Genomic DNA, 115343 nt, shown 5'->3' on the forward strand with positions numbered 1-115343 from the left:
TCGGCTCTCAGCATGCCGCCGATGTGCGTCTGCAAATTCCGGCCATGCTGCCCACTGTGGCTGGATCAGCGAGTTATCGGGACGACAGCGGCCAAGTCTGGCGAGCGTTGGAATTGATCGAGCCCGCCGAGAGCCGCGAGTACATCAGCAATCCGGCGGAAGCCAGCCAAGTCGGCTTTGCCCTGGCACACTTTCACAAGCTATGCGCCACCCTGCCCGCCGCTGAGCTGCACGACACCCTGCCGGGCTTCCATATCACGCCAAGCTACTTTGAAACTTATCGGCAACGGCTGGCGCAGCCGTTGCAAGTCACCTGCGATACGGCATTTAACGAATGCCGGGATTTTATCGACCGGATGCAGCAACGAATCCCCGTCCTGGAGCAAGCCAAACAGTGCGGAGAACTGTGCGAACGGGTGATACACGGCGACCCGAAACTGAACAATTTTCTATTCGAACCCGGCAGCGACCGCATCGTCAGCCTGATCGATCTGGACACCGTCAAACCCGGCCTGGTGCATTACGACATTGGCGACTGCCTGCGCTCCTGCTGCCACAACCCCAGCAACAACGAATTCGACCTGGCCCGCTGCCAGACCATACTGGAAAGCTACCTGCAAGAAGCCGGCGAGTTTTTCACCGCCAACGACTACGACTATCTCTACCCGGCCATCTGGCTGATTCCGTTCGAACTGGGCCTACGCTTTTTCAGCGATTACCTGGACGGCAATCAGTACTTCAAGGTAAACGCACCCCGGCAAAACCTGGAAAGGGCGCAGGCGTTATTTGCCTTGTGCGATAGCATCGAGCGGCAAAAAGGGGATTTGCAGCAATTGTTAGCCAAGCGTATAGGCTAATTGCATAACTGCCTTGAGTTTTAAAATTTCTAAGGACGAATTTCCGTCGAAGGCTTGTTGCTAAACAATCAAAGTCACCAGGCCATTTCAATTTGCAACCCGATATAACGGTGCCAGAATTGAGTGGCTAAAGTCAGCGACTTCGAGTCGTCCGTCATGTGGTTGTGACTATTTTATCTCCAGTGTAAGTCATGATTTGGCCGGCGAAGATGCCGTGTCAACATGCTGGTTTAAATTAGGAACTGCATGGTTTGACACTGGAAGTCGATTACCGTGAGCTATCCATTATCTGAGAACAGAGTTATAAAGTTATCTGGCGTTTGCTGCGTATCTGATTGAGTGAAAAAATCAGGCGAGAGCCTCCGCTAAGGTCGAAATTACAAGAGCGCCAGCATTTTTCGGTAAAGCTGAAATGGGTCCCATCCGATTTCAGCGCGAAAAATTTGCTGGCAGTTCATGCCTTCGGCGGCCCCGATTCGTCCGCGTCACCTCGTTTCGACCCAACAAGGGGTTCGATACATTGGCTCTCGCATGACTTGACGCCGTGTCGCGATGCCTTGCAGGTTTTCTCCGCTTCGCTGCGAAAACCTGCCCGGCGCTACGGCTATCGGGGACTAAAAATCTTCACTTCGCTTACGCTCCGTTTCCAAGATTTTCAGCGATCGATCATGAAATCTCCGTGCAACGGACGAAAAAAAAGGACCTTGTGACAGCAACAGCCCCCAACGAGACGTTAACCCGAACCGAGTTGATTGATTCCCAGCTCGCCCGTGCCGGTTGGTCCAAGCAGCGCAAAATGCTGCTTGAAGAAGTGTTATTGCAAGTCGCCACGCCGGACCAACCTTACGGCAAAGATCAATTCGCCGATTACGTCTTGCTCGGCTCCGACGGTAAACCGTTGGCAGTCGTTGAAGCCAAGCGCACTTCGCGTGACGAGTTGGCAGGCAAACGCCAAGCGGCGGACTATGCCGAAGCCATCAAAACCAAAACCGGCGTTGATCCGTTTGTGTTCTTGACCAACGGCAAGGAAATCCAGTTTTGGGATCGAGACCGCTACCCGCCACGTAAGATCGCCGGCTTTTATACCCGCGACGATCTCGAACGTTTAAGGCACCAAAAGCAATATGCCCTGCCGGTGAGTGAAGTGACTATCAATGCCGAGATCGCCGGCCGCGATTATCAAAACGAAGCGATCCGCCGAGTGACCGAAGGCATCGATGCCGCCAAACGTAAATTTTTGTTGGTGATGGCAACCGGGACCGGCAAAACCCGCACCACTATTGCCTTGGTCGATACCCTGTTACGTGCTAAGCGCGTGCAGAAAGTGCTGTTTCTGGCGGATCGGCGTGAACTGGTCCGTCAGGCCATGTCCGAATTCAAAACCCATCTACCCAACGAGAGTTTGAGCCGAATAGAGGGCGGCACGACCTCGGGCGCTCGCATTCAATTCGCCACTTATCCCAGCATGATGCAGGTTTACCAGCGCCTGTCGGTGGGTTGTTACGATCTTATCGTCGCCGACGAAAGCCATCGATCCATCTATCAACGCTATAAGGCCATTTTCGATCATTTTGATGCTATCCAGCTGGGGTTGACCGCCACGCCGACCGATTACATCGACCACAACACCTTCGAACTGTTCGACTGCGGTGACGGCCTGCCGTCCTATTACTACAGCTACGAACAAGCGGTTGCCGATAAAAATCTGGTCAATTACCGGGTATTGGATGCGCAAACCAATTTTCAGCTCCAGGGTATTCAGGGCGATGCGCTGCCCGAGCCGCTGCAACAAATGGCTCGCGACCAAGGCGTCGAACTCGACGAACTCAACTTCGACGGCAGCGACATTGAAAAAGGCGTCATCAACCAAGGCACCAACGATGCCATCGTCCGCGAATTCATGGATAAATGCCGAAAAGATGCGCGCGGTTTGCCGCATAAAACCATAGTCTTCGCCGTCAGCCATGCCCACGCCAAACGCCTGTACGAAAGTTTCAACCGCCTCTATCCGGAGCTACAACGCCAGGGCATGGCGGAAATCATCGACAGCCACATGGAACGCGCCGATGCCACGCTGGACGATTTCAAATACAAAACCTTGCCGCGTGTTGCCATCTCGGTGGACATGCTCGATACCGGCGTCGACGTGCCGGCCATCCAAAATCTGGTGTTCGCCAAGCCGGTATTCAGCCGGGTCAAATTTTAGCAGATGATCGGACGCGGTACCCGGCTCCATATCGACAAAGCCACCGGCCAGGCTAAAAAAGACTTTCTGATCATCGACCATTGGAAAAACTTCGCCTATTTCAAACTCAAGCCGGACGGTGAACTGGACCATCCCAGCGAACCGTTGCCGGTACGTTTATTCCGCCTGCGTTTGGAAAAATGGAGTACCTTGCACGCCCAACAGTTCGATACCCAGTCTGCCATTGAGGAACTGCAAGCCATGTTGGCCGCCTTGCCTCGGCAAAGCATCAACGTGCGGCCGCACTGGGACGAACTGGACCAACTACTCGCGCAGTGGCCGCAACCCGATCATGCTGTCATTGAGCATCTCAGCAAAACCATCGCGCCACTGATGCGCTTGGCACCGCTCTGCGGGCTCGACGAATTGCAATTTCGCGTTTGGTGTGAGCGGCTAACCGTAGCCTGGTTAAAATCAGATGAGGCCGAACAGCTCAGTGTAAAACAGCGTGTTCAAGAGGCCATCGCCAGCTTGGCGGACAATATTCCGGAAGTCCGCAAAGTGCAGGAACAACGCGCCTGGGTTGCGACCGCCGGTTTTTGGGATCATTTGGATTTGGCTCGGCTGAACAATTTGCAAGAGACCTTCGCGCCATTGATGCGTTACCGCACGGCCGCGCCCAAAAACACCGTGGAAATCAACCTGCCGGATGCCATCAGCCAACGCAGTTGGATCATTTACGGCCCCAGCGGCGAAGGCGCCTTCGCAGAAAGCTACCGCGAGCAGGTCGAAGCCTGGGTTAAACGTCTGGCTGACGAACTCCCGGCATTGGACAAACTAAAAAGCGGCGAAAACCTCAGCGACGACGAACTCGACAGCATCGCCGCCACCCTGAATCAAGCCGATTTGTTCGTCACCGAAGACACCCTGCGCAAAGCCTTTTGAGTTGCGCATCTACCGCCGTCAGGTAAAAGCTCAATTGCCCCGTGTGTTCCGGCTTGAAATTACCGGTCTTGAGCTCCACCACCACGTAGCAGCGCAGCTTCAGGTGGTAAAACAACAAGTCGATGAAAAAATCGTCGCCGCCCACTTCCAGATGATACTGCCGACCGACAAAGGCAAAGCCGGCACCCAGTTCGATCAGAAATCGGGTGATGTGTTGGACCAGCGCGTTTTCAATTTCCCGTTCGTCCGCTTCCTGACCAATGCCGAGGAAATCGAATAAATAGGGGTCTTTCAAGGACTCGCGGGCCAAATCCGAATGGGGCTTTGGCAAATTGGCTTCGAAATTGGTGACCGCTTTGCCTTCTCGATCCAGTAAGCGAGTTTCGATGTGGATGTTCAACACATTGCGCGACCAAGCGTATTCGATAGCCCGCTCGGCGTAGCGCTTACGGCTTTCGGCGTCTTTTAGCTTGCTGAGTAACACCAAATTATGGCCCCAGGGCAATCGTCCAACAAGCTGTTGGACAATTTCAGCATCGGGCCAAGCTTCCGCGAAAGCGCGCATGTACATCAAATTGGCTCGCGAAAATCCGAGCACGACCAGCCAACCATCGGCTTATTGTTATGCAAAACCCAAAACCGGATCGTCGCCGAATATGCTTTGCGTGACACCAACAAGCCGATCGGCGTGGCAGAGTATCAGCTTGTTGAATCTCTGCCAGTTGAGCTAACCAAAAATTTGCCGAGCATTGAACAGATTGAGCAGGAGTTGGGTGATTTGCCGTGACGACGTTCAATGTCCATGACGCAACAACTCTGACACATTTTTTACAGCTTTTTGAGAAAGCCGTTCATCAATGCTTGAGCACCAGTGACGGGGCAACCAGGTTAATAGTGTAAGTATGAGGGACAGAGCACCCACATTGGCACTATAACCGTGGCACGAAACGCAACACATCCCCAGCCTTCGCCGACTGCAACGGCAAGGCCACCCCATCCCGCCAAAAATTCTGCTGGTCGCGGTAATGTGCCGATAACGGGTGTCCGGACTGGCCGCCCGGCATGTGGAACAGGGCATTTTCCGGGTGAGAGGGCGACAAGACCAGCCGTTCGCTGGCGCCATGGGCGTTGTCCATGACCTTGACGCAAACGCTGGCGCAGCCGTCGCTGTCGAAGGCCGGCATGTCCAGCACGCCGCTCAACGCAGACGCCACTTTGCTGAACGGGTGGCGTAAATTAACCGGGTGGGTCATGCCCCAGGTCAGTTGATCGGGCTCGACAGCGGGGTATTTCTCGCGCAACGCTTGCACGGTTTGCCGCAATGTCGCCACGATCATGGCCTGCCAATCGTCTTGATAACGCGGGTGCAGCACGCCTTTGGGCCGTTGCGTCAGCAATTGCCGCAGCGGCGTTTCCATTTCCCGCCAGGCGTAACGAAATTGCGGATCCAGTGTTTGGCCAGCGGCGACCACTTTCTCAAACACTGCGCCGGCCAGGCGGGTTCTAAATTCACTCAAGATTGGCGCGCCGATGCTGCCGGTTTTCATGTAGCCGTCCCAGGCGGCGATGGCGTTGCGGGATTTTTGCAAGCTGCCGTCCGCCGCGCTCGGATTGCTCAGAGCATCCAGCGCCAATTGCTGGTAAAATCCCAGAATTTCACTGCGGGTATCCAATTGAATTGCCAGCAAATCCGGCTCCGTCAGGCCGTTGCGAGTTTTCAGCAATTCCTCGATGCGGTGCGCCCGATAGCTCAAGGACCAGTTATGGCCGATCACATAGGGATAATCCCGGCCCAGGGTGCGATTGTTGGCGGTGACGATAAAACCGTCGGCCGGGTCGAACAGGCGCGGCAAATCATCGGGAGGGATAGAGCCGTCCCAAGCAAAGTTGCCGTCGGCCCACGACTGGCTGATCAGGCCGTCGAATCCGCGGCGTTTGGGAAAGCGGCCCATGTAAGTCCAGGCGATATGGCCGTCACGATCAGCAATCACTACGTTCTGCGGCGGACCGCCGAAGCGATTCATCACCGCCACGGCTTGCTGGGTATTGCCGGCTTGGTCCATATCCATCAGGCCCAGGTCCACAAAGTGCGGCTCAAGCGCAGTCCATTTGATCGCCACGGGTTGACCCAGTAAATCTTGATCCGATACCGGCCCCCATTCGCTGTCGCGCAAGGTCAGCGTCACGTCGGGCTCGCCTTTGACGCGAATGGTTTCCTGGTGTTCGGTAAACGCTTGCCAGCCCTGCGGTGTGCGATATTGGCCGGGATGGGCGGGATCAGTTTCCAGGCGGATCAAATCCAGAAAGTCGCCGGTGACATTGGTAAAGCCCCAGGCCACATCATCGTTGCCACCAAGGATTACGGCAGGAGCACCAGGTAAGGTCACGCCGTAAATATGGCGATTGCCATAACTCAGATCGGCGCGGTACCAGATGTTGGGCACATTTAGCGCCAAGTGCATATCGCTGGCGATCATCGCCCGGCCATCGCGGGTTTTGCTGCCGGCAACCACCCAGTTGTTGGACCCGGACACCACATTTTCGGCATCCACTGCTTGGTTAAGCGCCAGCGTTGAATCGGTGCCGGGTAGGCTGGCCAGTGCCTCAAGCGGAATTGACGGATTAAAGCGGCGCGGTAGGTTGCCGCCGACCAATTCCTTGGCGTAGGGATCGGTATCCGGCGTCAAGAAAGTCACCAACTCCTGAGGCAGCGCGCGAGCCATGACGCTGACCATGCGCTCGTCCTGTTCCTGGCCGTTCAGGGTTTGAAACATCGCCAACTCGACGAGGATGCTGTCTTCAGGGCGCCAAGGCTCGGGACGGTGGCGCAGCGCCAGAAATTCCGGCGGTAGAACACGGGCAGTGCCGATGAATTGATTCACGCCGTCGACATAAGCTTGCAGCGTCAAACGCTGAGCCGGGGGCAAATCGGCAACGATGCGTTGCGCGGCGCGATCCATTTGATAAATCCGCTGTTTACGGTCCGCGTCCAGCGCCTTGGCACCAAACAATTCGGCCAGGCGTCCGGCGCTTTTGCGGCGCATCAATTCCATCTGAAACAATCGGTCGCGGGCGTGCAAGTAGCCTAGCACGCGATAAGCGTCTTCCCGCTGGGTTGCTTCGATTTCCGGCACGCCGAACGCATCGCTTTTGACGCGGGCTTGACTGGACAGGCCGGGCAAAACTACTTCGCCATTTTCGGCGGGTAGCGATGCCAGCAACAGCCCTGTTACCAAAGCAATTCCACCGACAATAACACCGGCAATCGACAGGGAGGCAACGCGCATTTTGGACATGGTTGATATAGCCTCGGGGAGATTGGAAAAATTGGCGCGGAGAAAGTCGCCAACTGCCCCGGCTATTATAGGGCTAAGATTTCAAAAGGTGATTGAGCGGATTTTTAGCAAAGCGGAGTTTAGTAATTAGACTCCGCTAGCAAAAATATTCGAAATTCATGCGTCAAAAAATCGGTTTCGGCACGGCGTTTTCCGAAACCGATTAACAACTTTCGATTGGTAGTGGCTTAAAGAAATTGACTTTGCATCAGTGAGCCGACGAAGACACGTCGCAAGAGACGCTAAAGCCCTGGATTTCCACATTAATACCGCGGTCCGGCGCGGCCAGCAGAAAATCCGCGATGGTTTCAATGATGTCTTGATCGATGAACAACGCTTTGGAGCCGTCAATCAGCAATTCGCAGTCATCGGTTACGGCAGATAGATGCTTACGTAGCAAGGCTTTATTCAAGAAGGAGACATCTTTATGTAAGCGCAACAAATAATGATCGCCGTGCTGAGTCAAGGTAATCGCCGCGTGGAAGTTGGCTTTCAAGACGAAGTAGAATCCAGCCGCCATACCAATCGCGATACCCAACAACAGGTCAGTGAATAAAATCGCCACCACGGTAATCGCAAAAGGCGCGAACTGATTCCAGCCCTTGCGATAAAACTCCACGAACAGTGCCGGCTTGGCCAGTTTGTAGCCGGTTTGCAGCAGAATTGCCGCCAAACAGGCTAACGGAATCATATTCAAATATTTCGCAAAAAACAGCACACTGACCAATAACAAAACGCCGTGTAAGAATGACGCGATTCTGGTCTGGCCCCCGGCATTGATATTGGCCGAACTACGTACGATCACGGCGGTAATCGGCAGGCCGCCCATCAAGCCGCTGACCATGTTGCCCAGGCCCTGCGCTTTCAGCTCCCGATTGGTCGGCGCAACCCGTTTGTGCGGGTCCAATTTATCGACCGCCTCTATGCTCAGCAAGGTTTCCAGGCTGGCGATAATCGCAATGGTCACCGCCACGCTGTAAATTTTCGGGTTACTGAAATAACTGAAATCCGGTAGACGCAATTGGTTGATAAAGTTGGCGGCACTGCCCAACTCGGGAAGCGACACCAAGTGCTTTTCGCCAATCATCATTTCCGGGGCAAAACGCACTGCCAGAGCGTTGAAACCGACACCCCAAATAACCGCCAGCAACGGACCGGGAATTAACTTTAAAAGCTTGAACTGCTTGATAAACCCGGAATCCCAGATCACCAAAATCAATAGTGCCACGGCACTGACGATGGTAACGCCGGGGGTAATCGCTTCCAACGCTTCGGACAATTCGAAGAAGCTGGATTCAGCGCTCTCCTGCATATAACTTTCATCGCCTTCGAAGCTGGTATCGTAACCGGTGGCATGCGGCGTTTGCTTGATAATCAAAATCAAGCCAATCGCCGCCAGCATGCCTTTAATCACCGAAGCCGGAAAAAATGCGCCAATTACCCCGGCTTTTAAATAGCCCAGAATTATTTGCAAGCCGCCGGCCAGCACCACGCTCAGTAAAAAACCACCAAAGCCGCCCAAGGTTTCGATGGCTTCGAAGACAATAACCGTCAATCCGGCTGCCGGTCCGGAAACGCTTAATTGCGAGCCGCTGGCCCAGGAAACCAGAATGCCGCCCACCAAGCCGGCGATAATGCCGGAGAACAACGGCGCACCGGAGGCTAGCGCAACCCCCAGGCATAACGGTAAAGCCACCAGAAAGACCACGATACCGGCCGGTAAGTCCTGGTGCAGATGTTTCATATAAGAATTCAATTGCGATGTCATTGGTTTACCCAGTCGTTGCGAAAATCCGGATGCTAGTCGGCATAGCGGTAAATCGGATTGATTTGCGTGTTATGGTCGAGCTTGATCAGTTCATTGATCAAGCCGTCGTTCAGGCCGTATACCCAGCCGTGTAAAGTGGGTTTGTGCCCATGTTTCCAGGCCGACTGAATAATCGAGGTATGCGCCAGGCGATAAACTTGCTCGATGATATTCAGCTCGATCAGGCGATCAGTTTTTTTCTCCGGCGCAATAGACTCAAGCTCTTCCTGATGCAAACGGTAGACATCTTTAATATGCAGCAACCATTTATTGGTGATAACCAGATCCGATTTTTGCGGCTGCAAGGCCGCTCTCACGCCGCCACAGCCGTAATGGCCGCAAACGATAACGTGCTTAACTTTTAAGACGGAAATGGCGTATTGCAAGACGCTCAGGCAATTGAAATCGGTGACGATGACCTGATTGGCAATATTGCGATGCACAAAAATCTCGCCGGGCTTGGCGTTGACGACGGTCTCCGCAGGCACCCGGCTATCCGAGCAGCCTATCCATAAAAAGTCGGGCCTTTGCTCTTTGGCCAACTGGACAAAAAAATCAGGATCTTTCCTACTGACTTCTTCCGACCAGGCTTTGTTTTCCAGCAGTAATTTCGTGGGTGTAATCATAATGGGTGTCCTTATTTTCTATCACTATGCGTTCTGGAGCGGATCCGGAACGGGTTGTTCAAAAGAATGTGTCTTTACTGGTAATACTATATCGAATCGAAACTACATGGCAATTGCTTTACGCTCTAAATCTGGGCTAAAGCAAAAGTTATATTGAACCATCGCTCAGCGCGCCTGAAATTGTGGTTCTCTGCGTGAGTATGGATGTTGGTGCCGCCTGCGGAGCCGCCACACTTAAGCGCTGCCACCAGGACTGCACACTGGTTTCTTGCCAAGACAACAGCCATTGCGGATACAGACCTATCACCAATACCAGCAGCGCCGGCACGACCAGCAATGCCAGCTCGCGTGGGCGCAGATCCTGTACTTTGGCTATGCTGTCGTGCACAACCGGGCCGAAGAATGCCCGTCTGACAAAACCCAACAGATACGCCGCGCCCAATACCGCACCGAACAAAGCCACCATCGCCAGTGCCGGATAAGCCTGCAATGCGCCGAGTATCATCAGCAATTCCGCGGGGAAGCCATTGGTGCCGGGCACGCCGATACTGGATAGCGCAAACACGAAAAATAGCGTCGTTAAGCGCGGCAGCGGTTTAGCCAAGCCGCCGAGATGAACCAGATCGTTACTACCCAAGCGTTGCTGAATCATGCCGGCGATCAACATCAGGCTGCCGGCGACTATACCGAAATTCAGCAACTGCATGACCGCACCTTGTAAACCTTGCAAATTAAAAGCGGCGATGCCGACGATGACCAGGCCGACGTGGCTAATACTGGAATAAGCCAGCAAACGGCGCAGATTGGTTTGCTGCAACGCGATCAAGGCGCCGTAAATCAGCGTCACCGCACCGAGTATCGCCAACAGCCAGCGATGTTCCAAGGCGACTTGCGGCGCCAGCGGTATCGCAAAACGAATGATGCCGTAAACGCCCAGTTTCAAACCGACCAGCAGGGCGCTGAGAAAAGTCGGCGCCTCAATGGCCGTAGTCGGCAGCCAGGTATGAAACGGCAGCAGCGGCGCTTTCACCGCAAACCCCAAAAATAGCAATAAAAAAATCAGACCCTGCGCCGACTCGGGTATCGGCGTGTTGAGTAAAACCGGCAAACTGAAAGCCAAATCCTGCGGAATGGTCCCGCCGTTAGCCTGCGCGTGATTAATCGCCAGCAAAATAATCCCGAACAACAAGGGCACGCCGCCGAATAACATATACAAGGTATATTTCATCGCCGCGTACCGTCGCTCTGCGCCTACGCCCCATAACCCGATCAAGAAAAAAATCGGCGGCAAGGTCAGCTCCCAAAACAGGAAGAACAAGGCCAGGTCCAATGCGGTAAACACACCGATAGTCACGCTTTCCAATGCCAACATCAACGCCAACTGAAAGCGGTTTAATTGCCGCACGCTGTTCCAGCCGGCCAACAAAGCCATCAGGGTCAGCAAGGCCGTCATCGGCAAAAACAGGATCGAGATGCCGTCCACACCGAGTTGATAGTGAATATTCAGGTCCGGTATCCAGGCATAGTCTTCCAGCAACTGAAAATCGCCGCGTGCGCTATCAAAAACCCCAGCCGCCGCGACGGTAAACAGTAATTCCACAACGGCTACTAACAAAGCGCCGCGCTTGGCTAACTGGGTATCCTGAATGAAAGCCAGCGATAAGGCCCCCAACAATGGCCAGACCAGACAGAGGGACAGCAAAGGAAAACTATCAGTCATGGTGCGGGCCGTTCATGTGATGACTATGATGTTCAGGATAATGTTCGCCAATCTCCTTGGCTTCCTGATCGATATATTTCAGCCAGGGCGTGGTGTAAAAACCGGTGCCGATCAGCAGGCCGCAGATGGTCACAGCGATAATCCGCTCCTTAACCACCGGATGGTGGACGCTGCCGTAAGGCTGAACAATGCGTTTGGCATGAGCAATAAACAGACGCTGAAACGCCCACAACAGAAAGGCTGCCCCCAGCACGTTACCCAGCAAAATTGCGATGGCGATGTACCAGCCGTGTTCCTCTATGGTGCCTTCGATTAATAAGTGCGCGGCATCGAAACCCGGTGTGCCGGGCATGACCATGGTGCTGAGCGCGGAAATCAAAAACAGCAAGGCTATCGTCGAATTAGTCTCGAACAACCCGCCCAGGCGCGGCAGGAACGAGGTACGGGTACGTTCGTAAATCAAGCCGATGCTGAACAGCATGCCGGCTGTCGCCAACCCATAAGCTATCGACAGCAGAATGCTGCCTTCCAAGGCAAAGTCGTTGAAGGAAAACACGCCTATCGCCAACATGCCGGTATGACTGATCACCGCAAACGCCAACAGCCGGCGCATATTGATTTGCATCAGTGCCAGCAGGGCGCCGTAAAAAATCCCGATCAAGCCTAAATCGACGACAAAATGCACCCATTGCTCGGCCGCACCCGGCACTAGCGGCAGGATGAAGCGGATCAAGGCGTAGATGCCTAACTTTAAACCGGTGAGAAAAATCGCCGCGCTGGCGGCGGTGCCATGTTCCGCCAGCAACGGTAACCAGGCATGGAACGGAAACAGCGGCATGCGGATGGCAAAGCCGAAAAACAACAGGATAAAGATCAGGGTTTCGTTAGGAATCGCCAGATTGTGATGTTTTAAGGTCAACCAATCAAAGCTCAAATCCAAACCATTTTGCGCCAAACCATAGCTAAGCAACACAAAGCCGGCTAGAGTCATGACCAAACCGGACAGCCAGTATTGCAAGACCGATTTCACCACCTGATTGCGCTGCTTGCCGGTGCCGGCAAATACCGTTAATAACACCACCGGCACTAGTTCCAGCAAGCACCAGAACCAGAATTGCAGCGTATTCAGCGCCGCGAATGCGCCGATTAATATACCTTGGTAGGCCAGCAGGCAGGCGATGAACAAGCGGTCGTTGCGATGCCGCGTGATCAAGGTATAGACCAGCGCCAGCAAGCCTAAAATTGCCGTTAGCGGAATAAACAGAATATTGGTGCCGTCCACGCCAACCCGATAGTTCATACCCAACAATTGAAAATGTTCGGCAAGATGGAGCCCAGGGGTTTCCGAGTCGAATATCAGCAACAGATAAATGCTCAGCAATACGTTCAGCAATGCCCCGGCAAAGGCCAGTCGCACGCTGTAAACCGGTTTGGCGAACACCACTGCTAACATGGCCAGCAAGGGCACCAGCGTCATCAAAGTCAATAGCGGTACCGCCGCCACTGCCTGCCAGAAAACAATAGGGGTATTCATCGGTATCCCAGCGCTACCATCAAGGTGATCAACACAAACAACGCCAGATAGCGCGGCTGTAACAATAATTGCTCAAAACGGTTGGCAGCCTGGCCCAGGCGCCGGCCAAATCGAATCGAATCGCGGCCGATGCCGCGCAGAATGAAGTGATATTCAAACCAGTTCAGCAAGGCTGCGGTCCATTGCGCCAATTTGCCGGCCAGACCGCTGCCTTGGGCGAAGCTGTCTTCCTGGCTATCCAGGTTGGCGCCCATTTTTTGCTCTTCCCACTGCGCCAAGGACGACACGGCTTTGATAGCCGGTGCCGGCGCGCCCAAGGCCTTATCCACAATGTGTTCGTCGATGTAACGCGCATCCTTGGCTAAGCGTAAAACCGGCTTGACCAGCAACCAATCCAGGGCTGGCTCCAACCAGCCGCGCTGCAAAGAGGCGATAAAGGCCCAGCGGCAATTTGCCAGCGCCGGCGCCACCGATTTGATGGGTTGTCCGTGGGTGTTGTGCAAGATGGACGGCGCGGTTAGCAGCAAATAACAACGCACTACGGCATGCGCGGCCAGATGCCAGGCCGCCAAAGTCCAAAATCCCAAGCCGCATTCAACAAACATCAAACCCAGTTGCGCGGAGGTGGCGAAGATTTGCGAGCTTTTGATGTCGGTCTGGCTCAAGCCTACCCAGTAACTGTAAATTGCCGTCAGTGCGCCAACCACCGTCAGCACCAGCATGGCCAGCGGTGCCTGCATGAACAGGGGCTGCAATTGAATCACTAAAAACACGCCGGCATGAATCATCGCCCCGCCGTAGAAAATAGCGCTGGACGGCGTCGGCCCTTCCATTGCCCGCGCCAACCAGGGCGTGAACGGAATCTGCGCGGATTTGGCGCATGCCGCCATGGCAAAACTCAGGGCCAGCAAGGTAGCGTCGCCCGCCTCCAGATCCGCCGCGCTGCTGTTGATGGTTTGCCAATCGGCGTTTTCCAACCAGGCCAGGGCCAAACCGATTGCCAAAATAAAACCGCCGTCGCCGATGCGGTTGGTCACAAATACGCGGGTGGCGTTATTCGCGGCGATGGGTCTGTCGTAGGCGTAAGCAATCAGCCAATACGAGCAAACCCCGGCCATCTCCCAGGCGATAAAGGTAAACACCGCGTTGCCGGACAAAACCAACAGCAGCATGGCCGCCGCGAATAAATTCAGGATGAAAAAAAAGCGGTGGAAGCCGGCCTCGCGGTGCAGGTAATTCACTGAAAAGCGCATCACGACCAGCAGTAACAGCGAGAACAAACCGGCCAAGGCCAGATTAAAACCGCCGGTGCTGAGTGTGTAGTCTATGCTCAGCGAGCCGCTACGCAGCCAGGTGCCGTACGACACCGAGTCGGGCAACTGACCGGACAAATTGCCGGCCAATAAAGCCAGGGCCGTCAGTACCGATAAGCCAATAGCCGTCACGCCCAGCCGGGCCGTGGTTTTCTCGCCGGCCTCGCCATCGATAATCCGGAAAAAGTGCAGGCCGCCAATCAACAGCGCCGCCAGCAACGGAAACAAAGGAATCAGGGTTGCGTAGGCGGCCATACTCATACAACCGCCATTAAATCGGGCTGTTTGATCAACATCGGCGCCACCGGCTGGGTTTCGTCGCGATAACAATCCGGCGAGTTGTCCCGTAGCGGCAGTTCGATGTTGTCGGGCTGCCAGCGCACGAAGCCGACACCGCGCTGAAACACAAATATCTCACCGCTATCCGGGTCTTTGGCGCAGAGATGCACCCAACCGCCGCCGATCAGTTCTCGCAGGCTTTCCTGCCGGCCGTAAATTTGCTCCAACACCACGGTTTTGGCTTCAACGACGATTCGTAAACGCATGGCCTCGTGAATCTCGATCATCTGCCTTGGTAAGCCGGTGCGCAAGTCGCTACCGGCACCTTCCATCACCGCACAGAAGCCAGTCAGATTGTGCGGCACTTTCGAGCCGCAACCCAGCCGTTCGTTATTCACGGTGGAAAAATAATATTCCAGGTTGATGCCGGCCCCGACCGGACCGACCGCCAGCAAAATGCCTTCCAACACTGTCCCCTCCGGGTCCTGGCTCGGATCGTAGGAAATCAAAAACAGGCGACGGTCAAAAAATGCACCTTGCGTTAAAGAGCGTCTACCGACCAGTGCCGCGGCATTGGTGGCATGGCCCAACTCCGGCCGAGCCTGGGAATAATCGGCAGCGCGATTTAGAAAATGCCGTAACGCTTGCTTGGGCTCCGGCCGGCGCGGCGCGGACGCCAAACGCCGGCAGCGCTCGTGAGCCGACATGCGCTGCGCGTGTTGCATCTGCTGCATAAATTTGTTGAAGCCCGGTTGGCGCTCCCGCGGCACGGCGCTGCTGTCATACCAGATGATGTCTTCGTCGCAGGTATTATGTTCGGCGCCGATGAACCAGGTGTCGGCTGGAATGACGATACCGCGCTCGGCCAGTAATTGCCTGACTTCTGGCCGATTCGCCATTGCCGCGAACAACCGGGCATTCGGCCCACCGTGCCGGCCGCTGCAGGCGCCGCAATCGTATGCGGACAAATGCGGATTGTTTTGGCTCATCGAACCATGGCCCATCAATACCACCAATTCGGCAAAGCCGTAAGTCAGACCGGTATTACGCAAAAACCCGGCGATCCGCTCGGCTTGCTCCTGGTCGGTAAAGCCTAATCTGGGCTGTTGGGGGGAGGCAGGCGTCTCGGGGTTGCCAGCGGTAAAATGCAATTGCGATGGCACGTCGGGCGCGATGCCTTTCGCCACCGCAGCCAGCAACTGCTGCTGCGTTTTGGGAATGAAACTTTTCGCCAGCAACCCGAGCAAAGTAAAAGGTGCCATGGCATTGATCACCGGATATGCCAGCAGCGTATCACGGCGCAAACCGTGCTGAAGCAAATCGGCAAGCCGTTGCTTTAGATTGCGGCCTTGCCGGCGCCGGGCCAAGGCTTTTTCCTGGCCGGGTTGACTGCATTCCTGAACGTTATGTGCCGGTACGACCACCACCGGACAAAGGGCCGTCAATTTGCTATCGTCCAAGCCTTGGTAATTCATCGGCACCCCGAAAAATCCGGCGGCTCCCAGCGTTTCGATAGCCGGATTGAGTTCTTCCAAGTGACGGCGGATGCCTTCCTCGCGATCATCCATGCAAAACACGATTTGTGCTGCGGGGCGGTTGTCTCGTTGCGCCCAGCGCCCGCGATTATGATTGGCGTGCAGGGCTTGCAGCAGCGCTTGTTGATAGTGGCGTTCGTAGGCGTTAAGCCAGACAGTATTGCGATCGGCTTCGCTGAAAGCGTCGATGCTGGCCAAGCAATCCAACAGCGGGGCCGGCTCTGAACGCTGCACGTCACTGGCGGTTAATCCAAGCAATTGGCAAAGGCGAAACAAGCGCCAACCCTGGTTATAAATACCTAGGGCTGAGGGAGCCAATGGACTAAGTTGCCAGGTCCAGATCCGTTCGGCCACGGTCTGCCAGACGTGTTTGTCCCGCGCCGAATCTTTCAGTAAAGCCTGTGACGCAAGCGCCAGATACTCCGGCAATTGGCCTTGAAACAAAGTGTGCCTGACCGAAAACTCAGCCAGGTTTTTCGAAAAATAACCGCGGAGTTTGTCCAGTTGCGCCTCGCAACCCCATTGCTGCCTGCATAGCTGTTCTGCGTACAGCCGATCCAGAATCAAGCGTATCGCCAGATAATCGGCCAATAGGGGTTGGGTGGCGTCATCCGCTTGATAATCGGGATGAGTTTGCCGCCAGTTGATCAAACCCGACCAACCCGGTAGTTCGAGGGCTAGCCTTTGCAGATAGCCAACCCAGCGGGATTCTGGGATTTTCAGTGCTACCAGCTCTTGCGCAATCGCATCTATGGGTTCGGCAGGTAATGCTCCCGTAACCGTTTGCCAATTATGTAGTTCCTGAAAAACCGGCTGGGCATCGTAGATCAAACTCTCGCGCCAGGCTTCGTACAAACCCAGTTCTTGGCGCTTGGGCAATCGCCAGGCCGCCAGGCCTTCATCCAATAACGATGCGCATAAACGAATCAATTGCGGACGCACCGTGTCCAGAATATCCTCGCCGGTCAACGCCAACAGCAAGCCGCGCAAGGTCAAACGGTCGCCGACCCGTGCAAAAAGGCTTTCCAGGCTCTCCATGCAAGATTGGCGCATCTGCTGTTCCGCACCGGCATTCGCCGCATCCGGCAGCCATTGCCGGATTTGCTCGGCGGACAAATCCAGCAAATCTTCCGGATGCAAATTCGGCATTTGCAAACCAAGCTTGGCGAGCAAACCATCCCATAAGTCGGCAGCCTTTTCGCCGTTGCTTAACATATTCTCCAACACCCGGAGTTCGCGCACTTGCCAATCGAATTGCGCAGGCTTCAGGGCCGCCAAATCGTGCAGCAAGGCCAGTCGGTAAAGCATGTGTTGCGTGATGGTTTTGCCATTGACCTTGCAAATCTCAGTGTCCAGCGCTTCTCCAAAATGCTGGGCCAACGCGGTATCAATGTCATCATCGGCTATCCGCCCCTGCGCATAAAACTCGCGAAACTGCTCATCCGACAGATAACAACGGATACCCGTTAATTCGGTAAATTCCGCCAGGGCTTGCTCGAACGGCAAATGCTGAAAGCCATGCAAGGTATTGTGATGCACGAAATCGTGGATCGGCGCCTGCCCCGGTAATACGTGATCCAGGTGCTGGATTGCGTCGAGGATAATTTGTTGGGCAGAGGCGTTGCCATTTGCGTAATCGTGCATGGTCAAATCGCCGCCATATTCATTGACGCGCAGAGCAAAAAGCTTACTGCTTTAGTGTCTGCAAAAATCTTGAAATTGGGCGGGGGGGTTACCCCGTATACCGCGCCGAGCACCGGAGCTTTTGGCGGGATTAGCCCGAAGGGGCGATGCAGGGATGCATCGCGTTGCCGAAGGGGCAGGAAGCCCCTTTCGGCAACCGCTGCCAAAAGCGAGGAGCGCAGGAAACGAGCGGTATCCGGGCCGCCTTTTCTTTGGCTACTTTCTTTTGGCGGAGCAAAAGAAAGTAGCTCGGCTGTCGGTCCGAGCACCGACATCAAATAAGCCGTCGCATTAGCGACACAAAGTTTCAGTAACCCAGACATAAGCATAAAACCCTAAGGCAACCTCTCCCCCATCACCAACAACATCTTCCCCACCGTCGCGGTAGACAAATCAATCAAAGGCGCTGGCAACAAGCCAAACAACACAATCCCTCCAACCAGCACCCCCGATGCCATCAGCTCCACCGACTTCAAATCCGCGATGTCCCGCATCTGCGATTTCACCGGACCGGTAAACAGCAAGCCGATGGTGCGCATCGCATAGGCGGCGCTGATCAGAATACTGAGGCTAAAAAACACCATCAAACCGCCCCATTCCTGAAAGCCGCCGATTAGGGTATGCAGTTCCGCGATAAAACCCACGGAGCCGGGCAAGCCCATGGCCGCCAGCAAGGTCAAGGTAGTTAAGGTAGCGAAGCGCGGCATGACCTGCACCAGCGAACTGTAATCTTGAATGTTACGGGTATGCGTGCGTTCGTAAAGCAGACCAACCAATAAAAACAACGCGCCGGCGATCAGGCCGTGCGCGGTCATTTGTAATATCGCACCGGTGAAGCCTGTTTGATTCAGCGCGGCAATGCCCAGCAGGACCACACCCATATGACTCAAAGAGGAGTAGGCCACCATGGCTTTCAGATCGCGTTGCCGCCAGGCCAGCAAACCGCCGTAAAGCATGCCGAACAGCGCCAGAAATACCAGCAGCGGCTGAATCAATTTGGCGGCAACCGGCAGCATCACCACGCAGCGCAGCAAGCCGTAGGCGCCCATTTTCAAAAGAATGCCCGAGAGTAAAATGCTGATTGGACTAGGCGCTTCGACGTGCGCCAACGGTAGCCAGCCATGCAAGGGAAAGATCGGCATTTTCACGCCAAAGCCGATTAGGAAACCCAAAAGAACCAAAACCTGTTCGATCTCTGGCATGTTTTGCGCGGCTTGGCCCATCGACGCCATCAAAGAACCTTGGTTTTCCAGATCGTATTGACTGATCGCCAATAAACTCAGCAACATGAACACCGAGCCGCCCATGGTGTACAGCACGAAATTTAAACTGGCGGCATGCCGGCGTTTGCCGCCCCAGCGGTCGATCAGGAAAAACAGTGGGATCAAGGTCACTTCCCAGAAGATGTAAAACAGCGCCCAGTCTTGCGCCATAAACACGCCGAGCATGCCGAATTCCAACAACAGCACGGAAATATGATAGCCCTTGATGCTGTCGGTTAAAGAAAAGGAAGCCAGCAGGGCAATGCAAGTCAACAGCGCAGCCAGCACCAGCATCGGCATGGACAGGCCGTCCACACCCAAAGCATAAGCACTGCCCAGTTTAGGGTTAAGCGGATAGAACTCGCTAAATTGCAGCGCGGTGTCGTCGGCGTCGAACTGGAGCAATAGCAAACCAGCCAGCAACAAAGCCGCCAAGCTGAATAGATTAGCTACAATTCTGATCAATCGGCTATTTCGGCCAGAGACCAGTACCAGCAATATTGCCCCCAGCGCCGGGGTCCATAACAGCGCGCTTAGCATCACCATTGTTATCGTCTAAGTCCAATACAGCAAACATTCTAACGACATTTGGTTGAAAAAAGCCAATCCGACCAAGAATTGGTTTAAATAAACCAGATGGCCGTTTAGGGCTTGCACTATCGGACGGTAGAGCCGATTTCGCAAAGCCCGGCGCTTCGTGTAACCTAAGCGCAGCAAAAAATATCGGGATTTGGGGATCCTGCGCATGCCAAACATGGTCACGCTAGCGATTAGCGCCAATAGCTCGGCGACGTTTGTAAACGCTGTGCGCATGAATGCCACCCGTTCTTCACCCCGTTTTCCCGCGAATTGATAGCCTGTAACAACTATGCAAATCCACATGATAGCCGTCGGCAACAAAATGCCGGACTGGGTACAGCAAGGTTATAATGAATATGCCAAGCGGCTGCCGCGCGAATGCGAGTTGCTGCTAAAAGAAATTGCCCCGGACAAACGCCGTAGCGGCGACATTGCCCGCATTACCAAGGACGAAGGAGAACGCATGATAGCGGCATTGCCAAGCCGGGCGCACGTGGTGACGCTGGACATACCCGGCAAACCCTGGACCACGCCGAATCTGGCGCAAGCCTTGCAACGCTGGCTGGGCAACGGCCAGCCGGTCGCATTAATGATAGGCGGACCGGAAGGTTTATCCCAGCAAGTGCGGGACCTGGCGCAGGAGTCCTGGAGCCTCTCACCGCTGACTTTCCCGCATCCCTTGGTTCGAGTGATTGTCGCTGAACAAATCTACCGGGCCTGGAGTCTGTTGAATAACCACCCTTACCATCGTTAAGCGCATGCACCCACAACTGATCCTGGCCTCCGCCTCGCCGCGCCGCAGCGAATTGCTCAAGCAAATCGGCATCCGTCACAGTATCATGGCGGTAGACATCGACGAAACGCCGCGGCCGGGCGAAACACCGACTGCTTACGTCGAACGGGTAGCCGCAGAAAAATCGGCGCTCTGTCTGGCAACGGTCGGCACTGATTTACCGGTACTGGCCGCGGATACCAGCGTGATTTGCGACGGCCGCATCCTGGGCAAACCGGACGATTTGCAGCACGCCATTGAAATGCTCAGTCATTTATCCGGCCGCAGCCATCAAGTCTATAGCGCGGTATCCTTACGCGGTGAGCAACACTGGCAAGCGCTTAGCGTTAGCGAAGTGCGCTTTAGGCCCTTGAGCCACCAGGAAATCGTCGCTTACTGGCAAACCGGGGAACCTCACGACAAGGCTGGAGCCTATGCCATTCAAGGCTTGGCCAGCGTATTTATTGAATCGATCACCGGCAGTTTTTCCGGCGTGATGGGCTTACCGCTCTTCGAAACCGCGCAATTATTAAGCCTAGCAGGCATAGACATTATTCAATGAGCGAAGAAATATTAATCAACGTCACGCCGCCGGAAACCCGAGTCGCGGTGATCGAAAACGGCGTCCTGCAAGAACTGATTATCGAACGGGTACGGCAAAAAGGTTTGGTCGGCAATATCTATAAAGGTGAGGTATGCCGGGTATTGCCGGGCATGCAGGCGGCTTTTGTCGACATTGGCCTGGAAAAAGCCGCGTTTCTACATCTTTCCGATTTCAGCAGCAAGGAACTAGCCGAAAGGGCCTCGGAAAATATCGAACACTATTTAAAGGAAGGCCAAAAATTGGTGGTGCAAGTCACCAAAGATCCGCTCGGCAACAAGGGCGCGCGGTTGACCACCGATATTTCCATCCCGTCCCGCTACCAAGTTTACATGCCCTATGCCGGTAACTCCGGCGTGTCGCAACGCATCGAATGCGAATCCGAGCGCACCCGCTTGCGGGCTTGCATCGAAGCCTATCAGCTAAAGCACCAGGTACCGGGCGGCTTTATTGCCCGTACCGCGGCCGAATGCGTGGAAGACGTGATTTTGTATTCCGACATGACTTTTTTGCACAAACTCTGGGAATCCATCCTGGAAAAAAGCAGCAAGGCCAAAGTCAAAACCCTGATCCATGAAGACCTGCCGCTCAGCATTCGCACCTTGCGCGATTTGTACAAAGACGGCATCGAAAAAATTCGGGTCGATTCCAAGGAAACCTTTCTACGCTTGGTCGAATTCGCCGAAACCTTCGTCCCGGAAATTGTGTCGGTCATCGAGCATTATTCCGGCGAGCGGCCGGTGTTCGATATTTACAACGTCGAGGACGAAATCAGCAAGGCCTTGGACCGCAAGGTCAAACTCAAATCGGGTGGTCACCTGGTGTTCGACCAGACCGAGTCGATGACTACTGTCGACGTCAATACCGGCGGCTATGTCGGCGGCCGCAATCTGGAAGAAACCATCTTCAAGACCAATCTGGAAGCGGCCCAGACCATTTCCCGACAGCTACGGCTGCGCAATTTGGGCGGTATCATCATCATCGATTTCATCGATATGCAGAGTGAGGACCACAAGAAGCAGGTGTTGCAGGCCTTGCAGCGCAACCTGGACAAGGATCACGCCAAAACCAAAATCACCGAAGTGTCCGCGTTGGGCCTGGTGGAAATGACCCGCAAACGCACACGGGAAAGTCTGGAACACATTCTCTGCGAACCCTGCTCGACCTGCGGCGGTCGCGGCGTCTTGAAAACCGCCGAATCGATCTGCCTGGAAATTTTTCGGGAAATCATTCGCGTGGTCAGGCAATACAATGTCCAGCAAATCCTGGTACTCGCTTCAGAACAGGTCGTGGAAATGCTGCTCGACGAAGAAGCCGATATGCTGGCAGAGCTGGAAATGTTCTTGAAAGTCGGTATTAAAATCCGCGCCGAAGCCGAATATAACCAGGAACACTACGACGTGGTGTTGTTATAGGCGGCTATTTTGGTTATTCACCACGTTACCCGGGCTACCCGACACCTGTTGTTCTGGTCGCTGATCACGATTGCCCTCGTCTTGAGCGCGGTACGGGTTTTTTTGATCGATATTGCCGATTACCGCATCACGCTGGAACAAAAAGTCCGCGAGACCACCGGCATTCCGCTGCATATCGGCAAACTGGGCGCAAATATGCGCGGCTTCAGCCCGGAATTATTGTTGCGGGAAATCGCTATCGAAGGCGCCGAAGCCGGGGCGAAACCGGCTATCCGCCTGCAAGAAGTGCGCATTGGCATCGATTTACTGGAATGGCTATTGACCCAGGACCCTATGGCCGCCAGTTGGGTGACGCTGGTGGGCGCCAAACTGGATATTCTGCGTAATGAGGACGGCAGCCTCAGCATCAAAGGCCTGCAAAGCAGCGACGGGCAACCGCTGTGGCTGTTACAGGGCGGCAAATACGAGATTCTGCAAAGCCAGGTGACGTGGCAGGATTTAAAGCGGCATCGGCCGCCGGTGACGGTCGAACACTTCGATTTGCTGATAAAAAACCACTATCTGGATCAAAGCCACGAGCTCCATCTAGTCAGCAGTTTGCCGGAGCAATACGGCGACAGCTTGCGCATTTCCGCCCGACTTGACGGGAATATCTTTCAGGCCAATGGCATCAACGGCCAAATTTATGTGGAAGGCAGCAATCTGCAAGGGCCGGCTTGGCTGATCGAGGATTTACCGCTGGGTTTGCATTTGGAATCCGGCTCCGGCGATATGCGGATCTGGAGCCAATGGCGCGATTCGATGCCCTACCAAGTCAGCGGTTATCTGCAAGGCCAACAGATTAAACTCGGCAGACAGCAAGGCAAACCGCTGCAACTCGACACCTTCGAAGGCAATCTGGCCTGGACCGAGCAAAACGGCCGGCAACGCTGGAGCGCCTACGATGTCAACATTTTCGCCAATCATCAGCGCTGGCGGGATGCCGAGCTCTATCTACAGCAAGATGCGCAAGGCAACCTCAGCGGCGTGATCAAACAGTTGAATCTGCAAGCCTTGATGCATCTGATACCGCCATTTCTACCGGCAGAGCAAACCGATTTGGCTAAATGGCTGTCACTCAATCCACGCGGCACTTTGCGCGATCTGTCGTTTTACGCTGAGAGTAATCAGCAACGCTATGCGCTCAACGGCCATTTCAGCCAACTGGGCAACGATGCGCAAGGCGACGTGCCGCAATTACAAGAGCTAAGCGGCTCGATCATTGCCGGCGACCAGGGCGGGCAACTGATATTCGACAGTACAAACGCCAAATTCAATGCGCCGCAAATGTTTAGGAGTAGCCTGGACGTCCCGCGTTTACAAGGCCAAATCAGCTGGCGGCAAACCGACACCGACTGGCAAATCGCCAGCGAAAATCTGCAACTGGACAGCGCGGCCTTTCACACGCAAACCAACCTGAAACTCAGTATCCCGAAGAATGACGACAGCGCTGTCATTGATATGCGCACTCGTTTTGACAATTTCAAAGACATCAGTAATGTACCGCAATACCTGCCGGCCAAAATCATGGGCAAGGATGCAGTCGCCTGGCTGGACGATGCTTTTATCGGCGGGCATATCGACAAGGGCGAAATGCGCTTGAATGGACGGTTAGCGGATTTCCCGTTCACTAGCGGCGCGGGCCGGTTTGAAGTAGTGTTTGAGATAGACGACGGCGAAATCCAGTTCAACGCCCTGTGGCCGCATTTGCGCGCGGTGCATGCCGATGTGCAATTCCTCGGCGCGGATCTGAACGTGGCGATTAACGGCGGCCATAGCGAAAACGTCGACATCAATCAAGCCGTGGTGTCGATTCCTGATCTGGCCAATAGTGATTATGTTTACGTATTGGGCCAGGTGCAAAGCAAGCTGCCGCACAGTTTACAGTATCTACAAAAAACCCCGTTACGCGCCAAAATTGATCCGCTGGCCAAAGTGTTGGCCCCGGATGGCAATACCCAAGTCGATCTCGATCTGAAAATCGCTTACTACGAAACGCTGCCGACCACCGTCAAAGTCGATGCGCATCTGGATAAGGCCCGCTTGCTGGTCAAACCCGTCGATCTGGCCGTCAACGACATCAGCGGTGTGCTGCGTTTTACCGAAGACCGGGTCAGTAGCAACCGTCTGGAAGGCAGTACCCTGGGTTATCCGATACATGCCATCCTGCAAAGCGATGCCAGTGCCACGCAAATCCTGATAGACGGCACCACCGACATCAAGCGCTTGGAAAAACAATTCAGTTTCCTGAAAAATCAGGTTGCCGACGGCAGCTTGAATTATCAAACCGTATTGACGCTGCCTTACGATGCGGCAAAGCCGTCCACCCTGAGCATTAACAGCAACTTACAGGGCGTAACGATCAACACCCAGGATGCTCTAGCCAAATCGGCCGATCAAGAGCAAGCATTGAATCTAAGCTTTATTTTTAACAACAGCCCATACTTGCCACTAAAAATTACTTACGGCAAGGAGTTGAACGCTGCGCTGTTGATCGACGGCAAACAAAATCAACTCCATTCCGGGCATATAGTGTTCGGCCGGAACTCGGCGGACTTTTACGAACCGGCAGGGTTGAAGCTGGAAATCAATCAGCCGCAATTCAAATTGTCCGACGCGCTTGTCGCATTCTCCGACAACGAAACCCAGCAACGTTTGCCGGCGTTAAAAGAAGTTATTCTGGATACCGAGCAACTGATCTGGCAAGGCCAGAACATCGGCGCACTAAAATGCCGGTTGCAGCATATCAATCAAGCTTGGCAAGCCACGTTGGACAGCGCGATGGCACGCGGCAAATTGACGATCCCCGACCAGCGCGGCGGTACCAACATCATCAAGCTGCAAATGGATTATCTGAATTTGTCGGCGATGGATAGCCTGAATTTCGACGCGGCGGAAGAAGTCGTTACCGACTTGCCCTTGATCGACATCGACAGCAAGCAACTACTATGGCGCGGCGTGGATTTGGGTAGCTTGAAGCTGAATACCGAGCGGCTGATCAACGGCATTCATTTCAAACACGTGCAACTGGCCAGCGTGGCCGGCACGATAGATTTCAGTGCGGACTGGATCAAACTGGTCGGCGGCAGTTCGACGCAGTTGACCGGCAAACTGAACATGAACGGTTTCGGCTTGTTTCTGTCGCAGCTAGGTTTTACCGACGACTTAAGAGGCACCCATGCCGAAATCAATTTCAACGGCGGCTGGCGCGGCGCCCCGCAGCAATTTTCAGCTGACAACCTGACCGGGCAAATGCAGCTGAAGTTCAGTGACGGCCGCATTTCCAGCATAGAGCCCGGCTTTGGCCGCTTGCTGGGCTTGATCGCGATGGAACAATGGGCCAAGCGCTTGAGCCTGGATTTTACCGACGTCTACCGCCAGGGCTTGGCCTTTGATCAGATTACCGGCGACTTCAAAATCAGCAACGGCTTGGCCTATACCGACAATTTATTAATCGACGCGGTATCGGCGAAACTCAGCATAGCCGGGACCGCCGACCTGGTAAAAAAGACCATGGACCACCGCGTTGCCGTCGTGCCCAAGAGTTCCGGGGCGGTGCCGATTGCTGGTACAATCGTGGGCGGTATCGCTGCCGTCATTACCCAAGTGGTGACTGACGATTACAAAGAAGGTTATTTTTTCGGCTCGCAATACAAACTCGCCGGGCCCTGGGGCAATGTCGAGGTCACGCCGTTACACGATCAAGACGGCTTGGTGCAAAAGGCTTGGCGCGGCTTAACCGGCGGCTGGCTGGAGTCGCTGAGCAAATGAACGGCTCTGCTGAATATACTTCCCCAACAGTTAAAACTATCGAAAACAATTAAAATCAGGGACACCTCATGACCATATGTGCCGCCATCCAGATGGCCTCCGGACCGCAAGTCAGCGCCAATTTGCTTGAAGCCGAGAAACAGATCGCCGAAGCCGTGAAAGCCGGTGCGAAACTGGTAGCCTTGCCGGAAAACTTTGCCATCATGGGTATGAACGAATACGACAAGGTTAAAGTCAGCGAGCAGGATGGAAATGGCCCGATTCAGGACTTTCTGGCCGCCACCGCCAAAAAATACGGCATATGGGTGATAGGCGGCACGATGCCGATGCAGGCCACCGCCGCCAACAAAGTCCGCGCGGCTTGTTTGATCTACAACGAGCAGGGCGAGCGAGTCGCCCGCTACGACAAGGTACATTTGTTCGACGTCAGCGTGCCGGATACCGCCGAGGAATACCGCGAATCCGACTCCGTCGAAGCCGGCGACGCCTCCTGCGTGATCGATACGCCGTTCGGCCGGCTGGGTGTGGCGGTGTGCTACGACTTACGCTTTCCGGAATTTTTCCGGCCGATGACCCGGCAAGGCCTGGATATATTGGTGATCCCTTCCGCGTTTACCGCCAAAACCGGCGCCGCGCACTGGGAAGTATTGTTGCGGGCCCGCGCCATCGAAAACCTCTGCTACGTCATCGCGCCAAACCAAGGCGGCTTTCATATGAATGGCCGGCAAACCTACGGCCACAGCATGGTGATCGATCCTTGGGGCGTGGTACTGGATTGTTACAAAACCGGCCCAGGCTTTGTCAGCGCCGAAGTCGATAAAAGTCGCCTGGAAAAAACCCGCCTGTCTTTCCCGGTGCTGGAACATAGACGCTTTTTTTGCGAGTGAGCCTTATGTGGTTGAGAACGCTGACTTACGGCCTGCCTTGCCTGTTGCTGACAGCTTGCGCGGATGCGCCGGACAAATACCGCGACACCCATCACCTGGAACTGCCGCCGGTTTTACCGATAGAACATACCAATCCGCAGCCGGCAGTGGCTGCCGACGATTTAAAGCCTAAGTCGGCTTTGGCCGATTTGATGGCGTTTACCGACGAAGGGGGCAAGCCTGTGCTTACCTTGAAAACCCGCCCCGACCGGGCTTGGGAAATGGTCGCCACGGCGCTGAAAATCAGCAATATCGAAGTGCTGGATAAAAGCCAGGAAGATCAACGCTTTCAGGTGCGTTATGACCCCGACACCAGCGGCAAGGATGTCGGCTTGTTGCGCGCTTTATTGAATAATGATTACGACGAAGCCGAATACACCATCAAGTTGAAAGAAGAGCGGCGAGGCTTAACCGTCAACGCCAGCCTGACAAAACCGGAAGACTTGGAGTTTGGCGAAGATGGCTCGGCGGAACTGATTCGTTTGCTACACAAAGCCATAGACGAAAAAATCATCAACCGCCCGCCTGACAAGAAGGCCGACGAGTAAGCGGCAAGGCTTGATTTAAGCGTCGTCCCGTCGCCAGTGCCCGGATTTGCCGCCGCTTTTTTCCAGCAAGCGCACCCCTTGAATCGTCATGCCGCGATCCACGGCTTTGCACATATCGTAAATAGTCAGCAAAGCAATTTGCGTCGCGGTGAGGGCTTCCATTTCCACGCCGGTTTGGCCGGTAGTCTTGACGGTGGTTTGACAATACACGCGATTCAAGTCGGTTTGGGCTTGCAGGCTAAGCTCGACATGACTGATCGGCAAAGGGTGGCAGAGCGGAATCAAATCGGCGGTTTTTTTACTGGCCATGATGCCGGCAATGCGGGCGATGCCCAGCACGTCGCCCTTCTTGTGGGTGCCGGCCACAATCAGTGCCAAGGTTTCCGGCTGCATCTCTATGTAACCCTCGCAAACCGCCTGACGCTGGGTGATGGCCTTATCCCCGACATCCACCATATGGGCTTCTCCGGCGGCATTAAAATGAGTGAGCGGCGAATGGGACATGGCATACTAGGCAAGTGGAATCAGCCAAGCATTGTATTACCGGGTGAATGAAGATGTCGATTAAAGTGCTTTACTTTGCAAGCTTGAAGGATCGCGTCGGCCGCAGCTACGACGAGCTGACAATCGATGCGCCGTTGACAGTGCTCGAGGTCTGGCATCGCGCTAATCCGCACATGGACATGCCGGGCACGATATTGGCGTCGATCAATATGGAGTATGTCGGTCTGGATGCCGAAGTTAGCGACGGCGACGACGTGGCGTTTTTTCCACCGGTGACCGGAGGTTGAAATGAGTACCATCAAACTCAGCGGCGAGATTTTCGACCCCTGGCAAGAACTGGCCGATTTTCAAACCCAGGCTGTCGACATGGCCGGCAAATACGGCGCCACCGGTGTCTTTGTCGGCACCATGCGTGACTTTAATCAAGGCGACGAGGTACGCGGTATGTACCTGGAGCATTATCCAGGGATGACCGAAAAACAATTACAGCGTATTGTCGAACAAGCCCAAAGTCAGTGGCAATTGTTGGAGGTGTTGCTGATCCATCGCATCGGCCAGGTATCGCCCAACGATACGCTGGTGCTGGTGGCAGTGTGGTCCGCGCATCGCGGTGACGCTTTTGACGCCAGCCGCTTCATTATGGAAAACTTGAAAAGCCAGGCACCGTTCTGGAAACGGGAAACCTTGGAATCCGGGCAAATACGCTGGGTCGAAAAAAACAGTGACGGCTATCTAAAGCAACCTTAGGGCTGTTAAGACTGACGCAAATTACCCGTGGACTTTGTCTCGGCAGCATAATTTACCGTTGGCATTTCGGCCAACGACTGGGCTTGCAGCTTCTGTTGCAGTTCGGCAATTTGCTGGTTGGACTGAGCAAGCTGCTGTTTCAGTTCATTGATGGTTTCATGCAGATATTCGAAGTGAACTTGAAAATAGCGCGCCGACGGGAAGCAGGCATCCAAGGCTTCCGGCGACATTTTGTCCAATTTGGTTCGAGATCGTCTTGTTTTCATATTACACCTAATCATCATTATCGGCTAAAGCATACCCATTCGGCATGATTGCTATGATGCTGTTAATAGTAAGACGTTCCAGAACGCAAATCCCCCACTTAAAATACCAAATATTTTAGCAATCGCCCCAAGCGTCAAGCATACTTACCCGGTAACCAGCCACGCTCGACGCATTCCCGAAAATTCCATTGCGGCATATTCTCGGTTTTATAACTCCAGAAAAACCAGCCCAGATACTTTTCGAACACGGCCAGTTGGGCGGCCGCGTAGCCGCGACAAGCGATATCGAACTGCATGTCGTCCATTTCCGTATGGACATGATCGAAAAGCCCCTCGGCCCAAAGCGCCGCCAGTTTTGCATCCAACCCCAAACTCCATTCGCCGACGTAGGTCGGCAAACTCAGGCCGCTGATAATCTCGTCAGCTTCTGCTTTCCAATCGCAAACCACTTTTTGCAAATGCTGATAAATATCCCTGTCGATATCGTCCTGCACAAAACATTGATAACGGTGTATGTCAAAGATCACATTGCCATGCTCGGGCGACTGTAAAAAACCGGCGTATTCGCGAAACGACCGGAAACCATCATGAAATATCACCGCCACCTGTTCAGCCGGACAATGGCGGCGAATGCGCCAATAAGCGGCTTCGGTGTAACGTTTCAACAGTTCAGTATCCACATCCCAGCGCGGCTCGTTTAAGATCTCAATTCCGTGCAATGCCGCGCGTTTGCCGTAACGCTGGGCCAATCGCTCCAGGGTCTCCAGGGAATAGTCGATATAGCTGTTTTGAGTATGCCACTCGCAAACGTCCTGGATGCCGCCATTATCGAAACCGTTCTGACAGCCGGGCGCGGCATGGAGATCGACAACAACCTTTAAGCCAAATTCTTCAGCCCAATCGAAAGCCCGGTCAAGCACCTCCATGCCGCCGCCGACAAAAGGAAATCGCACGGCGCCGAAACTATGATGATAGGGATAATCGGCTGCGAACAGCCAATAGCCAACCGGGATGCGTATCGCATTGATCCCGACTTGCGCCAACCAGGCAAAGTCGGCGCGGGTGATGAAGGTTTGCCAATGTTGCTGCAAACGGGTTTCGGCTTCGCGGCCCAATTCGACGCACCAACTGGTCTCGTCCCTGGCATTCAACCCGGCAAACAAACTGGGCGTCATCCATTTTTCCAAAACCAACCATCCGCCCAGATTGACCCCGCGCAGTTTATTGGCAGACATCCGGATAGCCCCGGTACAAAGCGCCTTAGAGCACGCTTCCCGTTAGCAGAGCGTAATCCGCCGCTTGTACAAGGCCTGTATATTGGGCACCTTGGTGATGGTCAGGACAGCGGAATCCGTGAGCCTTTTATGGATTAGATTGACCATGTCCACTTCGCTTTCAGGGTCGAGCGAATCAAAGGCTTCCTGCATCAATATCCATTTGGGTTTGTGCAACAACAACCGCACCAAGCCTAAGCGTTGTTGTTGTTCGCGCTCAAGATTCTTTTCCCAATCGGCAACCTGGTCGAGCTGTTCCTCCAACTCTTTCACACCGGCCAGTTGAAGGGCATTTTCAAGTATCTGCTGATCGAAAGTGGAGGGGTTGGATGGGTAGCAAATTGACGCGCGCAAGGTACCGGTAGGCAGATAAGGACGCGGCGGCATAAAAAACATGGTTTCATCATCCGGCAATTCAATTATGCCTTCGCCCCATGGCCACAGACCTGCTATAGCTTTGAACAGCTTGTTACCGGAAAACGCATTGCCGGCAATCAACACCCGCTCTCCGGCCTTGATTTCTTCATTGAGAGTGGACACGCAGACGATTCTGTCCAAACGCGAAATGCATAAATCGCGAAACGCCAATACGGATTTGTCGCTTTTCACCAACCGAATCCGATAGGGGTCAGGCTTGGCTATTTCGCGTTCCAATTGCTCCAGGGCCTTGCTCAATCCCAAAACTCGCTCGACAGAGGCCCGCCATTCCGCAACCTTACCCATGTTATCCACCGGCCATGACAAAGCCGCGACCATTTGCTGGAAAGCCTGCGCGGATTGCATCAGTGCTCCCAGGCTGATCGTACCCAGAATAAAGCGCGGCGCCGACACCAAGATAGGAAATGCCATGGACAATATCGAATAACCGGAACTAAACATGGTGATCCGCTGCCAGGCATGGGTTTGTTGATTCCAGGCATCGACAATGTTTCCGAATAAATGATGAAAATGCGGATTCTCATGGCGCTCACCGTGGATCAAGGCAATGGCTTGCGCATTCTCCCGGGCTTTGACCAACGCGAAGCGGAAATTGGCTTCCACGGTCTGTCTATTGTCGGTAGCCATAGTGAGCGGCTTACCTATCCACCAACCCAGCGTGGATGCGCTAGCGGCGTAAATCAGCGCCAACCAGACCAAATGGCCTTGAACCGGGATTTCGACCAAACCTAGATTTACCGTAACGGTCCCCGACAAGGTCCACAGGATCTCGGTAAAACTGGTCAACAACAGCACGCAGTAAAAGAAAGTGTGTAACAGATCGATTGCGTATTCAGTGGAAATGCGTACATCTTCGGCGATGCGTCCGTCAGGATTATCGTGCTGACCCGGTAAGTGGGTAACCAGATAATGCCGGCCGTCGCGCATCCATTGCCCGATCAATTTATCGGTTAACCAGCCCCGCCAGCTCAGTTGCAAGCGACGTTTGACGACCAAATGGGTCGCCGTGATTGCCATATTCGCGATAAAAATCAAGACGATCAGCCCAACTTGGGTAAACAGCCTCGACATAGAGCGCTGCTCCAAGGCATCGAATAAATCCGCGCTCCATTCGGTAATAATGACCGACACCGCAATTTGCGCCACTGTTAACGCGACCAAAAACGCCGATAAGGTCCGAATGGTTGTCTTATTTTCCGAGCACCAGAAGGGGCCGGCTAATCGGACGAATTGCATAAAAAATTTGCTGGTTGTTCGCAAGGCCATACTCCTCGTTTAAGGTCGTCGCGCAATATAACAAAATTAATCGCATCGACAACCATCAAATGTGCTGGCGCGCTGCTGGCTGCGCATCAGAATGAGTCTAGGCTTCTGTGTTTTATGACAAAAAAGAGAAAAACAGCGGTGGGGATGTTTGACGAGTTTGTGACGAGCGCTGTAGCGCTCGTCGGTACAGAGGTTTTGCGCTCAGCGCTTCATCGAATCGAAAAATGCGGCGTTGGTTTTAAAGTCCTTGAGTTTGCCCAGCAAAAACTCGGATGCCGCCAATTCGTCCATTGGCTGCAGGATTTTGCGCAAAATCCAGGTTTTTTGCAGTTCGTCAGGATCCACCAGATATTCCTCGCGGCGCGTGCCGGAACGGTTGATGTTGATCGCCGGATAGATGCGTTTCTCGGCGATTTTCCGCTCCAGATGCAATTCCATGTTACCGGTACCCTTAAACTCTTCAAAGATCACCTCGTCCATCCGCGAACCGGTCTCCACCAGCGCGGTAGCGATAATCGTCAAACTGCCGCCTTCTTCGATATTCCGCGCCGCACCGAAAAAACGTTTGGGTTTTTCCAGCGCATTGGCGTCGACACCACCGGACAACAGTTTGCCGGAAGACGGTACTACCATGTTGTAAGCACGGGCCAGACGGGTAATCGAGTCTAACAGGATAACCACATCGTGCTTGTGTTCAACCATGCGCCGGGCTTTTTCGATGACCATATCAGCCACTTGCACGTGGCGGGTAGCGGGTTCGTCGAAGGTACTGGAGACCACTTCGCCACGTACGCAACGCTCCATCTCAGTCACCTCTTCCGGGCGCTCGTCGATCAGTAGTACGATCAGATAACACTCGGGATTGTTCTCGGCAATCGCATGGGCGATGCTTTGCATAATCATGGTTTTACCGGCTTTGGGCGGCGAGACGATCAGGCCGCGCTGACCTTTACCGATAGGCGCGATCAAGTCGATGATACGGGCGGTTAAATCTTCACTGGTGCCGTTGCCTTGTTCCAAACGGAAACGTTTATTGGCAAACAGCGGTGTCAGGTTGGAAAAGGAGATTTTGTTTTTGGATTGTTCTGGCGATTCGAAGTTGATGCTTTCGACCTTCAACATCGCGAAGTAGCGTTCGCCTTCCTTCGGCGGGCGGATTTTGCCGCTAACGGTGTCACCGGTGCGTAAACCGAAACGTCTGATCTGGCTGGGCGATACATAAATGTCGTCGGGGCCCGCCAAATAGGAGCAACCCGGTGTTCTTAAAAAACCGAATCCATCCGCCAATATCTCCAAAACCCCATCGCCAAAAATATCTTCCCCACTCTTCGCCTGTTTCTTCAAAATCGCAAAAATCAATTCCTGCTTTCGGGCTCTGTCGATGTTTTCGAGACCCAAGGATTCAGCGATTGCAATAATTTCAGTGGCTTGTTTAAGTTTTAACTCGGTAAGATTCATGTTGATTAAGGGAAATGAAAGAAATGCAAAACAGCAGAGTGCTGTTTACAGCGGCAGGTAGTTGTTGGATTTGTTAAGGACGATCAGAATGCGAAGAAGCAAGCGGGAAAAATTCTAGCGCAATAACCGGACTTATCAAAAACATTTTTAATAAATCCGGTGATTCGGCTTGAATTTATATGTTGCTATCGATAAACGCAGCCAATTGGGATTTGGTTAAGGCGCCGACTTTAGTCGCTTCCACTTCACCGCCTTTAAAAAGCATCAAGGTCGGGATGCCGCGCACACCGTAGTGCTGCGGGGTTTTGGGGTTTTCGTCGATATTCAGCTTGGCAACGGTGAGTTTGCCTTGATATTCGGATGCAATTTCATCCAAAACCGGGGCAATCATTTTGCATGGACCACACCATTCTGCCCAATAATCGACCAACACCGGCGCACCGGCTTTCAACACAGTTTCATTAAAATCAGCGTCTGATACATGAAGGACTAGGTCGCTCACGCCATTCTCCATTAGTTTACAAAGTCAAGACTATAGTTTCGCGGCGCTTTAATTGTCAATCGATTTCAACCGCGCGGCTTTTTAGTTTATTCTATCGGGCTATGAAGAAAACACATTTAACGGAAACGCGTTTTAGCAATTTGGAGCTGTCCGACTCCATCATCAAAGGTCTGAAAGAAGCAGGATTCATCAACTGCACGCCGATTCAGGATAAATCTTTGCCCTTGTCGTTAAGAGGCAAAGACATTGCCGGCCAAGCCCAAACCGGCACCGGCAAAACAGCCACGTTTCTGCTGGCAATCTTTCAGCATCTAATCAACGACGAAAGCGAAAAAATCAAGAACCCGCGCGCGCTGATTCTCGCACCAACCCGCGAACTGGCTATCCAGATTCACAAAGATGCGGTTGCTCTGAGCAAGTATCTGAACCTGAAGTTTGCGCTGATCTACGGCGGTACCGACTACCAAAAGCAGTTGGATAAAATCAAAGGCAATGTCGACATCATTATCGGCACGCCGGGCCGCATCATCGATTTTTACCGGCAAGGCGCGTTCACGCTGGATAACATCCAGGTCACCGTGATGGACGAAGCCGACCGCATGTTCGATCTGGGCTTTATCAAGGACATCCGCTTCCTGCTGCGCCGCATGCCGCCGGCAGAAAAGCGTTTGAATATGCTGTTTTCCGCTACGTTGTCTTATAAAGTCACCGAACTGGCTTATGAGCACATGAACAACCCGGTGCTGATTCGCATCGAATCCGAGGAAGTAACTTCCAAAGCCATCAATCAAGTGGCTTACTGTCCGGCCAACGAGCAAAAAATCCCGCTGTTGCTGGGCTTGCTGAAACATCACCAACCGCAGCGCAGCATCGTCTTCGTCAACACCAAACGCTGCGCCGAGCAGCTGGACGATTATCTGGCTGCCAACGGCCACAAAGTGGCCATGCTCAGCGGCGACGTGCCGCAGGAAAAGCGCCAGCGCTTGCTCAATGATTTTCAGGAAAATCGGGTCACACTCTTGATTGCGACCGACGTAGCGGCTCGTGGCCTGCACATTCCGGACGTATCGCATGTCTTCAATTATGACTTGCCGCAGGACGTTGAGGATTACGTGCATCGTATCGGCCGCACCGCCCGTTTCGGTGCCAGCGGGGAAGCGATCAGCTTTATTTGTGAGGAATACGCTTACTCAATGCCGGACATCGAGGATTACATTGGCGAGAAAGTGCCTGTGCAAAGCATCACGCCGGAATTGATGGTGGAAGACGTCATCAAACCCCAGCGCCGCGAACCGCGGGAACGCGTCATGCAAAGAGACAAACGCCCGCCGCGTGCGGATCACAAGCCCAGAGAACCCAGGCCACCGCGCCCGGCATCCGCTACAAACCAGGCATCAACGCCCGAAAGTCCTCCACCGCCGCAAACTCAGCAACCTGCTTAACCGGCCGTTGACTATCCGGCTTGCTGATCGACACCAGATGAGCAATGCCGAAAGTCTTGGCAGACGCCAACACCGCAACGCTATCGTCTACCAACAGCGTCTTAGCCTTTTCAAACACGTGCTTATCTTGCAGGATCTGCCAAAAACCTTGCTGTTCCTTGGCAAAACCAAAATCGTGCGACGAAACGATTTCGTCGAAAAACCCATGCAGACAGGTTTTTTCCATCTTCAAGTTCAAGCTGTCGCGATGGGCATTCGTCACCAGCAATAAACGCTTGCCGCTGGCTCGCACCGCATCCAAAAACTCGGTGACATGCGGATGCACCGCAATCAAGCCGGCCAACTCCTGTTTCAGCTCGGCGATATTCAAGGCCAATTCTTGGGTCCAATAATCCAGGCAATACCATTCCAGTTTACCTTCCATCGCCTTGAAACGCGGTGCCAACTGCTGTTTGGCGTCCTCAAGCGTTAGGCTGTGCAGTTCGGCAAAGCGCAAGGGCACAAACTCCTGCCAAAAATGATTATCGAAATTCAAATCCAGCAAAGTGCCGTCCATATCCAACAGCACGGTATCGATTTGTTTCCAGTCGAGCATGTCAGTTTATCCTTATCATTCAATAGCGCTTGTCGTTCCCAAACACAGCCTTAATGAGTTTTTATTCTAACCGGAAAATCTCCAAGTTCAGCTAGGCTTGATGTCTATAAGAAAAAGGATTAAAAGCTTGCATATCTGTGTTGTCCGGCATCAGCCGTCGAAAGGAGTTAAATTCATGAGTACCATGAGAGTGCGGACCCGTTTAGGCCTGGGATTCAGCGGTGTCCTACTGTTATTGGCCATTATTGCCGGCATCAGCATCAACGGCATGAACGACCTGCTGTCCAACATCGACAATATGGTCAACGATAAATTTCCGAAAACGGTCTGGGCCAATAATGTCATCAGCAACATTAACGTTATTGCCCGCTCGATGCGTAATACCCTGATTATCAAAGATCGAGCCGCCATTGATAAGGAACTGGCCCGTATTCAAGACGCGCGCCGCACCATCAAGGAAAACCTGGATAAACTCGACGAGAGTATTAGCAGCGTGGAAGGTAAAGCCGTACTCAAAAAAGTGCTGGATGCCCGTACACCCTACGTGACCGCCCAGGATCAGTTCATCAAATTGGCCGGAGAGGGTAAGCAAGCGGAAGCAACGGATTTCCTGCTGACTCAAGTCAGGAAGTTACAAACCGAGTATATAGATTCAGTAGCTGCGCTAATCGAGTTTCAAACCAAGCTAATGAAACAATCCGGAGTAGAAGCCAAGGAAACGGTTAATCAAAGCGTTAACTTGATTACCACATTGGCGCTAATTTCCGTGGTAATTGGCGGCGTAGCCGGCTATCTGATCACTAAAAGCTTAATGACGCAGCTTGGCGGAGAACCCAGCTATGCTGCCGAAGCGGTCAATACCATGGCCGCCGGCGATCTTTCCGTGGCGATAGAACTACGGGAAGGCGACACCGGCAGTTTGCTGTACGATTTAAAAGGCATGCGCGACCAGCTCAGTAACGTCGTCCAGCAAGTTCTGGGTAACGCCGACGTATTAAGCTCCGCGTCCAAGGAAGTTAGCGCTACCGCGCAATCGATCAGCCAAGCCACCACCGAGCAGGCCGCTAGTGTCGAAGAAACCACCAGCTCCATCGAACAACTCAGCGCTTCGGTGCAACAAAATACCGAAAACGCCCACGTCACCGAACAGATGGCCGGCAAATCCGCCAGCGAGGCCAAACAAGGCGGGGAAGCGGTGATCGAAACTGTCAACGCCATGAAACACATCGCCAAAAAAATCGGGCTAATCGAAGATATTGCCTACAAAACCAATTTATTATCCTTAAACGCGGCAATCGAAGCCGCTTCCGCCGGCGAACACGGTAAAGGCTTTGCCGTGGTGGCGGCGGAAGTCCGTAAACTGGCTGAAAGCAGCCGCACCACGGCGGCGGAAATCAACGAACTAGCTTCCAACAGCGTCTCGATTGCCGAAAAAGCCGGCGTACTCATCGGCCATGTTCTACCGGACATCGTTAAAACGGCGGACCTGGTGCAAGAGATCAATGCAGCGTCTGCCGAACAAGCCAGCGGCATCAAACAAATCAGCGAGGCCATGCGTCAGCTGGACAGAGTAACCCAACAAAACGCGGCCGCCTCGGAAGAAATGGCGGCAACCGCCGAGGAATTGAACGGGCAAGCCGAACAACTGCAAAACGTGGTTGGTTTTTTCAAGTTAGCCAACAGTTAGAAGTGCTTTTGCGCGGATATTAGAGTCAAAAGCACATCCTTTTTAGCAACCAATCAGCAACCAAGTTGTAGAACCTGAGCCGATGCCCAACAGACCGAAAATTCTGAAACAAACCGTCATCGCCCAAACCCGGCAATTCTGCATCGAAGCCCTGGACCTGGAGTTTAGTAACGGCGAGCGCCGCCAATACGAGCGCCTGGCCCGCAGCGCCTCGCATGGCGCGGTGCTGATTGTGCCGATGCTGGATGCAGACACGGTGCTGCTGGTTCGGGAATATGCCGCCGGCATTCATCGCTACGAACTAGGCTTACCCAAAGGCAAGCTCGATGCCGGCGAAGACATGCTGGACGCTGCCAATCGCGAGTTGAAAGAAGAAATCGGTTACGGCGCCGCCAAATTACGCCATTTGCACCGCGTATCGCTGGCGCCGGCCTATCTGGAACACACGATAGATATTATTCTCGCTGAAGACCTGTATCCGGAAAAGCTGGTCGGCGACGAACCTGAAGAACTGCAAGTGGTACCTTGGCCCTTGAATAGTATCGATACTTTGCTAGCCAGCGGCGAATGCAGTGAAGCCCGCTCGATTGCCGCATTGTATATGGCATTGGCACATCTGAACGGGCGCGGCTGAGGAATCGAACCTTAAATCTTGAACAAAGGCTCCAACCCGTCATCGCTTTTGCTTTTGCCTTTGCCGCTGACCGCTGCCGGTTTAGTGGAAAACACCTGCCAAAGAGTCTGGCCTTGCCAGTCCTGACTTTGGCCGGAATATAGCAAGCGATTCAAAGTCAAAATCTCTTCACGCAGCGCCTCGGGACAATGCGCCGCAATTGCACCCAAACTTTCCGCGCCGAACTCGGCCTTACCCCATTGCAACAAGGCCTGTTTGGCGGCCTGCGGGTTATTTTCCCAACAAGCGCGTTTCAGCGTCTTTTCCATGGCAGTTTCCGGCACCCGTTCAACAGACTTATCCTTAGATACTTTGCCGGAAGGGCGACGATAAAACACAACAATAGTCAGCAGCCAGCCCAGCGCCAACGTCGCCGATACCGCTTGCCAAAAGCGGGTGTCGCTGCTGTTGGTCACGGTAATCGGCGACGTGATCATTGGGTTAGTTACCGGCTCTTGAGGTGCATTTGATGTAGCGGGCGGTGCGGAATTTTGGGCATCCGTGCTGCCGGCTAAAGCCGTGAGCTTGACGCTAGGCAGATGTGCAGTTTCCGTTTTCTGGGTTTTGGTGTTGAACCAAACGATGTCCAGCGCCGGCAAGGTGTATTCGCCGGGCTTGGAAGGGATGAAGGCAATTTTTTCCTCGCGTAGGGCCGTTAAGCCGTCGCTGTCTTTATCTTCCTTCAGCAGCGGTTGGTCGGGATAGGTTTTGATGCCGTCGATAGCGGTTTTATCGAGCAGCTCCGGCAACTGGCCGACCGTGGCGCCTTTCGCGCTCAACGTGAGGGTGCGGGTCAAGGGTTCGCCCACTTTGGTTTGCAAGCCGGCGTCGGACCAAGCTTCGCTGAGTGTTAATGACTCGGCACTCAACCAGTTCGGGCCTTTAAAGCCTGCCGGCACCGCTTGCACGTTTAAAGTGATGGCTTTGGAAGCCACCCGCCGAGTTTCGGTATCCGGCCGATTGAAGAAGCCGTTGAAACTCGGTTGGCGTTGATTGCTCAGGTATTCGGCATTCAGAATCAGCGGCGCAATAGTAAATACCCCGCTCTGTTGCGGAAAAATGGCATATTTGCGCTCGGTCACCCAGTAATCCACGCCCTTGACTTGGGTGGCGTAGGTGCTGTCCTCGCCCAGTTTTTCGACTAAGGCATCCTTAATTTCCGGCTCGCTAAGGCTGGCCTGGGTAATCTGTACTTTGCGGAACAACTTCAGCGTGTACAGCACCTGCGACTGCACATAAGGTTGCTCTGGCGTAGCGGTCACGTCCAGAAATATGTCATCGTTGCCTTGTGGAGCGGCGGTATTTTCATTCACAACCAGCTTCAACGGCTTGCTGCTATCGGCACCGAAGGCAATCGGCGGGATAAACAACTCGCCGGCTTGTTTGGCCATCGCCCGGACTATCCATTGTTCGGTCCGGCTACTTTTGCCGTTGACCCAGGATGAGCTGGTGCTGCGCTGCTGACTGAGAATTTCAAAATTCTCCTGCAAGGGCGCAAACTCAGGATTGCCGTCCGGCTCTTCGCTGGCGGTAAAGGTAATTTGAAACGATTCGTTAAGGCCAACCGGATTACGATCAACCGCCACTTGAATCTCTGCCGCCTGTATCGCGGTGCTCAGCAGCATTAACAGGCCATACAGCAGCCACGAGTAGATATGTCTATGCATACAATTGATCAATTACTTCATCGAAAAAGGTTTATGTATATCGCGGCGATCATCGAACCATCCGTATAACACCGGCAATACCACCAGCGTCAGCAGCGTGGAACTAATCAAGCCGCCGATCACCACGATAGCCAAGGGCTTTTGCACTTCGGAACCGGGGCCGATGGCAAACAAAAACGGCACCAGACCTAGCAAGGCCACCGTGGCGGTCATCATCACTGGTCGAAAACGCTGTTCGCAACCGCGCCGTATCGCATAATCCAGACTCAGGCCGCTTTCCCGCTGCGAACGGATATACGATACCAATACCACGCCGTTCAGCACCGCTATGCCCCACAAGGCGATGAATCCCACCGAAGCCGGCACCGACAGGTACTCGCCGCTGAGAAACAGCGTGATGATGCCGCCAATGGACGCAAACGGCAGCACCAGAATAATCAATGCGGCAAAGCGCAGCGATTTAAACAGCATAAACAACAAAAAGAAAATCGCCGCGATGGTGACCGGGATGATCATCTGCAAATGTCCCAAAGCTCGTTCCATATTCTGGAACTGGCCGCCCCATTGCAGATAATAGCCTTCCGGCAATTGCACCTTGTCGGCCACGGCTTTTTGCAGTTCGGCCACGAAACCGCCCAAATCCCGGTCGCGAACATTAATACCTACCACGATGCGGCGTTTACCCATTTCCCGGCTGATCAAGGCAGGGCCGTCGTTTAAGGTGATGTTGCTGACATCGCCCAGCGGTACGCGCGCGCCGTTCGCGGAGGTCAGCATCAACGCATCGATAGCGCCGATATTATTCCGAAATTGCTCCGGCAGGCGCACCGCCGCCGAAAAGCGCCGTTCGCCTTGATAAATCTCGGTTGCCACTTTGCCGGCTATCGCGGTTTCTATGACATCGTGAATGTCCGCTGCATTCAAACCGTGGCGGGCGATGGCTTGCCTATCGACGGTGATATTTAAATATTGCTGACCGGTCAGGCGCTCAACCCGAATATCGCGGGCACCGTTCACGCTGTTGGCTACGCCGGCAATAGCGTCCGCCAGGCGTTTCAGTTCAGCCAGATCGTCGCCGAACACTTTCACGGCCACGTCGGAGCGCACGCCGGTGACCATTTCGTCTACCCGGTCGGAAATCGGCTGGGCCATCACCACCTGCATGCCGGGCAGGTTTTCGGTGAGTTTGGCGCTCATCGCATCGGCGATATCGTCCTGAGTCCAGCCTTTCGGCCATTCTTCCCGCGGTTTCAATGTAACGATAGGCGTGGACTCGTTTTGCGCTTGCGGATCGGCCGGACTTTCGCCGCGCCCCACACCGCTAACCACGGTTTTTACGCCGGGGATTGCCATCACCATTTTCATCGCCTGCATCTCCACATTGATGCTTTCCTCAAGTGAAATGTTCGGCATCCGGTTAATGCCCGGCACGATGGAGCCTTCCTTCATTTCCGGAATGAACGATGTGCCCAGCAAGGGCAGTAAGGCTAAAGTCGCGGCAAACACACCGACCGCACCGCCCACCACCTTCAGCCGATTGGCCATCGCCCAATCCAGCATCCGTAAATAAATCCGCTTGATGAAAGCGATCAGCCGGGTGTCATGTTCGCCGTCGTGGCCTTCCAGTAAAAAGGCACAGAGTACCGGCGATAAGGTCAACGACACGATCAACGAAATCAGCAAGGCAATCGCAATGGTATAAGCCAGCGGCGCGAACATCTTGCCCTCCATGCCTTGCAGCGTCATCAGCGGCAAAAATACCAGCACAATGATGCCGACACCGAACAACACCGGTGTGGCTACTTCCTGGGCGGCGGTCTGTACCACGCGCACCCGGCTGGTAGCGCGGCCCTTGCGTTCGCCGAGCAGGCGAAATGCGTTTTCCACCACCACCACCGAACCGTCGACCATTAAACCAATGGCAATCGCCAAGCCGCCCAGCGACATCAAATTGGCCGACAGACCCAGCTGATTCATCGCGATAAACGTCACCAAAGGCGTGACGATCAAGGTGCTGACCACGATCAGACTGGAGCGCACATCGCCCAGAAACAGGAACAACACGATCACCACCAACACAATGCCTTCCAGCAGAACCTTGGTCACGGTATGCAAAGCCGCATCGACCAAATCGCTACGGTCGTAATAGGAGACAATTTTAAGATCGTTGGGCAGCATGCCTTTCGCGTTGATTTCCGCCACTCGCGCCTTGATCCGACTGACGACTTCCTTGGCATTACCGCCACGCAGCATCATGACCACGCCGCCGACCGCTTCGGTGTAGCCGTCCTTGAGCACCGCGCCTACTCGAACTTCATGGCCGATTTTGACTTCGGCGACATCATGCATATGCACCGGTACCGAGTCTTCTTCCTTCAAGACGATATTGCCGATGTCTTTGATGTCGTTAATCAAACCGACGCCGCGAATCAGATATTGTTCGGCATAATGCGGCAGTACGCCACCGCCGCTGTTGGCGTTATTTCTGGCCAGCGCCTCGAATACTTCAGTCAATGAAATCCGGTAATGATGCAAGCGGTTGGGGTCAACCAACACCTGGTATTGCTTGACATAGCCGCCCTGGGAGTTGATTTCCGCCACGCCGGGAATCCCGCGCAGCAACGGCCGCACTACCCAGTCCTGGGCTTCGCGGCGCTGTTGCAATTCCTCCTGGGTCAAGGCCCGCTGACCGTCGTCGTCGCGTTCCAAGGTGTATTGATAGACCTCGCCCAAACCGGTGGACACCGGCCCCAGCACCGGATTGATGCCTTCCGGCATCTGCTGCTTCACCTCTATCAGCCGTTCCATCACCAACTGCCGGGCAAAGTAAACCTCGGTCTTATCGGTAAAAATTAACGTGATCAAAGACAAGCCGTTCTTATTCATCGAACGCATTTCTTCCAGACCCGGCAGGCCGGCCATCGCTATTTCCAAGGGCACGGTGACCAGGCGTTCCACTTCGTCCGGCGATTTGCCGGTCGCTTCGGTGGCAATTTGAACCTGGATATTGGTGACATCCGGAAATGCATCCACCGACAACTGCTGCACGGCGCGCGCACCGAACAGCGTGACCGCCACTGCCAGCACCGCCACCAGAACACGTTGATGCAGAGCGGCTGCTATTAGGCTGTTAATCATGCTCTACTCCAATGTGCTGCGCAGGCGTTCGTTATTTAAATGAAACGCGCCGCCCACGACAATTTTTTCACCCGCTTTCAAGCCTTCCAATAAGGGCCGTTTCTGCGCTTCTTCGCGGCCCAAACGTACCGGGCGCAACTCAAAACGTGCGGCAGCGGTTTCCACAAACACAAAATCCTTATCATTTTCCCTGACCACGGCCTGGCTGGGCACGATCAAAGATTGCGAACCGGGCTTGCTGATTTTCAGTGTTGCCAGCATCTGCGGCTTAAACAGACGCTGCGGATTGGCCAGGGCCATGCGCACCGTCACCGTGCGGGTGTCCGAATCGACCATATCGGCGACGTAAATCAGTTTGCCGCTAACTTCCTGCCCCGGCAGTGCAGGCACTTCGGCGAACGCTTGATCGCCTTGCCGCGCCCAATGCGCTTGTTGCTCGGGAATTTCCGCCACCAGCCACAGCTGCGACAAGTCCGCAACGGTATACAAGGCGTCTGCCGGCTGCACCACCTGGCCGATGGCGACGTTTCGTTCGATGACGACGCCGTCTATGCTGGCGGTAACCGGCGAAAAGGAGTGAATGCTGCGCTGTTTGTCTATACGCTGCAAATCGGCATCCCTCATGCCCATGACCCGCAACTGGTCGGCGGCGGCGCGTAAATCCACATCCGCTTCAGTCAACACGCTCTGCCGCTCCTGAAACTCGGCTTCCGAGATCACGCCGCTTTCCAGCAGGCGCTCGGCGCGCTTGACGGTAATCCGCCGTAAATTGACTTGCGACGCGGCTTTTAAATAGTCGGACTGTGCTTTACCCAGTTCGGTACTGTTCAGTAGCGCCAGACGTTCGCCCTTTTTTACGGCTTGACCGAGCATGGCATCGATTTCGGTAATCCGCCCGGTAACCGAGGCGCCGATGCGCGCGACTCTGTGTTGATCCAATTCCACCCTGGCCGAAAGATTCAGCGACTCGGCGACTTCGCCGGGTTTAACCTCGGCGATGCTCAGCAGCTTTAGCAAGGCGGGCGAGGCTTCCAGTAAGGGTTTATGATCCGCGCCAAGGGCGGGCAGGGCAAAACTCAGCAAAAACAGCGCTGCCATAAGCGGCGAAGAGCGGAATGGCGTATGGAGCTTGGCTTTCATGGTATTTCCTTTAAGCAAAAAATCTTTTCAAACAACTAACAAATCACGGGCTATTTCTACGTTGCCAGGTGATTTTCTAGGTCGTCAGGTAATCTAACGATGTAAAGCGAATGCCGATGCAAGCAATGTTGGCGTATAACTCAGGTGTCGCCTATTGCGCTTTAGGCCGACAAACCCAATTTGGCAAAGCGTTAAATTGCGGCCTCGGGCGGCTTGGCGCTGACCAACACCTTGTCAATACGAGTACCGTCGATGTCGACGATCTCGAAACGCCACTGCCGATATTCGAAGTTGTCCGTTACTTGGGGAATTTTTTCCAGGTAAAACAAAATAAAGCCGCCGACGGTGTGATAGGCGTTGTCGGCTTCGCCGGGCAAATTGCCGTCTATACCGATCACCGTCTTCAAACGCTGAATCGATAAGCCGCCATCCACCAACCACGAACCATCGCTACGTTGCACCACATCGACGTCCAGATTGGTGCGGCTGGGCAGATGGCCGACGATGGCTTTTAGGACATCACTCAGCGTGACCAAGCCTTCAATATCGCCATATTCGTCGACGACCAGCGCCAGATCGGCTCGCTTTTCCTGGAAAAATTCCAGTAATTGCCTTAGCGTCATGGCTTCCGGCACGTATAGCGGCGTATGCAGGATCGGCGCTATATCCAAGGTCTCGCCGGCCATCGCCAGTTTCAGCAGATCGCTTCTCTGCAAGATTCCGACCACATTTTCCAGACCGTCCCGGCAAATTACTGCCCGGGCGTAAGGACAGTCGGCGATTTCGGCGCGCACTGTCGCTTCCGGATCGCTTAAATCGATAGCGTATATCTGCTGCCGGGGCGTCATGGCCGCACCCAGCATTTGTTCATCCAGTTGCAGGACGTTGCCAACCAAATGGCTTTCGCTGGCATGAAATACCCCGGACTCCGCACCGATTTCCATCAGCAGTTTGATTTCTTCGTTGGTGACACTGGTCTGCGGCGGCCGATGCGCGCCAAATAGCCGCAGTATCAGCGTACTAGATGAAGACAGCAGCCAGACGACAGGGCTGGCAACCAGTGACAGGGTGTGCATGGGCCGGGCGATAAACACCGCAATCCGCTCCGGATGTAGCAAGGCCAGTCGCTTAGGCACCAGTTCACCTATGACTACCGAACAATAAGTAATCAGAAATACCGTGGCGATTAATGCAATGCTCTGGGCATAGGGTGCCAGCGCGGGGATGTTCTGCAGTTGCCGATACAGGGGCTCGGTCAAGGCATCCTCGCCCAGCGCGCCGCTGAGAATACCGACCGAGGTAATGCCGACCTGCACGGTAGACAAAAATCGGGACGGATCCTGGTGCAATTTCAGCGCGGTGCGCGCCCCCGCGCGTTTTTCACCGGCCAGTTTCTGCAAGCGCGCCAGTCCGGAAGAGACCAGCGACATTTCCGACATCGCAAACACGCCGTTGATCAGGATTAAAATCAGTATCAGGCCAATATCCATCGTTTCATCGCGTCCAAAATTAAAATGTGTCGGTCTTAGGCTAATTCGTTCCGGATTCCCGATCCGTCAATTTACCAGGCCGGACCGGTCGGGTTAGCTCGATTGCGCTGACCGTATTGATATTTGAATTTACGCTTTAGTAAGCCCGTCGGCTCGTCGGGTATGCGCTTCAATAATTGCTTGTTGGCGCGCTCGGTTTCGTTTTTTTCCGTGGCTTGCGCGGCTTGTTCCTGGTCTGTCGGCTCTTGCTTGGGCGGCTGCGGCTCAGCTTGCTGTTTGGCCTCGGCTTCGGATTGTTGGTCTTCTTTCGCCTTATTTTGTTCCGCGTCCTGCTTGGCGTCTTCCTTTTGCTGGTCTTGCTGCTTTTGCTCCCGCCGCGAATCTTTGTCGGCTTGATCAGACTTGCCGTCCTGCTGTTGCTGCTGCTTTTGCTGTTGCTCAGACGAATCCTGTTTGTTCTGCTTTTGCTGGTCTTGCTGTTGATTCTCCTGCTGCTGTTCCTGTTCTTTCAGCTTCTTCTCGACCAGCTCCTTATTGTATTTCGCATCCTGATGCTTAGGATCAAGTTGCAGCGCCTGTTGATAGGCTTGCACGGCTTCTTGCAACTGGCCGGCCTGAGCCAAGGCATTGCCGCGGTTGTAATGGCCTTCCGCGCTTTGGGTGTTTTTCAAGGTCTCGGCGGCTTCTTGGAATTTACCGGCCTTGTATTGGGCGGCGGCACGCCAATCCGGATTGTCGAACTGCTCGGCGGCTTGTTGATATTGCTGTTGCTCGAAAGCCTGCTTGGCGCGTTGATCCGGCGTTTGCCACAAGCTCTGCCAGTCCAGCGCGTAGCTATTTTTCGGCAACGGCAACAAACACAGCAATGCCAATAACAAGCCTTTTCTAAATTGCAAAGCCGCCCAAGGCAATACCAGCAACAACAGCCAGGGCCCCTTTTCATCCCATTGTTGCAGCAACAGATTGCTATCCAAATTTTCGTTACCGGTTTCGGCGCTATTGAATAAACGCCCCAAATTCTCGACATCCGCATCGTTTGCCGTCACCGGCTGGTAAATGCCGCGACCGTGTTGCGCCAGCGTGCTCAGCGCGGCCTCGTCCAACTTGGCAACCACGATGGCGCCATTGCTATCTTTTAAAAACCCTGCGCCTTGCAACTGGATAGGCGCGCCTTCCGGTGTGCCCATCGCCAGTACCGAGAGCCGGTAATCGCCCAGCCAGTGTTCGGCCTGCTCAGCGACATCGCTATCAACGCCGTCGGTGACCAGCAGGATATGGCCCTTGACCAAGCCGGCTTGGCGCAGCAATGCCACCGCCGCATTCAATGCCGCACTGGTGTTGCTGCCCGGACTGGGCATGATGTCGGTGGTCAGGGCGCTTAGCTGGCTATCAATGGTCGCGGTATCGTTTGTCAACGGGGTTACGGTAAACGCATCGCCGCCGTAGACCAGTAATGCAGTTTGGCCGTCTTTGCGCTGTTTTAATAAATCGGCAATTTTGTAACGGGCCTTGGCGATACGGCTGGGTTTGATGTCGGCGGCATCCATGGACTTGGACAAATCCAGCGCAATCACCAGCGCGGCATCGTTTCTAAAAGCCGGGCCGGGCAAGCGCTGCCAAGTGGGGCCGGCCAGGGCGATTATGGTTAGCAACGCGGCAAAGCCGGCACCGAACAAAGGGCCACGCGATGCTTGCAACGGTTTGTCTTGCAAAATAAAGGGCAGCAACTCGGCATCGCACACCTCGCTCCAGTTGCCACGTCCTTGTCGATGCCGCACCAGCAAAATCAAAAACAGCGCGGCCGGCAATAATGCCAGCAACCACCAGGGCCGCAGGAAATGAAAATCGGCAAAATTCATGACCACCTCAAGCGGGCCAAGGTTAAGCATCCCGTCAATAGCAAAGCCAGACCCAGCGGCCAATAAAATAGCTCACTGCGCGGCCGAAAATATTGTTTGTCTTTTTCAACCGGCTCCAGCTGATCCAGCATCCGGTAGATTTTTTCCAGTTCTTCGGTATTGCGGGCGCGGAAATAATGGCCGCCGGTCGTATCGGCAATCGCAGTCAGGGTTTTTTCGTCCAGATCGGCGGACGGATTGACCCGGCGGGTACCGAACAGGCTGCGCACCAATACTTCATCGGCACCTATGCCTATCGTGTAGATTTTCAGCTTATGTTCGGCGGCCAGTTCAGCGGCTTTTATCGGCGTTAATTCGCCGGCGGTATTGGCGCCGTCGGTCAATAAAATCAACACGCGGCTGGCATCTTGCTGTTGTTGCAGTCGCTTGATCGCCAAGCCGATGGCGTCACCGATTGAGGTCTTCGGGTCGTCTTCGGTGATGCCGATAAACGCCTCGTGCAACAAGGTTTGCACGGTCTTGCGATCAAAGGTTAACGGCACGTGCAAGTAAGCTTGCGTGCCGAACAGGATTAAGCCCAGGCGGTCGCCGACCCGGCGCTGAATAAACTCGCCGGCGACATGTTTGATGGCGGTTAGGCGGTCCACGCGCTGCTTGCCGATGATGAAATCTTCCTCCTGCATACTGCCGGAAACGTCCACCGCCAGCATCAAGTCGCGGCCGCTGACCGCTTGCTCGATGGGTTCGCCGAGCCATTGCGGACGCGCGGCGGCCAACAGTAAACAGGCCCAGGCAAAAGCTGCCAGCCATAAAGGCCAGCGCCGTTCGCTGCTGACCACCCGCGTTTCGCTGGGGCCAAGATCGTCCAGAAACGGTACTTTCAATGCTGCCGTTTGGGCGATGGCACGCGCCGGCAACAGCCAACGCAATAGCAGCGGTAGCGGCAGTAGAGATAACAACCAGGGCCAGTACAATTCGATCATCGTTTTTTCGCCTGTTGTTTCAACCAGCGTTCGCACAATTCAAACAAGGCCTCCAGTTCGGTATCGGCGGGCGGTGTTTGCCGATAATGGCCGTCGGCCAGACAACGGCCGGGGCCTAGGGTAAACGGCGCATCCGGCAGTGATTGATCCAGATAGCTAAGCCAGGCTTCGCCGCGCAAGCTCGCGGCATCGCTGCGCGGCGCAGTACTGATGGCTACGCGCCGCAACAGAGCCGATAAAGCCACCAAGGTCTGTCTGGCGTCGGCGCTGCCGTCCCGGCGAAGCGCTGATAACAATTTGCCGGCGGTTTTCACCGCTGTCTGCCGGCGGATGCGTTTATAAAAATACCGGCACAAAAAAATCAACAACGGCAGCAATACCGCTAACAACCACCAGCCCGGCGCCGGCGGCCAAAAAGCCACCGAATCGGGCAAATGAATATCTTTTAAAGGCAATGGTTCCATATTGAATATCTACATCGCGTCCAAATTGGGGAGTGGGGTATACAAAATCAACATGTCGTCGATTTGCTGCAATAGCCCGCAGGTCGTTAAAACCCGCCTGCGCGGCATCGCGCTGGCCGGTCTCGCAGCGTTTCAACAAACTTTCGGCCAGGACATGCAATTGCCGCTGTAATTGTTCGATATGTTCCAGCCAATCCTGGGCATACTGTCGGTCGTGTTGTACTTGCTTCAGCCAGCGGCCCAGATGGGTACGACGCTGGTCCATGATGGGCCAGCTTTTTACGGCACCTTGCGGCTCTGCGAACAGGCAGGCCTGGACCCGCTGCAACCACTGCCGGGTGTCGAAGCGGCGAATCGCTATGTCAACCTGTTCCGCCGACAGCTCGGCATCCGCATAAATTTGCCAGTCGTCGAAAGGCCGGTAAGCAATCACCCAGTCGGCAATCGCCGCTGCCGGCATCGGCCGGGCAATCGCATAACCTTGCAGCAGATGGCAGCCCAGCAGCAACAGCACGATACCTTGTTCCTGACTTTCCACGCCTTCCGCCACGACTTCCCGGCTAAAAGCCTGACTGAGATCGATCACGCTGTCGATGATGGCATAGTCGTCCGGATCGTCGAGCATGTCGCGGACAAAGGTCTGATCGATTTTTACGGTATCTACCGACAGATGCCGCAAATGCGTCAACGAGGAGTAGCCGGTGCCGAAGTCGTCCAGGGCCACGCTGATGCCCAGTTGCTCGCGGCAGCTGGTGATAATCCGGTTCACTGCCGACAAATCATCCAATGCGGTACTTTCCAGAATTTCCAATTGCAGGTAGCGGGCGTCCAGTTCCGGATGAAGGCGTAAAGTGTCTTCGATATAAGCACCAATCCCGGACCACAACAAATGATAGGAGGAGATGTTGACGCTGACCTCCAACGGCAAGCCGCGCGCATGCCAGCCCGCCAGCTGCTCGCAAGCTTGCGCGATGACCCAATTGCCGATGCGGATTTCCAGATCGGTGGAGGCAATCACCGGTAGAAACTCCAACGGCGGCACCATGCCGCGCTGCGGATGCAGCCAGCGGATCAAGGCCTCCACGCCTTTAACCTGGCCGGATTTAATATCCACCTTGGGCTGGTAATACATGCACAACTCGTTGTTTAAAAACGCCGCTTCGATGTCGCGCAGTTGTTGGTGGCGATGCATGATTTGTTGGTCGTGGCTGGCATCGAACAACTGGCAACGGTTTTTGCCGGCCAATTTAGCCTGGTACATGGCATAGTCGGCATGCCGCAATAAGGCGTCGGCGTCGGCATCATCCAGCGGATATACGGTAAAACCGCTGCTGGCGCCGACCGAAATCGGCTGATCGTCGATGACATACGGCTGGGCAATCGCCCGGTGAATGCGCATGATGGTTTGCTCGCATTGTTCAATCGAGTCTATATCGCCCAGTAGTAGCGCGAATTCGTCGCCGCCATGCCGCGACACGCTGTCTTCCTCGCGAATCGCGCTTTTGATTCTTTCCGCCACTTCCACCAACACCCGGTCGCCGATGTCGTGGCCGAACTGGTCGTTGACCGGCTTGAAGCCGTCCAGGTCCAGGAAGCAAATCGCCAGCAAAGTGTTCTCCCGCTTGCTATGGGCGATGGCTTGATTCAAGCGATCAGCGAATAAAATCCGGTTCGGCAGGCGGGTGAGCGGATCGTAATGGGCAAACAATTCCAGCATCTGTTGCTGCTGCTTGGCCTGGGTGACATCGGAAAATAGCCCGATATAGTGAGTGACCTTGCCGTCGGCATCACACAAAGCAGAAACCGTTAGCCACTCAGCATACAACTCGCCGTTTTTTTTACGGTTCCACAATTCGCCTTGCCAATGCTGCGCTTCATGCAAGGCTTGCCACATATCCCGGTAAAAATCCGCACCGTATTTACCGGATTGCAAGAGGCTCGGGTTTCGGCCTATCACTTCAGCGCGGCTATAGCCGGTAATCTCGGAAAAAGTCGGATTCACATCGACGATGATCCCGCCAGGATCGGTAATTAAAATACCTTCGTGCGCCTCGCTGAATACTCGCGCAGCCAGTTTCAGATGTTCCTCGGCCTGCTTGCGTTCGGTTATGTCGCGGGTCAAACCCAGCAAGGCTACGATATTGCCTTCCGCATCGCGCATCGGCACAGCGTGGGTATCGAACCAGCGTTGCCGGCCTTTCAGGCCGACGATTTCAAATTCCAGTGTGCCTGATGCGCCGGCAAACACCCGCCGAGTCAATTTTTTAAAGGCTGCCCGGTACTTAGGCAATACCAGATCCTCCATGCGTCCTTGTTGGGCTTGCTCCAGCGTCTCGGCTTCTATCATGTCCAGACCGGCGCGGTTCATTTGCAATAAACTGCCGTCCCGCGCCAGCAGTTTCACACACTCCGGTTCGGAATCGACGATAGTGCGCAGCTTTAACTCCGATTCCTTGGCGATATTGGCGGCGGTTTCCAATTCCGCAACCGCGTCGGCCAATGCCTGGGTGCGTTCTTCCACCAAAGCTTGCACGGAGGCGGTTCTGCCGCTGATGATCAACAATAAAATACTCAGCAAGCTGGTAAAACAGAGCCCGCCGATCAAAGTAATCAAAGGTAGCGATGAACCTTGTTCGTTGACGAAATCGCTATCCGGCGTGACGGTAATTTGCCAATTACGATCCACAAACGCAAAATTATGCTGCCATTTTTTTAAGTCGTAGTTTAACGACACCGGTTTGCGTACCGGTTTTACATACAAAGCCGTTTGTCCGGCGGGCGCGCTGAGGTCATCAATGCTGATACCCAGCGTATCGGTGTTGAGCCCCCTGGTGACTGTTTCCACCATTTTGGCCGGCAGTAAGATTGCCGAGACATAACCGGTAATATCCAAGACGTCGCCGCCGGAGCTATGCCGGCGAACCGGAATGGACACCAAAATACCGGGATCGGTATCGTCACGCTGCATTAGCGTCAGTTTTTGCGAGGCGGTGGGTTTACCGCTGGCGCGGGCCAGGATTTTTGCTTGCCGGCTAAGAGGATTTGTCATGGAATCGAAGCCAAAGGCTTTTTCGTTGCCGGCCATCGGCTCCACAAACATGATCGGAAAATACTCCTGCCGGGCACTTGCATGCACCAATTGACCGGCACTATCCCGTTCGATGACGCGAAAATCAGGAAATCCTTCGGCGCGTACCGCTTGTTCGAAGGCCGGTAAATCAGCTTGGGTAATCAGAGGTAGCCATTCCAGGGCTTGGATTTCCGGATGGCGTTGCAGGATACCCTGGGAAAACACGCTAAATTCGGCTCTGCTCACCTGCCCGGATGCCAGAAATACATCTCTTAGCGCCAGCGTACTATCGATTACATCAATGGCATATTCCGCCAGCAGCCGGTCTATCTCGGCGGCCCGACTGTCGAAAGCTTGTTGAATGCGTGCGCGTTCCGCTTGAAAGGCTTGCAAAAATACCAGCACCAAACCCAGCAGCGTGCCCAGTAAGGGTAGCGCGACACTCAAGCGCCGCGCCTGCCAAAGCGCACGGGGGCGTCCGAAATAACAAAACAATAGCGGCGTCACTATCATCACGCCCAAACTGTCGCCAACCCACCAGTTTCGCCAGGACGACCAGAGTTGCGCCTGGCTCATCAAGTCCAATGAATAAAGTACGGCTGCGCCTACGCTGGGCGCGATCAGACAGGCTACCGGCCCGGCCAGGACAAAAAACTTGAGTATGGCGGCCGGACTATCCAATTTGGGCAAACCCGGCTCTACGTAGGCTTTGGATAAAGCCAGAGCCGCCAACGCCTGCAAGGCGCTACCGCCGCCAATGGCAAAGGAGGACATCGCAGTTTGCGCGGTCAATTGACCGGAAAAATCAATAGTCACCAGAAAATTGCTGAACGCCGCACCCAGCCAGATTCCGGGCCAAAGCCTGCGGCCACCCATAAATAGCGCAGCCAGTGCGATGCCGGCTGGCGGCCATAGCGGACTGGCATAGCCGGGCGGAATGATCATTTTGCCGCCCAGCCAGCCGCCGGCAAACATCAGCAAACTCAGTACGCCGATTTGTATCAGTAAAACCAACGGGCTGACGAGCGCGATACTTCGTGTCTCGTTATCCGGCACCGGAAAATCTGTTGAATGAGACAAATTGGGGATGCGCATGGCCAGATTGAGAAGGTCTTAGGCCGCCGGACGCGCGCGGGTGCCGTTCAATGCGTCCAAAGGCATTTGCTGGGTCGTGCAGGGTATCAAGGTCAGACGCAGTTTATTGGCCAGCTTTTGCAGATACGCCTGCCGGTCTTGGAAGCGTTGCCGATAGGCTTGCAGGCGCTGTTTGTCACCACTATCGAACAGCACTTCGCGCCAGCCGTCGGTAAAGCGGTAGCGGCCTTGGGTCGGTAAACTGCTTTCCAGCGGATCGGCGATGTGTACCAACACCACCTCGCAATGCCGGGCCAGATTGGCCAGATGATTTTCGGCCGCGCTATTCATCCCGCGAAAATCGCTGAGAATATACACCCGGCTGCCGGGCCGGGCATGATGCAGCAATCTGGCCAGAGGCTGCGCCAGGTTGACGACAGCAGCACCGTTGTAATCCGGATTGACCAGGGCATTTAAAAACCGTAACAGCGCCGGTTTGCCGGTTTGCGGTTTTACTTCCTGGCAACCGTCATCGCTGAAAATCTGCCCGCCGATGCGGTCGCCTTGCTTCAGTGCCGCCCAAGCCAGTAAACCGGCCAAGCGGGCAGCCTGCACGGATTTGAACACGCCGCGCGTGGCAAAAGCCATGGTGGCGCGGTAATCCACGGCAATGAACATGGGCCTTTCCCGTTCTTCCTTGAAAATCTTGCTGTGGGGCTTATCGGTGCGGGCCGTGACGCGCCAGTCGATGCGCCGCACATCATCGCCGGGTTGGTAGAGCCGGGTTTCGTCGAAGGCCATGCCGCGGCCCTTCAGATGCGACAGATAATTACCGCTTTGCGCGGCGCGGATATTGGCGTGCCCCAGACTGAGCATGCCGGCCGGCTTGGCTAGGTCCACTAGGGCTTTGAGAGTGACCGTCACCCGGGGGTTGTCGGTCGCTGGCGATTTATTCATTTAGGGTACGGCAATTCTGGCTATCAATTCTTTGATCACATAATCGCTGCTAATGCCCTCGGCTTCCGCCTCGTAAGACAAAATCAGGCGGTGGCGCAACACGTCATAAGCCATATCTTGAATGTCGCCGGGATCGACGAAATCGCGCTGTTGCAGCCAGGCCTTGGAGCGCGCGCAGCGGTCCAGAGCAATGCTGGCGCGCGGGCTGGCGCCGTATTGAATCCAGCCGGCCAAATCCTGACCATAAGCGCCGGGATTGCGGGTTGCCAGCACGATTTGCAGCAGATATTGCTCCAAGCTGTCGGCGAGATATAAATCCAACACTTCACCGCGCGCGGCGAATAAGGCTTGCTGGCTCACTTTAGGCGGTGCGCTGCCCTGGTTTTGCAGTGCGCCCTTGGCCTCGGCGCGGGCCAAATGCAGAATGGCTTGCTCGTGTTCGGCATTGGGATAATCGATTTTGACATGTAGCAGAAACCGGTCGAGTTGCGCTTCCGGTAAGGGGTAAGTGCCTTCCTGCTCAATAGGATTTTGCGTCGCCATTACCATAAACAAGGGTGGTAGCGGATACGTGGCTTTACCGACCGTGATCTGCCGTTCAGCCATGGCTTCCAACAAAGCGGCCTGGACTTTAGCCGGTGCGCGGTTGATTTCGTCGGCCAGGATTAAGTTATGAAACAACGGACCTTTCTGAAACTCGAAACTGCCTTGCTGCGGCCGGTAAATTTCCGTACCGGTCAAATCGGCCGGTAATAAGTCCGGGGTAAATTGCACGCGATGAAAGTCGGCTTCTATGCCTTGGCTGAGCACGTTGATGGCGCGGGTTTTCGCCAAGCCCGGCGCACCTTCCACCAACAAATGACCATCGGCCAGCAGGGCAATCAACATCCTTTCAACCAGCACTTCCTGGCCGATGATCTGGGTGTTGATGTGAGTTTTGAGGTTTTGTAAGGCGGCTTGGCTGGGGCTAAGACTTGTCGCAGTCATGTGTATAAAAAATCCTTATGTTTAACGAGGTTGTGACCGAGTTGAGTCCTGAAAGTTGCGCTATGTCTAATTTTTACGCTGCAGATCTTTCCACTCGCGATGCGCAACCATGATGTCGACCACTTCTTGCGGATCGTCGGTGACGGTAATCAGCTTTAAATCTTCCGCGGAAATGGTGCCGTATTCCATCATCTTGGCTTTCATCCAATCCATCAGTCCGCTCCAGAAATCAGTGCCGAACAATACCAACGGAATCGGATAGATTTTGTGGGTTTGCATCAAGGTCAAGGCTTCGAAAAACTCATCCAGCGTGCCGAAACCGCCCGGCATACATACGTAACCGATCGAGTAGCGCACGAACATCACTTTGCGCACGAAAAAATAACGGAAATTCAGCGAAATGTTTTGGTAAGGATTGGGGGTTTGTTCCATCGGCAATTCGATGTTCAAGCCGATAGACGGTTGATCATGCAAAATCGCGCCTTTGTTGGCGGCTTCCATCACGCCGGGCCCGCCGCCGCTGATCACGGCAAAGCCTTCCTTGCTGAGCATTTCCGCCAGTTCCACAGTTTTTTGATAATAAAAATGCTCGGGCGGCAAGCGGGCGGAACCGAAAATCGAAATCGCGTCGCACAATCCGGAGAGTTCGTCGAAGCCTTCGGTAAACTCGCTGATGATGCGAAAAATCCGCCAGGATTGATCGCCTTTCAGGTCGTCGATGATACTGGAGGACGTCGAGCCGTCAGTGCGGCGATTTTTGATGCAACTCATGATTTATTCCTTAAATGAGCACGCTGTGCTAATGGCAATGGGACGAAATAACCTGCTCACGACGGCTCAACCAAGCGATACGCCAGCTTACCGGCCAGCAAGGTATGGGTCACGCGCCCGGTCAAGGTCTGCTGCCAATACGGCGTATTGCAACCGGCGCTAAGCCAGTTGTCGCGATTAACCTGCCAATTGGCTTGTGGATCGAAAATACACACATCAGCCGCAGAACCCGGCGTTAATGCGCCGCTAGCCAGGCCTAAAATGTGTGCAGGTTTGCAGGTTAGATTGGCGATGGCTTGCGACAAACCGATGCGATGTTGTTGGGTCAGTGCCAGCGTCAATGGCAACAGGGTTTCCAGTGCAGCCACGCCCGCTTCGGTTTCCGGAAATGCGCCGAGTTTGGCATCCAGGTCGTGGGGTTGGTGATCCGAGCAGATCGCGTCTATGGTGCCGTTAACCAGGCCCTCGCGCAGATATTGGCGGTCGATGGCGCTACGTAGCGGCGGCAACACATGATAGTTGCTGTCGAACGGGGTAATGTTGTCTTCGGTCAGATGCAACTGATGAATCGCCACGTCGGCCGTGACGTTCAGGCCGTATTTCTTGGCCTGTTGCAATTTGATCACCGATTGTTTGCAACTGATTTGACTAATATGCACCCGACAACCGGTCAACTCCGCTAACTCCAGGCACTGGGCCAACGCAATCGATTCGGCGGCCTCCGGAATACCCGGCAAACCGTAGCGGCTGGCTACCGCGCCTTCATGCGCACAACCCTTGCCGGACAGGGCGGGTTCATTGGCGCGATACATTAATAGCAAGTCATGAGTGGCGGCATATTCCATCGCCCGCCGTAATATCAACAAATTGCCGAGCGGCTCGCTGGCGTTGCTGACGGCAATGCAGCCGGCCTGTTTCAACGCGAACATCGCACTGAGTTCGCACCCGGCCAAGCGCTGCGTCAATGCGCCGATGCTATAGATTTGCGGGTAGTCGGCTTTTTCGGCCTTGTCCTTGATGAACTCGACTACCGCCGGGCTATCGATGCAGGGTTTGGTATCCGGCGGCAAGCACAATGAGGTGACGCCTGCGCTAAGCGCGGCGCGAGTTTCGCTGAGGATATTACCTTTTTGGGTATGACCGGGTTCGCGCAAACGCACGCTGAGATCGATGAAGCCGGGGCAGACGATCTGACCGTTGGCGTCGATTGTCTGCTCGGCCGTGAAATCGGCGGCTTGCTCCAGCACGGAGACAATCTTGCCATCAGCAATACAAACTGGACCGATGGCGTCGATGTTGTTGGCCGGATCGATGATGCGGCCGTTTTGAATCAAAATCTTGGTCATGACGCACCTCCCTGTGCGTCACCCTTACGGGCCGCCGTAGGCGGTGCAAAAATCCTGTCCTGTATTTTTGTCATGCCGCACCTCCCTGACTGTGCATCGCCATCGACATAATCGCCATCCGCACAGCCACGCCATTACTGACTTGCTGCAAGATCACCGATTGTGGGCCGTCGGCGACGCTGGAGGCAATTTCCACACCCCGATTGATCGGTCCGGGATGCATCACAATGGCATCGGCTTTGGCGCGTTTAAGCTTGGATTCGGTCAAACCAAAACAGCGGAAAAACTCGCTTTCGCTGGGCAAAAACGCCGAATTCATGCGTTCTTTTTGCAAACGCAGCATGATGACCACATCCACATCGGCCAAGCCCTCGTCCATGTCGTGAATCGGTATCACGCCCATGGTTTTGACTTGCGCCGGTAATAGCGTTTTGGGGGCTATTACCCGCACTTCGGCAACGCCCAATGTGTTCAAAGCCAAGATTTGCGAACGCGCCACTCGCGAATGCAAAATATCGCCAACAATGGCGATCTTCAGGCCGGCGAATTGTTTCTTGTGTTGCCGAATCGTAAACATATCCAGCATCGCCTGGGTGGGATGGGCGTGCTGGCCGTCGCCGGCGTTGATCACGCTGATATGCGGGGCGGTGTGTTGAGCGATAAAATGCGCCGCCCCGCTCAGGGCATGGCGAACCACGAACATGTCCACGTGCATCGCTTCCAGGTTGTGAATGGTGTCCAGCAGACTCTCCCCCTTGGAAGTGGCGGACGTGGCGATGTTCATGCTCAGCACGTCCGCCGACAGCCGGGTGGCCGCCAGCTCGAAGGTGGTACGGGTGCGGGTGCTGTTTTCGAAAAACAGGTTAACGATGGTTTTGCCGCGCAGCAATGGCACTTTTTTGACTTGATGTTCGGACATGCCGGCAAATGATTCGGCGGTATCCAGAATTTCGGTCAGCAGCTCCTTATCCAGGCCTTCGATCGTCAGAAAATGCTTGAGCTTGCCTTGTTCGGTAAGCTGGATGTGTCGGGTCATGCCGCCACCACTTGTGGGGATTGAATCTCGATGCCCAGTGGATCAGGACCGGTCAGTTTGATACGTTGATCGCCGGCCAGATCGATGCGGATACCGTAACAGTCCGGTTGCAAGGGAATCTGCCGACCGTTGCGCTCTATCAATACCGCCAGTACTACTTGATTGGGGCGGCCGTAATCGAAAATCTCGTTCAACGCGGCACGGATAGTGCGGCCGGTGTAAAACACATCGTCGATCAGAATGATGTCGCGGCCTTCCAGATGCGGCGGCAATTGGCTGGTCTTGACCTTGGGATGCATGCCGATTTGCGAGAAATCGTCGCGATAAAACGTGATGTCCAGCATGCCCAAGGGTTCGCTCATACCCAAGCGTTGATGCATATGGCGTGCAATCCAGGCTCCACCGCTATGGATGCCGATCAGCAAAGGGTTATTTAGCTTACGCTCGCTAATTTGCCGGCGAATCGCGGCTTCCAGAGTGTCGAGCAGGATATCGATATTCAGAGTGGTGATGGGCATGGCGGTTACAGGGGGAATCTTGTTATTGTTATAAAATTCGGGAAAAAGCCAAAAGCGACAGGATAAAAGGCTGTTTGGCCGTAAAACCGTTTTCGTCTTTTTACTGATCAAACCAGCTTTGCAGAATTATCTGAGCGGCCAGTTGATCTTGCACGGACCACAGTTTAGCAGCGCTAACCTTTAGGTCGTCGAACAGCATTTGTTTGGCTGCGAACGTGGTTAGCGTTTCATCGATTTGATGCACCGGCAGATTGTAACGACCATTCAGCTGGCGGCAGAACTTTTGCATGCGCGGAGTAATAATATTATCCGAGCCGTCTTGTTGCCGGGAAATGCCGACCACCAGGCCTATGGGCCGCCATTCGGCGATCAACAGACCGATTTTATGCCAGTCCGGAACCTGATTAAGCGACTGGATGGTTTGCAGCGGACTGGCAATGCCGGTATCGGCATGCCCCACTGCGATCCCAATTTTTTTGTTGCCGAAATCAAACCCTAAATACGCGTCACTGCTGAATTTTGCCGCTAGCGGATCGACCTTAACCATGACCTGCCGGCGTGGTCAGACGGTTAATATCGATACCCAATTGTCCCGCCGCCGCATTCCAGCGCTGGCTGATCGGCGTTTCGTAGAGTATCTCTTCACCGCACGGCGTGTTCAGCCAGGCGTTTTCGACCATTTCTTTCTCTAGTTGCCCGCTACCCCAGCCGGCGTAACCTAAGGCGATCAAATAATGGTTGGGACCTTTGCCTTCGGCGATAGCCTCCAGAATGTCGCGGGAACTGGTGAGGGTGATATTCTCGGCCGTGCTGATGCTGGAATCCCAGCGCTGTTCACAGGCATCGTGAATCACGAAGCCGCGTTCCTGCTGTACCGGGCCGCCAGCGAACACCGGGGTTTCCAATACATTTTCCAGCTCAGTTTTAATCCCCATTTGCTCGAAAATATCGCGTAACTTCATACCGGTCGGTCGATTGATGACGATGCCGAGCGCACCTTCTTCGTTGTGCTGGCACAGATAAGTCACCGTGTGGAAAAAATGCGGGTCGGCCAAGCCGGGCATCGCAATCAAAAACTGGTTATTTAAATAAGTAACGTCTGTCATTGGAGTGCTGTATGGGCTAGCGGGCAGTCATGCCGGTTTCGTCTGAGAATTTCCAGACCCTGGTAATCACCAAAACGTTCACTTCTCTCAACAAATCATCGGGTAAAGCGGCAAAGGGCGCACTCATTTTCACAATCCGTTTCGCGGCGTCATCCAGTGCTGAATTGCCCGAAGACCGGACGATTCGCATGCTGTAAATGCTGCCGTCGGCATTGATCCCCACGTCCATGGTCAAGGATTGTGAAACGCCTTTTTTGCGCGCGGCCTCAGGATAATTCAGATTGCCGGTGCGCTCAACCTTGTCCTCCCAATCCTTGACATATTGCGCCGCCAGATACTTATGCGTGCTAATCGAGTTGACGAATTTAATCTTAGTATCTTGCGCGCTTTGCTGGGTATTTCTGATGCGCTCGCCGAGTTGAGCGATTTGTTGCTGAAGCGCTTCAGGCGATAATTTGGGGGCGGATTCCTGAACTTCAACAGCTTCCGGTAATTCTACCGGTTGCTCGGGTTCCGTCACCACCTTAACCGGCGCTTTGGCTTGGGTAAGCAGTCTCTCGGCGACCGGTTTGACTTGTGTAACCACCGGATGCGGCAAGACTTTCTTTGCCGGCGGACTGAACGGCTGTTCCTGAGTCGCAATTTTTTGCTGCGGCGGCTCCGGTTTGCGCGTTTCTTCGCCGGCACCTATTTGATGTTCTGCCGCCAGATGTTTCGCATCCTTGGGCGCCTTTTTCACCGGCGCATGAGCCACGGTGATTTCAATGGAACGGTTAATCTTGGGCGGTTGCGGTGCGGTGAAATTAACCCCCAATAACACGATCACATGCAGCACCGCCGCCACAAACAAAGCCGTCAGTAGCGAATCGCCTTGCGAGAGCGGCGTGGGAGTCAATTCCGGCGCGTGCATATCAGGCCTGGCATTGGGCGGCGATGTGATCCATTAGTTGCGCGCTAATATTGATACCGAACTGTTTATCCAGCTCCTGTACGCAGGTCGGGCTGGTGACATTCACTTCAGTCAGATAATCGCCGATGACATCCAAGCCGACAAATATCAGGCCTTTTTCGCGTAAGGTCGGCCCCACTTGTTCGGCAATCCAGCGATCACGATCACTCAAAGGCCGGCCTTCGCCACGACCGCCGGCAGCCAGATTGCCACGGCTTTCGCCGCTGGCCGGAATCCGCGCCAGACAATACGGCACCGGTTCGCCATTGACCACCAGGATCCGCTTGTCGCCATCTTTTACAGCGGGTAAATATTTTTGCGCCATGATGTAACTGTTGCCGTGCTGGGTCATGGTTTCCAGGATCACGCTGAGATTGGGGTCGTGTTCTTTGACGTAAAAGATCGAAGCGCCACCCATGCCGTCCAAGGGCTTCAGGATGATTTCCTGGTGCTCTTTTAAGAAGTCGCGGATTTTTTGCGGGTCTCGGGCTACCAAGGTGTCGGTGCAGCATTGCGGAAACCAGGCCGTGAACATTTTTTCGTTGGCGTCGCGCAGCGATTGCGGTTTGTTGACCACATAAACGCCTTGCCGCTCGGCCTGTTCCAGCATATACGTGGCGTAAATATATTCCTGGTTGAAGGGCGGATCCTTACGCATGATAATCGCGTCCAATTCGGACAAGGCGATTTGCTTTTCGCCGAGAAACCGATGCCATTGTTTTTCGTCGCGCTCGACTTCCAGCAGGCGGGTGCGAGCGTACGCATCGCCGTTGCGCATATACAGGTCGGAAAGTTCCATGTAATGCAGTTCCCATCCGCGCGCCTGGGCTTCCAGCAGCATCGCGAAACTGGTGTCCTTTTTAATATTGATTTGGCCGATGGGGTCCATGACCACGCCGAGTTTAATAGTCATTAAAGTCCTGTAAATTCCGAAGCAAGGGGAAATAAAACCGATTTTATCAAATTTATTTTGCAGGCTGTTGTTTACCAACAAAAGTTTTTTTGTTATAAAGCGCGGCTATTTTGAATTAAAAGCTCGCATTGAGGTAGTCATGTCCAGAGTATGCCAAGTAACAGGTAAACGCCCAGTAACAGGGCACAACGTTTCACACGCGATGAACAGAACCAAAAGACGTTTTACGCCTAATCTGCACCACCACAGATTCTGGGTTGAAAGCGAAAACCGTTGGGTTCGTTTGAGAGTATCTTCCAAAGGTATGCGTATCATCGACAAAAACGGCATCGATGCTGTTCTGGCCGATATGCGTAAACGCGGCGAACAATTTTAAGGAGACTGAACATGCGCGACAAAATCAAATTGGTATCTAGCGAAGGCACCGGCCATTTCTACACCACCACCAAAAACAAAAAAACCATGCCTGAAAAGATGGAGATCAAAAAATTTGATCCCGTGGTTCGTAAGCATGTGATGTACAAAGAAGCCAAAATCAAATAAACACCGTTTTATTGATCCGCTTTCAGGCGTTGGCGGGCTAGCAAGGTTTTGTCCGACTAGCCACCGCCACCGGCTTTCTTAAGCGCTTCCAGTTCGGCTTTTAACGATTCCGTAAACTTGGCAAGTGCCAAATATTTCATCTCCAAAGCCTTTTTCTCAGCTTCCAAAATATTATATTTGGTTTTCAGCTGCTGCAGAAAGCGCCGTAAACGCTCCATGTCGTCTTGTATTGAGGATTGCTCGGTGAACGAGTGATTCGTCTCGCCTTCGCCACCGGCTCCTCTAAAATTACTCGTCTCAATACCGTCGTCGATCGGAAACGATGAAGGCGCTTTCAGCTCATCCGGGTTAATGCTGTCGATACCGCCGCTTAAGATCAGCGCATTGAATTTATGCCGCATCAGGATAAAAGCCGCCGTTTCGCTAATCTTGCCGTTCTGGCAAACCACGACGATGGGATGCTGCCTATTCAAGGTTTTTAGCTGCATGCGCAAGGAAAAAAACGGCAGATTGATGCTGAACGGCAAATGCTTTGGCTTGTATTCATCGGGCTCGCGCACATCGATCAAATCCGCACCCTTGGTCACCAAGTCTTGAGCGTCTTTATAGCTGATATATTTAAGCGTCGGCTGTTTGATCAAGTTCAGAAACTGCTCCTTACCCAATCGCAACAGACAAACATCCGTCAACGCACTGACCGTAACGTTGCGAGGCTCGCCTGAAATCAATGCATCCTCACCAAAAGTATCCTGATCGCTGAGTTGCGCCAGCTTAATCTCCTTGGCGTTGGGTGCAGGTTTCCTGCTCACCAAGCATTGCCCTCGTTTGATGATGTAGTAAAAGTCGCCCTGCTCACCTTGATTGACAATGACAGTGCCTGCATTCACGCGCACTTCCTCCATGCCCATCAAAATTTTTTGCAAATTAGCCGGAGGCAACGCTCGAAATACCGGCGACTTCAACAATGTCGTCATCCAGTCGTCATTATCCTCCACCTCTTCAGCTACCATAAAACTCTCTGCTTCTTCATACGGGACATCTTGAACCGATTTCATCATATCAGCATTCAAACGCAAAAAACGAATTCGGCTATTGGCAACGGCATGCACTTTCCTGGGGATTTGATGCGCCAGCGCAAAGCGCGCCGAGGGGCTATCGGACTTGATCGTTTCGATCTTTAACAGATCGGTCTGTAAGGTCACGCTGCCATCGATCAAATACACCAGATCGTTAGGTTCATCCCCGCATTTGAACAAAAATTGGCCTTCTTCCGCATCCTCGACCTTGATTTGTGCGCACAGCGCCTCAAATTTACTGAAGGGCAAGGTGGATAGCGGAATTAATTGCCGAATCACACGGCCTTCAGCGGAATGGATGTCGACAGCCACGTACTCGTCGCGAATAAAAAGTGAAGGGAAACCAACAAGAAAACTTAATCTATGATAGTCGATTATTAAGTAAACTCTCAGTGAAACATTTTCCCGCCCAGCGAGTCCATGCTGGCAACTTAACTGCCTGGAATGCAAAAACCATGACGAACATGAACAAACTATTCCTGATTATCTTGTTTGGCCTGAGCAGCTGGCGAGCCAGCGCAGAATTGCCCGGACAAGTCGACGGCGCACCTTTGCCGTCCCTGGCGCCGATGCTGGAGCAAAGTATGCCCGCCGTCGTTAACATTTCCACCTCGACCAATGTGCGGGTGCAGGAAAATCCGTTAATGAACGATCCGATGTTTCGGCGTTTTTTCAACATCCCCAAAAACCAGCGGCAACAGCAGAAAAACAGCTTGGGCTCCGGCGTGATCATCGATAAAGATCAAGGTTATGTGTTGACCAATAATCATGTGATAGACAAAGCGGACAAAATCACCGTTACCCTTAGCGACGGCCGGCAGCTCAACGCCAAACTGCTGGGCACCGATCCGGAAGCCGACGTGGCGGTGATCCAAATCCCCGCCGACAACCTCAGCGCATTGAAAATAGCTGATTCCAGCCAACTGAAAGTTGGCGACTTCGTGGTCGCCATCGGCAACCCGTTCGGCTTGGGCCAAACCGTCACCTCCGGCATCGTCAGCGCGCTGGGTCGCTCCGGCTTGGGCATTGAAGGTTACGAAGATTTTATTCAGACCGACGCCTCGATCAACCCCGGTAACTCGGGCGGTGCTTTGGTGAATTTACGCGGCGAATTTGTCGGCATGAACACCGCTATCCTCGCGCCCAGCGGCGGCAACGTCGGTATTGGTTTTGCGATTCCATCGAATATGGCAACTCGGCTGATGGAATCCTTGGTGCAGCACGGCGAGGTGCGCCGCGGCTTGCTGGGTGTGACCACGCAGGATTTGACGCCGGAACTGGTGAAAGCCTTTGCCTTGAAAAGCCAGCACGGCGCGGTAGTTAGCCGGGTAGAAGCCGGTTCGCCCGCCGAAAAAGCCGGTCTGGAGCCGGGCGATATTATTCTGAACATCAACGGTCAGGATGTGAAAGGCGGCAGCGCCCAAATTCGTAACGCGGTGGGTTTGCTGCAAATCGGCGATACCGCCAGCCTGGAAATCATGCGCGGCGAAGAACGCAAATCACTGCAAGCCACCATCGGCAAGCCGAAACGGCCGGAGCTGGACGGCAATAAACTGCATCCGACTTTAAGCGGTGCCGTGCTCGGCGTGACTCCCAAGGATCAAGTGGAAGGGGTGATGATCGAAAAAGTCGAACAAAACTCCAAAGCCTGGAAAACCGGCCTGCGGCCCGGCGACATCATCGTCACAGCCAACCGCTACCGGGTCAGAAATCTGGACGAGATCAAGCAAGTGGTCAACCCGAATGCACCGTTGCTGGTCAATCTGCAACGCGGCGGCGAAGGCTTTTTCGTGGTATTGCAATAAACTCAATTCAGCATCGTTTTCAGTGCGGCCAGGCTGGCCTTGCCGCGCTGTTTAATTTCTTCCGGCGGCAACTGTTTTTTGTTGGCCCATTCCAAATCCTCTTCCGGCAATTCGTTTAAAAATCGGCTGGGTTCGCACTCGGTCAAGTCACCAAAACGCTTGCGGTGCGTGCAATAGCTAAAGGTCAAGGTCTGCTGCGCGCGGGTAATGCCCACGTAGGCCAAGCGCCGCTCTTCTTCGATATTATCGGTTTCGATGCTGTTTTGATGCGGCAGCAGGTTTTCTTCCATGCCGATCAAAAACACGTGTGGAAACTCCAGGCCCTTGGCGGCATGTAAGGTCATCAAGCTGACCTGGTCGCCGGCTTCGTCTTCTTGATTGCGGTCCAAAATATCCAGCAGCATCACCTTGGCAATCACATCGGCCAGCGACTGTTCACTGCCTTGCTCCTTGGTGGCGATACGCTGCAGCCATTCGATTAACTCATACACATTTTTCAGTTTACGTTCGGCGGAAGCGGGGGTTTTGCTGTTTTCCTGTAACCAAGCCGAATAGTTGATCTCGTCTATCATCCGGTTGACGACGACAAAGGTATCCTCGCGCTCGACCTTGATCGCCGTCTCTTTCAACCAATCGCAAAACTTGCTCAAGCGTTGTACCGACTTTTCCGGCAGCCGTTGTTGCAGGCCTAACTCGTTGCAGGCTGCAAACAAACTGATATGCCGCTCGTTGGCATAGGCGCCGAGCTTTTCCAGCGTGGTCGGCCCAATCTCGCGGCGCGGCGTGTTGATCACCCGCAAAAACGCCGCATCGTCGTCGCGATTAACCAGCAAACGCAGGTACGCCAATACATCCTTGATTTCCGCATACGAAAAAAACGAAGCGCTGCCGCTGATGAAATAGGGCACGTTATTTTCGCGCAGTTCCTTTTCGAACAAGCGCGACTGGTGGTTGCCGCGATACAGAATCGCATAGTCGCCATAGCTGCCGCCGGTTTTGAAGCGGTGATGCACAATCTCGGCAGTCACTTGCTTGGCTTCGGCCACGTCGTTTTTATGGCTCAGCACCCGTAGCGGGTCGCCGTAGCCCAACTCGCTCCAGAGTTTTTTCTCGAACGCATGCGGATTATTGGCGATCAACTGATTGGCTACTTTCAAAATCCGCCCGGCGGAACGGTAATTTTGTTCCAGCTTGATAACTTGCAAGCGGCTGTAATCTTTTTGCAACTGGCTGAGATTTTCCGGTTGCGCGCCGCGCCAGGCATAGATGGATTGGTCGTCGTCGCCCACCACGGTAAAGCGCCCCAAATTACCGGCCAGTAATTTCACCAATTGATACTGGGTGATGTTGGTGTCCTGGTATTCGTCCACCAGCAAATAGCGAATCTTGTTCTGCCATTTTTCCAAAACGTCGGGATGTTGTTGAAACAGCAGCACCGGCAGCAAAATCAAATCATCGAAATCGGTGGCGTTATAAGCCTTGAGACTGCGGGTAAATGCCTCGTAAAGCAGCGCAGCAGGCAAACTGTTGGCATCGGCTTGGCTCAAAGCCTGGATGGGCGTCACAAAGGCGTTTTTCCACTGGCCGATTTGCCAGTTGTACTGCTCGACATTATCAATGTCGCAACCGCCGACGCCATGGCTGATCAGATTGCGCAGCAAGGTCAGCCGGTCCTGTTCGTCGAACAAGGTGATCGCCGCCTTATAGCCCAGGGCTTTGTGTTCCTTGCGCAGAATATCCAAGCCCAGGGAATGAAAAGTCGATACCCGCAAGCCGCGACTGGCTTTGTCATCAATCAGCCTGCCGACCCGGCTCTTCATTTCCCGCGCCGCCTTGTTGGTAAAAGTCACCGCCGCGATATGTCGCGCAGGCGTACCTTGCTGCACCAGATAAGCGATTTTCTCGGTAATCACCCGCGTCTTGCCGCTACCGGCACCGGCCAGTACCAACAAGGGATGATCGATGGTTTTAACGGCAGCGAGTTGTTGGGGGTTGAGTTTGGGGGACACGAAAACAAAGGGGTTATTGACAGGCCGGCCATTATCGCAGGGCTAGCTAAAATTGTGTGAACTTGGGCGAATGGGCGTTGGCTTAATGGGAGCTCGCGGAGCACATTGTCTTTTTGGAAATCGGAGACATAGCACCGAGAGTCGTGCAGCCTCAATGCAGCGTCAGCGAAATCAAGGACGTCGGCTTACCGACTACCAATTCTAAAGCGCATGATGAGAAAAGACAGTGCCTAACATGGCAGTCAAACGGACGGGCAAAAAGCTTCGCTTTGCTCTACGTGGCGCAACAAACAAATGAACATGACACACATCAATCTTGTTGCCGTACTTTTGCTTGGCGCGGTTACGGCCTTATTCCCTGGGGCAGCGCTGATTAAATTCCCCGCCAGGCTTTGAATCTGGTGTTCAGTAGTTGATCTGGCGACGATCCGAGCAGATTGTTCATCTAGCGATCATAGTTAAGCCTTAATTCTGCTTGACCTTCCCATTATGTAAACCTTTAGATTGATGCCTCCGGATTGTCACTGAGGTAAGGTGACTATCCATGACTAAAATTTGAATATTTTTTCAGGAGGTTGAAATGGAATCACATGGGGTAGCCAATCAGAAAACCGCACATGCTTATAACACAGCCGCCGATTTATTCGATCACCCGGCCAACACGTTTTGGAACCGTTTCGGTCATAGCACCATTGAGCGAATAGGTTTGAGGCAAGGTGACCAAGGATTGGATGTTTGTTCCGGAACCGGCGCTTCAGCCTTACCGGCCGCGCGGATGGTCGGCTCGGATGGCCGGGTGGTTGCGGTCGATTTGGCGGAAAAACTATTGACTCGGGCAGCCGATAAAGCCCAAGCCGATGGTCTTGAGAATCTGGAATTTCGGGTCCATGATATGCTTGCTCTAGGTTATCCCGATGGTTATTTTGACGCCGTCGTTTGCGTGTTTGGGATCTTTTTCGTACCTGATATGGCCGCCGCCGTCAAAGAATTATGGCGCCAGGTCCGGCCAGGCGGGCGATTGGCTATTACGACCTGGGGACCGGATTTATTCGAGCCAGCCAACACCTCGCTTTGGCAAGCCATCCGCCAACAACGCCCCGAACTCTATAAAGACTTTAATCCTTGGGATCGTATTTCCACACCGAAAGGACTGTTGGACATGCTGGCCGAAGCCGGTTTAACCGAAGTGCACATTTCTGCCGAAACCGCGACTCATGCTCTGTCTGAGCCTGAGGATTGGTGGACCCTGGCGATGGGTAGCGGTTATCGGGGAACCTTGGATCAGCTCAATAGCGAACAGCTACAGAAGGTGAAGCAGGCCAATCTCGACCAATTAGTGAGCCAATCGGTTACTGAGATTTCAGCCAATGTGATTTATGCCGTCGCCGATAAACCTGTCGTTTAGAGCCTTGCGTTTTTTTCATGAGCGATTTTTTCAACAAATGCCAGGGACTAAAAAAGCAAAAAAATCGCTTGTCCTTCCCATCGCGGTAACCCGCCGGCTTATTGCAATCCGTCAGGCATTAACCGAACCCGCTAGCGGGCGGCGAACTGGCCGCCCGCAACGCCGAGTCCCCCTATTGGAGAGTGAGCGATGAATATCAGCCAAGCTGCGAAAATGACCGGCGTATCCGCCAAAATGATTCGTCACTACGAAGGTATCGGACTGATCAGAAAAAGCGTGCGCACCGTATCGGGCTACCGGACCTACAACGACACCGATTTGCAAGTGTTGCGGATGATCAAACGAGCTAGGGGGCTAGGGTTTTCGCTGGAGCAAATCCGCGATCTGGTTTCGCTGTGGCAAGACCCGGTAAGAGCCAGTGCCGATGTCAAAGCGCTGGCCCAATCCCATGTCGACGATTTGAATCGACGCATTGCCGAATTAACCGAAATGCGTGACATTCTGGCCCGGTTGGCGCAGACCTGTAGCGGGGACAATAAACCGGATTGCCCGATTATCGATACATTGGTGCTCGGCCAGCAGCTGGTTTAAGACTACATAATCCAGCGATTATTCTCCCTTGGTTGCCTCCCCGTTTTGCTGGTTCCGGATCTGCAAATACGCGGAAATGACGGATGTTTAAGGATAATCAGTCTCAAGTTATTAACCCGGCCCTCAAATATCGTCGCTCCCGCTTAGGCGGTAATGATGGAACCAGGGAATTTAACAGTCTGATTAATAAGGACAAAAATAGACGTTGTCGAATATGAGGTGTCTAAACCGGGGAAACCAGCGAAGGCTGAATCACGCATCCCCCAAAATCGAACACACTTGGAATCGAAGCACACTTACGGCGCACAACTCACCACCAATTCGTCACTGTATTGGCCCACTTCCAAATCTTTCACCACATAAACCTCCGTATAACGGCGTAGCTCCGGCTTGCCTGCCACCAATAGCGGCCGGTTATCGACATAACGGGTTTGAGTGTCGCGGGCTAGAAACACAAATTCGCTTTCATTCTCGCGCTGGGAATAGATATTGATGCCGTCGCTTTTGAATTTTTGAAAACTCAACACCACATTACCCCCGGTCTGATCGGCAGCCTTCAGCACCGGTTTGGCATCGGTTAAATCCATATTGATTTCCGCACCGACGATACCCAACAGACTACCCAATGCCTCTGTATAACCAGGGTGAGCCTTGATGCGCCGCGCCAATGCTCTTACCTTATTCTCGAATTGGCCGCGATAAGCCTGCTTATCGGCGGTCGCATGATGCGCGGCCGCAGCGGCAATATTGGCGGCCGACACTTTGCCATGCAGTTCTTGATTCTCGGTATTGCAGGCGGCAATGTCCTCGTCGGATAAACCCAACTGGGTTTTCAAAGCGGCAAGATTGAGGATAAACCGATCATGCCATATCAATAACTCACCATCCGGACGGGGGAAATAATCTGATTTAGCCATGAGTAAGCTCCTTATAAATAAACGATAAGCATGCCAGGCAAAGGCCAACAGGCCGAATCGCCGGCGGAAGTATTGGAATAAATCGAAGGGAATAACTAGCGTTAAAACTATGTCGCCCAAGAGTATAGATAAGCTATCAACTTACACAAGTGCGGCTAAATGTCGCGCGTTTGGATTTTAAAATTACCCGAAGGCATAGCCATTTACTTTGTGGTGACTTCCGAAGCACCCGTGCGGGTTGCCGACCACCGCGAAGGCATTCCCAACAATCCCGGTGGCATATAAAAATCCCCGGAATGTCAAACGGCGTTGAAAAGTTTCCAGTAAAGAGCGTCCAATAGTTTCCAGTTAGGTCGTATGGTTATTGATTTTCCACCGCCTTTTTCCGTTGCTTAAATCGATAAGAATCGTTGCCGGTTTCTAAAATATCGCAGTGGTGAGTAATGCGATCCAGCAGCGCCGTAGTCATCTTGGCGTCGCCAAAAACCTGCACCCATTCTGCAAAGTTGAGGTTGGTGGTAATGATCAAGGACGTTTTCTCATACAGATGACTGATGAGGTGGAACAGCAAGGCACCGCCGGACGCTGGGAACGGTAAATACCCCAATTCGTCCAGGATGACGGCATCCATCAGCGTTAGCTGCTTGGCGAGGTTACCGGCTTTTCCTAGCTGTTTTTCCTTATCCAGTTGATTGACTAGATCGACCGCATTGTAAAAGCGAACCCGTTTGCCTTGATGGATGGCGGCTATGCCAATGGCAGTGGCCAAGTGGGTTTTCCCTGTGCCGGTGCCGCCCACCAGGATCAGGTTGTAGGCTTGCTCCATAAAGTTTCCGGTGGCCAGTTGTTCGAGACGAGCTTGCGGCAAGGGCGTTTCCGACCAGTCAATCTGTAGCAAGTCTCGATGAATCGGGAATCGAGCCGCCTTGAGCTGATAGTTCAGGCTGCGCGCTTGGCGGTCGGCCTGCTCGGCGCTGATCAACCGATCCAGCCAGGCTTCCGGCATCACGGGTTTTTGCTGGCTACTGTATTTGGCTTGCCACTTGTGCCCTGTGGGTATTCACTCCAGGCCGCCGCCATGCCGAACAGATGTAACGTTTTGAGCTGGAGCGCGCGATCAATGGACATGGCAAACGCTCCGTAAGCTATCATAGCGACTGCAATCGGCGACAGGCTCCAAGGTCAATGCCGGCGTCGATGCCGGGGTGTCGTCCAGTGCTTTGGGCTTGGCCGCTTCGGTTAACCGGCGCATTTCATTCAGGACGATGGCGGCGCTGATGACACCGGTCTGCAAGGTCAAATCGCAAGCCACTTCCAAGGCATCCAATCCGTTATCGCCCAGGTCTTTCGCCATCAGCAGTAGGTCGACAAAGGCGCGGTCACCCTGATCCTGCTTGAGAATACGATCCCGCACCACCTTGATCGCAACCGGCAAGTCCCAAGTCTGAAAGGGTGCGCCATGCCTCAGTGCGCCAGGCTTTTTCTCCAACACCGGCAGATAATGCCAAGGATCGCAGATCAAATGATCGCGTTCGAAGCGGCGGTGATGTTCGGCAACGCATAGTTGTTTCATAATGCGCGCTCCTGGATATTCTTGGCGACATCATGGCAGCATCGCAACAAGGGCATGCCAAAGCCGAATGGATTATCGGTGGGAATAATTTGAATAGGTGATGCGGGTTGCAATCGATTTTAAATTCACCGAGTAAATCGACAATTGTTTCTCCCGCGTAGTACCGTGAAATCAGATTTTCTATCTGACTGTCTGAAAGATGAGCCAATTTAGGGTGCATAGACGAATTCGGCATTGGACAGCAAAGACAAAACGCCAAATATAAGCCTGCAAGGCATAATTGTCACTCATAGAGCGTGGCCTCATAGAGTGCTGGTAAGTAGCATCATGAAATGCCTACCCAATCCCAGTCCACAGCTGACCCACTTATCTTATTTGGACAACGTCTTGTCCAATTGCGGAAAGAGCGCGGCTGGTCTCAAGAGCAACTCGCACTGGAATGCGGCATGGCTAGAAGTTATTTGGGAGGAGTAGAGCGGGGGAAACGAAATATTGCCTTGCTGAATATTTGCAAGTTGGCGGATGCGTTATCAGTATCCCCTGCTGAGATGCTAAAGTTCAATGGCGACAAAGACCCAGAGGATAGCTACTGAGTTTCAATCACTATACTTAAATCCAAATCCAACAAGATCAGCTTTATAGCTGTTATTACCGATGCTGGAGACGATGTAGAATCTCCATGTATTTGCTGCCAGAAGCCAACGGCAAAATCCGCTCCAGTTTTAACCAGTGAATCCAAAAATTCCGTTACTTCTCCTCTAAGTTCGATTGGTATGATCGATTCCAACTCGATTAGCGTTGCCTCGATTTCCGCATTAGCCTTTTCGAGTATGTTCCATTCCTCCGAAGCACGATCTTTACCACCACAGCCAAAAGCTTTTATTGTTGAAACTTCAAGAATTGCCGCTATCAATGCGTCGAATTTTCGCCCTAACGAAATTTCAGCGGGTGAAAAACCTAGTTCCGCTAACCAAGACACATCCTCAAATGCTTGAGGAAACAACGTTTCTACACCTGAAAACGCTTGTTCCTGAATGCAAAAACGGCCAACGGCAGGCACAATCGTGATGCGTCGCCCAGTGCCTGCAATTTGTCTTACGGGTTCTGCGATCGCTTCAATTGTCGCCGGCCAATCTATCATTCGTTCTAGCGTCACGATAACGAGCAACTTTGCATAAGGCCAGGGACCACCAATTTCATTGACTGGACGGAAGGCAGCTCGTACAACATAGCCACGATCGCGTATCGTCGTTTCGAGTTCAACTTTCAATGCATCGAGACGGGCATCGAGTTGCTGTTGAATCTTGATAGACAACATACGAAGTGCATCATTAAAGCGTGACGTCTTCGATAAACTCGGCGCTAACTGGCTAACTTTCAAATTGCGAAAGCCGGATTCTCCTATAATCATACAAGCTTGTTCAACGATTGAACGTAGACGTAAGAGTGAAGAAGGCGGATCATCACCAATTAACAACCAAGGTTCATCGCTGCTCGCTTTATCAATATGCTTCAAAATTTCGCTTGTCCGCGCATAAATCGCTGCAGCTCGCTCGGGTGCTTCGATCAATCCGCGCAAAAAATCGGCCGAACAGAAATTTAAAACGTTCTGAAGTTCGGAAACACCAATGCCAGAATTTTCCCCGGAAATCACATCCGGGTCTGGAGGTCTTGTTAGCTTAAAGGATGCTTTTTATCTGTCAATAAATACCGGTCGATGGTTATTTTGAATAATTTTTCGACCAACCCGTCAATGCCAACTCCAACACCTGGTTTATGTAATCTAGGTCTGCCCAACTTTTTATCTTTTGCAACCCGTTTCTGTCCCCTTGCGCCTGAATTTGTATAGTCCGGAATGAGAGCATTGGCTGTTTGGCCTCTTTGCCAATATCGACGAAGCAGCCTGTAGATAGTCTGTTTCGTCGAACCGTGTTCAGCAATGATCTGATTGATGAGCGAGGACCTAACTTTAGGGAGATAAACGTTAGGGTCACAAACGATAGATTTGATTAGGTGGTAATTTTCATCTCTTTTTGTCTTAGCCGGTGAATCATCTTCCAGGACCAGATAGTAAAGATTTTCGTAGGGATCTTCGGTTCGTACCAGCGTTTCCAATTCAATGGCTTCAACCAATTCCCGTTTAGTTACCAGTTCAGGTAACGCGGATTCGTGATCCATAGTGATCCAAACCAGCAATTCTTCCGATACATCAGCCAAAATCCGATTGAGGTGGCCATTCACTTTAAGCACTTCATTGATTCGAAACACGAAGCACCTCCATCATCGTCACTATATTTTCGGATTGCAACTCACCGCCTGTTAACTGCAAATACGGCACAAAAATATCGAATAAAAAGCAACGATTGGCCAAAAGCGCGCGTATTTCCGACAGCGATTGTCCTGGCGGTAGGGAATAAGCGGCATCGAGTAATATGGCGATTTCAACAATCGTTTTCCGCGGAAATTTTTGGAAATGATGCGCGTAAATCGCAACACGCTCCTGCATCACGTCTATTTCAAGCTCGTTCCACTGCTGCTTGGGATACAGCCAAGCGATGTTATTAAATATGACTAATGGAATTTCCTTCTCAGTCACCAGCATCCACGGCACGGACTTCTGCACCCAATACCGCCGTTCAATTTCTAATTTTTCGATTGTGCGGGTATCTTGCAATTTTTCCGAATATTTTGCTTGAAGAGTAAATTTGGGGGATTCCGAATCACGAGTATTGACCAAAAAATCAGAACTCATAATTTGCAACACGCCTTGAGACTCCGGGTGTTTAATTCGCGCCTCATCAGCTATTGAGCAAGTATCTTCTAATCGCAATGGAAATTGCTCTCGAATGTCTACCGTATCGATATGCCATTCAAGTATAAAAAAAACTGCCAACTCAAGGTCTGACAGAAGGTGATGGGTGCGCTGTGACTTGTGCCCGAATATGCGGTGAGATCGGCCTTCGGAGGGTAAATCTCTGACCGGTAGCCAGGGCTTATAGTCACAACCCTGCCCAGAGCCTCGACCCTCCTTTATCCATTTTTGGTTGGTTACTTCTGAAATTGCGTAAGATTTTTTCGCCATAAAAAAGCCACTAAGTCCTCGCTCTTGATAAGAGTCTAGACTTAATGGCTTCAGTATGCAACTTTATTGCCTGGTATGATACTTTATTACCCAGTATGAATCTTTATTGCCTTCCTACAGGAATCCGTTCCACTAATTTAACCGCTATTCCACCGTGACCGACTTAGCTAAATTCCGCGGCTGATCGACATCGGTGCCTTTCAGCACGGCGACGTAGTAGGACAGCAGTTGTAGCGGGATAGTGTAGATGATCGGCGAGATGGCGTTGGCGACGCTGGGCATTTTGACGATTTGCACGTTCTCGTCAGCGGCATCGCTTTCGGCCAGTTCCTCGTCCATGAACACGATCAACTGCCCGCCGCGGGCGCTGACTTCCTGGATGTTGGATTTCAGCTTTTCCAGCAGGTTATTGTTGGGCGCCACGGTAACCACCGGCATTTCGGCGTCGATCAAGGCCAGCGGGCCGTGCTTCAATTCGCCGGCCGGATAGGCTTCGGCGTGGATATAGGAAATCTCCTTGAGCTTCAAGGCGCCTTCCATCGCGATCGGGTAATGGGTACCACGGCCGAGGAACAGCGCGTTGTGCTTGTCGGCGAAACGCTGCGACAACAGTTCGATGGCATTGTCCAGCTTCAGCACTTTTTCGATGTTGCCGGGCAGGGCAAACAGTTGCGAGACGATGTGCTCTTCCTGGTCGGCGCTGAGCTCGAAGCGGCGGCCGACTGCGATGATCAGCATCAACAAGGCCACCAACTGGGTGGTGAAGGCCTTGGTCGAAGCAACGCCGATTTCCGGGCCGGCGCGGGTCATCAACACCAGATCGGATTCGCGTACCAGCGAGCTCTCCGGCGCGTTGCAGATCACCAACGAGTGTTTGACGCCGAGCTTTTTGGCTTCCTGCAATGCGGCCAGCGTGTCGGCAGTTTCGCCGGACTGGGAAATGGTGACTACTAATGTATCCGGCGCCACCACCGGGTTGCGGTAGCGAAATTCGCTGGCAATTTCGATAGAGCAGGGCACGCGGGCGTATTTTTCGAACCAGTAGCGAGCGACCAGTCCTGCGTGGTAACTGGTGCCGCAGGCCAGGATCAGCACCGATTTGATCTGGTCGAACACTTCGCCGGCATTGTGGCCAAAGGCGTTGTCTTGCAGACGGTTGTCGATGAAGCGGCCTTCCAGGGTTTCGGAAACCGCCCAGGCTTGCTCGTAGATTTCCTTGAGCATGTAGTGCCGGTATTTGCCTTTGTCGACCGAGTCGGCTTTTAGTTGGCTTTCGATGACCGGGCGGACCACGCGGCGGCCGGCTTCGTCGAAAATGGTGACGCCGTTGATGGTCAATTCGGCCACATCGCCGTCTTCCAGGAAGATGAAGCGCTGGGTAACCGGCAGCAAGGCGGCAATGTCGGAGGCGATGAAATATTCGCCGATGCCGATGCCGATCACCAGCGGGCTGCCTTTACGGCAGGCAACCAATAAATCCGGTTGTTCGCTGTCGATGACGCCCAAGGCATAAGCGCCGCGCAGGCTTTTGACGGTTTTGGTGACGGCGTCGAGCAGGCTGTCGGCGTCTTTCAGTTCTTCAGCAACCTTGTGCACGATGACTTCGGTGTCAGTCTCGGAGGTGAAGACGTAGCCGTTTTCCTGTAATGCAGTGCGTAAATGATCGTGGTTTTCAATGATGCCGTTATGTACCACCGCGACACGGTCCTTGCTGACGTGGGGGTGGGCATTGCGAGTGCTGGGCTTGCCGTGAGTAGCCCAGCGGGTGTGGGCGATGCCGATGCGGCCTTCGATTGGGTCGGCGGAAATCAACGCTTCCAACCCTTTAACCTTACCCAACTCGCGCTTGCGGAATATTTCTCCGCTATTGACGACGGCCAAGCCGGCAGAGTCGTAGCCCCGGTATTCCAGACGCTTCAAACCCTCTATCAATATCGGTACCACATTGCGTTGGGCAACGCCCGCGACTATCCCACACATACTATTTCTCCGACTGACTAGGAGCTAACGAGTGCGGAGAATTGTCGGGAACAATCTCCGCCAGTTTGACCGGACGTTGCCAGCTAGGCACGCTAAGCTGCTTACTCCGGCTAAGGGTTAATTGATTTTCCGGCGTATCCCGGGTAATGGTCGAACCGGCGCCGATTGTCGCGTTTTTTCCGACCGTTACCGGTGCCACCAATTGGGTATCGGAGCCGATAAACGCGCCGTCTTCGATGATGGTTTTAAATTTATTCACGCCGTCGTAATTGCACGTGATGGTGCCGGCGCCGATATTGACCTTGCTACCCACTTCGCTATCGCCAATATAGCTTAAATGGTTAATTTTGCTGCCGGTGGCGACAGTGGATTTTTTGATTTCCACAAAATTGCCGATATGCACATGATCGGCCAGCTCGGTTTGCGGCCGCAGCCGGGCGAACGGGCCTATGCGGCTGCCGGCGCCGACCGAGGCGTCCTCGATCACGCTGTTAGCCAGAATTTCGACATCGTTGGCGATGCTGGCGTTTTTAATCAGACAATTGGGACCGATTTTGACGTTTGAGCCGATGCGATTAACGCCTTCGAAAATCACGTTGATGTCCACATCAATATCCTGACCCAGTTCGGCAAAATTGCCTCTGACATCCACCCGAGCCGGATCGCGCAGTGTCACGCCTTTTTCCATCAGCGCTTGCGCCTGTTCCGCTTGATACACGCGCTCCAGATGGGCCAATTGGCTGCGATTATTTACACCCAGCACTTCTTCCTGGCTGCCGGCTTGAGTGGTTTCAACGGTAAGACCATCTTCCACGGCCATTTCAATAATGTCGGTTAAATAATATTCGTTTTGGGCGTTGTTATTGCTCAGCCTGGATAACCATTGCTTCAACTGGCTGCCTTTACAAGCCAGGATGCCGGTATTGCCTTCGCTGATTTGTAATTCCACTTCGTTGGCGTCTTTTTGCTCAACTATTTTGACAACGGCATGATCTTTATCGCGGACTATGCGGCCGTAGCCGGTGGGGTCGTCCAGGTTGACCGTCAGCAATGCCAAGGACGTCAAGCTGACCTTGTGCAATAAGGTTTGGATGGTTTTGGCCTTTAATAAAGGTACATCACCGTACAGAATCAATACTGTGTCCGGATCGTCGACGTGGTGAATGGCTTGCTGTACCGCGTGCCCAGTGCCTAGTTGCTGCTTTTGCTCTATCCAGGTAGCGTCCAAGCTACTCAAAGCTTGTTTGACAGTCTCGCCGCCGTGGCCGTAGATGATAAAAATCTGATTATTTTCCAGCGAAAGACTTGTTTCGTAGACATGCTGCAACAACGCTTTATTGGCGATTTCGTGCAGTACTTTAGGCCGCGACGAACGCATTCTGGTGCCTTGGCCGGCCGCCAAGATGATGGTTTTAATCGACATTGCTATTCCTTAAAACAAAAAAAGCCCGATAACGTTGCGTCATCGGGCTTATATTTTTACGCGATAAATGGTTTACGCACCACGTTTTCTTAATCTTTCCAAGGTTCTTAATTGGTTTACAGCTTGCGCCAATTCGGCTTGCGCAATCGCGTAATCGTATTTACCCGATTTATCGCTGAGCATTTCTTCCGCTCTGGCTTTGGCTTGTAGCGCCGCCGCTTCGTCAATGTCCTTTGCTCTGATCGCTGTATCCGCCAAAACAGTTACCAAATGCGGCTGCACTTCCAGAAAGCCACCGGACACGTAAAACGCTTGATAGTCCTTATCGCTCAGCTTAACCCGAACTTCTCCGGGCTTAAGCTTGGTGATTAACGGCGCATGGCGCGGCGCGATACCGACATCGCCCATTTCGGCCGGTGCAAAGACCATTTCAGCCAAGCCGGAAAAAATTTCCTGCTCCGCGCTAACGATGTCCACATGAATTGTCATTGCCATGTTAAAACTCTCCTATGAGGTGGTTTACATGCCTTTGGCTTTTTCAATGGCTTCGTCGATTGTGCCGACCATGTAGAAAGCTTGCTCGGGAAGACTGTCGTATTCGCCGCTGATAATGCCTTTGAAGCCGGCAATAGTATCTTTCAAAGATACGTATTTACCAGGCGAACCGGTAAAGACTTCAGCAACGAAGAACGGTTGCGACAAGAAACGCTGGATTTTACGCGCTCTGGATACGGTCAGTTTGTCGTCTTCCGACAACTCGTCCATACCCAAGATAGCGATAATATCGCGCAGTTCTTTATAGCGTTGCAAAATACCTTGTACCGAACGGGCAACTTCGTAATGTTCCTGACCGATAACCAAAGGATCAAGCTGACGGCTGCTGGAATCCAGTGGATCGATAGCCGGATAGATACCCAGCTCGGCGATTTGGCGGGACAATACGACGGTCGCGTCCAAGTGAGCAAATGTTGTAGCAGGCGACGGGTCGGTCAAGTCATCCGCAGGTACGTATACCGCTTGGATAGAAGTGATAGAACCGGTTTTGGTGGAAGTAATCCGCTCCTGCAGTACACCCATCTCTTCAGCCAGTGTAGGCTGATAACCTACCGCGGAAGGCATACGGCCCAGCAGCGCCGATACTTCGGTACCCGCCAAAGTGTAACGATAAATGTTGTCAACGAAGAACAGTACGTCACGACCTTCGTCACGGAAAAACTCCGCCATGGTCAGACCGGTCAGTGCGACGCGCAAACGGTTTCCAGGTGGCTCGTTCATCTGACCGTAAACCAGCGATACTTTGTCGATAACGTTGGAGTCGGTCATTTCGTGATAGAAGTCGTTACCTTCACGAGTCCGCTCGCCCACACCGGCAAATACCGAGAAACCGCTGTGCTCGATCGCAATGTTACGGATCAGTTCCATCATGTTAACAGTCTTGCCTACGCCGGCACCGCCGAACAGACCGACTTTACCGCCTTTCGCGAACGGGCAAACCAAGTCGATTACTTTGATACCGGTTTCCAACAATTCGTTGGCTGGCGCTTGTTCGTCGTAGGAAGGGGCGTCACGGTGGATAGTCCACTTCTCTTTCTCACCAATAGGCCCTTTTTCATCGATCGCCTCACCGAGAACATTCATGATGCGTCCCAGAGTTGCTTGACCGACCGGTACCTTGATCGCTTCGCCAGAGTTGCTGACTTCAACACCACGGCTCAAACCATCGGTGGAACCCATCGCAATGGTCCGGACTACGCCGTCGCCCAATTGCTGCTGAACTTCCAAAACCAGACCGCCCTTAACATTTAACGCATCATATACTTTCGGCAGGTTATCGCGTGGAAACTCCACGTCTACGACCGCACCGATGATCTGAACGATTTTACCCAAACTCATTATGTCGTCCTCTTTTAAAATCTCTAAACTTGTCTTGATGCACTAAACAGCGGCAGCGCCGGCCACGATTTCGGAAATCTCTTGCGTAATTGCCGCCTGTCTGGCTTTGTTATAAACCAGTTGCAATTCTTTAATGATATTCCCGGCGTTATCGGATGCGCTTTTCATTGCCACCATTCGGGCAGCCTGCTCGCAGGCGTTGTTTTCCACTAAACCTTGGAAAACCGCGGATTCCACATATCGGATCAATAAACTGTCCAATACTTCTTTAGCGTCAGGTTCGTATAAGTAATCCCAACGACCTTTGGATTCTTCAGCCAAGTCACTCACGGCCACCGGCAACAATTTTTGTACCACCGGTTTTTGTGTCATGGTGTTTACAAAGTCATTACTAATCAAAAACAACTCGTCAATTTCACCGGCGGCAAACGCATCCAGCATGATTTTGATCGTGCCGATAATTTCGCTCTGATGTGGCGTATCGCCCAATTTCGAAACTTGTCCAATCAGGTTAGCTTTGATCATGCTGAAAAAACCGGCCGCTTTGCTACCGATGGTGCAGACGTCTACTTCGATCTGGCGGCTTTGCCATTGCTGCATTTCGCCTAAAACTTTTCGAAACAAGTTGGCATTCAGACCACCGCACAAACCTCTATCGGAGCTCACTACGATGATGCCGATGCGCTTCACTTCGCGTTCGATCAAAAACGGATGCTTGTATTCGGGATTGGCATAAGCCAGATGTTTGATGATCTGGCCTATCTTTTTCGCGTAAGGCCGGGTGGCCTGCATTCTGTCTTTGGTTTTACGCATCTTGCTCGCCGCCACCATTTCCATGGCCCGAGTAATCTTCTGAGTATTTTTAATACTCGCGATCTTGGTACGTATCTCTTTGCCAACAGCCATTTGCGGACCCTTTACCAGCTACCGGTTTTGACGAAACGTTCAATGGCATTGTGGATGCCTTTTTGAATGTCGTCGTTGTAGTCGCCTTTCTCGTTGATTTTAGCCATCAAAGCAGATTCATCGGCATGCATGAAGTCCAGCAAGGCCGCTTCGAAATCGCGGACTTTTTTAACTTCCAGACCATCCAAGAATCCAGCGTTAGCCGCGTACAAGGAAACACTCATGTCCGCAACCGACATCGGCGCGTATTGATTTTGTTTCATCAGCTCGGTAACCCGTTGGCCGCGTTCGATTTGCTTGCGTGTGCTTTCGTCCAAATCGGAAGCGAACTGCGCAAAAGCCGCCAATTCGCGGAACTGCGCCAAATCCAGACGAATACCGCCGCCCAGCTTTTTGATGATCTTGGTTTGTGCCGCGCCGCCAACCCGAGATACTGACAGACCGGCGTTAACCGCAGGACGAATACCCGAATTGAACAGACCGGTTTCCAGGAAGATCTGGCCGTCGGTGATGGAGATTACGTTGGTCGGTACGAACGCAGACACGTCGCCGCCTTGGGTTTCGATAATCGGCAATGCAGTTAATGAACCGGTTTTGCCTTTTACTTTACCGTTGGTCAGTTTTTCGACTTCAACCGCGTTAATACGCGCAGCGCGTTCCAACAAGCGCGAGTGGATGTAAAACACGTCGCCTGGATACGCTTCACGACCTGGCGGACGACGCAACAGCAAGGAAATTTGGCGATACGCCCAAGCTTGCTTGGTCAAATCGTCATAAATGATCAGTGCATCTTCACCAATGTCTCGGAAATATTCGCCCATTGAGCAACCGGTGTAGGGTGCAATAAATTGCAGCGCTGCCGATTCAGAAGCCGAAGCCACCACGATGATAGTGTGCTCCATCGCACCATGCTCTTCCAGTTTGCGAACCACGTTGGCAATAGAAGAACGTTTTTGGCCGATAGCGACATAGATACATTTGATGCCGGTGCCTTTTTGATTGATGATCGCATCAATCGCAATGGCTGTTTTACCGGTTTGTCTGTCACCGATGATCAACTCACGTTGGCCGCGGCCAACCGGAATCATCGAGTCAATCGCTTTCAAACCGATTTGCACCGGTTGATCGACCGATTGTCTGGCAATAACGCCGGGGGCAATTTTTTCGATTGGAGAGCTTAATTTGGTTTCGATGGCGCCTTTACCGTCGATAGGGTTACCCAAGGCATCGACCACACGGCCCAACAATGCTTCACCCACCGGCACTTCTAAAATTCTACCGGTACATTTAACAGTATCGCCTTCGGTGATGTGTTGATAAGCACCGAGCATTACCACACCGACCGAGTCTCTTTCCAGGTTCAAAGCCATGCCGTAAGAGCCGCCAGGGAATTCCAGCATTTCGCCTTGCATTGCTTCCGACAGACCGTGAACCCGAACAATACCGTCGGTGACACTGACTACGGTGCCTTCGGTATGTGCCTCAACATGGGCGTCGAAGTTCTCGATCTTCTTTTTGATCAGATCACTTATTTCTGATGGATTTAATTGCATTTTATTTTCCCGCTCTAACTCTTAAAGTCTTTTAGCTAATTGATGAAGCTGGCCTTTGATAGAACCGTCGATGACTTTATCTCCCGCTTTAGCGAGGATGCCCCCAATTAACGATTTATCGACAGAAACGGATGCATTGACCTTTTTATGCAAAAGCTTTTCCAGCATGGCGACATACTTGCCTTGCTCGGCTTTTGTCAGAGAATACGCGCTGTATAAATCCACATTGGCGTAGCCTTCATCGTCCGCTTTGTACTGCTCGAACATCACCGAAATTTGCGGCAGTAGGGGCAGCTTGTCATTTTCTATCAACACTTTCAGAAGATTCTTGGCTTCGTCATGTATTTGATCCTGGCAAATATCCAGAATCAACTGTGCTGTATGCTGTTTGCCAACCCGAGGATTTTTGACAATGGCAGCCAATGCCTCATCCTGGATAACCAAGGACAAAAACGTCAACGACTCGGACCATTGCTTGGACGACCCCGTTTCCTTGGCGCGCTTGAAAGCGGCTTCCGCGTAAGGTCTTGCTAATGTCGATAACTCAGCCATTGCTTAACCCAATTGATCCGCTGCTTTGCTGAGAATGTCTTGATGCTTGGCTTTGTCGATTTCTTCTTTCAAAATCTGTTCAGCGGCACGCAAAGCCAGTGAGGATACTTCCTTGCGCAAGCTCTCTTTGGCTTGCAGCATTTCCTGCTCTATCTGGGCTTTTGCTGCTTCAAGCAAACGCTCGCCTTCTTTTTTGGCTTGATCTTTCGACTCTTCAACCAGCTGATTGGCGCGTTTTTGCGCTGCACTGACGATTTCCGCCGATTGTTCTTTTGCTTCCTTCAGCAGGCTCTTGGCTTTTTTCTCGGCCAATTTAATCTCTTCCTGGCCCTTCTCGGCCGCGGCCAAACCTTCGGAAATTTTGGTTTTGCGCTCTTCCAGAGCGGCAATGATCGGTGGCCAGACATACTTCATGGTAAACCAAACCAGAAGTGTGAAAGTTATCATCTGCCCGATCAGAGTAGCATTGATGCTCATTGATGCTTTCCTCGTAATGCCGTTGTCATTCTATCGGTATGCGAATAAGGCTTAGCTTATTCAAATGAATCCGATAATTGCTAATTAACCTGCAACAGATTGAACGGCTGAAAGGAATGGGTTTGCGAAGGTCAACATCAGAGCCAAACCAACACCGATCATGGTTACCGCGTCAAGCAAACCGGCAATGATGAACATTTTGACCTGCAACATTGGAACCAACTCAGGTTGACGAGCAGCGCCTTCCAGGAATTTACCGCCCAACAGACCGAAGCCGATAGCAGTACCGATTGCGCCCAAGCCCAAAATGATGCCAACTGCGATAACGGTGAAGCCTTGTACGTTGGCAATTAATGATGCGAGTTCCATAGTGTCTCCTAAATATTGATATGAAAGTTGAAAGTAAAACTATTAATGATCTTCGTGGGCCAAGCTCAAATACACAATGGTTAACACCATGAATATGAAGGCTTGCAGGGTAATAACCAGGATGTGAAATACCGCCCAAGGAAAACCCAGCAATGGCTGAACGATAGGTGGCAGCAAGGCAATCAGGATAAATACCAGCTCACCGGCATACAAGTTACCGAATAACCGCAGACCCAGCGAGATAGGTTTCGCCAATTCTTCAACTGTTTTCAGCAGCAGATTGAACGGCATCATTTTCGGGCCGAAAGGTGTGCAAGTCATTTCTTTGGCAAACCCCATCAATCCTTTAACCTTGATGCTGTAAAAGAAGATCAGGAAGAACACGCTGATCGACAAGGCAAAGGTACCGTTCAAATCGGTACTTGGTACCACACGCATGTATTCCATGCCCATCAAACTGCCTATCATCGGCAGCAAATCCACCGGCAACATGTCCATGGCATTCCACATGAACACCCAGCAGAAAATCGTTAACGACAACGGCGCAATTAAAGGACTACGGCCATGAAAACTGTCCTTAACTTGGGTATCTACGAATTCGACCAAGGTCTCCGCAATATTTTGCGCCAAGCCAGGCACGCCGGATGTCGCTCTTTCCGCTACAGTTTTGAAAAACAGGATGAACAATCCGCCCAAAAACGCGGAGAAAAACAAGGTATCCAGATGCAATGTCCAAAATCCCTCACCCACCGACAACGGTGTCAAGTGATGGACTATATAACCGGTTGCGCCACCTTCAGTACTCATTTGTCCTCGCTAAAAAACTAATCACGCCACCAAAACAGCGCAAACCAAAAAACCGACAACACTGCGATGTAACCCACCATCAGCGTTAAGAAATCAACAGAGGGAATCTGTAAAACGATAGAAAACAGGGCTACCGTCAAAATTAACTTAACCGTTTCGCCTGCATAAAATGCATTAACGATACCCTGCGCGCCCAAATCCTTGGCCAGATAGATTTTGTAGGCAAAATACAGATTGGGCAGCAAAGCCACAAACCCTCCGAATAACGGAGACACTGCACTTTTCCAACCGCCTATCAATAAAAATCCCGACGCCACTAATGCAGCCATCAGGACTTGTCCAAAAACTACTTTTCTGACAGTAGAAAAATCATTTCTAGCTGTCATGTACTTCCCCTTTCGTCTTGAGCTGGGCGATTATATCCAGCCAGCACGTCTAAAGCAAGGTAAGCACATTCAGCAAGAAGCAATCAGCGTCGCCACCTTGTTGATTTGGCAAGACTATCCCAACGAGCCCTCTGTCAACACCTAGCCACTACAGACGTATTCCAAACGCTCAATCCCAACGCTTACAGCAATACACATGCCATTTCTTAACATATTGATTTTCGGCAATATTGCCCAAAAAGGCAATGTAGCAAATCCGACAAAGCACCGAACCATGACCGGAATACGACATTTGCCAGCCCCGGAGCACTCAATTGATTTTCTTTATGATGCCTTCCAGCTCTTCCAAACTGGTGTAAGTAAAAATCAATTTGCCTTTGCCGCTGCTCTGATGATTGATTTCCACCTTGGCACCGGTTCGCTCACTCAGATCGCGTTGCAAACGCAAGGTATCCGGATCTATTTTCTTTACTACCGCAGGCTTATCTTCATGCTGTTCGCGCACCAGCTTTTCTACCGCTCTGACGGTCAAGCCTTGTTTCACAGCTTTGTTGGCAATTTCGACTTGTTTGGCTTCGTCCAACCCCAGCAAGGCGCGGGCATGTCCCATTTCCAACAAACCCTTGCCCAACATACCTTTCACTTCACTAGCCAACTCCAGCAGACGCAATAAATTAGTGATCGTAGTGCGCGACTTGCCTACCGCCGTGGCGATCTGCTGATGGGTGAGTTCAAATTCGTCCTGCAACCGATGTAGCGCCTCGGCCTCTTCCAACGCATTCAAATCCTCGCGCTGAATGTTTTCAATCAAGGCGATCGCCATCACCGAGCGATCATCCAAATCCTTGACCAACACCGGCACGTCCCGCAGTTCTGCCAATTGCGCAGCGCGCCAGCGGCGTTCGCCGGCGATGATTTCGTATTTCTCGCTATCTATTTTTCGAACAATGATAGGTTGGATGATGCCTTGCGCAGCAATCGAATCGGACAACTCCTTCAGCTTCTCCGGATCCATGTCCTTGCGCGGCTGATACTTGCCGCGCTGCAAAAACTCGATAGGCAAACTTTGCGTGTCTTGAGATTTTTCCGGCACCGGCGCGCTCACATCGCCCAGCAACTCGCTCAAACCTCGCCCTAAACCGCGTTTTTTTTGTATCATTTTTTTGCCGCTTTTTCTTTTCTGATCATTTCACCCGCCAACGCGATGTAGGCCATCGCCCCGCGCGAGGCTTTATCGTAAGCCAACACCGGTACGCCATGGCTGGGTGCCTCGGCCAGACGAATGTTTCTGGGGATAGTAGTCCTAAAGACTTTGTCACCGAAATATTCGATTAACTGGTCGGAAACATCCTTACCCAAGCGGCTACGGCTATCCACCATGGTTCTGAGGATACCTTCCAGATACAAACCGGGATTGACGCTATCGCGGATGCTGCGCAGGGTGGACATCAGTGATGACAATCCCTCCAGCGAATAATACTCGCACTGCATCGGAATCAACACGCTGTTGGCGGCGACCATCGCATTCAAGGTCAACATATTCAACGATGGAGGACAGTCGATCAAGATGTAGTCGTACTGATCTTTTATAGCCAATAAAGCGTCGGCCAGGCGCCGCTCACGATGCTGCGCACTCATCAGCTGCACTTCGGCAGCGGTTAAATCGGCATTGCCGGGGATCAAATCAAACCCCAGCTGCTTGTTTTTCACGACAATCTCGGAAACCGGCACTTCTTCCAGCAACAACTCGCAGCTGGAATATTCGATTTCTTCCTTATTCACGCCGCAGCCCATGGCCGCGTTGCCTTGCGGGTCCAGGTCGATTAACAACACCTTGCGCTTGGTAGCCGCCAATGCCGCCGCCAGATTGACGCTAGTGGTGGTTTTGCCGACGCCGCCTTTTTGGTTGGTAATCGCGATAATCTTAGCCATGCTTGGGTTTCTCCAGTCGAATCAGGCAGCGTTCGGCGTCTATGCCGGGCACCGTCAGCGAAATCACGCTGTATGTTGCGGCCAAGTCTATCAGCTCTTGCTCGGGCTGCTGACCTTTCATCGCCAGCAGCACACCATCCTCCGCCAACAAATGCCCGGTGAGTTGCAGAATGTCGGGCATGCTGGCAAACGCCCGGCAAAGCACCGTGGAAAATAATTCTGCCGGCTCCAGCAGTTCAACTCGGCTATGCACGACCTCGACATTTTTCAGCTTTAACTCAAGTACGGCCTGCTGAACGAAGCGGGTTTTTTTGGAATTAGAGTCAACTAAGGTGAAATGACAATCCGGCCGGCAAATCGCCAGAGGAATGCCCGGCAAACCGGCGCCGGTACCGATGTCGGCAACGCGCGAACCATGAAGATACGGCAAAATCGCCAAGCTATCCAGGATGTGCAGACTGACCATCTCCAGCGGATCGCGCACTGCTGTCAAGTTATAGGCCTTGTTCCATTTTTCAATTAGTTTTATGAAGGCTAGCAAGCAAGTGACTTGTGGCTCAGGCAGCGCCAGCGCAAGATCGGCAAGGCCGGCATTTAAAAGGGTGATAAGTGAATCCATGTCTGATTTTAATATAGGATTAGGGCAGGGCTAAGCCCACCGATAACGTTGACTCAATTGGTCGTTAGCCGCTGAGGAGATGGTGGGCCTCATTGTATTCAGCCCATCCTACAACTCCTTAGAATGCAGGCGCCGCAGAAAATCACGTTCCTTGCTACGGTGTTTCCAACTCATAAGAGAGCCATTAGGAAAAAGTTTCGCATCGGGATTGTCGATTTTGATGTAAACAGGGAAAGGCTTGGTGTGATTATTTTGCTCATTGAGCATGATCACTGTGCAGTCGTTCTCCAGAAAGATTTTAAAGAACTCGTCTAGCTTCAATGGTTTTTCACGCTCAAACATTAGACGGGTTGTCTTGACACGGTCAGTTATGTGCCCTCGACAGAGCTTCCTAGGCAATTTGTTTTTGTTGAAATCCTCGGTTGCCAACAAATCCAGAGCCTCTTGTGTAATACCAACAACTCGCCAACCGCAATCTTCAATACCCATTATCGCTGTCAGCATCGTGGTGAGGCGACCACCACGAAAATCGTTCGTACAAGTTAGTACTGCATTGAACAGTGCGACGTACATACCATGCAGAGCTTGCCGTAAAGCCTGATCATTCGCCAATCTCACATAATCACCTAGCAATGTTATCGTTCTTTACTTATAAACCGAGGAACGATGAACCAACCCTACCACCAGAATCAAAAGCCGGTCATCGACTATCCGTGCCAGAATTCGATAATCGCCAACGCGATAACGCCACAACCCCGCCAAAGGCCCTTGCAAGGCTTTGCCGTTAGCACGCGGGTCGTCGAGCACTTGCAATTTTAACCAGTAATCCTGCAGCCGCTTTTTGGTGGTGGCGTCCAGTTTGGCGAATTGCTTGGCGGCTTTTGGGGTAAATTCGACCCTATACCCCATGCTCGGCGATTAATTTGTCCAAAGGTATCGCGGCTTCGCCACTGACGATGAACTCGCGGTAGGCGGCTTCTGCCGTCTGGGCATCAGTCTTGTCTTCCAGATAAATTTCCAGCAATCGATCAACAAATTGCGCCAGATTTTGACCTTCGTCTTGCGCAGCATGAATCAGACGGCTTTCGACATTGGCAGGTAATTCGATCATCGCATACGCTCCTAAAATGGACTAATCTCTTGGCAGATTATCAAGCGCTTTTCTTCTTCAAATGCACCAGCAACAGCGAGATGGCGGCCGGCGTAATGCCCGGTATCCGCGAGGCCTGACCCAGGGTTTCCGGACGCTGCTTTTTCAATTTTTCGCTGACTTCGTTAGACAGGCCCGATACTAGACTGTAATCGACGTTTTCGGGTAATTTCAAATGTTCGTAGCGCTGAGTCCGGTTAATTTCGGTTTGCTGCCTGTCGATATAACCGGCGTATTTAGCTTGAATCGCCACCTGTTCGGCCACTTGCTCATCGACTTCGGCTTCGTCACTGAAACGCAACAAATTCTCGACATCCACTTCCGGCCGGCGCAACATCTCCATCAGACTGGCTTCCTTCAACAATTTTTTGCCCCACAATTGCTCGGCCAGTGCGGCTTCATCAGATTCGATGCGTATCCATTTTTTTGCCAGCTTGCCTTGTAGATTGGCGATGGCTTCACGCTTTTCTTCAAAGCGCTGCCAGCGGGCATCGTCAACCAAGCCCAGTTCTCGACCTTGTTCGGTCAAGCGCAAATCGGCATTGTCTTCGCGCAGTTGCAAACGATATTCGGCGCGACTGGTGAACATCCGGTAAGGCTCGGCAGTACCGCGCGTGATCAAATCATCAATCATCACGCCGATGTAGGCTTCGTCGCGGCCGGGACACCAACTTTCCAGGCCTTTGGCCAGACGCGCCGCATTCAAACCGGCGATCAAGCCTTGGGCAGCAGCTTCTTCGTAGCCAGTGGTGCCATTGATCTGGCCGGCGAAGAACAGTGCGTTCATATGCTTGGTTTCCAGCGAGGTTTTCAAATCGCGCGGATCGAAAAAATCGTATTCGATGGCATAACCGGGACGGACGATTTCGGCATTTTCAAAACCGAGCATGGTCCTGATAAACCGATACTGAATATCGAACGGCAAACTGGTGGAAATACCGTTCGGGTAGACTTCATTGGTGGTCAAACCTTCCGGTTCGACGAAAATCTGATGCGAATCGCGGTCAGCAAAGCGCACTACTTTATCTTCGATAGACGGACAATAACGTGGACCGACACCTTCAATAATCCCGGAATACATTGGCGACCGATCCAGACCGGAGCGAATGATGTCGTGGGTTTCTTGATTAGTGCGGGTAATATGGCAGCAAATTTGCCGCGGATGCTGTTCGCGGCTACCCATGAACGAAAATACCGGCAGCGGCGTGTCGCCGTGCTGTTCCTGCAACTTGCTGTAATCGATAGTGCGGCCGTCGATGCGCGCCGGGGTGCCGGTTTTCAGGCGGCCAATCCGAAACGGCAACTCACGTAAACGTTCTGCCAACGCAATCGATGCCGCGTCGCCGGCGCGGCCGCCGCTGTAATTTTCCAGACCGATATGAATGCGGCCAGCCAAGAAGGTACCGGCGGTCAACACCACCGCCCGGGCGTTGAACTCCAGCCCCATTTGGGTTTTGACACCGGTCACCCGGTCGCCCTGCACGATCAGATCGGATACGGTTTGTTGAAACAGCGCCAGATTGGGCTGATTTTCCAGCGCTGTGCGCACCGCTTGCTTGTAAAGCATACGGTCCGCCTGCGCCCGGGTCGCCCGTACCGCCGGGCCTTTGCTGGCATTCAAGATACGGAACTGGATGCCGCCTTTATCGATGGCCTGCGCCATAATGCCGCCCAGCGCATCCACCTCCTTGACCAGATGACCCTTACCAATCCCGCCGATGGCCGGGTTGCAACTCATCTGCCCTAGGGTCTCAATGTTTTGCGATAACAACAGAGTTTGCGCACCAGAACGGGCAGCAGCCAAGGCTGCCTCGGTACCGGCATGGCCACCACCCACTACGATCACATCAAAGTCTTTCTGGAATTTCACAGGCAATCTATGTTCAAATAAAACGTTATTTTAATAGCTTGCGGAGAAAAAAGCATGAGAAAACAAAACCCCAACAAGGACTTGCAAGACAAGCCCAATAAAAACCCGGTGGCGAAATTCGCCCATCAGTTCAACAAAGCGCAGGTTTTCGCCGACAAAACTCGCTATCGCCGCAAAGCCAAACACGCTGGCCTGGAGCCTTTCGTAATCGTTGCGAACTCAGCAATTACGAAAGGCTCCAGGCATATGAACATCGCTTCTGCAGCTAAGCAGTCGCGGGCAATTGCCGCTTAATGCCGCAGATTGAGGACTCCCACAGCAGTGAAAGCAAGCATAGAAGATAAAGTTCAAACCCGAATTCCCACCAAGCACGGCGAATTCATCCTGCACTACTACAGCAACAGCCTGGATAAAAAAGAACACGTCGCCTTCGTAAAAGGCGAGGTAGCCGGCAAGGAAGACGTGCCGGTACGCATCCATTCCGAGTGTTTTACCGGCGATGTGCTGGGCTCACGGCGCTGCGACTGCGGCGAACAGTTGGATATGGCGCTGGATTTGATCAACACCGCCGGCTGCGGAGTCTTGATTTATTTACGCCAGGAAGGCCGCGGCATCGGCTTGCTGAAAAAGCTGCAGGCTTACAATCTGCAGGACCAAGGTCTGGATACCGTCGATGCCAACATCAAGCTAGGCCACCTGGCCGACGAGCGCCAGTACGACATCGCCGCGCTAATTTTGAATAGCCTGCAAGTGCGCTCCATAGAGCTCATCACCAACAATCCATTGAAAATCGACGAACTCACCAAGCTGGGGATTCAGGTGAACAATCGTATCGCTATCGAAACCCGCATTCATCAAGACAATCTTGAATATCTGAAAACCAAAGCCGAACGCATGAGCCACATGCTGTCGATGCCTAACAGCAAATAACCCGCATCATGCTTGAACAATTGAAATTGCCGGTCTCGGCCCTGAAGCTGGCAATTGACTTGCCCAGCGTAGCGCCAAGCGCACAACACAACGTCATCCTCGGCCAAAATCGCGCCCAATCGGCTCTCGCTTTTGGCATTGCGATGAAGGCGCCGGGCTACAACATCTTCGTGATGGGAGACCCCGGCACCGGCCGCCTATCCATGGTCAGCCATTATTTAAGCACCTATGCCGAACAACAAGAATCGCCGCTGTCTTATGCCTACGTCGATAACTTCGAGAATCAGCGCGAGCCGGTGGCTATCGAATTGCCGTCCGGGGAAGGGCATGCTTTTGCCAAAGACATCGAAAAGCTGATCGACGACGTGCTGGCCACCTTTCCGGCCGCCTTCGAAAGCCCTAGTTACCAACAGAAGAAAACCGCTATCGAACGCCGCTTTAACCAGCGTTACAACGCCGCCATCGACCTGGTCGACGCCAAAGCCCGCGAGATGAGCGTGGCGCTGTATCGTGACAGCGACACCATCACTTTTCTACCAATCCGCAACGACAAGGCGCTGGACGAAGACCAATTCACTCTACTGCCGCAAGCGGAGCGCGACGCCTTCCACCAACACACTGAAGAGTTGGAAGAATTTCTCGGCGACGTATTGCTGGAACTGCCGCAATGGCGGCGTACGCTGGTGGAAGAAACCCGCCAGCTCGACAACGACACCATCAAGCAAGCGTTGGAGCCGCTGCTGGCCGAGCTGAACGACAAATACCAAAACGTCGATGACGTCATTACTTACTTGGCGGAAATCGAAAAAAGCCTGAGCAACACCATCGGCGAATTGCTGATGCCCAGCCGCAGCCAGGATAGCCGCGAGATCATCGCCAAGCGTCTGGCACTGATCGAACAATACCTGCCCAACATCCTGGTGGATTGCAAACACGACGGCAACGGCGCGCCGGTGATCTACGAACCGCACCCCATTTACCAAAACCTGTTCGGCCGCATCGAATACATCAGCGACCAAGGCACCTTGGTGACCAGCTACCGGCGCATTTGCCCCGGCTCCTTGCATCGCGCCAACGGCGGTTATCTGATTCTGGATGCGGAAAAAGTCTTGACCTATCCCTTCGTCTGGGAAGGCCTGAAACGGGCGCTGCAAGCCGGTCGCATCGAAATCGAATCACCGTATTCCGAGTTGGGCATTAACACCATCACGCTGAAGCCCGGTGTAATCCCGCTTAATGTCAAAGTCATACTGGTTGGCTCCCGCGACATTTATTATCTGCTGGAAGAGCTGGATAGCGAATTCAACGAAATGTTTCGGGTACTGGCCGACTTTGATGACCACATCAAGCGCAGCCCGGACAACGTTAGCCAGTTTGTGACCTTGCTAAAACGCCATGCCGCCGACTCCGGAGCCAAAGCCCTGACCGACGGCGCCTTGCTGCGCTTGATCGAATACAGCTGCCGCTTAGCCGAAAACCAGCAACGCCTGTCCGCGCACGTGAACAGCTGCCTGGAAATCATCGCCGAAGCCAATTTGTTGGCCAGCCAAACCAACGCGGCTAACATCGATAAAGCCGAAATCGAACTGGCATTATCGGCGCGTGAGCAACGCAACGGCCGCATCGCCGAAGCGATCCTGGAAGAAATGCTGGAAGGCACCATTCTGATCGACACTGACGGTGAAGCCATCGGTAAAGTTAACGGCCTGACCGTGATGGACATCGGCGGCAGCAGCTTCGGCGCGCCGGCACGGATCACCGCCACCGTGCATCCCGGCTCCCGAGGCATCGTCGATATCGAGCGCGAAGTGGAACTGGGCCAACCGATTCACTCCAAGGGCGTGATGATCTTGAGCGGCTATCTCGGCCATTGCTATGCCCAGCAATTTCCGCTAGCTATCTCCGCCAGCATTGCCATGGAACAATCCTACGGCCACATAGACGGCGACAGCGCCTCCTTGGCCGAGTTGTGCTGCCTGATTTCAGCACTGACGCGCACGCCGATTCAGCAAGGCTTTGCGATGACCGGCTCGATCAATCAGTACGGCGAAGTACAAGCCATCGGCGGCGTCAACGAAAAAATCGAAGGCTTTTTCGAACTGTGCGCGGCGCGCGGTTTGACCGGCAAACAAGCCGTGATCATTCCGGCATCGAACAAACGCAATTTGATGCTGAAACAGCAAGTGGTGGATGCCGTCGAGCAAGGCCTATTTGCCATTTACACCGTATCCAGCGTCGATGAAGCCTTGAGCCTGCTCACCGGACAAGAAGCCGGCACTATCAATGCGGAAGGCCAGTACCCGGAAGGCAGCGTCAATTTCAAAGCCGTCGCCCGTTTAAAGGAAATTTCCGATATGTCGGGGGACGAGGATAAGGAAACCGAGACCGGGGCATAACGCCGCGTCGCTCGGCTCATCAACCAAGATTGCAGCAAGATACAACCCGTGCAGTCGGTGGCAACCGATTGAAAATGCTCGCTATAGCTGAGACATGCGTGAGGGCAAACCCTTAAAAGCGCGGGCTTCAATAAACCTAGTTAGCCTTAATCGAAGACATTCGGATAAGGCTAACCAAGCAGCTTAGAATACAAAAGAGTTATCGCAAGCTAGGCTATATCGCGCTTGCGATTCAACCATTATTTGAAAATTCGCAAAAATAAATTATCGATACTCACTGTGTGGGCAAAATGGGGATTGGCCGCTAAACTTTGTTTCGAAACGCTATTTTCTATCACAGCAGACTGTCTATGAGGCCAAGGCTACTAAAATGTTTGCATTATCCGTAGCCTCAAGGAGATTTGGCGTTGAAATCCAATTCCGACTATAAAGCCAGCATCCTCATCGCCGACGATGTGAAACTGATGCGGGACATCCTCCGCACATATCTGCAATCTGCCGGTTACGAAGTTCAATCCGCCGAGGACGGGCTCGAAGCCTGGCAGATGTTGAACAGCAGCGAAAAGCCGTTTGACATTGTGGTTACCGACCGCAACATGCCGCAGATGGATGGCATGGCCTTATTGGCCAAGATCAAAGCTGACCCGCGCTTTAGCGATCTGCCGGTTATTTTCCAGACCGGTGAGTCATCGCGGGAGTCGATCGTGGAAGGCATTCAAGCCGGGGTTTACCATTACCTTACCAAGCCCTACGACGAAAAAATTTTACTGGCTTTCGTAGCGGCAGCGCTGGAAGACAGCCGCCGCCACAAGACTTTGAGAACCCGGATTAGCAACAAAAAGGTGGCGCTGGGTTTATTGAGAAAAGCGGAGTTTTCTTTCCGGACCTTGAGCGAGGTCAATGGCTTGACCGCACTGCTGACCGGGTTGTCATGCAACCCGGAAAGAGTCGCCACGGGGCTTTCCGAATTGCTGCTCAACGCAGTCGAGCATGGCAATCTGGGCATTAGTTATCAAGAAAAAACCGAATTGGTAGGTCAAGGTTGTTGGCGGGAAGAAATCGAGCGCCGACTGGGTTTGCCCGAATATAAAAACAAATTCGTGCAGGTTAAAATCGTTAGAACACCCACTCAGACCATCTTTACCATCAAAGACCAGGGCAAGGGCTTCGATCCATCTCCTTACCTGGATTTCTCCCCGGAACGCGCCTCCGATCTGCATGGCCGCGGCATAGCCTTGTCGCGAATGCTGAGTTTCGACTCACTGGAATACATTGGAAACGGCAATCAAGTGATTGCCACCGTTAATTTACCGACCTAGGTTCTGCGCTTAAACAAGCTGGCTTACAGGCACTTCTCCAATAACTCCAGAGACAAATCCGCCACTTTTGGTGTCCACATCTCGGGATTTATCGGAAACGCTTTGCTGATGCCGGTACGCCGATAGCCGCGCCGTTCGTAAAACGCCATCAGCTCGGCCCGACAAGGGATCACCGCCATCACCAAATGATTAACTCCCCAAGTTTGCACGGCCTCTACTTCCGCCGCCGCCAACAAACGCTTGCCAATCCCCAAACCTTGCATAGCCGGCGCGACCGCCAACATGCCGATATGCACCTGTTGATCGACTTTTTGTAAATGCACCGAACCTAACAACTCTCCCTGCCGCCGACACTGCAAAATCATAGACCCCGCACCGCTGATTAAGTCCAGAATATCCGCCGCATCGGTGCGCCGGCCATCCAGCAAATCGGCTTCGGTGGTCCAGCCCTGCCGGCTGGATTCGCCGCGATACGCCGCATTGATAAACTCCGCCAATTGCTCGGCATCAGCCGGTTCGGCTCTGGTAAATGTCAGTTCCAACATGATTAACCTCAAAAAAGTCGCTGCTTCGGCAAATTAACTTGCGCACAATAAAACCTTCCCGGAGCAGAAAAAATCCCGGCCTTGCTGCTAAGGTTTATGGGCACTAAGCTGCGTTCATCTTCCCCACCAAGCCTGGAGCGCCAACATGAAGCCATGCCCCAAGTGTCATCGGGATGTGCTGCCCGCAGAGGAAACCTGCCCGCACTGCGGCATCGTCTTTGCCAAATATTACAAATACCACGGCGATACAAACTCCCCGGCGGCGGAACGCTCGCAAGTTGTCATTACTATTGATGCCCCCGCAGACTCGGTATTTGGCGACGACGCCTACCGGGACAACGAAGCCATCTTTATCGGGCGCTGCCTATTATTACCTGGATTTTTGCTGTGGAGCTGGTTGCTGATTACGCCGGGTCTGGCCAGCAATGCGGCCGGCGAATCGTTTCTGCATTTGGTCAACCTGCCGTTTCACGAAGCTGGCCATGTGATTTTCCGGCCGTTCGGGCAATTTATCACCTCGCTGGGCGGCACCCTCGGCCAAATTCTGATGCCGACGATTTGCATGTTGACCTTGCTGCTAAAAACCCGCGATCCGTTCGGCGCCTGCTTGTGTTTATGGTGGGTGGGCGAGAACTTCTTGGACATTGCCCCATATATCAACGACGCCCGCGCCGGGCAACTGCCCTTGCTGGGCGGCAATTTCGGCCATTCCGCGCCATACGGTTTTCACGATTGGGAATATTTACTGACCGAATCCGGCCTATTGGCCCAGGATCATGCGCTGGCTAAACTCGCGCAGTTACTCGGTGCGATGTTGATGATAGCGGCGCTGATCAGCTGCGGTTACGTGTTGTTCAAACAGTGGCAAAAGCTGACGAGCCCGAAACCCGATTAGCCGCCAAGAATTTAGCCCAACCATGCTTTCACTTTGGCCTTCACCTGCGCTTTTACCTGTCGCGACCAACGGTAAATCTCGGTATCGACAATCTTGGCATGCGCCCATTGCAGCCAACCCATCACGGTGTGATAAACAAAAGCGATAAGCCCGAAGGTCAGCAACTGCGGCTTGGTCAATTTAAATACCCGCGACACCAGCAAGGTACCGAGTAGCTTGGCGAACACCTCTAATAGAATGCCTTGCAACAACAGGCCATGTACTATCAAAGACAGCGCAGCCAGATTCAGCGGAGTGACGATCAATACTGGAATCGTAAATGCCAGCAAAGCCATGGCCGGCGAAGTTTGCGCCAACCAACGCTCAACACTTTCCAGCCTGAGCAGCAGAGCCAGATAGTGTCCGCAAGCGGACAGGAAATCCCACAACCATTCCTCAATGATCAGCAGGATGGCCAGCAGCGTAAGCAGGAGTTTTTTCACAATTATTTCCCGTAGTTGGACTCAGACACTATAACCAAGCGCACTTGCGCTTGTCGCCAATTTATTAATCCGGCCCGGTTTATCGCTGGTATGCCCTTCGACAAACTCATTACCCTCAAGGGCATAAAGGCGAATGGTATTCAGGACCGGGTAATAGCCGGAAGCGTAGCTTAGCGGCAATCCGCTAACAGCCTAAGCAACACTATGATTTGATTCCACTTGCGCCGACAACTGGGCAATCATCTCGGCAAATCGGCGCAAGGTTTCATTGTCAGCTTGCAACATCTGTAACAGACTGAGAATACCACGCGCTTCTTGCCAATCCTGCCGGCCCAAATTTTCGTACAGCACCCGATACAACTGCTGGATCAAGAAGCCATGTAACAGCTTGGCTGCCGGCGCTTGCTTGAAACTCAAGGAGCGCAGCACCGCCGGCACCGCGATAGCCAAGCGTCCGGCCCGCGTGGTTTGTAATGCGACGCCTAGCCACTGCTCGGCCAAGCGTTGGCTACGAAAGATGTGCTGCAACTCCGCACCGCAACGCGGGCACGCCGTGGCCGCACCGAGCCGGGCGTTGCAAGCCGGGCAGCGCGGTATCACGATTCCAGGTAGTAGAGGATGTCGTTCAAGCGCTCGACCGGCTGTTTCAGACCGACCTCGTCACCGCTTTCCAGACACGTCGAGATAGCTTCGATCAGATCCACCATGTCTTCCTTGTCTTCGGCGGAAACGGTTTCGAATAAGGCTTCGGCCTTCTTGATGACTTGCCGCGCGGCAGCCACGGCCTGGCTTTCCGGAACCGAATCCACCTCGCCAGCGGCCGAATTGCCGAACAAGCCGTCGATACGCTGTTTGGCGCTGCTCAGTTCGCCGCTATCGAAGCGGGAGATCGCGTTGTTGATGGTAATGGCTTTTTCCTTGCCGGAGGCTTTCTCGCGGGCCGACACATGCAAGATGCCGTTCAAATCCAGTTCCAGCGTCAAGGTGATAATGTTGCCCGCCGGCACGTCCAACAAGCCTTCGACCAAAAATTCGCCGATTTCAACGTTGTTCAACGCATCCGGGTCCTCGCCTTGAAAAATCCGCACGTTCACTTCGCGTTGATTGTCGTGATAGGTTTCGAAAGCCTCGGACTTACGCACCGGCAACACGCTGTTTTTATGCACAATGGGGATGTATTGATACGGATAAGGCATGCCGTCCAGGTAGCCGACCGCGCAGGTGCCGAAGGTATAGGGCGTCACATCGACCAAGACCGTGCCGATGTCCTCGCCGTTGATCATCGCCGCCTGCATCGCCGCGCCCATCGCCACGCACAGATCGGGATCGACTTCGCCGTGCGGTTCGAAACCGAATTCCTCGAACAGGCGCTCGCGGATGCACGGCGTGCGCGTTGAACCGCCGACCAGTATGATTTCGTCGATGTCGGAGGCGATCAGTTTCGCGCCCTTCAGCGCGATGTGGGTGGCGTCCAGCGTGGCGTTGATGTGGTCGGCGATCAGATCTTCGTAGTCCGCACGCGCCAGTTCCAGCGTCAAATGCAGCGGCGTGCCTTGGCGTTCCAGCAAATATTCTTCCTCTATCATCGCGTAGGGTTCGTCGGATAATTGTAATTTTGCCTGCTCCGCCGCCCTTACGATGCGCGCCATCGCCTTGCCGTGCGGCTCGACTTCGATGCCGAATTGCTGGCGAATATGCGCCAAAATCCGCTCGACGATCAGTTGATCGAAATCGTCGCCGCCCAAGTGATTGTCGCCATGGCTGGCCAGCACCTCGACGACGCCGCTCTGCACGCTGACCACCGACACATCGAAGGTACCGCCGCCCAAGTCGTACACCAGCATACGCTTGGCTTCGAGCCGGCCGGCACCGTACACCAGCGCGGCGGCGGTCGGCTCGTTAATCATCCGCACCACCTCCAGCCCGGCGATTTCGCCGGCTTCGCGGGTCGCCTGGCGCTGAGCGTCGGAAAAATAGGCCGGTACGGTAATCACCGCCTTGACTATAGGCCGGCCGACATAGGCTTCGGCAATGCTTTTCAAGCGTTTCAGGATGATCGCGGAGATTTCCTGCGGCGTGTAGGCCTGACCGGCCATCGAGACCCGCGTATCCTGGCCCATCAGGCGCTTGATCGACTTGACGGTGCGCTCCGGATAAATCAGGTATTGATTGCGGGCGCTGGCGCCGACCAGAATCTCGCCGTTATCGTCCAGCCCGACGAAAGACGGCAAGATCTTGTTGCCGTTGTCGGTGATCACGGTGACTTTGCCGTTTTCGACGATGGCGACTTCCGAGTTCGTGGTCCCTAGATCGATGCCGATGATGATGTCGTTCATATGTGTTCCCTGGATGCTTAAAGTTTATTGACCTTGACTTCCGCCAAGCGCAGCACTTGATCGTCGATTAAAAAGCCCTTGCGCAGTTCTTCCAACACGACGGCGTTTGCCTGCGAGGGATCGTTGCCGATCGCGAGGGTCGTCATGGTCCGCGCGTCGAAGGGCTGGCCGACGCAATCGATGGCAAACACCCGCCGGCGTTGCAGCATCTGTTCCAAACGCTTCAACGTGATTTCCTGACCTTCGCCAACACTGGCGATGAAGCGCACGTCTTGTGGTTTGGAATGCCGGAACAAGCCATCGACCGGCCGATACTGTTGCAAGGCCCGATAGCCGGCATCGAGCCGGTCGTACATATCCAGCCATTCCAGCAGCAGGGCTCGCTCGTCCTCCCGACGTTGTTGCTGCAGACGTTCGTTGGCTTTCGCCAGTTCCTCCGCTAGGGCTTGATTGTCGGCTTTCAGCGCAACGACCGCCTCGTTCAAGCTCTCCAGCGTGGCTTTAAATTGCCGCGACTCGGCTTTGACTTCGGTTTTCAAACCGGCTAGATCGCTGAATAGGGCGGTCAAATCCGGTTGCTCGAGAGCGGTCAGATGGGCGAAGTCGGTTTCCTGTAGATAGTGCTGCAAGGCTGTCAGCAACTCGTCTTGCGGGGTGTCGGTGGTCATGATGGCGTTTTAGTCAATTGAGCGAGCGATTTTTCGATGGTCAGCGTGCTCGCCAGCTTTAGGAAATCGTCCACAGGCATAGTCTCGCCAGTAGCCGATTGGCCGAAGGCTTGCGCCAGCAACGTGTCGAATTCGACACGCGGCATAGCAAACAATGCGTGGCGCAAGCGGCGGTCTTGGTCTTTGATCGCTTCGAAAGCCTCCTGGATTTCGCGAAAGCGCGCGGGATCGCGGTCGGGCGGATTGTCCTTGACCCGCTGCAAATAGGCTTGTTTGATGTCGGCGTCGGTGGCCTGTTCGGGCACGCCCAGAATACGGTACGGTGAAATCATCGATACTCAATTGAAAGGCAGTGAATATTGCGGGGAGTTATTCTCAAATCGCGCGACGATGTCGTCGAAACCGACGCCGATCTCGACCTTAAGTTCCTCCGCGCCGGCGAGTATAGCCACCGACCAGAGGAAATCCTGGTTCATAAACAAGATCGCCAGACGTTGCTGACCGAGCTGGTCGCCGTATTGACGCATAATTTGGGCGGCGAAATAATCGGGACCGCGTTTGCGCATGATCTCCTCGATTTTCTTTTCGATGCGCTTGAACATGGCATCCGGAATGGGGCCGAACAAGTCCTCTATCGGATCGTCGCTGATTGACGGCTGGTCGAAGTCTTCAGCTTCATCTTCGAGCGGCTCGGGAGTGCCGCTGACCCGTTCGAGCAGGCGCGCGATCAACCCGGCGGTCCTGTTGTCGTTATCCGCCCGCGCGTCTGCCAACCCAATTTTCAAGCGGTATAAGCTCATTAAATCCAAGTGGCTGGCATCGCCCTGGCATTCGGCAAGCGTCCGGTAATACATCAAGGCCGGGGTATGTCGGCGGGCCTGAGCCATTTTGGCGCAGTGCTTCAATAGCTCGTAATGGCCGACCTTCTCTAAAGCCTGGCACCAGGCGAGCAGCAGCGCTTCATGGTCCAGTAGCCATTCCACCGACTTTTTCAGCGGCGCTTTGACTTTGTCCAGGGCTTTCAGCAACAGGCTGTTATCGTCCAATTGCTCGTCGTAATAATCCAGCAAGCCGATCAGCCGCTGCAATTGCGGGGCGGACAGCAGATAGTCCTTAAACGCCGGCAGCGCGCGGCTAAGCCCCTGTGTCGGCAGTTCCAGCAATCCGGCTTCGATCTGCGCCTGCACATGCATATTAACCGGATCGTCGTACAGGCTTGCCAGGGTATCGGCGATGCGTTGCAAGCCCTGGGCTTTGTCCTCGGCCTGCCACAGATAAAATCCGCGCAACAACTCCGCTTGGCGGCGCAGGCTTTTATCGATGGTTAATTGTTCGGCCGCTTGAATTTCCTTTTCCACCAAATGAAATTTCTCGGCTTTCACCAAGCGGCGGGCATGGGCCATGTGATTGGCAAACAATAGCTGTTTAGCCAAGGTATTCACGGGATCGATCTGCAACAAGGCTTTGGCGTAAGCCGCCGCCTTTTTAAAGGCTTTTCGGGCGGCGGCCGATTTGGCTGCCCGCACCAACAAGTCGGTATCGGTGGGAAAACGTTGCAGGCCACGTTCCAACCAGTGTTCGTACTGAGCCGCATTCGGCCGCTGTTCCTGGTAAACCGTTAACAGCTTCAGATAGCTTTGCCGGTCGTCGGGATCGTACTCCAGACTGTCGGCCAACATCGCCGCCGCTTCGCCGGAATAAGCCTTATCGGCCATGCGCCTGAGGATCAACGCAATTTTTCGGTCATTGGCCGGCCGGTCTTGTTTCAGAATATCGATGCAGCGTTGCCAGAAAAAGCCGGCGTCGTAGGCGTTTTCGGCTTGTTCGTGCAACAAGGCCTGCAAGCGGTTTTCCTCGAACGGGTCCTTGCTGGCGAAGTGTTTGAAATAGTCTTTTTCACCGCCCGCATACTCGGCCAAGGCCCCCAGGCAATAGGCTTGCGCGGCAGCGTTGCCGAATACGTCGCGATATTGTAGGACCAGATTGAAGCGGGTCTTGGTGTCGGGCTGGCCGTTGAGTTTGACCAGCGCTTCCAATAACTGGCTCTGACGGGCATTGAGACCTTTGGCCTGAGCAACGATGCGGCGCTGATTGTGTTCCAGACTCGACAGGCTGGCAACGAAATCCGCGCCGGATTGCCGATAAGCCAAGCAGGCCTTAGCCAGCGGTTGATAAGGCGATTCGTCGGGGATTTTGGCTAACATGGCGGGTGCTTGCTCGATGTCCGCGCCAGCCAGCAGCTGCGCTTTCAGCAAGCTGCGCAAATCGCGAAACGCCGAACGAAACGGCAATGGTTTCAAGGCCTGCTCGCAACGTTCCCGCTCGCCGTTGCGATAGGCCGCCAGCGCCGCGCTTATACACTCCCAATGATTGAGCAATGCGGAATCCTGGGGCAAATGCGGCAACAGTTCCGTGGCCCCGGAGACCAACATCGCTCCCAGATATGCCGAAAGCACTGGAAACTCTTCGTCCAACTGCCGAGCATTCAACCCATCCAATATAGCGTAAGCTTTGCGCTCGTTTTTGCCGGCCAACAGCCACAACAGGTAAGCGTCTTGCGCTTGCAGCGGCGGTTGCGCGTTAGCCGCGTAATTTTCCCAAAGTACGCAGGCTTCCTTGAACATTGCCTTGGCCGCCATTCCCTTGGCCCGTTGCAGATAACAATCGGCCAAGCAGCGTTTGGTTTCGGCGTCGGCCGATTGCTTCAACAGTTCCTTGAATAAATCGCCTGCCTCCTTATAGCGCCCGGCGGCATAGTGCGCCTGCGCTTTTTCCGGTAACGACGATTCCGAGAGCCCGGCGGAAATTTTCTGGATGATTTTTTTCACGGCTGTTTAGGGATTAGCCCTCGCTTTAAAAAAGAACATTATAAAGCAGCACCTGCATACTAGGCCGGTTTGCTTTCATGTCCAGACTTCGATTCCAGTTCCTTTGAAGGGTCAGTAATGAACGATGGATGTTCACAGACTTTTTTGAACTTTAAAGGGATAGCTTGCGAATCGGCTGTTGAGCTAACTGACATTCTGCCGGATACGAACGAGCAAAATCGACCCAATGCAGTCAAATCATAACGAAAAAAAATCTGACTGCTGCTAAATTCAAAGCTGACCTTGCTAACTGTTTTTCTTATGGCTTGCTAGTAAGCGTCAATTCGGGCGGCCAATTGTGCGTTTCAGCTTGGCAATTTTGGCACCAAGCGAATAGCGCATCGTACATGACCATTCCATGTGCAAGCATTTCCAGATCATCTTTAAAAACGTGTGATAGCCCCAAAGAGATGGCATACAAACCCGATGATTGCGGTGTCAAATCCAATTTCGATGTATCAGCTCCACGTACAATGGCCGCTAATTGTTTTAATGCCGGATCGTCGAGCTGATAGTGGTTCAAAAAGGCATCGAAACTGCATAACCCATCGACATGACTGAGTTCCGCACCAGGAATGTCATAAGGAATGGCACCTGTTTCTTCGGCGATTTGGAAAACCTGATCACCAAGCACATAGAGAAATTCCGCCTCGGCATCGATAAATCGGGCAATCAGCCAGGGACAAGCGATGCGGTCAATTTTGGGCCGTTCACGGGTAATCCACTTCATGACGATGCCTCAGTTTTTGGCTTGTAATTCCAAAGCGGTTTTAACAGGCTGGTGAAAAACCCGCCGATATTTCCCCTTACCCACGATGTAAGTGATTTTTTCGAGTTGAAATCGGTCATGACATCGAGTTTCAAGCGTTTTGCCCCGGTTTCAAGGGCTTTTTATTCGCCTGAAGCCGTCTGTGGACGGTTTTCAGGCGAACTTCACCCTAGGCGGGTGCACTCCACGCCGGTTTCGGCGTGAACACCAATAGGTTGAGCATGCGCGTCAGGTTGTAGGCGGCAAAGCAAAACAAGGCCTGACCCGCGACTTTGGCTAAGCCGATGTGACGGGTTTTGCGCAGGCCGCCGACCGTTTTGACCCAGCCAAAGGCTTCTTCGACGATTTTGCGGCGCTTGAGACTTTGGGCGTAACCTTTGCCGCGAGCGGTCCGGCCATCGACGACACTGCCGGTCTTTTTGCGGGCCACATGGGCTTTGATGTCACGGGACTCGAGTCCGTTGACGAACGCCGCTTGGTCGTAGCCTTTGTCGGCACCGACGCTGCCGCCTTGGGGCACGCGGCGTTTGATCATGTTTTGCGCGGCTTCGATTTCGGCGGTGCCGGTGGCTTGAGTGGTTTCGACATCGACAATCAGGCCGTTGCGATTCTCGGACAAGGCATGGGTGATGTAACGCAGTTTGGCCTCGGTGTATTCGCCTTTCTTGTAAAGCCGGGCTTCGGGATCGGTCGTACTGTGGTGGGTGGCGTTGCTGCGCTTTTCGCCGCTGAAGTCGACCTCGGGATTGCGGCCGGCGGGTTTGTCCGGGCCGCTGCCGTCTTTTTTAACGAAGCTTTTATGCGAGGCCCAGGCTTCAATGAGGCTACCGTCGACGCTGAAGTGTTCGTCGGACACCAGATTTTGCCATTCGGCTATGGCCAGTACCCGCTCAAAAAATTCGCGACTCAGGGCTTCGGACAGCAGGCGTTCGCGGTTGGCGCTGAACACGCTGCGCTCCCAGACAGCATCGTCGATACCCAAACCAACAAACCAGCGAAACAACAGGTTGTAGTCCAGTTGTTCCATCAACTGACGCTCGCTACGGACCGTATACAGGACTTGTAACAGCAAGGCGCGCAGCAGTTTTTCGGGGGCAATCGAGGGACGGCCAGTGTGCGAGTAACGCGCGGCAAAGACGGCATCCATCGAGGCCAGTACGCCATCGACCAACAGCCGTAAACGGCGCAACGGATGCTGCTTGGGAATGCGGTCTTCCAGGTTGATGTAGCTGAACCAGTTGTTTTGGATGGCATCGTGTCCGCGCATTGAAAGGCTCCAAATTTAGGTAGCCTATTTTAACAGTTGGCGGCTCATCTATGCCTTAGCTTACTTGGCTTTTCGAGTTTTTCACCAGCCTGTTAAAGGCTTTCGCCAAATCGTTGGCTCGGCCTTCGCCCCAATAGTGCAGGAAGACGATTCTGGGCGATTCACCCACCATGTGATTATGGATCGTGGTAATGCCAGAACCCCGCAATGACTTCAAGACGCCTTGCAGTTCGGCTTCCAACACAGCGAAGTCGCCTTCAACAATCGCTTTGTCGTCACTGCCCGCGAATACCGCCCAGGTGTTGACGCCCATGGTTTTGCCGACGCTATGTCCATCCATTTGTGTGGTGCGGCCTATCGTTACCTTATAAACTTCTCCGGCCTTTTCGAGCGGGACGCCAAGGATTTGTTCGAGTGGTTTGGGATCGAGCGAGGTTTTGGCGGCATCGAATGCTTTGGGCTTGCTTTTCGGTTTAGTGCTACTGGTTTCCTGAATTTTGGTAAAGACTTTGCCAATGCCGATTGCCAAGGCATCGACATCGCCCATACCGCCGATGTGCATGAACATCACTTTGGGCGTATCCCACAGAAAATGGTTATGTAAGGCCGTTACTTCGATGCCATTGTCCAGTGCGGTACTCATCACCGGATTGATCTGGTCTTCCGCCAGCACCATATCGCCCATGACCATGGTCTTGTCGCCTGCCGGCGTAAAGCTGACCCATGAGGTGAAACCGGTGGCGGCCGTCATTTTGACTCCGGCTACGCTGACAGCGAGATCGCTACGAGGCAAAGCCACTCGAAACACATTTTCGGCGCTATCCAGTTTGCCTTTGGCGCCGGTGAGTAGTTCGATTTTAGCGGTATCCAACGATACGGCTACCGCATGTTGACTGGACTCCTGAGCGACAGCGTTTCCCACCAGTAGAGGTGCCATGAGCAACGGTAAAACGGAAAATTGATGTAAGCGTTTCATAAAACGACTCCTTGCTGGGCAAGCCAGATTTTGACGAAATGGAACAATAAGCCCGTGATGCCGCAGGCCATAATCACGGGAATGACATTCACCTTGTAACGGAACAGTGCCCAGAATGCACATAGACTGATGAGTGCCGAAAACGCATCAAAAACTCCTGAGAATCCTTGTGGCCAGAATACGTGCCAGGCAAAAAAAACCGCCAGATTCAGGATGACGCCGACCACGGCAGCGGTAATGCCGGTCAACGGCGCGGTGAATTTCAGGTTGCCGTGGGTCGATTCCACGATCGGACCACCGGCCAGGATGAACAAAAAACTGGGCAGGAAGGTGAAGTAGGTCACCACGGTTGCCGCCACCGCACCCGCCAGCAGCAAGTGCTCGTCGCCGAACACTTGCTGGCTCCATCCTGCGACAAAGCCAACGAAAGTCACCACCATGATCAAGGGGCCGGGCGTGGTTTCGCCGAGCGCCAGGCCATCGATCATTTGCTGCGGCGTCAGCCAGTGGAAATGTTCGACCGCACCTTGATAGACATAAGGCAACACCGCATACGCGCCGCCAAAAGTCAGCAAGGCGGCCTTGGTGAAAAACCAGCCCATTTGCGTCAATGCGCCGTGCCAGCCGTACTCGGTACATAACCAGCCGATGACAGCACCCCATAAAATTAACCCGACGACGATTACTTTGATTAGGCCGGACCAGGAAAACAGCGCATGGGTTGGTGTCGGCGTATCGTCGTCAATCAGCGCGGGTCCGTAACTCTGCTTGGCCGCACCATGCCCGCCGCCTAAAGCAAATTTCTTTGGTAGCCATTTACCGCCCATCGCCCCCAGAATGGCGGCCAGCAAGACGATCAATGGAAACGGTGCATTCAATAAGAAGATGGCCAAAAACGCCAAGGCCGCCATGGCCCACAACAGCCCGTTTTTCAAAGCGCGCGAACCAATCCGATAAGCCGCAAACAACACAATCGCCGTCACCGCCGGTTTAATGCCGTACAGTACACCAGCTACTGCCGGGACATGACCATAGGCCATATAGACCCAACTCAAACCGATCAGAATAAGGAGCGATGGCAGTACAAATAAGCCGCCTGCCACGATGCCACCGACGCTGCGGTGCATCAACCAACCGATATACGTAGCTAATTGTTGCGCTTCCGGTCCCGGCAACAACATGCAGTAATTTAAGGCATGCAAAAAACGTTGCTCGGAAATCCAGTGCCGTCGTTCCACCAATTCCTGATGCATGATGGCAATTTGCCCAGCCGGTCCGCCAAAACTGACAAAACCCAATTTCAGCCAAAAGCTGAAGGCTTGCCAAAAACCAACAGGGTCAGGCCGTTTTTGTGGGTTATCAGAAGACGGTTTGTCTGGCTGAATCATGAATTGTTTGCTCCTTTTTCAAATGTCACCAACAAGCTGTCAAACACCGCGCTGGCTGCCGTCAATAATTGACCGTCATTGGCAATGGCATCGCGCAAGCCAGCCAGCACGCTTTCGATACCCACCGCTTCCGGCGGTTGCACGCCACCGACATCCAAAAAGTGCACGAGGCTTCCTAAACGCTTGAGGGCCGGTGTTTCCAAGTCAAAACTGGCGAGCAGCACTTCAAACGTGACACGGCCATCGATATGACTGAAGCGCGCGCCGTCGAAATCGAAACCCATAGCGTCATTGGGACAAGCATCGGGTGAAGGCAGCCAAAGCAGATGCGCCTGCGGGTCAATAAACCGACGAATCAACCAAGCGCAGGCTAGCCTATCCACCCAAGGACGTTGCCGAGTTGCCCAGGTTTTACCTTGAAAATCGGCAATCGATAACAGGGTGATAGCGCCTTCGATGGGGTGTGGTTCGTCGGGCGACAACAAGCGGGCAATGGCCAATTCCAGTTGGCGTAACGCGGTTTCCGTTTGTTGCTGCGCTTCCCCAGGAAAAAAGTCGATGGCAGACAAACTGGTAAACGCTTTGCGTAGTTTACGGATTGGCTTGAGCGGGTCTTGCGCGGGATCAATAGCCAGAGCACTGCCCAATTTAGCAATATCGTCCAATAAAACAGCGTACTCTTCACTGCGATCAAACAGCGCGGCGAAATTTCCAGATTCCGGCTCGTCGGTTTTCAACACTAAGGCTGTGCCACCAGATGCTTTGACCTCTACGGCCAGACTTTCGAAGGTTTCCAGGCAATCCGCTCGATCAGGCATCAAATAGACGCCATCACGTAACACGGCAGCGCCTGACGCTTTCAAGGATCGCCAGATGCGCATCCGGGCGGTGGCGTTCTCGGTGGGCAGGCTTGTTATCAGTAGGAACCATTTATTCATGTAAATAACTATACAGTTATGTAAGTTATATTACAAAAAATAAAATCAAGGTATCACCCACCAAAACTTAAGATGAGGCAAAGAAGATCGGCGCGGGTCAGCTTTGGGCCATTAAGCGGGCACTGGTTGATCTGATTTATTAAGGGATAAAGGTCCGCTTATGGCCGAACTCAGCCGACAATATCAAGCACCCAACCCATCACCCCACACTAAGCTCACTCAACAATCCCGGATTTTAGTAGCCTCAGTAATTGACGCCCTGGCTACTATCACCGAAGATCAAGGCTTTTTCGGGAGCTGTGATGAGTGACAACGACTTTATTCTCTCCGCCGCCGGGGTACGCATGCCGGGCATTATTTACGGTACGGCCTGGAAGCAGGAGCGTACCGCCGCACTGGTGGAACAGGCGCTAACGCTGGGGTTTCGCGGCATCGACACGGCTTGCCAGCCCAAGCATTATCACGAGGCAGGGGTTGGCGAAGGCGTCTCGGCGGCTTGCCGGAAGTTGGGCTTGCAGCGATCCGAGCTATATTTGCAAACCAAGTTCACGCCGCTGAACGGCCATGATCCGCTACGGATACCTTACGATGCCAAGGCCAGTCTATCCGAGCAAGTCGCACAGTCCTTCCAGGTTTCGTTAAAGAATCTGCAAACCGATTATCTGGATGGCTTGGTACTGCATTCGCCGCTGGCGGATCTCGCGCAGTTGTTTGAGGTTTGGCAAGCGCTGGAAGTTATCCAGCAAAGCGGCGGCGCCAAACAACTGGGTATCAGCAATTGCTATGATCCGAAATTATTCCAATTTTTGTACGACAACGCGACGGTTAAACCGGCCGTATTGCAGAACCGGTTTTATGCCGATACCGGCTACGACAAACAGCTGCGGGCGTTTTGCCGGCAGCGGCAGATCGTTTATCAAAGCTTCTGGACGCTGACGGCCAATCCTAAAATCCTGGCTGACGCGGCTGTGAAAACGCTGGCGGAAAAATACCTGCGCGGCCCGGCGCAGATATTCTTCCGCTATTTAACGCAGAACGGCATCGTGCCGTTAACCGGCACCACATCCGCCGAGCATATCCGCGAGGATTTGGCTATTTTCGAGTTTGAGTTGAGTAGCGCGGAATGCGCGGCGGTGGAGGCCTTGCTTTAAGCGTTTCGATGGCGCTAAGACTCAACAGCCAATTCCCAAAAAAAGCCTCTCCCCCGGCAGAGGCTTATAGAACGGCGGTAAGTCACTGTTTTATAACCCTCATCCTAACCTTCTCCCGAAGGGAGAAGGAACAAAACTCCTCTTTTACGATACCCCCTGGGGGAGAAGCTTTTATTAAATCCCACAAGCTGCCAAGTTTGTAATGGATCTCTATTGACCTGACCCATCATCAACTGATTTGCCCAGTTAACGGTTAAGGCTTTTATAATAACGGGAACCTTGCCTCTTCAAGCCCAAATGTCATGCTGATTAACCGTTATCTGCGTCAATTTGCCTACCTATGCAGCGGGCTTTGCCTGGTGCATGCCAACGTGCTTGCTCAAGGCAATCCAGCCGACATCGAAGCGACCAACGAATTGCTGCCGCTAAGTTGGGAGGAACTCACCGAACTGGAAGTATCCAGTCTGGCGCGGCAGGAACAAACGGTTAAAGACAGCCCAGCCGCAGCATTTGTAATCACTTCCGAAGACATCCGCCGCTCCGGCGCCACCAGCTTGCCGGAAGTTCTGCGCATGGTGCCTGGTATGAATGTGGCTAAAATCAACGCCTGGAATTGGGCGGTCAGCGCGCGCGGTTTTAACGATCTATATGCCAACAAGCTGCAAGTGATGATAGACGGCCGCAGCATTTATGATCCGCTGATCAGCGGGGTCTATTGGGGCCAGCAAAATCCGTCGCTGCCGGATATAGAACGCATCGAAGTGTTGCGCGGCCCCAGTGGCAGTTTGTGGGGCGCGAATGCCGTGAACGGCACCATCAACATCATCACCCGTTCGGCTCGCGATACTCAGGGCGGTTTGCTTAATGCCGGCGGTGGCACCGAGGAACGCGGCTTCGGCGGGATTCGTTACGGCCAGAAATTATCCGAATCCACCTTTCTGCGCGGCACGATCAGTACGATGGTGCGCGACGCCAGCATCGATCTGGCCGGCAGGCAAGACACCCACGACACCGGCGATACCGAAACCGCCAATTTTCGCCTGGACAGCCAACTCAGCGCCCAGGACAAACTGATGGTGGAAGCCAACGTCTCCCGCTACCGGTTGGGCGGCTACTATATCGGTAAAACCTCGACGACAGCACCGCTGTGGCAAAACGACGACTTTGGCAGGGACGGCGTGACCGGCAGTTTGCAGGGCAATTGGTCTCATCGCACCGACAGCGGCCACGACTGGCGACTGAATATGGCGTTTACCCAAACCGAATGGCAATTGGCGGTGAATCGGATGAGCCGCTCGCATTACGATTTGGACTTTCAACACACCCTGCCGGCCATCATCGACAACCACAAACTGATGTGGGGGGTGAACTATCAAAATATCTCCGATAGTTTCGATAACACGCTGACTCTGGGTTTCGAACCCGAGCAATTAACGCAGCACAATGTCGGGGTATTTTTACAGGATCAAATCGGCTTGACCGACGACCTGACCCTAACGCTGGGCAACCGGGTGGAGCATTTCACCTTCACCGGCTGGGAAACCGAGCCCAACGCCCGGCTGCTGTGGACACCCAACAAACAGCACAGCCTGTGGGCCGCGGTGTCGCGCGCCGTGGTCCTGCCGAATAGGGCGCAACACAGCATTCGTTTATTCAAACAAATCCCGGATACCAACCGATTTTTCGAAGCCAAAGCCAACCCGGACATGCTCACGGAAAACTTGCTGGCCTACGAATTGGGCTGGCGTTGGCAAGTTTCCACTAGTCTGGATATCGACAGCGCCTTGTTTTACAACATCTATGACCGGATGCAAGGCACTAAATTTACCAGTGTGACCTATAACAACCCAACGTACGGCAACATCAAGCAGGCCACTGTGGCCAATTACCGGCAAGTGGACAGTTACGGCCTGGAGTTGGCGCTCAATTACCGGGTAAACCACGATTGGCGGCTACAAGCCTCTTACAGCGCCAACCAATTCTCGGTCAATTACGATAAAAACCAGCCCTGGTTTCGCGATCCACTCACCGAAGAACATTTCAATCCGCAACACAATCTCTCACTGCGCTCTTTATACAACCTGACCAGCGAAATCGAACTGGATGCCTGGGCGCGCTATGTCGATGAAGTGTATATCGATAGACGCAGCATTCCGGCCTATATCTCGCTGGACTTACGCCTGGGCTGGCATCCGCACAAAAATCTGGAGTTATCGATAAGCGGGCAAAATCTGCTGGATGATCAACATCCTGAATTCAGCGACGTGCTGTACATACCGGTCGCCAGCCAGATTCAACGCGGCTATCTGGCGCAAATCTCCTGGCATTTTTAAGACAGGTTATTGCGCCGATGCGTCTGCACACCCTTTTGCTACTCAGTGTCTGCGTTTGGTTCGCCGGTTTCGCGCGCGCGGAGGAAAATAGCCAAAGCCGGGAGTTTCAATTAAAGACTGCCTATCTGTTTCATTTCGCCGAGCTGGCTCAGTGGCCCAGCGCTGCGCCGGTGACGATTTGTTTGCAAGGCCGCAGCCTGTTACGCGCCTACTTGCCGGTTTTGGAAGGCCAACAAATCAACGGTAATGCGGTGCATGTCAATTTGGCCGACGCCCCCGACATCACCCAATGCAGCATCTTGTTTCTAAGCGACCTAGTCGGATTAACGCCGGTATTAGCCGAGCAAGCCCGGCAACATCATGTGTTGTTGGTCGGCGACGTGGAAAACTTTGCTAACCACGGGGGTATGGTGCAATTTACGTTGCGCGACAACAGGTTAAAACTGGTGGTAAATTTAGCCGCGGTGAAATCAGCCGATTTAAAGCTGAGTTCGAAATTACTGCGGATGGCCGAAATAATAGAATGACAGCGTCAACAAATCCTCGCATTTCCATCAGCCGCAAGCTGGGTAAAATCCTGCGAGTGATGGTGATGTTAAGCCTGATGGTAGCGACGGTGTCGCTGTCGATTCGGGAATATTCGGCTTTGCAGCAGAACATTGGGCAAAAATTGACCTTGACCGCGAATATGATCGGTCAAAACAGCAGCTTTGCCTTGTTGTTCGACGATAATCAAACCGCCCAGGAAATATTGGATGCGCTGGCCCACGATCCGGACATCATCGCCGGGCAAATCCAAACCCCCAGCGGCGTCACGCTGGTCCGTTACGCAAAACCGGCAAGCAATTGGCACGGCTGGTGGCCGGCCTGGCTGTCGAAAACCCGGCAGATCACGCAGCCGATTTTGCATAAAAATAAACAGATTGTCGGCCACATTACCCTGGTTGCCGATCTGAAACGCGCCTACCACTCCTTGCTGTTCAATACCCTGATTAACACCGGCATTATTTTGATCGCCTTGAGCGTGGTGGCCTTGTATGTGCAGCGCTTGCAACGTTCGTTTTTAGGCCCGCTGTTGAAATTGGCCAATACCGCGCGGCAAATCGAAAAAGACCACGATTACAGCCGGCGCTCGGATTATGCCGGTAACGACGAAATCAGCGATTTGGCCGAAGCCTTTAACAATATGCTGGCGCAAATCCAGGCGCACGAGACCGACTTGGAAAGCCAGGTGCGAAGCCGCACGCAGGAGCTTGAGCTCGCCAAGCGGGAGGCGGAATCCGCCAATCAGGCCAAGGGCCAGTTCCTGGCCAATATGAGCCATGAAATCCGCACGCCGATGAACGCGATTGTCGGCTTGGTGGAACTGTGCCTGAATAGCGAACTGAGCTTTAAACAACGCGAATATCTGAAACGGGTCGAGTCGTCCGCGCAGTCCTTGATGACACTGATCGGCGACATTCTGGATTTCTCCAAAATGGAAGCCGGCAAAATGCAGATGGAGACCATACCCTTTCTGCTGGAAGAGATGCTGGAGCATGTGTTTTCCACCATGCTGCAACTCAGCGCGAATAAGGGGATTCAACTGATCAGGCCGCCGGTCGGCGAGTATCACGCGGTAATCGGCGATCCGCAAAGGCTGCGGCAGGTGTTAATCAATCTCATCGGTAACGCCATCAAGTTTACCGAGCACGGCGAGATAACCGTCAGTTTCAACGAAATCAGCCGCGATGCGCACTCGGTGCGTCTGCAATTTGCCATCAGCGACACCGGCATCGGCATCACCGCCGAACAGCAAACCAAATTGTTCCAGGCTTTTAGCCAGGGCGACAGCAGCGTGACCCGCAACTACGGCGGTACCGGCCTGGGCTTGATCATATCTAAGCAGCTGATCGAACAAATGGGCGGGACGATAGAGGTCAGCAGCGAACCCGGCGTCGGCTCCACCTTTACCTTTAATGTGCTGCTGGGCGCCACCGATTTGAATACCATCCGTAATTTCCAAATCCGCCGTCACCGTACCAGCATAGACATCGGTAAATTGGCGCGGCTGCAGGGGCGGCGGGTGTTGCTGGTGGAAGATAACGAAATCAACCGCATCGTCGCCATCGAGCTATTGGAACAAGCGCAATTAGCGGTGGATATTGCCGAAAACGGCGAACTGGCCTTGGAAAAGTTGCGGCGTAACGACTACGACTGTGTGCTGATGGATGTACAAATGCCGGTGATGGACGGCTATCAAGCCACCCGGCTGTTACGGCAAATCCCGGCTTGCCGCGACCTACCCGTCATTGCGATGACCGCCAACGTGATGCACGGCGATCATCAACACTGCCTGGCCGCCGGCATGAACGACTTCATCGGCAAACCGATTCTACCGGCCACGCTTTACGAAACCTTATTGAAATGGATTAAACCGGTTGCCGACCAGCCTTTGGACCTGCGATAGCATTAATCAACGCCCTATTTACCCCAAGGCATCACCGGCACCGTCGATACACTGTTGGCCGGCGCACCCTCGATCACTTTGCGGCTGATCGCCAGATATACCAGGGTGTTGTGCTTGGCATCCCATAAACGGGTAATGTTGGTGGACTTGAAAAACAGCGAGGTGCTTTCCGAAAACACGGTTTCTTCCGTGCTCAGTTTAGCCGGCAATGTGATCGGCCCGGTTTGCCGGCAAGCCAGCGAAAATTCCGACGGATCTTCCGACAGACCCAAGCCGCCGGAAATCCCCCCCGATCTGGCCTGGCTGATATGGCAAATCACGTTAGGGATTTTCGGATCTTCAAACGCATCGACACAGACCTTGTGATTGGCGCCGATCAATTTCCAGGCCGTAGTTACGCAACCCACTTCATCGGCCCGCGCCGAGCTGGCCAGCATTAGCAACAATCCGCAGCCTAAGCGGCCGCTATGTTTTAAGGATATTTTCAGCATAAATTTCTCGCAGACAGTGAGTGGATCGAAAGGGTCAGACTCAGGGTAACAAGCGCCAGTCGCTAAAACAAGCCGCCTGACCAACATAGCGTTGCGCGCTATCGTGGACATTCCACACTACCGCGCGCTCGATCAAAAAGCGCTGGCCGGATTTGGCGATACGTATGCCGGAA

The 115343-nt window shown here is 53.3% G+C and carries 107 protein-coding genes and 1 pseudogene (2 of these 108 only partly in view); 32 read left to right on the forward strand and 76 right to left on the reverse strand.

What is annotated here, in order from left to right; genetic code table 11:
• The 3 genes from JWZ98_RS21905 to JWZ98_RS21915 all read left to right on the forward strand — a co-directional run.
• Nucleotides 1-857: the 3' portion of an aminoglycoside phosphotransferase family protein gene (locus JWZ98_RS21905; RefSeq protein ID WP_205452063.1), read on the forward strand. The gene continues 205 nt to the left of window position 1, outside the view; only the last 857 of its 1062 coding nucleotides appear in the window; the start codon falls outside the window, past its left edge; the stop codon is at nucleotides 855-857.
• Nucleotides 858-1563: 706 nt separating this feature from the next.
• Complete coding sequence (locus tag JWZ98_RS21910) at nucleotides 1564-3063, forward strand: DEAD/DEAH box helicase family protein (protein WP_205452066.1); 1500 nt, start codon at nucleotides 1564-1566, stop codon at nucleotides 3061-3063.
• A 3-nt stretch (nucleotides 3064-3066) separates the two neighbouring features.
• A complete protein-coding gene (locus JWZ98_RS21915) occupies nucleotides 3067-3987 on the forward strand; it encodes a type I restriction-modification enzyme R subunit C-terminal domain-containing protein (RefSeq protein WP_205452068.1) in 921 nt (306 codons plus the stop codon).
• Here JWZ98_RS21915 and JWZ98_RS21920 read toward each other — a convergent pair.
• Entirely contained in the window at nucleotides 3956-4558 is a 603-nt protein-coding gene (locus JWZ98_RS21920; RefSeq protein WP_346015183.1) for a PDDEXK nuclease domain-containing protein, read from the reverse strand. The two genes, JWZ98_RS21915 and JWZ98_RS21920, sit on opposite strands and share 32 nt — an antisense overlap.
• Between JWZ98_RS21920 and JWZ98_RS21925 the strand changes: the two genes are divergently transcribed.
• Entirely contained in the window at nucleotides 4478-4774 is a 297-nt protein-coding gene (locus tag JWZ98_RS21925) for a PDDEXK nuclease domain-containing protein (protein WP_205452099.1), read from the forward strand. The two genes, JWZ98_RS21920 and JWZ98_RS21925, sit on opposite strands and share 81 nt — an antisense overlap.
• Before the next feature lie 142 nt (nucleotides 4775-4916).
• Here the strand turns inward: JWZ98_RS21925 and JWZ98_RS21930 are convergent, their stop codons facing one another.
• The 9 genes from JWZ98_RS21930 to JWZ98_RS21970 all read right to left on the reverse strand — a co-directional run bounded on the left by JWZ98_RS21930 (nucleotide 4917) and on the right by JWZ98_RS21970 (nucleotide 19627).
• Nucleotides 4917-7283: a penicillin acylase family protein gene (locus JWZ98_RS21930; RefSeq protein WP_240348135.1), complete on the reverse strand. Its 2367-nt coding sequence runs from the start codon at nucleotides 7281-7283 to the stop codon at nucleotides 4917-4919.
• 247 nt (nucleotides 7284-7530) lie between these two features.
• On the reverse strand, nucleotides 7531-9090 hold the full coding sequence (locus JWZ98_RS21935; protein ID WP_101053743.1) for a SulP family inorganic anion transporter: 1560 nt from the start codon (nucleotides 9088-9090) through the stop codon (nucleotides 7531-7533).
• A 32-nt stretch (nucleotides 9091-9122) separates the two neighbouring features.
• Complete coding sequence (gene can, locus JWZ98_RS21940; protein ID WP_205452110.1) at nucleotides 9123-9755, reverse strand: carbonate dehydratase; 633 nt, start codon at nucleotides 9753-9755, stop codon at nucleotides 9123-9125.
• 148 nt (nucleotides 9756-9903) lie between these two features.
• Entirely contained in the window at nucleotides 9904-11475 is a 1572-nt protein-coding gene (locus tag JWZ98_RS21945) for an NADH-quinone oxidoreductase subunit M (RefSeq protein ID WP_205452113.1), read from the reverse strand.
• A complete protein-coding gene (locus JWZ98_RS21950; protein ID WP_205452116.1) occupies nucleotides 11468-13009 on the reverse strand; it encodes an NADH-quinone oxidoreductase subunit M in 1542 nt (513 codons plus the stop codon). Before JWZ98_RS21950 ends, JWZ98_RS21945 begins: the two co-directional genes overlap by 8 nt.
• Nucleotides 13006-14583 (reverse strand): proton-conducting transporter membrane subunit, encoded by a 1578-nt coding sequence (locus tag JWZ98_RS21955; RefSeq protein WP_346015184.1) that lies wholly within the window; start codon nucleotides 14581-14583, stop codon nucleotides 13006-13008. The genes JWZ98_RS21950 and JWZ98_RS21955 overlap by 4 nt, the downstream gene beginning before the upstream one ends.
• Nucleotides 14580-17780, reverse strand: a complete 3201-nt coding sequence (locus JWZ98_RS21960; RefSeq protein WP_205452119.1) for a DUF2309 domain-containing protein — start codon at nucleotides 17778-17780, stop codon at nucleotides 14580-14582. Before JWZ98_RS21960 ends, JWZ98_RS21955 begins: the two co-directional genes overlap by 4 nt.
• A 2-nt stretch (nucleotides 17781-17782) precedes the next feature.
• Nucleotides 17783-18142, reverse strand: a complete 360-nt coding sequence (locus JWZ98_RS21965) for a hypothetical protein (RefSeq protein ID WP_205452122.1) — start codon at nucleotides 18140-18142, stop codon at nucleotides 17783-17785.
• Nucleotides 18143-18154: 12 nt separating this feature from the next.
• Nucleotides 18155-19627, reverse strand: a complete 1473-nt coding sequence (locus JWZ98_RS21970; protein ID WP_205452132.1) for an NADH-quinone oxidoreductase subunit M — start codon at nucleotides 19625-19627, stop codon at nucleotides 18155-18157.
• Nucleotides 19628-19949: 322 nt separating this feature from the next.
• Between JWZ98_RS21970 and rlmH the strand changes: the two genes are divergently transcribed.
• The 6 genes from rlmH (at nucleotide 19950) to JWZ98_RS22000 (ending at nucleotide 27732) form a co-directional block, all read left to right on the forward strand.
• Nucleotides 19950-20414 (forward strand): 23S rRNA (pseudouridine(1915)-N(3))-methyltransferase RlmH, encoded by a 465-nt coding sequence (rlmH, locus tag JWZ98_RS21975; RefSeq protein WP_033157571.1) that lies wholly within the window; start codon nucleotides 19950-19952, stop codon nucleotides 20412-20414.
• A 4-nt stretch (nucleotides 20415-20418) separates the two neighbouring features.
• A complete protein-coding gene (locus JWZ98_RS21980) occupies nucleotides 20419-20994 on the forward strand; it encodes a nucleoside triphosphate pyrophosphatase (RefSeq protein ID WP_033157572.1) in 576 nt (191 codons plus the stop codon).
• Nucleotides 20991-22448, forward strand: a complete 1458-nt coding sequence (gene rng / locus JWZ98_RS21985; RefSeq protein ID WP_033157573.1) for a ribonuclease G — start codon at nucleotides 20991-20993, stop codon at nucleotides 22446-22448. Before JWZ98_RS21980 ends, rng begins: the two co-directional genes overlap by 4 nt.
• 9 nt (nucleotides 22449-22457) lie before the next feature.
• Complete coding sequence (locus JWZ98_RS21990; RefSeq protein ID WP_205452139.1) at nucleotides 22458-26258, forward strand: YhdP family protein; 3801 nt, start codon at nucleotides 22458-22460, stop codon at nucleotides 26256-26258.
• Nucleotides 26259-26326: 68 nt separating this feature from the next.
• Nucleotides 26327-27145, forward strand: coding sequence for a carbon-nitrogen hydrolase family protein (locus JWZ98_RS21995; RefSeq protein ID WP_205452141.1), 819 nt, complete (start codon nucleotides 26327-26329; stop codon nucleotides 27143-27145).
• 5 nt (nucleotides 27146-27150) lie between these two features.
• Nucleotides 27151-27732 (forward strand): outer membrane protein assembly factor BamC, encoded by a 582-nt coding sequence (locus JWZ98_RS22000; RefSeq protein WP_205452154.1) that lies wholly within the window; start codon nucleotides 27151-27153, stop codon nucleotides 27730-27732.
• A gap of 15 nt (nucleotides 27733-27747) precedes the next feature.
• Here JWZ98_RS22000 and moaC read toward each other — a convergent pair whose 3' ends face one another.
• A complete protein-coding gene (gene moaC, locus JWZ98_RS22005; protein WP_205452157.1) occupies nucleotides 27748-28236 on the reverse strand; it encodes a cyclic pyranopterin monophosphate synthase MoaC in 489 nt (162 codons plus the stop codon).
• Nucleotides 28237-28289: 53 nt separating this feature from the next.
• Between moaC and JWZ98_RS22010 the strand changes: the two genes are divergently transcribed.
• Both JWZ98_RS22010 and JWZ98_RS22015 read left to right on the forward strand, forming a co-directional pair.
• Nucleotides 28290-28523, forward strand: a complete 234-nt coding sequence (locus JWZ98_RS22010) for a MoaD/ThiS family protein (RefSeq protein WP_205452160.1) — start codon at nucleotides 28290-28292, stop codon at nucleotides 28521-28523.
• Between the two features lies 1 nt (nucleotide 28524).
• On the forward strand, nucleotides 28525-28983 hold the full coding sequence (locus tag JWZ98_RS22015) for a molybdenum cofactor biosynthesis protein MoaE (RefSeq protein ID WP_205452163.1): 459 nt from the start codon (nucleotides 28525-28527) through the stop codon (nucleotides 28981-28983).
• 5 nt (nucleotides 28984-28988) lie between these two features.
• Here the strand turns inward: JWZ98_RS22015 and JWZ98_RS22020 are convergent, their stop codons facing one another.
• From JWZ98_RS22020 to trxA, 5 genes are all read right to left on the reverse strand, one after another.
• Entirely contained in the window at nucleotides 28989-29249 is a 261-nt protein-coding gene (locus tag JWZ98_RS22020) for a hypothetical protein (RefSeq protein ID WP_205452166.1), read from the reverse strand.
• A 134-nt stretch (nucleotides 29250-29383) separates the two neighbouring features.
• Complete coding sequence (locus JWZ98_RS22025) at nucleotides 29384-30484, reverse strand: glycoside hydrolase family 5 protein (protein ID WP_205452169.1); 1101 nt, start codon at nucleotides 30482-30484, stop codon at nucleotides 29384-29386.
• A gap of 42 nt (nucleotides 30485-30526) precedes the next feature.
• Nucleotides 30527-32197 (reverse strand): ABC transporter ATP-binding protein/permease, encoded by a 1671-nt coding sequence (locus JWZ98_RS22030; RefSeq protein WP_084153348.1) that lies wholly within the window; start codon nucleotides 32195-32197, stop codon nucleotides 30527-30529.
• Nucleotides 32198-32428: 231 nt separating this feature from the next.
• A complete protein-coding gene (rho, locus tag JWZ98_RS22035; protein WP_033157583.1) occupies nucleotides 32429-33685 on the reverse strand; it encodes a transcription termination factor Rho in 1257 nt (418 codons plus the stop codon).
• A gap of 175 nt (nucleotides 33686-33860) precedes the next feature.
• Nucleotides 33861-34187 carry a thioredoxin TrxA gene (trxA, locus tag JWZ98_RS22040; RefSeq protein ID WP_033157672.1) on the reverse strand — a complete coding sequence of 109 codons (327 nt, stop codon included), beginning with the start codon at nucleotides 34185-34187 and terminating at the stop codon, nucleotides 33861-33863.
• 101 nt (nucleotides 34188-34288) lie between these two features.
• On the opposite strand from trxA, the gene rhlB reads away from it, so the two are divergent.
• Nucleotides 34289-35629: an ATP-dependent RNA helicase RhlB gene (gene rhlB, locus JWZ98_RS22045; RefSeq protein ID WP_205452172.1), complete on the forward strand. Its 1341-nt coding sequence runs from the start codon at nucleotides 34289-34291 to the stop codon at nucleotides 35627-35629.
• On the opposite strand, the gene yrfG is transcribed toward rhlB, so the two are convergent.
• Nucleotides 35568-36224, reverse strand: a complete 657-nt coding sequence (yrfG, locus tag JWZ98_RS22050; RefSeq protein ID WP_205452175.1) for a GMP/IMP nucleotidase — start codon at nucleotides 36222-36224, stop codon at nucleotides 35568-35570. The genes rhlB and yrfG overlap by 62 nt on opposite strands.
• A gap of 175 nt (nucleotides 36225-36399) precedes the next feature.
• Between yrfG and JWZ98_RS22055 the strand changes: the two genes are divergently transcribed.
• Nucleotides 36400-37911 carry a methyl-accepting chemotaxis protein gene (locus JWZ98_RS22055; protein ID WP_205452178.1) on the forward strand — a complete coding sequence of 504 codons (1512 nt, stop codon included), beginning with the start codon at nucleotides 36400-36402 and terminating at the stop codon, nucleotides 37909-37911.
• An 82-nt stretch (nucleotides 37912-37993) separates the two neighbouring features.
• Nucleotides 37994-38545, forward strand: coding sequence for an ADP compounds hydrolase NudE (gene nudE, locus JWZ98_RS22060; RefSeq protein WP_205452181.1), 552 nt, complete (start codon nucleotides 37994-37996; stop codon nucleotides 38543-38545).
• A gap of 11 nt (nucleotides 38546-38556) precedes the next feature.
• Here the strand turns inward: nudE and JWZ98_RS22065 are convergent, their stop codons facing one another.
• From JWZ98_RS22065 to gshB, 18 genes are all read right to left on the reverse strand, one after another.
• A complete protein-coding gene (locus JWZ98_RS22065; protein WP_240348137.1) occupies nucleotides 38557-40251 on the reverse strand; it encodes a BatD family protein in 1695 nt (564 codons plus the stop codon).
• A gap of 12 nt (nucleotides 40252-40263) precedes the next feature.
• On the reverse strand, nucleotides 40264-43389 hold the full coding sequence (locus tag JWZ98_RS22070) for an efflux RND transporter permease subunit (protein WP_205452187.1): 3126 nt from the start codon (nucleotides 43387-43389) through the stop codon (nucleotides 40264-40266).
• Nucleotides 43390-43392: 3 nt separating this feature from the next.
• Entirely contained in the window at nucleotides 43393-44529 is a 1137-nt protein-coding gene (locus JWZ98_RS22075) for an efflux RND transporter periplasmic adaptor subunit (RefSeq protein ID WP_240348139.1), read from the reverse strand.
• A gap of 191 nt (nucleotides 44530-44720) precedes the next feature.
• Entirely contained in the window at nucleotides 44721-46019 is a 1299-nt protein-coding gene (locus JWZ98_RS22080) for a hemolysin family protein (protein WP_205452189.1), read from the reverse strand.
• Nucleotides 46020-46090: 71 nt separating this feature from the next.
• Nucleotides 46091-47878, reverse strand: coding sequence for a VWA domain-containing protein (locus JWZ98_RS22085; protein ID WP_205452192.1), 1788 nt, complete (start codon nucleotides 47876-47878; stop codon nucleotides 46091-46093).
• On the reverse strand, nucleotides 47875-48861 hold the full coding sequence (locus tag JWZ98_RS22090; protein ID WP_205452195.1) for a VWA domain-containing protein: 987 nt from the start codon (nucleotides 48859-48861) through the stop codon (nucleotides 47875-47877). Before JWZ98_RS22090 ends, JWZ98_RS22085 begins: the two co-directional genes overlap by 4 nt.
• Entirely contained in the window at nucleotides 48858-49316 is a 459-nt protein-coding gene (locus tag JWZ98_RS22095; protein ID WP_240348383.1) for a DUF4381 domain-containing protein, read from the reverse strand. Before JWZ98_RS22095 ends, JWZ98_RS22090 begins: the two co-directional genes overlap by 4 nt.
• Nucleotides 49198-53475: an EAL domain-containing protein gene (locus JWZ98_RS22100; RefSeq protein WP_240348141.1), complete on the reverse strand. Its 4278-nt coding sequence runs from the start codon at nucleotides 53473-53475 to the stop codon at nucleotides 49198-49200. Before JWZ98_RS22100 ends, JWZ98_RS22095 begins: the two co-directional genes overlap by 119 nt.
• Before the next feature lie 33 nt (nucleotides 53476-53508).
• Nucleotides 53509-54426 (reverse strand): DUF58 domain-containing protein, encoded by a 918-nt coding sequence (locus JWZ98_RS22105; protein ID WP_033157596.1) that lies wholly within the window; start codon nucleotides 54424-54426, stop codon nucleotides 53509-53511.
• Entirely contained in the window at nucleotides 54427-55413 is a 987-nt protein-coding gene (locus JWZ98_RS22110) for a MoxR family ATPase (RefSeq protein WP_205452208.1), read from the reverse strand.
• 66 nt (nucleotides 55414-55479) lie between these two features.
• Nucleotides 55480-56184, reverse strand: coding sequence for a TIGR00730 family Rossman fold protein (locus JWZ98_RS22115; RefSeq protein WP_205452219.1), 705 nt, complete (start codon nucleotides 56182-56184; stop codon nucleotides 55480-55482).
• Nucleotides 56185-56240: 56 nt separating this feature from the next.
• Nucleotides 56241-57530: a dihydroorotase gene (locus tag JWZ98_RS22120; protein WP_205452221.1), complete on the reverse strand. Its 1290-nt coding sequence runs from the start codon at nucleotides 57528-57530 to the stop codon at nucleotides 56241-56243.
• Nucleotides 57531-57600: 70 nt separating this feature from the next.
• Nucleotides 57601-58566 (reverse strand): aspartate carbamoyltransferase catalytic subunit, encoded by a 966-nt coding sequence (locus JWZ98_RS22125; protein ID WP_205452224.1) that lies wholly within the window; start codon nucleotides 58564-58566, stop codon nucleotides 57601-57603.
• A complete protein-coding gene (gene pyrR, locus JWZ98_RS22130) occupies nucleotides 58563-59084 on the reverse strand; it encodes a bifunctional pyr operon transcriptional regulator/uracil phosphoribosyltransferase PyrR (protein ID WP_036277634.1) in 522 nt (173 codons plus the stop codon). Before pyrR ends, JWZ98_RS22125 begins: the two co-directional genes overlap by 4 nt.
• 100 nt (nucleotides 59085-59184) lie before the next feature.
• Nucleotides 59185-59631: a Holliday junction resolvase RuvX gene (gene ruvX, locus JWZ98_RS22135; protein ID WP_205452235.1), complete on the reverse strand. Its 447-nt coding sequence runs from the start codon at nucleotides 59629-59631 to the stop codon at nucleotides 59185-59187.
• A complete protein-coding gene (locus JWZ98_RS22140) occupies nucleotides 59624-60190 on the reverse strand; it encodes a YqgE/AlgH family protein (RefSeq protein ID WP_020483975.1) in 567 nt (188 codons plus the stop codon). The genes ruvX and JWZ98_RS22140 overlap by 8 nt, the downstream gene beginning before the upstream one ends.
• Before the next feature lie 16 nt (nucleotides 60191-60206).
• A complete protein-coding gene (locus JWZ98_RS22145; RefSeq protein ID WP_205452236.1) occupies nucleotides 60207-61100 on the reverse strand; it encodes a TonB family protein in 894 nt (297 codons plus the stop codon).
• Nucleotide 61101: 1 nt separating this feature from the next.
• Nucleotides 61102-62052 carry a glutathione synthase gene (gene gshB / locus JWZ98_RS22150; protein ID WP_205452238.1) on the reverse strand — a complete coding sequence of 317 codons (951 nt, stop codon included), beginning with the start codon at nucleotides 62050-62052 and terminating at the stop codon, nucleotides 61102-61104.
• Nucleotides 62053-62191: 139 nt separating this feature from the next.
• Here gshB and rpmB point away from each other — a divergent pair, with 139 nt between their 5' ends.
• Nucleotides 62192-62428 (forward strand): 50S ribosomal protein L28, encoded by a 237-nt coding sequence (gene rpmB, locus JWZ98_RS22155; RefSeq protein WP_026147067.1) that lies wholly within the window; start codon nucleotides 62192-62194, stop codon nucleotides 62426-62428.
• A gap of 11 nt (nucleotides 62429-62439) precedes the next feature.
• Nucleotides 62440-62595 (forward strand): 50S ribosomal protein L33, encoded by a 156-nt coding sequence (gene rpmG, locus JWZ98_RS22160; RefSeq protein WP_013816853.1) that lies wholly within the window; start codon nucleotides 62440-62442, stop codon nucleotides 62593-62595.
• Between the two features lie 56 nt (nucleotides 62596-62651).
• On the opposite strand, the gene JWZ98_RS22165 is transcribed toward rpmG, so the two are convergent.
• A complete protein-coding gene (locus tag JWZ98_RS22165; RefSeq protein WP_205452240.1) occupies nucleotides 62652-63983 on the reverse strand; it encodes a cyclic nucleotide-binding domain-containing protein in 1332 nt (443 codons plus the stop codon).
• 152 nt (nucleotides 63984-64135) lie between these two features.
• Here JWZ98_RS22165 and JWZ98_RS22170 point away from each other — a divergent pair, with 152 nt between their 5' ends.
• Nucleotides 64136-65476 carry a DegQ family serine endoprotease gene (locus tag JWZ98_RS22170; RefSeq protein ID WP_129871458.1) on the forward strand — a complete coding sequence of 447 codons (1341 nt, stop codon included), beginning with the start codon at nucleotides 64136-64138 and terminating at the stop codon, nucleotides 65474-65476.
• 2 nt (nucleotides 65477-65478) lie between these two features.
• On the opposite strand, the gene rep is transcribed toward JWZ98_RS22170, so the two are convergent.
• Nucleotides 65479-67485, reverse strand: a complete 2007-nt coding sequence (rep, locus tag JWZ98_RS22175; protein WP_033157606.1) for a DNA helicase Rep — start codon at nucleotides 67483-67485, stop codon at nucleotides 65479-65481.
• A 580-nt stretch (nucleotides 67486-68065) separates the two neighbouring features.
• Between rep and JWZ98_RS22180 the strand changes: the two genes are divergently transcribed.
• On the forward strand, nucleotides 68066-68890 hold the full coding sequence (locus JWZ98_RS22180; protein WP_205452241.1) for a class I SAM-dependent methyltransferase: 825 nt from the start codon (nucleotides 68066-68068) through the stop codon (nucleotides 68888-68890).
• Nucleotides 68891-69079: 189 nt separating this feature from the next.
• Entirely contained in the window at nucleotides 69080-69481 is a 402-nt protein-coding gene (gene cueR / locus JWZ98_RS22185) for a Cu(I)-responsive transcriptional regulator (RefSeq protein WP_205452245.1), read from the forward strand.
• 296 nt (nucleotides 69482-69777) lie between these two features.
• On the opposite strand, the gene JWZ98_RS22190 is transcribed toward cueR, so the two are convergent.
• Entirely contained in the window at nucleotides 69778-70398 is a 621-nt protein-coding gene (locus tag JWZ98_RS22190) for a hypothetical protein (protein WP_205452247.1), read from the reverse strand.
• Between the two features lie 159 nt (nucleotides 70399-70557).
• On the opposite strand from JWZ98_RS22190, the gene JWZ98_RS23470 reads away from it, so the two are divergent.
• On the forward strand, nucleotides 70558-70683 hold the full coding sequence (locus JWZ98_RS23470) for a hypothetical protein (RefSeq protein WP_275899152.1): 126 nt from the start codon (nucleotides 70558-70560) through the stop codon (nucleotides 70681-70683).
• 76 nt (nucleotides 70684-70759) lie between these two features.
• Here JWZ98_RS23470 and istB read toward each other — a convergent pair.
• From istB to JWZ98_RS22200, 3 genes and pseudogenes are all read right to left on the reverse strand, one after another.
• A pseudogene (gene istB, locus JWZ98_RS22195) lies at nucleotides 70760-71389 on the reverse strand (IS21-like element helper ATPase IstB); the annotation flags it as partial.
• 14 nt (nucleotides 71390-71403) lie between these two features.
• The gene (locus JWZ98_RS23475; RefSeq protein ID WP_275899109.1) at nucleotides 71404-71526 is read right to left on the reverse strand and encodes a hypothetical protein; all 123 of its coding nucleotides are present in this window, start codon (nucleotides 71524-71526) and stop codon (nucleotides 71404-71406) included.
• Nucleotides 71516-71971 (reverse strand): hypothetical protein, encoded by a 456-nt coding sequence (locus tag JWZ98_RS22200; RefSeq protein ID WP_240348143.1) that lies wholly within the window; start codon nucleotides 71969-71971, stop codon nucleotides 71516-71518. The genes JWZ98_RS23475 and JWZ98_RS22200 overlap by 11 nt, the downstream gene beginning before the upstream one ends.
• 332 nt (nucleotides 71972-72303) lie before the next feature.
• Here JWZ98_RS22200 and JWZ98_RS22205 point away from each other — a divergent pair, with 332 nt between their 5' ends.
• The gene (locus tag JWZ98_RS22205) at nucleotides 72304-72564 is read left to right on the forward strand and encodes a helix-turn-helix transcriptional regulator (protein ID WP_205452248.1); all 261 of its coding nucleotides are present in this window, start codon (nucleotides 72304-72306) and stop codon (nucleotides 72562-72564) included.
• Here JWZ98_RS22205 and JWZ98_RS22210 read toward each other — a convergent pair.
• The 14 genes from JWZ98_RS22210 to JWZ98_RS22275 all read right to left on the reverse strand — a co-directional run bounded on the left by JWZ98_RS22210 (nucleotide 72558) and on the right by JWZ98_RS22275 (nucleotide 85399).
• On the reverse strand, nucleotides 72558-73625 hold the full coding sequence (locus JWZ98_RS22210) for a hypothetical protein (RefSeq protein WP_205452249.1): 1068 nt from the start codon (nucleotides 73623-73625) through the stop codon (nucleotides 72558-72560). The two genes, JWZ98_RS22205 and JWZ98_RS22210, sit on opposite strands and share 7 nt — an antisense overlap.
• Nucleotides 73626-73645: 20 nt before the next feature.
• Complete coding sequence (locus JWZ98_RS22215; protein ID WP_205452252.1) at nucleotides 73646-74239, reverse strand: hypothetical protein; 594 nt, start codon at nucleotides 74237-74239, stop codon at nucleotides 73646-73648.
• Complete coding sequence (locus JWZ98_RS22220; RefSeq protein WP_205452253.1) at nucleotides 74223-75053, reverse strand: TnsA endonuclease N-terminal domain-containing protein; 831 nt, start codon at nucleotides 75051-75053, stop codon at nucleotides 74223-74225. The genes JWZ98_RS22215 and JWZ98_RS22220 overlap by 17 nt, the downstream gene beginning before the upstream one ends.
• Nucleotides 75054-75197: 144 nt before the next feature.
• Nucleotides 75198-77033 (reverse strand): glutamine--fructose-6-phosphate transaminase (isomerizing), encoded by a 1836-nt coding sequence (glmS, locus tag JWZ98_RS22225; protein ID WP_205452254.1) that lies wholly within the window; start codon nucleotides 77031-77033, stop codon nucleotides 75198-75200.
• A gap of 1 nt (nucleotide 77034) precedes the next feature.
• The gene (gene glmU / locus JWZ98_RS22230) at nucleotides 77035-78456 is read right to left on the reverse strand and encodes a bifunctional UDP-N-acetylglucosamine diphosphorylase/glucosamine-1-phosphate N-acetyltransferase GlmU (protein WP_205452258.1); all 1422 of its coding nucleotides are present in this window, start codon (nucleotides 78454-78456) and stop codon (nucleotides 77035-77037) included.
• Between the two features lie 72 nt (nucleotides 78457-78528).
• Nucleotides 78529-78951 carry a F0F1 ATP synthase subunit epsilon gene (locus tag JWZ98_RS22235; protein ID WP_033156953.1) on the reverse strand — a complete coding sequence of 141 codons (423 nt, stop codon included), beginning with the start codon at nucleotides 78949-78951 and terminating at the stop codon, nucleotides 78529-78531.
• Between the two features lie 24 nt (nucleotides 78952-78975).
• On the reverse strand, nucleotides 78976-80349 hold the full coding sequence (gene atpD / locus JWZ98_RS22240; RefSeq protein ID WP_033156954.1) for a F0F1 ATP synthase subunit beta: 1374 nt from the start codon (nucleotides 80347-80349) through the stop codon (nucleotides 78976-78978).
• A gap of 42 nt (nucleotides 80350-80391) precedes the next feature.
• Entirely contained in the window at nucleotides 80392-81255 is an 864-nt protein-coding gene (gene atpG / locus JWZ98_RS22245) for a F0F1 ATP synthase subunit gamma (RefSeq protein ID WP_205452260.1), read from the reverse strand.
• 11 nt (nucleotides 81256-81266) lie between these two features.
• Nucleotides 81267-82808: a F0F1 ATP synthase subunit alpha gene (gene atpA, locus JWZ98_RS22250; protein ID WP_033156956.1), complete on the reverse strand. Its 1542-nt coding sequence runs from the start codon at nucleotides 82806-82808 to the stop codon at nucleotides 81267-81269.
• 21 nt (nucleotides 82809-82829) lie between these two features.
• Complete coding sequence (locus JWZ98_RS22255) at nucleotides 82830-83360, reverse strand: F0F1 ATP synthase subunit delta (RefSeq protein WP_205452262.1); 531 nt, start codon at nucleotides 83358-83360, stop codon at nucleotides 82830-82832.
• 3 nt (nucleotides 83361-83363) lie between these two features.
• On the reverse strand, nucleotides 83364-83837 hold the full coding sequence (locus JWZ98_RS22260) for a F0F1 ATP synthase subunit B (protein ID WP_026602690.1): 474 nt from the start codon (nucleotides 83835-83837) through the stop codon (nucleotides 83364-83366).
• 84 nt (nucleotides 83838-83921) lie between these two features.
• Nucleotides 83922-84206 (reverse strand): F0F1 ATP synthase subunit C, encoded by a 285-nt coding sequence (atpE, locus tag JWZ98_RS22265; RefSeq protein ID WP_020484117.1) that lies wholly within the window; start codon nucleotides 84204-84206, stop codon nucleotides 83922-83924.
• Between the two features lie 42 nt (nucleotides 84207-84248).
• Entirely contained in the window at nucleotides 84249-85013 is a 765-nt protein-coding gene (gene atpB, locus JWZ98_RS22270; protein WP_026147085.1) for a F0F1 ATP synthase subunit A, read from the reverse strand.
• A gap of 17 nt (nucleotides 85014-85030) precedes the next feature.
• Entirely contained in the window at nucleotides 85031-85399 is a 369-nt protein-coding gene (locus JWZ98_RS22275; protein ID WP_033156958.1) for an ATP synthase subunit I, read from the reverse strand.
• On the opposite strand from JWZ98_RS22275, the gene JWZ98_RS22280 reads away from it, so the two are divergent.
• Complete coding sequence (locus tag JWZ98_RS22280; protein ID WP_205452264.1) at nucleotides 85398-85544, forward strand: hypothetical protein; 147 nt, start codon at nucleotides 85398-85400, stop codon at nucleotides 85542-85544. The two genes, JWZ98_RS22275 and JWZ98_RS22280, sit on opposite strands and share 2 nt — an antisense overlap.
• A 165-nt stretch (nucleotides 85545-85709) precedes the next feature.
• Here the strand turns inward: JWZ98_RS22280 and JWZ98_RS22285 are convergent, their stop codons facing one another.
• The 7 genes from JWZ98_RS22285 to mnmG form a co-directional block, all read right to left on the reverse strand.
• On the reverse strand, nucleotides 85710-86558 hold the full coding sequence (locus tag JWZ98_RS22285; protein ID WP_205452267.1) for a ParB/RepB/Spo0J family partition protein: 849 nt from the start codon (nucleotides 86556-86558) through the stop codon (nucleotides 85710-85712).
• Nucleotides 86555-87331, reverse strand: a complete 777-nt coding sequence (locus tag JWZ98_RS22290) for a ParA family protein (protein ID WP_171696985.1) — start codon at nucleotides 87329-87331, stop codon at nucleotides 86555-86557. The genes JWZ98_RS22285 and JWZ98_RS22290 overlap by 4 nt, the downstream gene beginning before the upstream one ends.
• On the reverse strand, nucleotides 87324-87950 hold the full coding sequence (gene rsmG / locus JWZ98_RS22295) for a 16S rRNA (guanine(527)-N(7))-methyltransferase RsmG (protein ID WP_205452268.1): 627 nt from the start codon (nucleotides 87948-87950) through the stop codon (nucleotides 87324-87326). The genes JWZ98_RS22290 and rsmG overlap by 8 nt, the downstream gene beginning before the upstream one ends.
• A 108-nt stretch (nucleotides 87951-88058) precedes the next feature.
• Nucleotides 88059-88568 carry a hypothetical protein gene (locus JWZ98_RS22300; RefSeq protein ID WP_205452269.1) on the reverse strand — a complete coding sequence of 170 codons (510 nt, stop codon included), beginning with the start codon at nucleotides 88566-88568 and terminating at the stop codon, nucleotides 88059-88061.
• 27 nt (nucleotides 88569-88595) lie between these two features.
• On the reverse strand, nucleotides 88596-88859 hold the full coding sequence (locus tag JWZ98_RS22305) for a type II toxin-antitoxin system RelE/ParE family toxin (RefSeq protein ID WP_205452271.1): 264 nt from the start codon (nucleotides 88857-88859) through the stop codon (nucleotides 88596-88598).
• Nucleotides 88849-89061, reverse strand: coding sequence for a hypothetical protein (locus JWZ98_RS22310; RefSeq protein ID WP_205452273.1), 213 nt, complete (start codon nucleotides 89059-89061; stop codon nucleotides 88849-88851). The genes JWZ98_RS22305 and JWZ98_RS22310 overlap by 11 nt, the downstream gene beginning before the upstream one ends.
• Before the next feature lie 40 nt (nucleotides 89062-89101).
• Nucleotides 89102-90970, reverse strand: a complete 1869-nt coding sequence (gene mnmG, locus JWZ98_RS22315) for a tRNA uridine-5-carboxymethylaminomethyl(34) synthesis enzyme MnmG (protein ID WP_205452279.1) — start codon at nucleotides 90968-90970, stop codon at nucleotides 89102-89104.
• A gap of 54 nt (nucleotides 90971-91024) precedes the next feature.
• Between mnmG and JWZ98_RS22320 the strand changes: the two genes are divergently transcribed.
• The 4 genes from JWZ98_RS22320 (at nucleotide 91025) to JWZ98_RS22335 (ending at nucleotide 95615) form a co-directional block, all read left to right on the forward strand.
• The gene (locus JWZ98_RS22320; RefSeq protein WP_171696987.1) at nucleotides 91025-91264 is read left to right on the forward strand and encodes a hypothetical protein; all 240 of its coding nucleotides are present in this window, start codon (nucleotides 91025-91027) and stop codon (nucleotides 91262-91264) included.
• A 27-nt stretch (nucleotides 91265-91291) separates the two neighbouring features.
• The gene (gene ribA / locus JWZ98_RS22325; RefSeq protein ID WP_051670028.1) at nucleotides 91292-91900 is read left to right on the forward strand and encodes a GTP cyclohydrolase II; all 609 of its coding nucleotides are present in this window, start codon (nucleotides 91292-91294) and stop codon (nucleotides 91898-91900) included.
• An 8-nt stretch (nucleotides 91901-91908) separates the two neighbouring features.
• The gene (locus tag JWZ98_RS22330; protein WP_205452282.1) at nucleotides 91909-94296 is read left to right on the forward strand and encodes an ATP-binding protein; all 2388 of its coding nucleotides are present in this window, start codon (nucleotides 91909-91911) and stop codon (nucleotides 94294-94296) included.
• A 407-nt stretch (nucleotides 94297-94703) separates the two neighbouring features.
• Nucleotides 94704-95615 (forward strand): response regulator, encoded by a 912-nt coding sequence (locus tag JWZ98_RS22335; protein WP_205452287.1) that lies wholly within the window; start codon nucleotides 94704-94706, stop codon nucleotides 95613-95615.
• Nucleotides 95616-95638: 23 nt separating this feature from the next.
• Here JWZ98_RS22335 and JWZ98_RS22340 read toward each other — a convergent pair whose 3' ends face one another.
• Nucleotides 95639-96160, reverse strand: coding sequence for a GNAT family N-acetyltransferase (locus JWZ98_RS22340; protein ID WP_205452288.1), 522 nt, complete (start codon nucleotides 96158-96160; stop codon nucleotides 95639-95641).
• 145 nt (nucleotides 96161-96305) lie between these two features.
• Between JWZ98_RS22340 and JWZ98_RS22345 the strand changes: the two genes are divergently transcribed.
• Complete coding sequence (locus JWZ98_RS22345) at nucleotides 96306-97055, forward strand: zinc ribbon domain-containing protein (protein ID WP_205452289.1); 750 nt, start codon at nucleotides 96306-96308, stop codon at nucleotides 97053-97055.
• An 11-nt stretch (nucleotides 97056-97066) separates the two neighbouring features.
• Here the strand turns inward: JWZ98_RS22345 and JWZ98_RS22350 are convergent, their stop codons facing one another.
• The 11 genes from JWZ98_RS22350 to JWZ98_RS22400 form a co-directional block, all read right to left on the reverse strand.
• Nucleotides 97067-97537, reverse strand: coding sequence for a hypothetical protein (locus JWZ98_RS22350; protein WP_192392320.1), 471 nt, complete (start codon nucleotides 97535-97537; stop codon nucleotides 97067-97069).
• Between the two features lie 192 nt (nucleotides 97538-97729).
• The gene (locus JWZ98_RS22355) at nucleotides 97730-98137 is read right to left on the reverse strand and encodes a hypothetical protein (protein ID WP_205452290.1); all 408 of its coding nucleotides are present in this window, start codon (nucleotides 98135-98137) and stop codon (nucleotides 97730-97732) included.
• The gene (locus tag JWZ98_RS22360; RefSeq protein WP_205452292.1) at nucleotides 98134-99873 is read right to left on the reverse strand and encodes an Hsp70 family protein; all 1740 of its coding nucleotides are present in this window, start codon (nucleotides 99871-99873) and stop codon (nucleotides 98134-98136) included. The genes JWZ98_RS22355 and JWZ98_RS22360 overlap by 4 nt, the downstream gene beginning before the upstream one ends.
• 17 nt (nucleotides 99874-99890) lie before the next feature.
• Nucleotides 99891-100541 carry a nucleotide exchange factor GrpE gene (gene grpE, locus JWZ98_RS22365; protein WP_205452294.1) on the reverse strand — a complete coding sequence of 217 codons (651 nt, stop codon included), beginning with the start codon at nucleotides 100539-100541 and terminating at the stop codon, nucleotides 99891-99893.
• The gene (locus JWZ98_RS22370; protein ID WP_205452297.1) at nucleotides 100538-100873 is read right to left on the reverse strand and encodes a DnaJ domain-containing protein; all 336 of its coding nucleotides are present in this window, start codon (nucleotides 100871-100873) and stop codon (nucleotides 100538-100540) included. Before JWZ98_RS22370 ends, grpE begins: the two co-directional genes overlap by 4 nt.
• Before the next feature lie 6 nt (nucleotides 100874-100879).
• On the reverse strand, nucleotides 100880-103369 hold the full coding sequence (locus tag JWZ98_RS22375; protein ID WP_205452299.1) for a hypothetical protein: 2490 nt from the start codon (nucleotides 103367-103369) through the stop codon (nucleotides 100880-100882).
• A gap of 298 nt (nucleotides 103370-103667) precedes the next feature.
• On the reverse strand, nucleotides 103668-104138 hold the full coding sequence (locus JWZ98_RS22380; RefSeq protein ID WP_205452305.1) for a chromate resistance protein ChrB domain-containing protein: 471 nt from the start codon (nucleotides 104136-104138) through the stop codon (nucleotides 103668-103670).
• Nucleotides 104139-104346: 208 nt separating this feature from the next.
• On the reverse strand, nucleotides 104347-105444 hold the full coding sequence (locus JWZ98_RS22385) for an IS5 family transposase (RefSeq protein ID WP_205451336.1): 1098 nt from the start codon (nucleotides 105442-105444) through the stop codon (nucleotides 104347-104349).
• A gap of 55 nt (nucleotides 105445-105499) precedes the next feature.
• Nucleotides 105500-106420: an LppY/LpqO family protein gene (locus tag JWZ98_RS22390; protein WP_205452306.1), complete on the reverse strand. Its 921-nt coding sequence runs from the start codon at nucleotides 106418-106420 to the stop codon at nucleotides 105500-105502.
• Nucleotides 106417-107808, reverse strand: coding sequence for a chromate efflux transporter (gene chrA, locus JWZ98_RS22395; RefSeq protein WP_205452307.1), 1392 nt, complete (start codon nucleotides 107806-107808; stop codon nucleotides 106417-106419). The genes JWZ98_RS22390 and chrA overlap by 4 nt, the downstream gene beginning before the upstream one ends.
• Nucleotides 107805-108746: a chromate resistance protein ChrB domain-containing protein gene (locus JWZ98_RS22400; protein ID WP_240348145.1), complete on the reverse strand. Its 942-nt coding sequence runs from the start codon at nucleotides 108744-108746 to the stop codon at nucleotides 107805-107807. The genes chrA and JWZ98_RS22400 overlap by 4 nt, the downstream gene beginning before the upstream one ends.
• Before the next feature lie 302 nt (nucleotides 108747-109048).
• On the opposite strand from JWZ98_RS22400, the gene JWZ98_RS22405 reads away from it, so the two are divergent.
• The 4 genes from JWZ98_RS22405 to JWZ98_RS22420 all read left to right on the forward strand — a co-directional run bounded on the left by JWZ98_RS22405 (nucleotide 109049) and on the right by JWZ98_RS22420 (nucleotide 114679).
• Nucleotides 109049-109897, forward strand: a complete 849-nt coding sequence (locus tag JWZ98_RS22405) for an aldo/keto reductase (protein ID WP_205452308.1) — start codon at nucleotides 109049-109051, stop codon at nucleotides 109895-109897.
• Between the two features lie 302 nt (nucleotides 109898-110199).
• Nucleotides 110200-112230 carry a TonB-dependent receptor gene (locus JWZ98_RS22410; protein ID WP_205452309.1) on the forward strand — a complete coding sequence of 677 codons (2031 nt, stop codon included), beginning with the start codon at nucleotides 110200-110202 and terminating at the stop codon, nucleotides 112228-112230.
• Between the two features lie 17 nt (nucleotides 112231-112247).
• On the forward strand, nucleotides 112248-112757 hold the full coding sequence (locus JWZ98_RS22415; protein WP_205452311.1) for a YfiR family protein: 510 nt from the start codon (nucleotides 112248-112250) through the stop codon (nucleotides 112755-112757).
• Entirely contained in the window at nucleotides 112754-114679 is a 1926-nt protein-coding gene (locus JWZ98_RS22420) for an ATP-binding protein (RefSeq protein WP_205452312.1), read from the forward strand. The genes JWZ98_RS22415 and JWZ98_RS22420 overlap by 4 nt, the downstream gene beginning before the upstream one ends.
• A 14-nt stretch (nucleotides 114680-114693) precedes the next feature.
• Here JWZ98_RS22420 and JWZ98_RS22425 read toward each other — a convergent pair whose 3' ends face one another.
• Both JWZ98_RS22425 and JWZ98_RS22430 read right to left on the reverse strand, forming a co-directional pair.
• Nucleotides 114694-115170 (reverse strand): CreA family protein, encoded by a 477-nt coding sequence (locus JWZ98_RS22425; RefSeq protein ID WP_205452314.1) that lies wholly within the window; start codon nucleotides 115168-115170, stop codon nucleotides 114694-114696.
• A gap of 40 nt (nucleotides 115171-115210) precedes the next feature.
• Nucleotides 115211-115343, reverse strand: the final stretch of a protein-coding gene (locus JWZ98_RS22430; RefSeq protein WP_205452318.1) for an MEKHLA domain-containing protein. It continues 344 nt past the right edge of the window; only the last 133 of its 477 coding nucleotides appear in the window; its start codon lies off the right edge, out of view; it ends in the stop codon at nucleotides 115211-115213.

The sequence above is a fragment of the Methylomonas sp. EFPC1 genome (assembly GCF_016925515.1).
GTDB classification, from domain to species: Bacteria; Pseudomonadota; Gammaproteobacteria; order Methylococcales; family Methylomonadaceae; genus Methylomonas; species Methylomonas defluvii.

Bases quoted from the DNA above. Each gene is read 5' to 3' on its own strand.
- JWZ98_RS21915 (WP_205452068.1), top strand. From the start codon at position 3,067: ATGATCGGACGCGGTACCCGGCTCCATATCGACAAAGCCACCGGCCAG.
- JWZ98_RS21925 (WP_205452099.1), top strand. From the start codon at position 4,478: ATGGCCCCAGGGCAATCGTCCAACAAGCTGTTGGACAATTTCAGCATC.
- JWZ98_RS21920 (WP_346015183.1), bottom strand. From the start codon at position 4,558: ATGTACATGCGCGCTTTCGCGGAAGCTTGGCCCGATGCTGAAATTGTC.
- JWZ98_RS21930 (WP_240348135.1), bottom strand. From the start codon at position 7,283: ATGTCCAAAATGCGCGTTGCCTCCCTGTCGATTGCCGGTGTTATTGTC.
- JWZ98_RS21935 (WP_101053743.1), bottom strand. From the start codon at position 9,090: ATGACATCGCAATTGAATTCTTATATGAAACATCTGCACCAGGACTTA.
- can (WP_205452110.1), bottom strand. From the start codon at position 9,755: ATGATTACACCCACGAAATTACTGCTGGAAAACAAAGCCTGGTCGGAA.
- JWZ98_RS21945 (WP_205452113.1), bottom strand. From the start codon at position 11,475: ATGACTGATAGTTTTCCTTTGCTGTCCCTCTGTCTGGTCTGGCCATTG.
- JWZ98_RS21950 (WP_205452116.1), bottom strand. From the start codon at position 13,009: ATGAATACCCCTATTGTTTTCTGGCAGGCAGTGGCGGCGGTACCGCTA.
- JWZ98_RS21955 (WP_346015184.1), bottom strand. From the start codon at position 14,583: ATGAGTATGGCCGCCTACGCAACCCTGATTCCTTTGTTTCCGTTGCTG.
- JWZ98_RS21960 (WP_205452119.1), bottom strand. From the start codon at position 17,780: ATGCACGATTACGCAAATGGCAACGCCTCTGCCCAACAAATTATCCTC.
- JWZ98_RS21965 (WP_205452122.1), bottom strand. From the start codon at position 18,142: ATGTCTGGGTTACTGAAACTTTGTGTCGCTAATGCGACGGCTTATTTG.
- JWZ98_RS21970 (WP_205452132.1), bottom strand. From the start codon at position 19,627: ATGGTGATGCTAAGCGCGCTGTTATGGACCCCGGCGCTGGGGGCAATA.
- rlmH (WP_033157571.1), top strand. From the start codon at position 19,950: ATGCAAATCCACATGATAGCCGTCGGCAACAAAATGCCGGACTGGGTA.
- JWZ98_RS21980 (WP_033157572.1), top strand. From the start codon at position 20,419: ATGCACCCACAACTGATCCTGGCCTCCGCCTCGCCGCGCCGCAGCGAA.
- rng (WP_033157573.1), top strand. From the start codon at position 20,991: ATGAGCGAAGAAATATTAATCAACGTCACGCCGCCGGAAACCCGAGTC.
- JWZ98_RS21995 (WP_205452141.1), top strand. From the start codon at position 26,327: ATGACCATATGTGCCGCCATCCAGATGGCCTCCGGACCGCAAGTCAGC.
- JWZ98_RS22000 (WP_205452154.1), top strand. From the start codon at position 27,151: ATGTGGTTGAGAACGCTGACTTACGGCCTGCCTTGCCTGTTGCTGACA.
- moaC (WP_205452157.1), bottom strand. From the start codon at position 28,236: ATGTCCCATTCGCCGCTCACTCATTTTAATGCCGCCGGAGAAGCCCAT.
- JWZ98_RS22010 (WP_205452160.1), top strand. From the start codon at position 28,290: ATGTCGATTAAAGTGCTTTACTTTGCAAGCTTGAAGGATCGCGTCGGC.
- JWZ98_RS22015 (WP_205452163.1), top strand. From the start codon at position 28,525: ATGAGTACCATCAAACTCAGCGGCGAGATTTTCGACCCCTGGCAAGAA.
- JWZ98_RS22020 (WP_205452166.1), bottom strand. From the start codon at position 29,249: ATGAAAACAAGACGATCTCGAACCAAATTGGACAAAATGTCGCCGGAA.
- JWZ98_RS22025 (WP_205452169.1), bottom strand. From the start codon at position 30,484: ATGTCTGCCAATAAACTGCGCGGGGTCAATCTGGGCGGATGGTTGGTT.
- JWZ98_RS22030 (WP_084153348.1), bottom strand. From the start codon at position 32,197: ATGCAATTCGTCCGATTAGCCGGCCCCTTCTGGTGCTCGGAAAATAAG.
- rho (WP_033157583.1), bottom strand. From the start codon at position 33,685: ATGAATCTTACCGAGTTAAAACTTAAACAAGCCACTGAAATTATTGCA.
- rhlB (WP_205452172.1), top strand. From the start codon at position 34,289: ATGAAGAAAACACATTTAACGGAAACGCGTTTTAGCAATTTGGAGCTG.
- yrfG (WP_205452175.1), bottom strand. From the start codon at position 36,224: ATGCTCGACTGGAAACAAATCGATACCGTGCTGTTGGATATGGACGGC.
- JWZ98_RS22055 (WP_205452178.1), top strand. From the start codon at position 36,400: ATGAGTACCATGAGAGTGCGGACCCGTTTAGGCCTGGGATTCAGCGGT.
- nudE (WP_205452181.1), top strand. From the start codon at position 37,994: ATGCCCAACAGACCGAAAATTCTGAAACAAACCGTCATCGCCCAAACC.
- JWZ98_RS22065 (WP_240348137.1), bottom strand. From the start codon at position 40,251: ATGCATAGACATATCTACTCGTGGCTGCTGTATGGCCTGTTAATGCTG.
- JWZ98_RS22070 (WP_205452187.1), bottom strand. From the start codon at position 43,389: ATGATTAACAGCCTAATAGCAGCCGCTCTGCATCAACGTGTTCTGGTG.
- JWZ98_RS22075 (WP_240348139.1), bottom strand. From the start codon at position 44,529: ATGAAAGCCAAGCTCCATACGCCATTCCGCTCTTCGCCGCTTATGGCA.
- JWZ98_RS22080 (WP_205452189.1), bottom strand. From the start codon at position 46,019: ATGGATATTGGCCTGATACTGATTTTAATCCTGATCAACGGCGTGTTT.
- JWZ98_RS22085 (WP_205452192.1), bottom strand. From the start codon at position 47,878: ATGAATTTTGCCGATTTTCATTTCCTGCGGCCCTGGTGGTTGCTGGCA.
- JWZ98_RS22090 (WP_205452195.1), bottom strand. From the start codon at position 48,861: ATGATCGAATTGTACTGGCCCTGGTTGTTATCTCTACTGCCGCTACCG.
- JWZ98_RS22105 (WP_033157596.1), bottom strand. From the start codon at position 54,426: ATGAATAAATCGCCAGCGACCGACAACCCCCGGGTGACGGTCACTCTC.
- JWZ98_RS22110 (WP_205452208.1), bottom strand. From the start codon at position 55,413: ATGACTGCGACAAGTCTTAGCCCCAGCCAAGCCGCCTTACAAAACCTC.
- JWZ98_RS22115 (WP_205452219.1), bottom strand. From the start codon at position 56,184: ATGAGTTGCATCAAAAATCGCCGCACTGACGGCTCGACGTCCTCCAGT.
- JWZ98_RS22120 (WP_205452221.1), bottom strand. From the start codon at position 57,530: ATGACCAAGATTTTGATTCAAAACGGCCGCATCATCGATCCGGCCAAC.
- JWZ98_RS22125 (WP_205452224.1), bottom strand. From the start codon at position 58,566: ATGACCCGACACATCCAGCTTACCGAACAAGGCAAGCTCAAGCATTTT.
- pyrR (WP_036277634.1), bottom strand. From the start codon at position 59,084: ATGCCCATCACCACTCTGAATATCGATATCCTGCTCGACACTCTGGAA.
- ruvX (WP_205452235.1), bottom strand. From the start codon at position 59,631: ATGGTTAAGGTCGATCCGCTAGCGGCAAAATTCAGCAGTGACGCGTAT.
- JWZ98_RS22140 (WP_020483975.1), bottom strand. From the start codon at position 60,190: ATGACAGACGTTACTTATTTAAATAACCAGTTTTTGATTGCGATGCCC.
- JWZ98_RS22145 (WP_205452236.1), bottom strand. From the start codon at position 61,100: ATGCACGCGCCGGAATTGACTCCCACGCCGCTCTCGCAAGGCGATTCG.
- gshB (WP_205452238.1), bottom strand. From the start codon at position 62,052: ATGACTATTAAACTCGGCGTGGTCATGGACCCCATCGGCCAAATCAAT.
- rpmB (WP_026147067.1), top strand. From the start codon at position 62,192: ATGTCCAGAGTATGCCAAGTAACAGGTAAACGCCCAGTAACAGGGCAC.
- rpmG (WP_013816853.1), top strand. From the start codon at position 62,440: ATGCGCGACAAAATCAAATTGGTATCTAGCGAAGGCACCGGCCATTTC.
- JWZ98_RS22170 (WP_129871458.1), top strand. From the start codon at position 64,136: ATGAACAAACTATTCCTGATTATCTTGTTTGGCCTGAGCAGCTGGCGA.
- JWZ98_RS22180 (WP_205452241.1), top strand. From the start codon at position 68,066: ATGGAATCACATGGGGTAGCCAATCAGAAAACCGCACATGCTTATAAC.
- cueR (WP_205452245.1), top strand. From the start codon at position 69,080: ATGAATATCAGCCAAGCTGCGAAAATGACCGGCGTATCCGCCAAAATG.
- JWZ98_RS22190 (WP_205452247.1), bottom strand. From the start codon at position 70,398: ATGGCTAAATCAGATTATTTCCCCCGTCCGGATGGTGAGTTATTGATA.
- JWZ98_RS23470 (WP_275899152.1), top strand. From the start codon at position 70,558: ATGTCGCGCGTTTGGATTTTAAAATTACCCGAAGGCATAGCCATTTAC.
- JWZ98_RS23475 (WP_275899109.1), bottom strand. From the start codon at position 71,526: ATGTCCATTGATCGCGCGCTCCAGCTCAAAACGTTACATCTGTTCGGC.
- JWZ98_RS22200 (WP_240348143.1), bottom strand. From the start codon at position 71,971: ATGAAACAACTATGCGTTGCCGAACATCACCGCCGCTTCGAACGCGAT.
- JWZ98_RS22205 (WP_205452248.1), top strand. From the start codon at position 72,304: ATGCCTACCCAATCCCAGTCCACAGCTGACCCACTTATCTTATTTGGA.
- JWZ98_RS22220 (WP_205452253.1), bottom strand. From the start codon at position 75,053: ATGGCGAAAAAATCTTACGCAATTTCAGAAGTAACCAACCAAAAATGG.
- glmS (WP_205452254.1), bottom strand. From the start codon at position 77,033: ATGTGTGGGATAGTCGCGGGCGTTGCCCAACGCAATGTGGTACCGATA.
- glmU (WP_205452258.1), bottom strand. From the start codon at position 78,456: ATGTCGATTAAAACCATCATCTTGGCGGCCGGCCAAGGCACCAGAATG.
- JWZ98_RS22235 (WP_033156953.1), bottom strand. From the start codon at position 78,951: ATGGCAATGACAATTCATGTGGACATCGTTAGCGCGGAGCAGGAAATT.
- atpD (WP_033156954.1), bottom strand. From the start codon at position 80,349: ATGAGTTTGGGTAAAATCGTTCAGATCATCGGTGCGGTCGTAGACGTG.
- atpG (WP_205452260.1), bottom strand. From the start codon at position 81,255: ATGGCTGTTGGCAAAGAGATACGTACCAAGATCGCGAGTATTAAAAAT.
- atpA (WP_033156956.1), bottom strand. From the start codon at position 82,808: ATGCAATTAAATCCATCAGAAATAAGTGATCTGATCAAAAAGAAGATC.
- JWZ98_RS22255 (WP_205452262.1), bottom strand. From the start codon at position 83,360: ATGGCTGAGTTATCGACATTAGCAAGACCTTACGCGGAAGCCGCTTTC.
- JWZ98_RS22260 (WP_026602690.1), bottom strand. From the start codon at position 83,837: ATGAGCATCAATGCTACTCTGATCGGGCAGATGATAACTTTCACACTT.
- atpE (WP_020484117.1), bottom strand. From the start codon at position 84,206: ATGGAACTCGCATCATTAATTGCCAACGTACAAGGCTTCACCGTTATC.
- atpB (WP_026147085.1), bottom strand. From the start codon at position 85,013: ATGAGTACTGAAGGTGGCGCAACCGGTTATATAGTCCATCACTTGACA.
- JWZ98_RS22280 (WP_205452264.1), top strand. From the start codon at position 85,398: ATGTACTTCCCCTTTCGTCTTGAGCTGGGCGATTATATCCAGCCAGCA.
- JWZ98_RS22275 (WP_033156958.1), bottom strand. From the start codon at position 85,399: ATGACAGCTAGAAATGATTTTTCTACTGTCAGAAAAGTAGTTTTTGGA.
- JWZ98_RS22285 (WP_205452267.1), bottom strand. From the start codon at position 86,558: ATGATACAAAAAAAACGCGGTTTAGGGCGAGGTTTGAGCGAGTTGCTG.
- JWZ98_RS22290 (WP_171696985.1), bottom strand. From the start codon at position 87,331: ATGGCTAAGATTATCGCGATTACCAACCAAAAAGGCGGCGTCGGCAAA.
- rsmG (WP_205452268.1), bottom strand. From the start codon at position 87,950: ATGGATTCACTTATCACCCTTTTAAATGCCGGCCTTGCCGATCTTGCG.
- JWZ98_RS22305 (WP_205452271.1), bottom strand. From the start codon at position 88,859: ATGGGGTATAGGGTCGAATTTACCCCAAAAGCCGCCAAGCAATTCGCC.
- JWZ98_RS22310 (WP_205452273.1), bottom strand. From the start codon at position 89,061: ATGATCGAATTACCTGCCAATGTCGAAAGCCGTCTGATTCATGCTGCG.
- JWZ98_RS22320 (WP_171696987.1), top strand. From the start codon at position 91,025: ATGAGAAAACAAAACCCCAACAAGGACTTGCAAGACAAGCCCAATAAA.
- JWZ98_RS22330 (WP_205452282.1), top strand. From the start codon at position 91,909: ATGCTTGAACAATTGAAATTGCCGGTCTCGGCCCTGAAGCTGGCAATT.
- JWZ98_RS22340 (WP_205452288.1), bottom strand. From the start codon at position 96,160: ATGTTGGAACTGACATTTACCAGAGCCGAACCGGCTGATGCCGAGCAA.
- JWZ98_RS22345 (WP_205452289.1), top strand. From the start codon at position 96,306: ATGAAGCCATGCCCCAAGTGTCATCGGGATGTGCTGCCCGCAGAGGAA.
- JWZ98_RS22360 (WP_205452292.1), bottom strand. From the start codon at position 99,873: ATGAACGACATCATCATCGGCATCGATCTAGGGACCACGAACTCGGAA.
- grpE (WP_205452294.1), bottom strand. From the start codon at position 100,541: ATGACCACCGACACCCCGCAAGACGAGTTGCTGACAGCCTTGCAGCAC.
- JWZ98_RS22370 (WP_205452297.1), bottom strand. From the start codon at position 100,873: ATGATTTCACCGTACCGTATTCTGGGCGTGCCCGAACAGGCCACCGAC.
- JWZ98_RS22380 (WP_205452305.1), bottom strand. From the start codon at position 104,138: ATGAAGTGGATTACCCGTGAACGGCCCAAAATTGACCGCATCGCTTGT.
- JWZ98_RS22385 (WP_205451336.1), bottom strand. From the start codon at position 105,444: ATGCGCGGACACGATGCCATCCAAAACAACTGGTTCAGCTACATCAAC.
- JWZ98_RS22390 (WP_205452306.1), bottom strand. From the start codon at position 106,420: ATGAAACGCTTACATCAATTTTCCGTTTTACCGTTGCTCATGGCACCT.
- chrA (WP_205452307.1), bottom strand. From the start codon at position 107,808: ATGATTCAGCCAGACAAACCGTCTTCTGATAACCCACAAAAACGGCCT.
- JWZ98_RS22400 (WP_240348145.1), bottom strand. From the start codon at position 108,746: ATGAATAAATGGTTCCTACTGATAACAAGCCTGCCCACCGAGAACGCC.
- JWZ98_RS22405 (WP_205452308.1), top strand. From the start codon at position 109,049: ATGAGTGACAACGACTTTATTCTCTCCGCCGCCGGGGTACGCATGCCG.
- JWZ98_RS22410 (WP_205452309.1), top strand. From the start codon at position 110,200: ATGCTGATTAACCGTTATCTGCGTCAATTTGCCTACCTATGCAGCGGG.
- JWZ98_RS22415 (WP_205452311.1), top strand. From the start codon at position 112,248: ATGCGTCTGCACACCCTTTTGCTACTCAGTGTCTGCGTTTGGTTCGCC.
- JWZ98_RS22420 (WP_205452312.1), top strand. From the start codon at position 112,754: ATGACAGCGTCAACAAATCCTCGCATTTCCATCAGCCGCAAGCTGGGT.
- JWZ98_RS22425 (WP_205452314.1), bottom strand. From the start codon at position 115,170: ATGCTGAAAATATCCTTAAAACATAGCGGCCGCTTAGGCTGCGGATTG.